Here is a 111,484-nt window from a genome sequence, read left to right as displayed (position 1 = left end):
CGCAGCGCGAGCGGTACGGATTCACCAACCTGACCGTCCTGGAGCCCCAGATGGAGGCGTTCGCGCCGGTGATCGAGCGGCTGCGCGCCGAGTCCGCATGATGGAAACCCCGGCGCGCGGGGCCCGGCCGCGATCAGGGTGGCCGCATGAACGAGCTGAGCGTACGTCCCGCCGCACCCGATGACCTCGACGCCGTGCTCGCCTTCTGGCGGACGGCCGCCGAGGGCACCAGCATCAGCGACGACCGCGCCGGGGTGGAGCGCCTGCTGGAGCGCGACCCCCGGGCGCTGATCCTGGCCGAGCGGGGCGGCGAGCTGGTCGGCACCGTGATCGCGGGCTTCGACGGCTGGCGCTGCCATCTGTACCGGCTCGCGGTGGCTCCCGAGCGGCGGCGCCAGGGCGTCGCCACGGCCCTGCTGGCCGCCGCCGAGGAGCGTTTCGTGCGCCTCGGCGGGCGGCGCGCCGACGCGATGGTGCTGGTGCGCAATGAGCGGGCGCGGTACGCGTGGAGTGCGGCCGGGTACGCGCCCGAGGAGCGCTGGCGGCGCTGGGTGAAGCCGCTCACCGCCTGAGGTCGGCGCCGACGAGTTTTCCACAGCCTCCCGGCGCTGCTTTGCCCATCCTTTACCCTGGAGGGAGCACTCGGTCCTCTGTGAAAGGTAGTGAGCGTCCACCCATGGGCGAGCCCCCCGGCCCGCGACATCGCGCGTCCCGCCGTTCCCCGTCCGATCATGGGACGGGGGTGACCCGATGACCGAAGTGCTGCTCCTTCTGGTGGCGATCCTGCTGTCGGTCGCCTGCGGCGTGTTCGTGGCCGCAGAGTTCTCGCTGACCACGGTCGAGCGCGGCGAGCTGGAGCGGGCCGCGCAGCGCGGCGAGCGGGGTGCCGCGGGCGCCCTGAAGGCCGTACGGAATCTGACGTTCCAGCTGTCCGGCGCCCAGCTCGGCATCACCGTCACCAATCTGGTCGTCGGCATGCTCGCCGAGCCCTCGATCGCCAAGATGCTCGCCGGGCCGTTCCGCGCCATGGGCCTGTCCGGCGGCGCGGCGCAATCGGCGGCCCTGGTGCTCGGCACCGCGCTGTCCACGGTGTTCCTGATGGTCGTCGGCGAGCTGGTGCCCAAGAACTGGGCGATCTCCTCGCCGCTGGCCGTCGCCAAACGGGTGGGCACCCCGCAGCGCTGGTTCAGCGCCGTCTTCCGGCCCTTCATCGCCCAGCTGAACAACACGGCCAACCATGTCGTACGGCGGCTCGGTCTCGAACCCGCCGAGGAGCTGGCCTCCGCGCGCGGGCCGCAGGAGCTGGCCGCGCTCGCCTGGCACTCCGCGAAGCAGGGCGCCCTGGAGGCGGACACCGCCGAGCTGTTCGTCCGCACGCTGAACCTGGCCGACCTGACCGCGGAGAACGTGATGACCCCGCGCGTCCAGGTCATCGCCCTGGAGGAGCAGGCGACCTGCGAGGACGTGGCGAACGCGACCCGGGCGACCGGCCTGTCCCGCTTCCCGGTCTTCCGCGGCAACCTCGACTCCGTCGTCGGCACCGTGCACATCAAGGACGTCCTCGCGGTGCCCGCCGAGCACCGCCGCCACCGCCGTATCTCGCATCTGATGCGGGAGCCGCTGCTGGTGCCCGAGTCCCTCACCGTCGACCGGCTCCTGGACCGGCTCTCCGGCCGCCGCACCATGGCCGTCGTCATAGACGAGTACGGCGGCACGGCGGGCGTGGCGACCCTGGAGGACATCGTCGAGGAGGTCGTCGGCGAGGTCCGCGACGAGCACGACCCGCACGAGACGCCCGACCTCGCCCCGGCCGGTGCGGACGAGAGCGGCCGGGCCCTGTACTCCGCCGATGGCGCCGCCCGCACCGACCAGCTCGCGCGCGTCGGACTGCGGGTGCCCGACGGGCCGTACGAGACCCTGGCCGGACTCGTCGCCACCGAGCTGGGCCGGATACCCGAGGTCGGCGACCGGGTCGAGATCGCGGGCTGGCGCCTCGACGTGGTGGACGCCTCCGGACGGCGCGCCGCCCGGGTGCTGCTGCACGCGCCGCTGGACGACGAGCGCGGGGACAAGACGACGGAGGGGGCGCGATGATCGCCGTACAGCTGCTGATCGGTCTGGCCACCCTCGTGGTCAACGCGTTCTTCGTGTCCGGTGAGTTCGCGCTGATCTCGGTGCGCCGTTCGCAGATCGAGCCGCTCGCGCAGGAGGGCGACCGGCGGGCGAAGAGCGTGCTGTGGGGCCTGGAGCACGTCTCCGCGCTGCTGGCCGCCGCCCAGCTCGGCATCACGCTGTGCACGCTGGTCCTCGGTGTGGTCGCCGAGCCGGCCATCGCGCATCTGCTGGAGCCGGTGTTCCACGCGGTGGGCGTGCCGCTGGGCGTGGGCCATGTGGTGTCGTTCGTGATCGCGCTGACCCTGGCGACGTATCTGCACATGCTGCTGGGCGAGATGGTGCCCAAGAACATCTCGCTCGCGGAGCCGGTGCGGGCGGCGCTGCTGCTCGGGCCGCCGCTGGTCGCGCTGTCCCGGGCGCTGCGCCCGGTGATCTTCACGGTGAACGCGTTCGCCAACGCGCTGCTGAAGCTGCTCCGGGTGGAGGCGAAGGGCGAGGTCGCGGCGACCTTCACCGACGCGCAGCTCGCCGAGATCGTCAAGGACGCCAGCGAGGCGGGCCTGATCGACGACCGGGCGCAGGAGCGGCTGCACGACGCCCTGGAGCTGGGCAGCCGCCCGGTGCGGGACGTCGTGGTGCCGCTGGAGCGGGTGGTGTACGCGCAGGTGGGCGTCACCCCGGAGCAGCTGGAGCGGCTGTCGGCCGAGTCGGGCTTCTCCCGGTTCCCGGTGGTCGACCCGGGCCGCCGTATCGTCGGATATCTGCACGTCAAGGACGCGCTGGACGCCCTGCCCCAGGACCTGCCGTTCGAGCTGCGCGACATGCGGCCGATCGCCCGGGTGAAGGCGGACACCCCGCTGGACGACGTGCTCACCGCGATGCGCGGCAGCCGCAACCACGTGGCAGCCGTCCTCGGCGACGACGGGCGCCTCGCCGGGCTCGTGACCATGGAGGACGTGCTGCGGGAGCTGTTCGGGCAGCCGGCCTGAGCGGGCGGCCGCCCCGCATGTTCTCCCGCGGGTCTCCCCGGTTTTCCCCACCGACCGACCGCTGGGTATGGAGCCGGGATACCATCGCTGTCGCCATGCAGACGAATCCCACACCTCCCCCGTACACCAGCCTGGTCGCGATCGGCGACTCCTTCACCGAGGGCATGTCGGACCTGCTGCCCGACGGCTCCTACCGGGGCTGGGCGGATGTGCTCGCCGCACGGATGGCGGCGAGCGCCCCCGGCTTCCGGTACGCCAATCTCGCCGTGCGCGGCAAGCTGATCGGACAGATCGTCGACGAGCAGGTGGACGCGGCGGCCGCCATGAACGCCGATGTGGTGACCCTGGTCGGCGGGCTCAACGACACCCTGCGGCCCAACTGCGACATGGGCAGGGTGCGCGGGCTGCTCACCGAGGCCGTGGAGCGGCTCGCCCCCTCCTGCGGGCGGCTGGTGCTGATGCGCAGCCCCGGCCGCCAGGGCCCGGTCCTTGAGCGGTTCCGGCCGCGCATGGAGGAGCTGTTCGCCACCGTGGACGAGCTGGCCGCCAAGCACGGCGCCCTCGTGGTCGACCTGTACGGCGCCCCCGCGCTCGCCGATCCCCGGCTGTGGGACGTGGACCGGCTGCATCTGACGGCCGACGGGCACCGCCGGGTGGCCGAGGCGGTCTGGCAGACGCTCGGCTACCCGCCCGAGGACACCGAGTGGCGGGTGCCGATGCCGGCCACCGCGCCGCCGGCCTGGCTCGACCGGCGGGTGGCGGACGTCCGCTTCGCCCGGCAGTACCTGCTGCCCTGGATCGGCAGGCGGCTGACCGGCCGCTCCTCCGGGGACGGCCTGCCGGCCAAGCGTCCGCAGCTGCTGCCGTACGAGACGCCCGAGGGCCGGGAGGCGTACGAGGGCCGGGCGTGACGGGGGGGCGGCGCGCTCTCGTAGCTTCCGACGAACGGGGGCGTGGCGCCGGCCTGCACAAAGCGCCAGTAGACTCTGGACACGTGACTTCAGCGCCCGCCAAGCCCCGCATCCCGAACGTCCTCGCCGGACGCTACGCCTCCGCCGAGCTCGCCACGCTCTGGTCGCCCGAGCAGAAGGTGAAGCTGGAGCGGCAGCTCTGGCTCGCCGTGCTGCGGGCCCAGAAGGACCTCGGCATCGAGGTGCCGGACAAGGCGATCGCCGACTACGAGCGTGTCCTCGACACCGTCGACCTGGCCTCGATCGCCGAGCGCGAGAAGGTCACCCGGCACGATGTGAAGGCGCGGATCGAGGAGTTCAACGCCCTCGCCGGGCATGAGCATGTGCACAAGGGCATGACCTCCCGTGACCTCACGGAGAACGTCGAGCAGCTGCAGATCCGGCTCTCCCTGGAGCTGATGCGCGACCGCAGCGTGTCCGTCCTCGCCCGCCTGGGCAAGCTGGCCGGCGAGTACGCCGAGCTGGTCATGGCCGGCCGCTCGCACAACGTCGCCGCGCAGGCCACCACCCTCGGCAAGCGCTTCGCCACCGCCGCCGACGAGCTGCTGGTGGCCTACGGCCGCGTCGAGGAGCTGCTCGCCCGCTACCCGCTGCGCGGCATCAAGGGCCCGGTCGGCACCGCGCAGGACATGCTGGACCTGCTGGGCGGCGACGCGGCCAAGCTCGCCGAGCTGGAGCAGCGGATCGCCTCCCACCTGGGCTTCTCCCAGGCGTTCACCTCGGTCGGCCAGGTCTACCCGCGCTCGCTGGACTACGAGGCCGTCACCGCGCTGGTGCAGCTGGCGGCGGCGCCGTCCTCGCTGGCCAGGACGATCCGGCTGATGGCAGGCAACGAGCTGGTCACCGAGGGCTTCAAGCCGGGCCAGGTCGGCTCCTCGGCGATGCCGCACAAGATGAACACCCGCTCCTGCGAGCGCGTCAACGGCCTGATGGTGATCCTGCGCGGCTACGCCTCGATGACCGGCGAGCTGGCGGGCGACCAGTGGAACGAGGGCGATGTGTCCTGCTCCGTGGTGCGCCGCGTCGCGCTCCCGGACGCGTTCTTCGCGCTGGACGGCCTGCTGGAGACCTTCCTGACGGTGCTCGACGAGTTCGGCGCGTTCCCGGCGGTCATCGCCCGTGAGCTGGACCGCTATCTGCCGTTCCTCGCCACCACCAAGGTGCTGATGGGCGCGGTGCGCGCCGGGGTCGGCCGCGAGGTCGCGCACGAGGCGATCAAGGAGAACGCCGTCGCCACCGCCCTCGCCATGCGCGAGCAGGGTGCCGAGCGCAACGATCTGCTGGACAAGCTCGCCGCCGACGAGCGGCTGCCGCTGGACCGTGCGCAGCTGGCCGCGCTGATGGCCGACAAGCTGTCCTTCACGGGCGCCGCGGCCGACCAGGTCGGCGTGGTCGTCGGCCGGATCGAGGAGATCGTCAAGCAGCGCCCGGAGGCCGCCGGCTACACCCCCGGAGCGATCCTCTGACTCCGCGCCCGACGAAGGCGGACCTGGAGGCCGCCCGCGACCGTCTCGTCCCGGACGTGGTCGCGGGCGGCCTCCGGGTACTTTTCTGCGGCATCAATCCCGGCCTGATGACGGCGGCCACCGGCCACCACTTCGCCCGCCCCGGGAACCGGTTCTGGCCGGTGCTGCACCTGTCCGGCTTCACCCCGCGACGGCTGGAACCGGCCGAGCAGGGGGACCTGTTGTCGTACGGCCTCGGCATCACCAATGTCGTGGCCCGCGCCACCGCCCGGGCGGACGAGCTGACCGCCGAGGAGTACACCGAGGGCGGCCGGCTGCTGACCGAGAAGGTGCGGCAGCTCGCGCCGCGCTGGCTCGCCGTGGTCGGTGTGACCGCCTACCGCGCCGCCTTCGCCGACCGCACCGCCCGGATCGGCCCCCAGCAGCGCACCATCGGCGACACCCGGATCTGGGTTCTCCCCAACCCCAGTGGCCTGAACGCCCATTGGACGGCGGCGACGATGGCGGAGGAGTACGGGCGGCTGCGGCTGGCGGCCGCGGACTGACTCAGGCGTCCCTGCGGCTCACGGACCACACCCCCGCCAGCAGCGCCGCCGCCGCCCACAGGGCGCACACCGCGAGCCCTGTCCAGGGGCCGAGGGGTCCGTCCCAGGAGCTGTGCAGGGCGACCTGGCCCGCGCGGTCGGGGAGGAAGTCGGCGATGCCCGAGGACATGTCGCCGATCACGAAGGACACGATCAGCAGGAACGGGATCAGGATCGAGAGGGTCGCGACACCGCTGCGCAGCACGGCGGTGAGGCCCGCGGCGAACAGGGCCATCAAGGTGAGCTGGAGGCCGCAGCCGACGGCGCCGCGCAGCCCCTCGGCCCAGGTCGGGCCGTCGGCGCCGAGGACGGCCTTGCCGACCAGGAGGGTCACCGCTCCCGTGAGCAGTCCGACGGCGAGCGCGGGCAGGGCGATCGCGGCGGCCTTGGCGGCGAACCAGCGGGGCCGGTCCGGGGTGGCCGCCAGCGTCAGCCGCAGCGCCCCGCCCCGGAACTCCGCCGCCACGGCCGTCGTGCCGAAGGCGATCGCGGCGATCTGCCCGAAGCTGATGCCGAAGAACGCCGAGAACAGCGGGTCGGGGTCGTTCTCGTCGGGAGAGGCCGCGGCGAGCGCGGAGAAGGCGGCCGTGACGAGGACGACCGCGGCCAGCGAGCCGATGAGCGAGCGCAGGGTGCGGATCTTGATCAGCTCGGCGCGCAGAACCGGGACGAACGGCATGGTCAGACCTCCTGGGGCTGGGCGGTGAACTCGGCTTCGGCGGCGGTCAGATCGAGGTACGCCTGCTCCAAGGTGCCCTCATGCGCGGCCAGTTCCAGCACGGGCACGCCTTCCTGGGCGAGCAGCCGGCCGAGTTCCTCGGCGCGGGCGTGCCGCACCGTCCAGGCGCCGTCCGTGTGCCGTACGGCGTCGTGGCCGTGCCGGGCGAGCAGCTCGCCGAGCGCGCCCGCGTCGGTGCTGCGGACCCTGACCTCGGGCTGGACACGGGCGTCGATGAACTCCCGCACGGGGGTGTCGGCGAGGAGGCGGCCGCGGCCGAGGATCACCAGGTGGTCGGCGAAGGAGGCGGTCTCGTTCATCAGATGGCTGGAGACCAGGACGGTACGGCCGTCGGCGGCGAGATCGCGCAGCAGGGTGCGGATCCAGACGATGCCCTCGGGATCGAGGCCGTTGGCGGGCTCGTCCAGCAGGATCACCTCGGGGTCGCCGAGCAGGGCCGCGGCGATGCCGAGCCGCTGGCGCATGCCGAGCGAGTAGGTGCCCACCCGGCGCCGGGCCACCTCGGCGAGTCCGGTCTGTTCGAGGACCGCGTCGACGCGGGCGCCGGGGATGCGGTTGCTCGCCGCGAGGGCCCGCAGATGGTCGCGGGCGCTGCGGGAGCGGTGCGCGGCCCCGGCATCCAGCAGGGCACCCACCCGGCGCAGCGGCTCGCGCAGCGCGGCGTACGGCCGGCCGCCGATGGTGGCGGTGCCCGCGGTGGGGCGGTCGAGGCCGAGGACGAGGCGCATGGTGGTGGACTTGCCCGCGCCGTTGGGGCCGAGGAAACCGGTGACACGGCCGGGGCGGACGCTGAAGCCCAGACCGTCCACGGCCCGTCTGGTGCCGTACTCCTTGGTGAGGTCGCGTACGTCGATGCTGGTCATGGCTTCAGCCTGGCGGGGCACGGGAGTTGGCGCCTCCCCCGCCGGTGGGGACCGCCTCCCCCGCGCGGGGGAGGTCCGTTGTCAGTGGCGGGTGCGACGATGTGCCCATGGTCCGCTTCCTGCGCCCGTTGCTGCGCGGGACGACGTACACACGGCTGCTGCATCTGTGGGTGCCGATGCTGATGGAGAGTCTGTGGCTCTTCATCGACCCCGAGCGTCCCTGGGTGCCCGCCCTGGTACTCGTCCCGTTCGGACTGCTGCCCGCCGTCCGCCGGGGCGAGGGCGTGCAGGCGCGGTTGCTGCTGACGCCCGATGTGCCGGAGTCCGGCATATCCGAGGCCCCGGCGGCGAGTTGGCGGGACCGGCTGCGCACGGTGGCCTGGCTGGAGCTGCGCTGGGTGCTCAGCTGGGTGACCTGCTTCGCCACGGTGTGGTCGCTCGTCACCGCGGTCGAGCTGGCGCGCTGCGCGTGGGGGCACGCGCCGTCCGGGATGCCGCTGCTGGACCGGCTGTCACCGGCGCCCGCCTGGGCCCTGCTGTCACCGCTCCCGCTGCTTGCTCTGTACGGCGCGCTCGTCGGCCTGGGCGCGCTGGTCACGGCGTGCGCGCGCCGGCTGCTCGGGCCGTCGGCCGCCGAGCGGCTGGCCGCGCTGGAGGAGCGCACCGAGCGGCTGCTCGAACGGAACCGGATCGCGCGGGAGTTGCACGACTCCATCGGGCACGCGCTGACGGTGGCGGTGGTGCAGGCGGGTGCGGCGCGCGCGGCGGGTGATCCGGAGTTCACCGATCGGGCGCTCGGCGCGATCGAGGAGACCGGCCGGGCCGCGCTCGCCGATCTGGAGCGGGTGCTGGGGGTGCTGCGCGAGGCCGAGCGGCCGGCGAGCGCCCGGCCCACGCTGGCCGACGCGGACCGGCTGCTGGAGTCGGCGCGGGCCTCGGGGGCGACGGTGGACGCCGATGTGTCGGGGCCGGTCGCGGCGGTGCCGGGGCCGGTGTCCCGCGAGGGCTACCGCATCCTCCAGGAGTCGCTGACCAATGTGCTGCGGCACGCGGGCGCCGTACCCGTGCGGGTCCGGGTCGCGGTCACCGACGACCGGCTGCTGCTGCGGGTGCGCAACGCGCTGCCGGAGCCGATACCCGGCCCCGGCCGGGGCAGCGGGCTGCGCGGGATACGGGAGCGCGCCGCCCTGCTCGGCGGCACCGCGCACACCGGCCCGGAGCGCGACGAATGGCTGGTCCGGGTCGAACTGCCGCTGGGCCGAGGGCCCTCGGGGGTGTTCTAGGCTGGCCGGATGCCGGTCACCGTACTCCTCGTCGACGACGAACCACTGGTCCGCGCGGGACTGCGGGCCGTGCTCGGGGCGCAGCCCGACATCGAGGTGGTGGGCGAGGCGGCGGACGGCGCGGCGGTGATCCCGCTGGTGCGGCGGCTGCGGCCCGATGTCGTGGCCATGGATGTGCGGATGCCGCTGCTGGACGGCATCGAGGCCACCCGCGCGGTGCTGCGCACGGTCGCCGACCCGCCGAAGATCCTCGTGGTGACCACCTTCGAGGACGACGAGTACGTGTACGAGGCGCTGCGCGCGGGCGCCGACGGGTTCCTGCTGAAGCGGGCCCGGCCCGCCGAGATCGTGCACGCGGTACGGCTGGTCGCCGAGGGCGAGTCGCTGCTGTTTCCGGCCTCGGTACGACGGCTCGCCGAGCGCTACGGCGACGGCGCCGGGCGGCCCGCCCGGTCCGTCCTGGAGCGGGCGCGGCTGACCGAGCGGGAGGCGGAGGTGCTGCGGCTGATGGCGCGCGGGCTGTCCAACGCGGAGATCGCCGCCGGTCTCGTGGTGGGCGCGGAGACGGTCAAGTCGCATGTGAGCGCCGTACTGGCCAAGCTCGGCGCGCGCGACCGTACGCAGGCGGTGATCGCGGCGTACGAGTCGGGGTTCGTGGAGCCGCGCTGAGCCGGCTGCCGCGCTCCGGTCGAGCCCGGCGCTCGCCGGGGCGGTGCGGGACGAGTACGATCCGGCCAACACGCCCGCGAGCTGGGAGGACGGACGGTGGGCCAGCTGACCGGTGGCGATCCCTCGCTGCTGCGAAGGATCAATTCCGCGGTGGTGCTGCACGCGCTGCGGGCCACGGACTGTGCGACGCTCACCGAGATCGCGCGGGTCACCGGGCTGTCCCGGCCCACGGTCGAGGGCGTGGTGGAGGGCCTGATCGAGGCGGGGCTCGTGGTGGAGCGGGCCGCCGACGAGGGGATCGCGCGCCGGCAGGGGCGTCCGGCCCGCCGGTTCCGGTTCCGGGCCGAGGCGGGGCATCTGCTGGGCCTGGAGATCGGCCCGCACCGGGTCGCGGCGCTGCTGTCCGACCTGGACGGGCGGGTGCTGGGCCGGCAGGCCAAGGAGGTCACCGAGGCGGCGTCGGCGGACGAGCGGCTGGACCGGCTGCGGGGCACGGTGGCCGAGTTGCTGCGGCGCTGCGGGGTCCCGCGGGACTCGCTGCGCGCGGTGGGTGTGGGCACGCCCGGCATCGTGGCGGCGGACGGCACGGTCCGGCTGAGCACGGCGCTGCCGCAGTGGACGGGCCTGAACCTCGGTGAGCGGCTGAGCCGTTCCTTCAAGTGTCCGGTGCTGGTGGAGAACGACGCCAACGCGGCGGCGGTCGCCGAGCACTGGAAGGGCGCGGCGGACGAGACCGATGACGTGGTGTTCGTGCTGGCCGGGCTGAGTCCCGGGGCGGGCGCGCTGATCGGCGGCCGGCTGCATCGCGGCTTCGGCGGGGCGGCGGGCGAGATCGGGGCGCTGCATCTGCTGGGCCGGGAGGCCACCCCGGAGACGCTGCTGTCCACCACCGACGAGCCGTTGCACCCGCTGGACGAGCAGGCGGTGGCCCAGGTGTTCGCGCTGGCCCGGGAGGGCGATCTGCGGGCGCGGGCGGCCGTGGAGCGGTTCATCCAGCGGCTGGTGCACGATGTGGCCGCGCTGGTGCTGGCGCTCGACCCGGAGCTGGTCGTGGTGGGCGGCTGGGCGGCCGGCCTGGACGGCGTCCTGGAACCGCTGCGCCGCGAACTGGCCCGCTACTGTCTGCGGCCGCCCCGGGTGGCGCTGTCCGCGCTGGGTGAGGCGGCCGTGGCCACGGGGGCGCTGCGGCTGGCCCTGGACCATGTGGAGGAGCAGCTGTTCGCGGTGGACGGCACGGTGACGGCGCGCCGCTGACGGCACCCGGGCGGGACGCGTACGGTGCGCGGGCCTGCGCTCTCTAGGGTGCCGGGATGCCCGCCTCGGCCAGCAGCCGGTCCGCCACGAGCCGGGCGCCGGCGTCGCCGACGAGGATCGTGTAGTGGTTGGTGCCGGGGACGCGGCGGGTGCGGACCCGCTCGGGGTCGAGCTTCGCGGCGGCGAGCCGGGCGTCGTCGTACAGGCCCTGCGGCTCGTCCATCAGGCCGCGTTCCGCCCAGAGCAGCCGGGCGGGCAGCGGCAGCCGGTGGATCGCCCCGGCCACCTCGCCGCCGAGCTGGTCGATGCCGTCGACGCGGACCGCCTCCAGCGCGCAGGAGGAGCGCAACTCGGGTTCCTGGCCGACGAGATCGCGCTGGATGTAGGCGTCCACCCAGGGCGACCAGGCGGCGGCGAAGCCCGGGTGCCGCCGCCAGAACGCCCGGTAGGCGTCCCGGTCCTCGAAGGTCATGGACAGCCGGGCCATGGCAGGCCCGAGTACGGCGGCGATCAGCTCGTCGGGCTCCAGTTCGGTCGGCACCGGGAAGGTCACTCCGCCGTCGACGAGCAGCAGCGCGGAGGGCAGGCCGGGATGGCGTACGGCGGTCAGCGCGGCGGTGAAGGCTCCCATGGAGTGGCCGGTGAGCACCACGGGTCCGGGCGCCAGCCGTGCGGCCACGGCGGCCATGTCGTCGGCGTGCGCGGCGATGCCGTACGGGCCGGGCAGGCCGCCGCTGCGGGCCCGGCCGCGCAGGTCGGGGGCGAGCAGGGTGACGCGGCCGGCCAGGTGGTGGGCGACCCGGGCCCAGGACAGGCCGTTGGCGGTGATGCCGTGCAGGGCCAGCACCACCGGGGCGCCGGGGTCGGCGGCGGGCCAGCGCAGTACGGCCAGATCGCCGCCGTGCACGGGGACGCGCAGCTCCTCGTGCGCCGGTACCTCTGCTGCGGGCTGGATACGGCTCATGGCGGAACGGCCTCCTCGCGGTGCGCGGTCGCCGGAATCATAGGAGCGTCACGCGGGCGGGCGACATGGTGCCGACCACCACTTCCCGGCACCGGCACCAGCACAACCGGCGTACGCCCCGGTGGAGTTCCGGGGCGCACAGAGACCGATCGAGGGGCCGGCGCGTCAGGCGGGTCGCGGCGTGGTTCAGGAGGCGCGCTGGGCGGGGTCGTGGTGGATCTCGACGCCCGCGCTGTCGCCGAAGGTCAGCCGGCAGGTGTCGGCGCGGTAGGTCGCCACGGAGAGGGCGGCGGTGCGGCCCTGGGCGGTGAAGCGGGTGGTGACGACCAGGACGGGCGAGCCGGGCAGCCGGTCCAGCTCCCGGGCGTCGTCGGCGCGGGCCGAGCCCAGTTCGACGGCGCGGTCCCGGCCCTCCAGGTCCAGATGGTGCAGCTCCCGCAGCACCGCACGCGCGCGGGCCGCGCCGGAGGGCGCGTCGATCGCGGTGAGGCCGGGCACCGAGGCGGCCGGGATGTGCAGGAGTTCGGTGGCGACCAGCTGACCGCCGGACATCCGGGAGCGGCGCACGGTGTGCACGGGCTCGTCCGCGCCGGTCTCCAGGGCGGCGGCGACGGCCGCGGCCGGAATCTCCTGGACGCAGTCGACGGCCTGCCAGGCGTCCCCGGCGTCACCGGGCCAGGCATGCTGCTCGCCGCCGACGGCCACGCCCACGCGCGGCGGCGCGACGGTGGTGCCGACGCCGCGGCGGCGCTGCAACCGGCCTTCCAGCTCCAGCTGTTCGAGGGCCTGACGGAGCGTCGCGCGGGCCACGCCGAAGCGGGCGGCCAGATCGCGCTCGTTGGGCAGGATCTCGCCGACCGAGAACTCGGAGTCGAGCGCTTCGCTGAGCACGGTCCTGAGATGCCAGTACTTCGGTTCCTGCACCGAATCCAGCTGCGTGGTCCCCACCCTGTCCTCCGCAAGAGCCGTGGTGCGGCGGTTTTTAGCGCCCTTGTTTATTAAAGGTTGTTGCACTTCTCTGCCGACCATAGGGCGACCGACACCCTTGGTCAAGACCAATCCTCGTTCCCTGGGCGAACGCGGAGGAGGGCCGCAGCGGAGCGTTCACGAGGCGTTCGTACGCGGTGATCCGGGTGACATCACGGCAAAGCCCCCGCCGCGGGACGGGGGCTCGGTTCCGCATGCGGTTCAGCGCTCGGCCAGGTGGCGCAGCTTGTCGGGGTTGCGCTGGATGTAGACCGAGGTCACACGGCCCTCCGTGACGTCCAGTTGGAAGAGGCTGTCGGGTTTGCCGCCGGACAGGACCAGAACGGCCGGGCCGCCGTTGACCTCCAGCAGCCGCAGTGTGGCGTCGGATCTCACGGTGGGGGCCACGGCGGCCAGGAAACGGGCCACCTTGTCGGCGCTGTGCATGATCCGCAGGGCCGCCTTGACCTGGCCCCCGCCGTCGGAGACCAGCCGCACGTCCGGGGCGAGCACCGACATCAGCCCGTCCAGATCGCCCCCGGACGCGGCGACGAGGAAACGCTCCGTCAGCTCACGCCGTTGGCCCGGGTCGACGTCGTAGCGCGGCCGCCGTTCCTCCACATGCCGGCGGGCCCGTCCGGCGAGTTGCCGTACCGCCGGTTCGCCGCGGTCGAGCAGGGCGGCGATCTCGGCGAACGGGAAGCCGAACGCCTCGCGCAGCACGAACACGGCGCGTTCCAGGGGCGACAGCGACTCCAGGACGACCAGGACGGCCAGGGAGACGGTGTCGGCGAGGACGGCCCGGTCGGCGGCGTCGGGGGCGGCGTCGCCGTATTCGGTGACGTACGGCTCCGGCAGCCACGGTCCGACGTACGACTCGGCGCGCGACTGCGCCTGGCGCAGCCGGTCGATGGCCAGTCGGGTGGTGATCCGCACCAGATAGGCGCGGGGTTCGCGGACCTCCGTGCGCTCGGCGCGGGACCAGCGCAGCCAGGCGTCCTGGACGACGTCCTCGGCGTCGGCGACCCGGCCGAGCATGCGGTAGGCGACGCCGGTGAGCAGGGTCCGGTGCTCCTCGAAGACGTCGGTCGCGGGGTCGGCGGTCATGTCCTCATCCCATCCGACACGCCCCGGCGCTGTCCACTCGGAATCTGGCCGCTCACGAACGTGCCGGATCACAATGACCGCGCGGACCGCCGGGAGCCGGCGGCCGGTGAGCCGGAGGTGTGCGATGCGGTACGGGGTGCTGGGCACGGGCGAGGTGGGGCGGACGCTGGCGGGGCGGTTGGTGGAGCTGGGGCACGAGGTGACGCTGGGGTCGCGCACCGCGGACAACCCGGTGGCGCGGGAGTGGGCGACGGCGGTGGCCGGGCGGGCGCACGCGGGGACGTTCGCGCAGGCCGCGGCGGCGGGCGAGGCGGTGATCAACGCGGTGAGCGGGCGGGTGGCGCTGGACGCGCTGCGGGCGGCGGGCGCCGCGCATCTGGACGGCAAGATCCTGGTCGACGTCTGCAATCCGCTGTCCTTCGAGGGCGGGCTGCCCCGGCTCGACCCGGTGGAGTCGGACAGCATGGGCGAGCGGATCCAGCGGGCGTTCCCGGGGGCGCGGGTGGTCAAGACGCTGAACACCGTCAACGTCAAGGTGATGGTCGATCCGGGGCGGGTGCCGGGCGGGCATCAGCTGTTCGTGTGCGGGCAGGACGCGGCCGCGAAGGAGCGGGTCACGGCGTGGCTGGGCGAGTTCGGGTGGCCGGCCACGCGGGTACTGGATCTCGGGGGTATCACGGCGGCGCGGGCCACGGAGATGTATCTGCCGCTGTGGTTGCAGATGTCACGGGTGCTGGGGCACGCGGACTTCAACATCGAGGTGCGGCAGGCGGGTTGACGCCGGTGCGGGTCCGGGCCCGCACCCCGGGCCGCCGTGCCGGTCATGGCCCGCACCCCGGGGCTACCCGTCGGTAGTGATTGCTGACAAGCTGTCTACGGCGTCTGTCAGCAGTCGAGCCGAGGAGCACCCATGTCCGCCACCGCCTCCCTCACCGTCCCGACCCCGCGCGGCCCCGAGGACGTGGCCGTGTCGTACGCGCGTGTGGGGCGCGGCGAGCCGCTGGTCCTGCTGCACGGCATCGGGCACCACCGGCAGGCCTGGGACCCGGTGGTGGACATCCTCGCCACCGAGCGCGAGGTGATCGCGGTCGACCTGCCCGGGTTCGGCGCGTCCCCCGCGCTGCCGCCCGCTCTCGCCTACGACCTGCCCACGACCAACGCCGTACTGGGCGCCCTGTTCGAGACGCTGGAGCTGGACCGCCCGCACATCGCGGGCAACTCGCTGGGCGGGCTGCTCGCGCTGGAACTGGGTCGCGAGAAGCTCGTACGGTCCGTCACCGCCCTGTCCCCCGCCGGGTTCTGGACGGAGGCCGAGCGGCGGTACGCCTTCGCGACGCTGCTGGCGATGCGGGGGATCGCGCAGCGGCTGCCGGTGCCCGTGGTGGAGCGGCTCAGCCGCAGCACGGCGGGCCGCACCGCGCTGATGAGCACCATCTACGCCCGTCCCGCCCGCCGGGACCCCGCCGCCGTGGTGGCCGAGACCCAGGCGCTGGTGGAGGCCACGGGCTTCACGGCCACCCTGCGGTCCGGCAACGCCGTACGCTTCACCGATCCGCTGCCGGGACTGCCGGTCACGGTCGCCTGGGGCAGCAGGGACCGCCTCCTCCTGCGCCGCCAGGGCGTCCGCGCCAAGCAGACCATCCCGCACGCCCGGCTGATCCGCCTGCCCGGCTGCGGGCACTGCCCGATGAACGACGATCCGGCGCTGGTGGCGCGGGTGATCCTGGACGGCAGCCGCGAGGACTCCCCGAGTAAGGACTAGGCCGAGAACGAGCCGGCGCCGCCCGGTACATGCGTTCCGTACCCGGGCTGGACCACCAGCGAGGGGCCGAGGCAGAACGGGTTGCCGTAGATCCTCACCGGCTGGTCCGAGAGGTTCGACAGGACATGGGCGAGCGCGGGCAGTCGCTGACAGCCCGCCGGGTCGTGGTACACGTCCAGCGGCTGCACCTCGGTGGAGAAGACCACGACGTCGCCCGACACGGCCGCCTGCGCGGGGGCCGTCAGACCCAGCACCGCGCCGACCGCGACCAGGGCCACCAGAACTGCTTTTGCTCGCACGCTCATCCTCACCTCAGACGCTCCCGCTCCGTTCACGGGCTCGCCCCACAGCTATCGCGCGGGCGCCGCGCCGATCCATCCGTTCCCGTCCGGTTCACCCGATCGGCTCACGCACGTTCACCGGCCCGTGAGTGTCCTGTCGTGTCGGCCAAGTCCCGTACCGACGGCGGCGGTTGTTCACCGCCGGTTCGCGTGCCCGCCTCGCGGCCCCCGTAGGTGTGGCTGCGCACACTGGTCGGATCCCGTCGCTGGAGGCCTTGTCATGTCGGACCGTTCGCTCCCCGGTCGCCGCGGTGTTCTGCGCGGCTCGCTCGCCGCGTCGGCGGCACTGGCCCTGCCCGGCGGGATCGCCGCGGCCCCGGCGTTCGCGCTGTCCGGGCGGCCCCGGGCGGACTGGGGGGTGCAGGCCGGGGACGTGACGGCGGACTCCGGTCTGGTGTGGGTGCGCGCGGACCGGCCGGCCCGGATGATCGTGGAGACGGCGGCGACGGAGTCGTTCCGTGCTCCGCGCAGGTGGCGGGGCCCGCTGCTCGGCGCGGACACCGACTTCACCGGCACCACCCGGCTGCGCGGTCTGCCCGCGGGCGAGCAGATCCACTACCGGGTGACACTGGCCGACCCGGACGATCCGCGGCGCACCGGCGAGCCGGTGACCGGCACCTTCCGCACCGCGCCCGACCGGCGGCGCCGGGGGGTGCGCTTCGTGTGGTCGGGCGACCTCGCCGGACAGGGCTGGGGCATCAACGAGTCGATCGGCGGCTACCGCATCTTCGACGCCATGGCGAGGACCGACCCCGACTTCTTCCTGTGCAGCGGCGACAACATCTACGCCGACGGCCCCATCTCCGCGACCGCCTCCCTGCCCGACGGGGGCCTGTACCGCAGCGTCACCACCGAGGCGAAGTCGCATGTCGCGATCACCCTGGACGACTACCGGGGCAACTTCCGCTACAACCTGCTGGACGGTGCCCTGCGCCGGTTCAACGCCCAGGTCCCCGGCATCATCCAGTGGGACGACCACGAGGTCCGCAACAACTGGTACCCCGGCGAGGTCATCGGCTCCGGCACCCCCTACCCGGCCGGCACCCGCCTCGACGACCTCGCGCGCCGCTCCCGCCGCGCCTTCTCGGAGTACTTCCCGATCTCCACCCTCGGCGCCCGCCCGGACGGCCGGATCTACCGCGCCCTGCATCACGGCCCGCTGCTGGACGTGTTCGTGCTGGACATGCGCAGCTACCGCAACGCCAACTCCCCCGACGACCAGACGACCGACCCCGTGGGCATCCTCGGCCGCGAGCAGCTGGAGTGGCTCAAGCGCGAGCTGGCCGCGTCCCGCGCGGTGTGGAAGGTGATCGCCAACGACATGCCGCTCGGCCTGGTGGTGCCGGACCCGGTGGAGGGCAGGCCGAACTTCGAGGCGGTCGCCCAGGGCGACCCCGGCGCGCCGCTCGGCCGGGAGCTTCAGATCGCCGAGCTGCTGCGGTTCGTCAAGCACCGCCGGATCACCGGCACGGTGTGGCTGACCGCCGATGTGCACCACACCTCCGCCCAGCACTACGACCCCGCACGGGCCGCGTTCAAGGACTTCGAGCCGTTCTGGGAGTTCGTCTCGGGCCCGCTGAACGCCGGTGCGTTCCCGGCCAGCGAGCTGGACGGCACGTTCGGCCCGGACCGGGTGTTCGTCAAGGCGCCGACCGCCTCCAATGTCTCGCCTGCCGAGGGCTACCAGTTCTTCGGCGAGGCCGACATCGACGGCGCGAGCGGCGAGCTGACGGTACGGCTGCGGGAGTACGACGGCACCGTGCTGTTCACCCGGACGCTCCAGCCCGGCCGGGTCGGCCAGTGATCGACGGTTCCCCGGCCGGTTCCCGTACGCTGTCGAACCAGGTCGCGCGCCGGCGTCATCCCCCGGCGCGCGGCACCCTCAACTCGGGTGCGGTGGGCGGGTTTTCCCTCGCGACGGGCCCGGCTCCGGGCTGCTTCGATCAGGAGCCGGGCACGAGCGATCGTAAAAGATGTCACAAATAGGGCGGAGCATGCTTTACCTGTCGGTCACAAACAGTTCGTGATCAGGCAACACGCTTCCTTCACAGTGGTTGTATGACTCCGGATATGTCTGATGTGACCCGCGCCCGGCACGGCAGGCCCGTGCACCACTGGCGGCGGGACCTCGTGGAACTGGCCGCCCTCTTCACCGCCGTCGCCGTGGCCGACGGGGTGGCGAACCTGATCGGGCACGGCCCCGACGGCCCGGCCCTGCTGATGATCTCGGCGCTCGCGCTGGCCGCGACGGCGGGCTTCCACACCTGGTGGGCACGGCGCCACGGCCATGCACCGCCCCCGCCCCCGGCCGTTGATACCGGTGCCCGGCAGGCCGCCCCCGCGCGGCCGGCCGGGCCGGGCGACGGCGCCGAGGGAGTGGCCGGGACCAGCACGCTGTGGCGGATGCGCACGACGGTCAGGGACGAGCCCGGTTCGCTGGCCGCGCTGTGCACGGCGCTGGCCGAGCAGCGGGTGGACATCCTGAGCCTCCAGACGCATCCGCTGGCCGACGGCACCGTGGACGAGTTCCTGCTGCGGGCGCCCGGGGCGCTGAGCGCGGTGGAGCTGACGCGGGCGATCGCGGCGGCCGGGGGCACGTCCACGTACATCGAGCGGGCCGACGCCCACGATCTGGTCGACGCCCCGACCCGGGTGCTGGGCCTGGCCACCCGTACGGCACTGGACGCGGCGGAACTGCCGCTGGCACTGCGGCAGTTGCTCGGCCGGTGCACGATCCGCTCGCTGCCCGGCCGGGGCCGCGACCGAGAAGCGGTACCGGCGGAAGGGGTGTTGGAGGAGACGGTCATGCGGCTGCGGGCGCCGGAGGGCGGCGTGCTCAGCGTGGAGCGGCCGTATCTGCCGTTCACACCCACCGAGTTCGCGCGGGCGCGGGCGCTGGTCGAGCTGGACGCCCGGCTGGGCCCGCGGATCCCGGACGGGCAGGACCTGCTGACGCTGCCCGAGGGCGACGACATCGCCGTACGCCGGATCGACACCGGTGAGCTGGCGGCGGCGAAGGCGATGCACGAGCGCTGCTCGGCCCGCACACTGACGCTGCGCTACCACGGTCCCGTCGGCGACGCCGACCGCTATCTGCACCATCTCCTGAGCCCCCGCTTCGGGCGGACGCTCGCCGCGCAGACGTCCTCCGGGCGGATCGTCGGTCTCGGGCATCTGCTGTGGGACGGCGACGAGACGGAGATCGCGCTGCTGATCGAGGACGACTGGCAGCGGCGGGGCGTCGGCGCGGAGCTGCTGCGACGGCTGGTGGGAATGGCCCGGGAGGCCCGCTGCGACAGCGTGTACGCGGTGACGCAGGCGTCCAACACGGGGATGGTCGCGGCGATGCGGGGCCTCGGGCTGCCGCTGGACTACCAGGTGGAGGAGGGCACGCTGGTGATCACGGCGCGCCTGACCGCGGAGCCCGCACCGCGCCCGACGTACGACACGGCCCACCGGGACTGACACCGGCGGGGCGGCGCCGGGGCCCAACTCGGTTCCGTCGGCGCCTCATTCGGATCCGTCGGGTTCCGACTCGGGCCCGTCGGGTTCCGACTCAGGCCCGTCGGGTTCCGACTCGGGCCGCCGGGCCCAACTCAGGTCCGCCAGGGCCCACTGCGAGCCCACGGGGTTCCGACTCAAATCCGCCAGGGCCACTTCGAGTTCACGGGCCCCAATTCAGCTCCGCCAGGGCCCACTTCGGTTCCGCCGGTTCCCAACTCTGGCCCACCGAGCGCAAGTCGGTCCCGTCGGGCCCCACCTCGGTTCCGCCGAGCGCAACCCGGTCCCGCCGGGCCCGCTCTGGTCCGCCGGGGCCGGGCGGTCGGCGCCTCTCCTCGTCCTTCGTGAGGCGCGGGGAGAGGCGCGACCGGTCGCCGGGCCGTCAGCGCGTCGCCTCCGCCGCCCCGACCGGCACCCGGGCCCGCTCCCCGAGTGCCTGGTCCAGGTCGGCCCAGAGGTCGTCCACGTCCTCCAGCCCGACCGAGAGCCGCAGCAGCTTGTCGCTGACCCCCGCGCCCCTGCGGTCGTCGGCGTCCACGATGCGGTGGCTGATGGACGCGGGGTGCTGGATCAGGGTGTCCACGCTGCCGAGGCTCACCGCGGGGGTGACCAGCCGCACCCGGGAGATCAGCTCATGCGGATCCCCCCGCACCTCGAAGGCGATCATCGCGCCGCCGATGCGCGGGTAGTGGACCTTGGACACCCGCGGGTCCGAGGCGAGGCGGCGGGCCAGTTCGGCGGCGCTCGCGGAGGCCGCCCGGACCCGGACCGGCAGGGTGGACAGGCCGCGCAGCAGAAGGTAGCCGGCCAGCGGGTGCAGGACGCCGCCGGTCGCGAAGCGGATCTGGCGCAGCCGGCCGGCCAGTTCCTCGTCGCAGGCCACCACCCCGGCCAGCACGTCCCCGTGCCCGCCGAGGTACTTGGTCGCGCTGTGCAGCACCAGTCGCGCGCCCTGCTCGGCCGGGCGCTGGAGCACCGGCGTGGCGAAGGTGTTGTCGACCAGCAGCGGCACCGAGCCGCAGGCGTGCGCGACGGCCCGCAGGTCCAGCTCGGCGAGGGTCGGGTTGGCCGGGGACTCGACCATCACCAGGCCGGTGTCCGGGCGCAGCGCGTCGGTGATGCCGGCCGGGTCGGTCCAGGTCACCTCGGTGCCGAGCAGCCCGGCGGTCAACAGGTGATCGCTGCAGCCGTAGATCGGGCGCACCGCGACGACATGGCGCAGACCCGTCGCCGACCGCGCGAGCAGGACCGCGCTGAGGGCGGCCATGCCGCTGGCGAACGCGACGGCGGACTCGGTGCCCTCCAGGCGGGCAAGGGCGGTCTCGAAGCGGGCGACGGTCGGGTTGCCGAGCCGGCCGTAGACCGGGGGCCCGGCCGGGTCGGCGCCGTCGGTGGCGAAGGCGTCGATGCGCGCGGCCTCGCCCCGGCTGTCGTAGGAGGGATAGGTCGTGGACAGGTCGATCGGCGGAGCGTGCAGCCCTTGGCGGGCGAGATCGTCGCGGCCGGCGTGCACGGCCTCGGTGGCGAGGGCTCTCGGTGCGGGGCGTACGTCGTCGTAGGCACCCGTGGTCGCTGTGTCCATGGCAGGAAGGGTGAACATCGAACGGGTTACGGGGGGTAAACCCCGTGCTATGTTCGGCCGGTGGCCGAATCTGTCGTACTGGATCCGGTGGATCTCCAGCTGCTGCGGCTGCTGCAGAACGACGCCCGGATCACCTACCGCGATCTCGCCGCCCAGGTCGGGGTGGCGCCGTCCACCTGTCTCGACCGGGTGACCCGGCTGCGCCGCTGCGGTGTGATCCTCGGTCATCGGCTGCAACTGGATCCGGCCAAGCTCGGCCGCGGTCTGCAGGCGCTGCTGTCGGTGCAGGTCAGACCGCATCGCAGGGAGCTGGTGGGGCCGTTCGTGGAGCGGGTGCGCGCGCTGCCGGAGGCCCGCTCGGTCTTCCATCTGACCGGCCCCGACGACTATCTGGTGCATGTGGCCGTCGCGGACATGGCAGATCTCCAGCGGCTGGTCCTGGACGAGTTCACGGCGCACCGCGAAGTCGCCCGGGTGGAGACCCGGTTGATATTCCAGCAGTGGGAGTGCGGGCCGCTGCTGCCGCCCGGCCACGCCGACAGCTGAATCCCCGCCGGCCCGGGTGACGCGGAGATCCCTCCCGTACGAGGATGGGCGGCATGTCTGAGATCAACACCCCGTTGCCCCGCCAGGTCGCCGACGCGTACGTCGACGAGCTGATCGCCCTCGACCCGGTGACCGGCACCTACCTCGGCGTGCCGGAGAGTTCGCGCACGCTGCCCGACTACTCGCCCGCGGGCCAGGAGGCACTCGCGGAGCTGGCCCGGACCACCCTCGCCAAGCTGGACGAGGCGGAGCGCGGGCCCGGCGCCGACAGCGACGTGGAGCGGCGCTGCGGCCGGCTGCTGCGGGAGCGGCTGACCGCCGAACTCGCCGTGCACGAGGCCCAGGAGCATCTGCGCGCCGTCGGCAACATGCATACGCCGGGCCACTCGGTGCGCGACATCTTCACCGTGATGCCGGCGGAGACCGAGGAGGACTGGGCGGCGATCGCCGAGCGGCTGCGCGCGGTGCCCGGTGCGATCGCCGGCTACCGCGAGTCGCTCCGGCTCGGCCTGGACCGCAAGCTGTTCGCGGCGCCGCGGCCGACCGAGACCTTCATCGGGCAGCTCGGCGAGTGGATCGACACGGACGGCAAGGGCCTCGGCTGGTACGAGGAGTTCGCCGCCGCGGGCCCGGACGCGCTGCGCGCCGAGCTGGACGAGGCGGCCCGTAGCGCCACCGCCGCCCTGACCGGGCTGCGCGACTGGCTGCGGGACGTGTACGCGCCGGCCGTCGAGGGCGCCCCGAACGTCGTGGGCCGGGAGCGGTACGCACGCTGGTCGCGCTACTTCAACGGCACCGACCTGGACCTGGACGAGGCGTACGCGTACGGCTGGTCCGAGTTCCACCGCATCCTCGGCGAGATGAGGCGCGAGGCGGAGAAGATCCTGCCCGGCGCCGAGACCCCCTGGGTGGCGCTGGCGCATCTGGACGAGCACGGCCGGCACATCGGCGTGGACGAGGTCCAGGGCTGGCTCCAGGGCCTGATGGACCGGGCGATCGCGGACCTGGACGGCACCCACTTCGAACTCGCCGAGCGGGTGCGGCGGGTGGAGTCGCGCATCGCCCCGCCCGGCGGCGCGGCGGCGCCGTACTACACGGGCCCCTCGGAGGACTTCTCCCGGCCCGGCCGCACCTGGCTGCCCACCATGGGCCAGGACCGCTTCCCGGCCTACGACCTGGTGTCGACCTGGTACCACGAGGGCGTGCCCGGCCATCACCTCCAGCTCGCCCAGTGGGTGCACGTGGCCGAGGACCTCTCCCGGTACCAGGCGACGGTGGGCATCGTCAGCGCCAACGCCGAGGGCTGGGCGCTGTACGCGGAGCGACTGATGGACGAGCTGGGCTATCTCGGCGACGCGGAGGAGCGGCTCGGCTACCTGGACGCGCAGATGATGCGGGCGGCCCGGGTGATCGTGGACATCGGCATGCACCTGGAGCTGGAGATCCCGGCGGACTCGCCGTTCCACCCGGGCGAGCGCTGGACGCCGGAGCTGGCGCAGGAGTTCTTCGGGGCGCACAGCAGCCGTCCCGCGGACTTCGTGGAGAGCGAGCTGACCCGCTACCTGACCATTCCCGGCCAGGCCATCGGCTACAAGCTCGGCGAGCGTGCCTGGCTGCTGGGCCGGGAGCGGGCCCAGCAGCGGCACGGCGCGTCGTTCGACCTGAAGTCCTGGCACATGGCGGCCCTCTCCCAGGGCTCGCTGGGCCTGGACGACCTGGTGGACGAGCTGTCCAGCCTCTGAGCGCCGCTTTGGGCCTCTGAACGCTCCGGGCTCCCGGGCACTCCTGACTCCGAGCGCTCCGCTCACTCGATCGGCGTGCCCGGCGCGCGGGTCCCCCGGCTTCGCTTCCATGCTGGCGAACGGGGGAAGACCGCCGTCCGGGCCGCCGCACGCGCCAGCCGCGTGCGGCGCGCTCCGGACCCTGGCCACCGGAAGGGCGTCGATGAGGCTCGTCGTCGATCTCAACAAGTGTCAGGGGTACGCGCAGTGCGCGTTCCTCGCGCCGGACGTCTTCGCCATGCACGGCGAGGAGTCGCTGGTCTACGACCCGCAGCCCGACCACGAGCAGCGCGAGCGGCTGGCGCGGGCCGTGGCTGCCTGCCCGGTGCAGGCGATCACGGCCGACGGGGTGGACGGCCACGGAGCCGCCCGGGGCCCGGAGGCCCCCGATGGCCGCTGAGGACATGGAGCGGCTCCGCCGTGACGGCCGGATCGCGATCGTGGGCGCCTCGCTGGCCGGGCTGCGGGCGGCCGAGACACTGCGCGCGGAGGGCTTCGCCGGGGAGCTGACCCTGATCGGCGACGAGCCGTACGAACCGTACGACCGTCCGCCGCTGTCCAAGTCGGTGCTGCTCGGCCGGGCGGACCCGCACCGCACCGAGCTGCCCCGGCGCCGGGACGTCGACGCCAAGTGGCGGCTCGGCACGGCGGCCACCGGTCTGGATCTGGCGGCCGGGCGGGTGCGGCTGTCCGACGGGGACGAGGTGGAGTACGACCGGCTGCTCATCGCCACCGGGGTGCGCGCCCGGCCCTGGCCGAAGGAGTCGGAGGCCCGGCTGGACGGTGTCTTCCTGCTGCGCACCCGGGACGACGCGGCCGGGCTGCATCAGCGGCTGCGCGCGGGGCCGCGCCGGGTGTTCGTGATCGGTGCCGGGTTCGCGGGCTGCGAGGTCGCCTCCGCCTGCCGGGAGCAGGGCATCGAGGTGACGGTCGCGGAGCGGGCGGGCGCGCCGCTGGTGGGCGCGCTCGGCGGGGTGGTCGGGGCGGTCGCCGCGGAGCTGATGCGCGAGCACGGCGTGGATCTGCGCACCCGGGTGACGGTGACCGCGCTGGAGGGCGACGCGGCCGGGCGGGTGCGGGCGGTGCATCTGTCCGACGAGAGCGTGGTCGAGGCGGACGTGGTGGTGGTCTCGCTGGGCTCGCAGCGCAACACCGAGTGGCTGAACGGGTCGGGGCTCGGCGCGGGGCCCCGGGGCATCGCCTGCGACGCGGGCTGCCGGGCCTTCGACTTCCGGGGCATCGTCACCGACGACGTGTTCGTGGCGGGCGATGTGGCGCGCTCCCCGCACGCGCTGTTCGAGTACCAGTTTCTTTCCCTCGAACACTGGGGGAACGCGGTGGCGCAGGCGGAGACGGCCGCGCACAACATGATCTGCGACGGCGCCGACCGGCGCCCGCATCTGTGGATGCCGGCGTTCTGGTCCTCGCAGTTCGGGGTGAACATCAAGTCGGTCGGGGTGCCCCCGATGGGCGAGGAGCTGATGATCACCCAGGGTTCGACGGCGGAGCGCCGGTTCGTCGGGGTCTACGGCCACAAGGGCCGGGTGGTGGCCGCGGTGAGCTTCGACAACACGCGGTGGCTGGAGTTCTACCAGCGGGCGATCGAGCGGGGCGCGCCGTTCCCGGTGGAGTACCCGACGCTGGACCGGCGCCCCGAGGACCGGCGCCCGCTGCCGGCCGACTTCCCCGATCCGTCCCTGCCGACCCATGGCCCGATGGTGACCCTCAGCGGCTACTCACCGGCCGACACCCAGCTCGTCTTCCACCCCGCCCGTCACTGACCGGCGCCCCCGACCGCCGGTCCCGCCCCGAGGACTCCCCATGACGCAAGACTCGATCGTGCGCCGGATGACCGACTTCGCCAACCGCGCCGACCCCTACCCGGTGTACCGGGAGCTGCGCGGGACGCCGGTGCTGCACGAGGAGGAGGGCGGCCCCTACGTCATCAGCTCCTACTGGGACATCGAGGCACTGCTGCACGATCCGCGGATCAGCTCCGACGCGGCCAATCTGGCGGCCGCCGGGGACGACGCACTGCTTCAGTCGGAGGAGACGGGCGGGCTGCCGCCGTCGTTCCTGCGCCTGGACCCGCCCGAGCACGACCGGCTGCGGCGCATCGCCAACAGCGCCTTCGGGCCGCCGCACCGGCCGCGCCGGATCGACGGCATGCGGGGCGAGCTACGGGAGATCGTCACCGGCCTGATCGACGGCCTCGGGGACGCCCGCGGGATCGATCTGGTCGACGAATTCGCCTACCCGTTCCCGGTGACCGTGATCTGCCGGCTGCTCGGGGTGCCCCGGGAGGACGAGCCGCGCTTTCGCGCCTGGGTCGATCCGCTGGTGGCGAGCCTGGACCCGGGGACGCGGCAGGGGGCGGACGAGGAGTTCACGAGGACCGCGCGCGAGGCCCGGATGCAGCTCGGCATGTACCTGGCGGGACTGGCCGAGGAGCGGGCCAAGGAGCCGCGCGACGATCTGCTGTCCGACCTGGTGAACAGCCATGGCCCGGACGGCGCCATGACGATGATGGAGGTGCTCAGCACCACCGTCCTGCTGCTGATCGCGGGACACGAGACGACCGTCAACCTGATCACCAACGGCATGCTGACGCTGCTGCGCCACCCGGACGTGCTGGAGCGGCTGCGCCATGAGCCGGATCTCGCGCCCCGGCTCGTGGAGGAGTTGCTGCGCTATGAGCCGCCGGTGCAGCTGGTGCCGCAGCGCACCTGCATCACCGACATCGAGGTGCGCGGAGTGACCATCCCCAAGGGCTCGCGGATCTGGCTGGTGCTGGCCGCGGGCAACCGGGACCCGGAGCGGTTCAAGGACCCCGAGCGGTTCGACCCGGACCGCGAGGACATCCAGCACCTCGGCTTCGGCAGCGGCATCCACATCTGCTTCGGGGCGCCGCTGGCCCGCCTGGAGACACAGATCGCGCTGACCGAGCTGGCCCGCCGCCTGGAGAACCCGCGCCTGGTGCAGGACCCGCCGCCGTACCGGGAGAACGCGGTGCTGCGCGGCCCCCGGCACCTGGAGATCGCCTTCGACGGCATCCGGCCCTGAAACCCGGCGGATCAGGGTCCGACAGTCCCTAGCCGAGTCTGCTGAGCTGGACCAGCCCCACCCAGGTCTCGGCGCCCGGCTGGGCGTAGGCGGCGCGCACGGCGTACGACCCCGCGGTGAGCGGCACCCGCAGATGCTCCTGCCGGTCCGCCTCGCCACCCGGCCAGGCGGAGTCGAACAGCACCACGGGCCCCGGCACCTGCCAGCGCAGCTCCTGCTCCCACACCGCCGTCTCCAGCGCGGCGGGCACCCCGGCCAGCAGATCGCGCTCGGAATCCGCGGCGGACCAGCGTACGAAGGCGGTGTGCTCGGGCAGATAGGAGGTGGCGGCCGGTTCGTCGCCGAGGACGAGGGCCGCGCTGTCGCCGACCGGGAGCAGCCCGGCGTATCCGGAGACCTCACAGGCCCGGTCGTAGTCCGTGTCCAGCTCCTCGCTGTCGGCCCCCGCCCAGAACGGCAGAACCACCTCCGGAACGGCGATCAGAGGACCACCGCCCGACTCCACCCACTCCAGCACTCCATGATCTTCAAACCGAGCCATGGGCGAAGAACCTACACGCCTGCGGGACGGCGGCCGAACTCACCCTCGCGGGCACCAATTCCCTTCAGCCGGTGCCCCGTTGGCGCAAGGTGGAGCCCGATCGGCCCTTGAGAACCTCCAGTTGGGCGTGGACGCGGCGGCGCAGGTCGGCGACGTGGCTGACGATGCCGACGCTGCGGTCGCGTTCGCGCAGGCCGTCGAGGACGTCGAGGACCTCGTCCAGGGTCTGGTCGTCCAGGCTGCCGAAGCCCTCGTCGATGAAGAGGGTGTCCAGGCGGACCCCGCCGGCCTCGTCGGTGACGACGTCGGCGAGGCCGAGGGCGAGGGCGAGGGAGGCGAAGAAGGTCTCGCCGCCGGACAGCGTCGCGGTGTCCCGCTCGCGGCCGGTCCAGGCGTCCACGACATGCAGCCCGAGCCCGCTGCGGCCGCGTCCGCTGCGGCCGTCGGAGTGCACAAGGGTGTAACGGCCGGAGGACATCCGCTGGAGGCGGGCGGTCGCGGCGGCGGCGACCTGCTCAAGGCGGGCCGCGAGCACATACGACTCCAGGCGCATCTTGCGCTCGTTGTCGGCGGCGGTGCCCGCGGTGAGGGCGGCGAGCCGGGCGACGCGGTCGTACTCCTCGCGCAGCGGGGCCAGTCGGCGCGCCACCTCGGTCGCGCGGGCGGAGAGGCGGTCCAGTTCGGCGCAGCAGCGGGCGGCGGCGTCGCGGGCGGAGGCGGCCGCCCGCAGCCGGTGCTCGGCCGCGGCCGCGACCCGCTCGGCGTCGGCCGGGTCGGCGGGCGGGAGCTGGGCGGCGGCCGCGGTGTCGGCCTCCGCGAGTACGGCCCGCACGGCGGCCTCCTCCGACTGCCGGGCGTCCAGCCGGTGCTGGAGCTCGCGGTGGTCCGCGTCGGTGAGCAGCGCGTCGGCCGCCTCCTGGGGCGTGGCGAAACCGGCCCGGTAGGCGGCGTCGGCGAGCCGGGCGTCGGCGGCCTTGAGGCGCCCTGCGGTCTCCTCGGCGGCGCGCACCGCGTCGGCGGCCTCGGTGAGCAGGGCGGCCCGGCGCTCCAGCTGGGCGGCGCGCGCGGCCACGCTGTCGGCGGTACCGCGCGCCTGTGTCAACTCGCCTTCCAGCTGCGCCTGTTCACGCTCCAGGGCCTCACGCCGGGTGAGCCGGGAGGCGGCCCGTACGGCGGTCTCCTGCCGGTCGGCGAGGCGCTGTTCGCGCTCCTGCTCGGCGCGCCGCAGCTCCTCGCGGACGGCGTGCAGTGCGGAGGCGGCACGGTGGGCGCGGGCGTACTCCTGCTCCAACTCGGCCGCTTCGGCTTCGAGTTGCACGGTGGGCGCGTCGCCCGCCTCGGCGCCGGCGACGGCCAGGGCCTTGCCGATGTCACCCGCGCGCCGCTCCTCTTCGGTGTGCCGCCGGTCGGCCTCCTGGGCGGCGGTGTGGGCGCGCTCCTCGGTCGCGCGGTCCACATGTCCGGCGATCTTGCGGGCGGGTGCGGGGTGTTCGGTGGCACCGCAGACCGCGCAGGGCGCGCCGTCGGTGAGGTGAGCGGCGAGTTCGGCGGCGATGCCGTCGAGGCGCTGTTCCTTGAGTTCGAGCCAGTGGGTGCGGGCGTCCAGGGCCCGCTGCCCGGCTTCCCGGGCACGCCGCTGGGCCGTCTCCAGTTCGGCGGCGCGGGCGTCGCGGGTGCGGGCGGCGGCCAGGCGGCGTTGCGCGGGCTCGCGCAGGACGGCGAGTTGCTCGGCGCGGGTGGCGGCCTCCTGCGCGGTGTCGATGCGCGCCTGGAGCGTCGTACGCGCGCCCTCCCAGCCGTCCAGCCAGGCGTCGGCCTCGCGCAGCACGTCCTCGTCGTCGCGTTCCTGGCGGTCCAACCCGGCGCGTTCCGTGAGCAGTTCGGCAAGGCGTCGCTCGGCGCGGCGGGCGGCATCGAGGCCGCCCAGTTCCTCGGCGGCGCGGCGCGCGGCGGCGGCAAGGCCGCTCGCGTCGGCGTCGGCGAGGGGCGCGGGCAGCGGGCCCCGGGCGCGGGCCTCGGCGGCGGCGGCCCCGCGGTGTTCCCGCTCGGCCTCCTCGCGCAGCTCAAGGGCAGGTGCGACCGCCTCCGCCTTGCGGGAGCGCGCCATGCGCTCCTGGTCGGCGTGGTGCTCGGCGGCCCGCTCCTGGAGCCGCTCGGCCCGGCGCCGTGCCTGTGCGAACCGGCCCTGGAGGCGGGCGAGTTCACGGATGCCGTCGAGGGTGCGCCGGGCGCCGGTGTGGGCGGCCTCGGCGGCGGTGAGACGGCTGTGGGCGACGGCGAGGCGCTCCCGGGCGGTGCTGCGGGCGACGGCGGCGGCACCGAGCACGGCCCCGGCCAGGCCCGGGTCGCCCGGGGCCAGCTCGGGCAGCTCCATGGCGTCGCCCGCCTCCTGCTGCATGCGGTGGGCGTCGGCGAGCAGGGCCGCGTCACCCTCGCGCACCCGGGCCTCGGCGGCGCGGCGGCGCTCGGCGAGCCGCTTCTCCACATCGGCGAAGCGCTGGGTGTCGAAGAGCCGCCCGAGGAGCCGGCCCCGGGCCTCCGCGTCGGCGCGCAGAAAGCGGGCGAAGTCGCCCTGGGGCAGCAGCACCACCTGGCAGAACTGCTCACGGCTCATGCCGAGCAGCTGCTCGAACTCGGCGCCGATCTCCTGATGGGAGCGGCTGAGGTCCTTCCAGGCGCCCGCCCGGGTGTCGTACTCGCGCAGCCAGGTCTGGGCCTTGTCGACGGTGGTGCCCTTGCCGCGCAGCTTGGGCCGCTCCCAGGGCGGCTGCCGGGTGACCTCCAACCGGCGTCCGGCGACGGTGAGTTCGAGGCGGATCTCGGTCCGGGTGCGGGGCTCGGCGTGGTCGCTGCGCAGGTTCATGCCCTGGCCCGCGCCGCTCTGGCGGGCGCCGGGGACGGAGCCGTAGAGCGCGTAGCAGACGGCGTCCAGGACGGAGGTCTTGCCGGCGCCGGTGGGGCCGTGCAGCAGGAAGAGTCCGGCGGTGGACAGGGCGTCGAAGTCGACGCTCTGGGCGGCGCCGAAGGGCCCGAAGGCGGTGATGTCGAGCCGGTGCAGCCTCACTTGGCCACCTCCCGCACCACGGCGTCGGCGCGCACGGCGTCGAACGCCTCGCGCAGCACGGCCGATTCCCGCTCGTCGGGTCCGGCGCCCCGGACATGGGCGACGAAGTCCTGGGCGATCTGCTGATCGCTGCGGCCCGCGAGGCGGCGGGCGTAGGAGACCCCGGGGTCGTCCGGGGCGCGTTCGGGGGCGAAGACCAGGCTCAGGGTGTGCGGGAAGCGCTCGGTGAGCCGGGCCATCGGCTCGGGCGGCCGGACGGCGTCGGTGAGGGTGGCCTCGATCCAGGCGTCCGTGTGGCGGCCGAGGTCCGGGTCGGCGAGCAGTTCCTCCAGGGTGCCGCGGATGCGGGCCAGCGGGCGGGGCACCGGGCAGGCGAGGCGTTCGGCGGACACGGCGCCGTCGGCGGCGAGGTCGATCAGCCACATGCTCTTGCGGTGGTCGGCCTCGGAGAAGGAGTAGGCGAGCGGGGAGCCGGAGTAGCGCACCCGCTCGGTGAGGGTCTGGCAGCCGTGCAGATGGCCGAGGGCCGTGTAGTCGGCGCCGTCGAAGATCCCGGCCGGTACGGCGGCGACCCCGCCGACGGTGATGTCCCGCTCGCTGTCGCTCGCCCGGCCGCCGGTGACGAAGGCATGGGCGAGGACGACGCAGCGGGTGCCCGCCGGGCGGGTCGCGAGGTCGGCGCGGACCCGGTCCATGGCGGCCCCGAGCACGGCCTCGTGTCCGGCCTTCTCGACCCCGAACTCGTCCTTCACCAGGGCGGGTTCGAGGTACGGCAGCCCGTAGAAGGCGACGTCTCCATGGGCGTCGGCGAGCACCACCGGGGTGGCCACGGCGGACGGTTCGGTGCGCAGATGGATGCCGGCGCGGTCGATGAGTCCGGCGCCGACGCCGAGGCGGCGGGCCGAGTCGTGGTTGCCCGAGATCATCACCGTGGGCACACCGAGGCCGGCGAGGCGGTGCAGGGCGTCGTCGAACAGCTCGACGGCGGCCAGCGGGGGCACCGCGCGGTCGTACACGTCTCCCGACACGACCACCGCGTCCACCGCGCGCTCGCGCACGGTGGCGACCAGGTGTCCGATGAACTCGGCCTGGGCCCCGAGCATGCTCACCCGGTGGAAGGCCCGGCCGAGATGCCAGTCGGACGTGTGCAGGAGTCTCATGCCTCCCGAGACTAACGGCCGGGTCCGACAACACGTCCGCTCTCGCCCGTATCACCCGTCATACCCCGCACAACGAAAGGGCGTTATGACCGTTTTGTCGTCGATGCTTCAGGCGTCCCCGTACGCCTCGCCGCCCAGCTCGAATCCGGCCGCGCCCGCCGTCGCGTCGGCGAGCCAGCCCCGGAAGGCGTCCACATCGGCGTCCGGCAGGCCGATCTCGATGGTGACGGCCTCGCCGTAGCGGACGTCGCGGACCTCGCGGCCGGTGGCGCGCAGCTCGTTCTGGAGCTTGCCCGCGCGCTGGTGGTCGACGGTGACCGTGGCCAGCCGGAAGCGGCGCCGGGTACGGGTGCCGAGGGTGTCCAGGGCCTCGCCTACGGCGCCGCCGTAGGCGCGGATGAGCCCGCCGGCACCGAGCTTGACACCGCCGTAGTAGCGGGTGACGACGGCGACGACGTACCGCATGTCGCGGCGCAGCAGCATCTGGAGCATGGGGACGCCCGCCGTGCCGCCCGGTTCGCCGTCGTCGCTGGCCTTCTGCACGGAGGCGTCCGCCCCGATGACGTACGCCCAGCAGTTGTGGGTGGCGTCGGCGTGCTCCTTGCGGACGGCCGCGACGAAGTCCTGCGCCTCCTGCTCGGTGGCGGCCGGGGCGAGGGCGCACAGGAAGCGGGAACGGTTGATCTCGGTCTCGTGCACGCCCGCGTGGGCCACTGTGCGGTACTCGTCCTGCATCCCGCCAGCCTATGCGGAAGCGCCGGTCACCCTAGGCGTGGGTCTTGCCCCGGGGCACGGTGAACCAGGTCAGCAGGGCGACACCGGGGGCGAGGGCGGCCCAGCCGGTGCCGCGCCAGGCGAGGACCGCGACGGCGGAGGTGGGGAACTTGGCGCGCAGCCGCTCCAGACTGTCGTCCAGACCGTCCCCGGCCAGCGTCAGGACGAGGTCCTCCAGGCCCGGGTTGTGCCCGACGAGAAGCAGCGTCTCCACCTCGGGCGGGGCCTCGCGCACGACGTCCAGCAGGGCCGGTACCCCGGCCTCGTACAGCCGGGGTTCGTAGCGCACCCGGGGCGGGGTGCCCCATTCGTCGGAGGCGAGCTGCCAGGTCCGGCGGGCGCGTACGGCGGTGGAGCACAGGGCGAGGTCGGGCAGCAGGTCGGCCTCGGCGAGGGCGCGGCCCGCGGCGGGGGCGTCCCGCAGACCGCGCGGCGCGAGCGGTCTGCGGTGGTCGGGCACGCCCTCGGGCCAGGCTGACTTGGCGTGTCTGAGCACGACGAGCCGGCGCAGCGGGCCGGTGCCCGCGCGGTCGCTCATCCGACCGTCCCGAGGTCGCGGGCGAGTTCGAGGGCGAGCAGCCGGTCGGCGTAGGCGAACGTCTCGAACCGGGCGCCGTCGGCCACCGCGGGATCGGCCGCGGCCGCCGCCAGCGCCGCCAGCACGTCCGGCATGCCCAGATCGTCCTCCCATGCCTCGGTGAGCCGGGCGCGCACCGCCTCCGGCACCGGCCGCGAGGGCTCCCGCGCCCAGCCGGCCACCTCCCGCCGCCACCCGGCCAGCCGCTCCGCGGCACGCTTCAGGGCCGCCTCGTCCAGCGTGGCGGTCTGCCCGTGCGGGACGGCGAGGAGGGCGAGGCGCAGGGCGGTGGGGTCGGCGAGCAGCGCGGGGCCGGACAGCGGGGGCTCCTCGCCCCCCGCCCACACCACGGGCGCGACGGCCAGCACCGGCCCGTCGCCCCCGGCGGCCGGGTCCGCCTCCCCCGCCGTCACCCGCACCACCCCCGTCTCCGCGAACCCCGGCCCGTGCGCCTCCTCGAAGGGGCGGACGGCGAGGGCGTCGGCGGCGGCGCGCAGCTCCGGGGCCTGGCCGGGAGCGGTCGGCCAGGCCTGGAGGCCGTTCAGTTCGAGGGCGCGGGCGAGGAGGTCGGCGGTCAGCAGCACCCGCAGGGACGTGAGATCGGGCCCGGGGGCACGGGCCTCGATACGGGTCAGACCGCGGCGGGCGGGCGCGGCGGCGACGGGCTCACCGGTTCGGGCGTCGAGGATGCGCAGCACGGGCCGAGCGTAGGCGCGCGAGGGCCTTCGCGCTGGCACCGCGCGCCGATTCCGGACACCGTGGCGGGGTAGGGGAACGGGAATCGGCGCCTGCGGGGGCCGGGAATCGGTGCCTCCGGGCGCCGGTTGACGGCAGTGGAAAGCGGCCCACACCACACAGGAGGCGGACGTGTACGACGAAGAGGCGGCGATTCGCAGGATTCTGACCGAACGGGGCGATACCTGGGCGGTGGTCGGCCTGTCCGGCAATTCCGCCCGGCCCGCGTACCGGGTGGCGCAGGTGCTCCAGCGGTACGGCAAGCGGATCGTGCCGGTGCACCCGAAGGCGGAGACGGTGCACGGCGAGCAGGGCTACGCCTCGCTCGCGGACATCCCCTTCGACGTCGACGTGGTGGACGTCTTCGTCAACAGCTCACTGGCGGGGGCGGTGGCCGACGAGGCGGTGGCGAAGGGCGCGAAGGCGGTCTGGTTCCAGCTCGGCGTCGTCGACGAAGCCGCTTGCGATCGCACTCGCGCGGCCGGTCTGGACATGGTCATGGACCGCTGCCCCGCGATCGAAATTCCACGCTTGCTCTAGTGTCAGAACTTCTTCATCACAATTCACTGATGAATATTGACATTCGCACACGGTGACTGAGCTGTGGAAACCCTGTCCCCAAGAGGGACAAGATCCTGGGTCAAGTTTTGGTAAGCAGTCTTTTGCCGACGCGGAAACCGTTCCTAGCCTGTGGCCTCCCTCCCCGTTAAAACTGCGTTTACGATCTGAGAGGCCACTTGCATGACGAAAGTCGACCAGGCTGCACCGGTAGCCACGAGCGAGACCGGGGGCCTGCGCCGCGACGTGGGGCTCATCGGCCTGATGTGGGCCTCCGTGGGGTCCATCATCGGCTCCGGCTGGCTCTACGGCGCCGAGAAGGCCGTCGTCGTGGCCGGCCCCGCGGCGATCATCTCGTGGGTGATCGGCACGGTGGCCATCGTCCTGCTGGCGCTCGTGCACGCCGAACTCGGCGGCATGTTCCCGGTGGCGGGCGGTACGGCGCGCTACCCGCACTACGCCTTCGGCGGCCTGGCCGGCATGTCCTTCGGCTGGTTCTCCTGGCTGCAGGCGGCCACCGTGGCCCCCATCGAGGTCGAGGCGATGATCGGCTACGCCGGTCACTGGAAGTTCGCCCAGGGCCTCCAGGGCGCGGACGGCACGCTGACCACCAGCGGAATCGTTACTGCAATCGTGCTCATGGCGATCTTCGTCGGCGTCAACTTCTTCGGCGTGCGCGCCCTGGCGCACACCAACAGCGCCGCCACCTGGTGGAAGATCGCGATCCCGCTCGCCGCGATCTTCATCATCGCCATCGGCAACTTCCACGGCTCCAACTTCACCTCGGAGGGCTTCGCCCCGTTCGGCGCCAAGGGTGTGCTGGGCGCGATCAGCTCCAGCGGCATCATCTTCGCGCTGCTCGGCTTCGAGCAGGCGATCCAGCTGGCCGGTGAGAGCCGCAACCCGCAGCGCGACCTGCCCCGCGCGACGCTCGGCTCGGTGGCCATCGGCGCCACGATCTACATGCTGCTCCAGATCGTCTTCATCGCAGCGCTGCCGCACTCCGCGTTCGCGCACGGCTGGGCGAAGCTGGCCTACGCCGGCATCAGCGGCCCCTGGGCGGGGCTCGCGACGCTGGTGGGCCTCGGCTGGCTGGGCTGGATCCTCTACGCCGACGCGATCATCTCCCCCGGTGGCACCGGCCTGATCTACACCACCGCCACCTCCCGCGTCTCCTACGGCCTGGCCAAGAACGGTTACGCCCCGAAGTCACTCACCAAGACCGACAAGCGCGGCGTGCCGTGGATCGGCCTGATCGTCGCCTTCGTCACCGGCATCATCTGCTTCCTGCCCTTCCCGAAGTGGCAGACGCTGGTCAGCTTCATCACCTCGGCGAGCGTGCTGATGTACGCGGGCGCGCCGCTGGCCTACGGCGTCTTCAGCGACCGGCTGCCGCACTTCGAACGCCCCTACCGGCTGCCCTTCGGCAAGTTCATCTCGCCCGCGTCCTTCGTGGTCGCCAACCTGATCATCTACTGGAGCGGCTGGGACACCCTGTGGCGGCTGGCCTTCGCCATCCTCCTCGGCTACGTCCTGATGGGTTCCTACGCCCTGTGGGCCAACCTCAAGGGCAAGCCGGACGCGCCCCGGATGGACTTCAAGGCCGCGCAGTGGCTGCCGGCCTATCTGCTGGGCATCGGCCTGATCTCCTGGCAGGGCAGCTTCGGCGAGGGCAGCCAGGGCAACATCAAGCTGTACTGGGACATCCTGGTCATCGCCGCCTTCTCCCTCGGCATCTACTACTGGGCCAAGGCGACCGCCTCCAAGACGGAGGCGATCGAGCGCAGCATCGACGAGGTCGTCGTGACGGACGCGCCCGCGCACTGATCACCGCCTCCCCCCAGGTGCCCCGCCAGCCCCTCCCCGGCCGGCGGGGCACCGTCGCGTCACGGGGCTGGCGCCCGGTTTCGGGGGTGGTTGTGCTGCTACGGCTGCCGGGCGCTGCTCGGGGAGCGGCGGGCATGCCACCCGGCCACCCCTCGCCGCCTACCGCTCCCCCTCCCCCCGTCCCTCCGCAAGCCGGTGGTCCGCCGTCTTCAGTGCCTCGTCCACCAGGCAGCGAAGATGGCCGTGGCGCAAGGAGTAGATGACCCGGCGGCCCTCCTTGCGGGTGTCGACCAGACCGGCGAGGCGGAGGCGGGCCAGGTGTTGGCTGACGGCGGGGCGGGCGGCGGCGCAGACTTCGGTGAGGGTGCCGACGTCGGCCTCGCCCGAGGTCAGGGCGTGCAGCAGGGTGAGCCGGGTGCGGTCGCCGAGCAGGGCGAGGAGTTCCGCCGCGAGCGCGAACTGCTCCTCGCCCGGGGTGCGCTGATGCACAGGGTGCGCAGGTGATAGGTGCATGCGTGCGCTCATACGCACATAATGGCTCCGTGGGCGTCCCGCGTCCACCGCGGCCCAGCAGAAGGGGACCCCCGTGAGCGACCATCACGACCACGGCCCGCACCGGCACGCCACCTCGTCCCCGCGCCATCGCCTGGCCCATCTCCTCACCCCGCACTCCCACGAGACCGCCGACAAGCTCGACGCGGCGCTGGAGTCCTCGGCCCAGGGCATGCGCGCCCTGTGGATCTCGCTCGCCGTGCTGGGCGCGACCGCGCTGGCACAGGCGGGCGTGGTGGCCGTCTCCGGCTCGGTCGCGCTGCTCGGCGACACGGTGCACAACGCCGCCGACGCGCTGACCGCCGTACCGCTGGGCATCGCCTTCGTGCTGGGGCGGCGCGCGGCGAACCGGCGCTTCACCTACGGCTACGGCCGCGCCGAGGATCTCGCGGGCCTGGTGATCGTGCTGACCATCGCCGCCTCCGCGGCCTTCGCCGCGTGGGTCGCCGTCGGACGGCTGCTCGACCCCCGCCCGGTCGCGAACGTGCCCGCCGTCGCGGTGGCCGCGTTGGTCGGCTTCGCGGGCAACGAGTGGGTGGCCCGGTACCGGATCCGGACGGGCCGCCGGATCGGCTCGGCCGCGCTCGTCGCTGACGGACTGCACGCCCGTACCGACGGCTTCACCTCGCTCGCCGTGCTGCTGGGCGCGGCCGGATCCGCGCTCGGCCTCCGACTCGCCGACCCGGTCGTGGGGTTGGCGATCACCGCCGCGATCGTCCTGGTGCTGCGGGACGCGGCGCGCGAGGTGCTGCGGCGGATGCTGGACGCCGTGGACCCGGCGCTGGTGGACCGCGCCGAGCGGGCGGTGCGCGCGGTGCCGGGCGTGGACCGGGTGGGCGAGCTGCGGCTGCGCTGGATCGGGCACCGGCTGCGGGCCGAACTCGCGGTCGTGGTGGACGGCGAGGCCACCCTGCGACAGGCGCACGCGATCGCCGTCGAGGCCGAACACGCCCTGCTGCACGCCCTGCCGAAGCTGTCGGCCGCGCTGGTGCACGCGGATCCGGCACCGGCGCCGGGCGAGCGCGACCCCCATCTGACGCTCGCCCACCACCTCGCCGGTCAGGGTCTTTCAAGCGAGAGGCTCTAGATCAGGCCACGCCGAGACCCTCCAGCACCACGGCCCCCGGCAGCTCCGCGAACACCTTGCCCGGCACCAGGAGTTTGCCCCGCCTGCGGCCGCTGCCGACCAGGACGTACGGCAGGTCGACGACGGCCGAGTCCACCAACAGGGGCCAGTCGGCGGGCAGTCCGATCGGGGTGATGCCGCCGTACTCCATCCCGCTGCGCCCCGTCGCCGTCTCCATCGGGGCGAACGACGCCTTGCGGGCGCCCAGTTGACGGCGGACCGCGCCATTGACGTCGACCCGGGCGGTGGACAGCACCAGGCAGGCGGCGAGCGTGGTCTCGCCGGCCCGCTTGGCGGCGACCACCACGCAGTTGGCCGACCGCTCGGGCAGATCGGCGCCGTAGTGCTCCACGAAGACGGCGGTGTCGGCCCAGTCCGGGTTCGTGTCGACGTACAGGACACGGTCGGCCGGGATCCCCGCGGACCAGTTCCGTACGGCCTCCGCCACCGGCTCGGTCAGCTCGGCCAGGCAGTCGGTCACCGGGGTCGCGGTCTCGAAGTCTCCGATGGGTGCGCGCATGGCCGCACGCTAACAAGGCGCGGCGGCCCGGCGCAGGCACGTCTCACTGCACGGGCGGCACCGAGACGGCCATCATCATCTCCATCGGGGTCTCGCCGCGGTTGGCGTAGACATGCGGGACATTGGCCTCGAAGGTGGCGCTGGCGCCGGTCGGCACGAGGTGGTCCTCGCCGTCGACCGTGAGGGTCAGCTCGCCCGCCGTGACATGGACCAGTTCCACGGTGCCGGAAGGGTGCGGCTCGGACGGGCTCTCGTCGCCGGGCATCAGCACCCAGTCCCAGATCTCCAGCGGGCCGGGCGCCTCGGTGCCCGCGAGCAGCCGGTTGTAGCTGCCGGAGGCGGTGTGCCACAGCCGTACCGCCCGTTCGGCGGGGACGACGCGGACCCGGGGGCCGCGCTCGTAGTCGAGCAGGGTGGTGACGCTGACGCCGAGCGCGTCGCCGATCTTGACGATGGTGCCGATGCTCGGGTTGGTGCGGGCCTGCTCGATCTGGATCAGCATGCCGCGGCTGACACCGGCGCGGGCGGCAAGCACGTCCAGGGTGAAACCGCGTACCGAGCGCCAGTGCCTGACGTTGCGCGCCAGGGACTGGGTCAGCAATTCGAGGTCCGACACGTTCCGTCCGACTCCGTCCAATATCCGAGATGGTGCACTCCTTTGGATGACGTAGTTCAATCTACTGAACTACGGTGGAGCGCACCCGTTCGTTCAACAAACTGTACTGCGAGGCATCGTGACGGCCCTCTTCGCCCTGACCACCAGCCTGTTGTGGGGGCTGGCCGACTTCGGTGGCGGGCTGCTGACACGACGTACGCCCGCGCTCACCGTGGTCGTCGTCTCGCAGGCCGTCGCGGCGGCCGTCCTCGGCGCGATCGTCGTCGCCACGGGCGCCTGGAGCGCGGCCGGGCCCCGGCTGTGGTTCGCGTTCGCGGCGGGCCTGGTCGGTCCGATCGCCCTGCTCGCCTTCTACAAGGCCCTGGCGCTCGGCCCGATGGGTGTCGTCTCGCCGCTCGCCACGCTCAGCGTCGTGGTGCCCGTCGGCGTGGGCCTGTTCCTCGGCGAGCGTCCGGGGCTGCTCCAGCTCGCGGGCATCGCGGTCGCCGTCGGCGGTGTCGTCCTCGCGGGCGGCCCCCAGCTGCGGGGCGCGCCGGTGGAGCGGCGCACGGTCCTTTTGACGCTGGTCGCGGCGCTCGGCTTCGGCACCGTGTTCGCCCTGATCGCGGAGGCCTCCACCACGGTCACCGGCCTGTACCTCTCGCTGTTCGTGCAGCGGCTGACCAATGTCGCGGTGGGCGGGGCCGTGCTCGCCGTCTCCCTGCGGCGCGGCGGCTCCGCCCTGCCGGAGGGCGGCTTCCCCTGTCGCTCGCTGCCCGCGCTGGCCTTCGTCGGCCTCGCCGATGTGGCGGCCAACGGCACCTACGCCATCGCCGCCCAGCACGGCCCGGTCACCGTGGCCGCCGTCCTCGCCTCGCTCTACCCGGTGGTGACCGCGCTCGCCGCCCGCGGCTTCCTCAGCGAACGGCTGCGTGCCGTGCAGGCCGCGGGCGCGGGTCTCGCCCTGGTCGGCACCGTGCTGCTGGCCACCGGCTGAGGAGCTCAGGGCCGCTCATTTGGATCATGCCGGGCTCGCGGGCCCTGGCACCGCGCCCTGATCCGGCCTGATCCGGCCTGATCCGAACGAAAGCCCCTAGGAGCGTGTCCCAGCAACCGGCAACTGACCGGGTGATAGTGGTGCCGAGGTCGGTTGCCGTTGCCCGACCTGCACGCTGCCGGGGTGGCCGGGTCCTGCCGGTCCGGGAGGCGGCGCGAGGGGCCGGTGGTCCGGGCCGGTCAGGCGATCGCGGCGGCGAGTCCGGCGGTTCCGACGTGTCGGAAGATCTTCCGGAAGTTGTGGCAGGCGGCCAGAAGACGCCACTCTCCTCGGGCGCCGTCCTCGCCGCGCAGGAGGAACCGGCGGCCGTTCTGGCAGGTCATGATCTGCCCGAAGACGAGTTCGACGATGGCCTTGCGGCGGCTGTAGGCCTTCTGGCCGGGCTTGGTCCGCAGCTTGCGGGCCATGCGCTCCTTGAGGGTGGCGTCCTTGGGGATGCATCCGCGGGGTGCGGGCGGGACCTGCTCGTCGTGCCCGAGCCGGCCGGTGGCCATGAACGTGTCGGTGCCGCAGGTCACTCGGCGGCCCCTGGCGGCTTCGAGGTTGGTCTCGGAGCGGTATCCGGCGTCGACGAGGGCCTGTTCGGGGTGGATGCCGGTGTTCTGGTGGAACTGGTCGAGCATTGGGGTGTAGTTCAATGCGTCGGAGGCGTTGGTCGTCACGTCGGCGGCGGTGATCACCTGATGGTGCTCGTCGACGACGGCTTGGGCGTTGTAGGCCTGGATATAGGCGCCGTCGCTGTTCTTCATGATCCGCGAGTCGGGTCGGTGAAGTTGGCCTGGGCCTTCTCGCCGGCGTCGGTGACGGCCTGCTCGTCGCTGCTGCCTGCACGTGCCTGGCGGCGGCGTTCCTTGTCCTCGGCATGGCGGCGGGCCTTGTCGGCGGCCTCGGCCTCGATCTGAGCGCGGGCGGCCTGCAACCTGGCGAGGCGCTTCTCGCAGCGGTCCAGTTCGGCGGGCAGGTCGGTGTCCTTGCCGTCGACGCCGAAGTGCTCGTCCTCGGCCGTATCGGTGGCCTCGGCGTCGGCCAGCAGGGACCTTGCCTTGGCCTCCAACTCGGCGATCTCGGCCTCGATCGGTTCCTCCTTGTCGACCAGCAGCCCGTAGCTCATGGCCTTGTGCTTGGAGGCGTTGGCTTCCAGTTTCGTGCCGTCCAGGACGACGCGGCCCATCTTGACCATGCCGAGTTTCTGCGCGAGGTGCAGGGACCGGAGGAACAGGTCGGCGAGGGCGTCGAGGTGGCGGCGGCGGAACCGGGTGATCGAGCGGAAGTCGGGGGGTCTGGTCGGCGGCCAGGAGCCGGAAGGCGACGTCGTCGACGCACTTGCGCTGGATCGCCCGGGAGGAGCGGACGCCGGTGGTGTAGCCGTAGATCAGCAGGCGGACCATCAGGCGCGGGCGATAGGGCGGGTAGCCGCGCTTTTCGGTGTAGCCGGCCAGGATCGGCGAGAGGTCGAGAGACTGGTCGACCAGGTCGGCGACGAACCGGGCCAGGTGGTCTTCGGGCAGCCAGTCGTCCAGCGACGGCGGTAGCAGCAGGACCTGGTGCGGGTCGAACGCCCTGAACCGCTTGTCCACCGCCGCCGCACGCGCCTGTGGCCGCTTCTTCTCGACCGGCTCGGCCTCGAACAGGCCCTCCCCATCACGCATACCGGGATCATTTCGCATGGATGATCACACAACGGAGGTGGGTTGCCGGTTGCGACCCTACTTCAGTCCCCCTCGCCCCTACGTTTACCGGCTTCGAGATCGGTCAGTGGGCTTGCCGGGGTGTCTGGGAGCGGTAGCTGTGGCCGAGTTCAGGGCCCAGTCCGTAGTAGTGACGGAAGTTGTAGATCAGCGGGCTCCACGTGGCCGGGTCGACGTGCTGGGAGCCGGGGACGACGATACGCGGATCGGCGTGGACCTTGAGCACGTGGGCTTCGACGATGAGGAACGCCCCGGAGGCGTCGGGTTGGACCCGGGCTGCGCGGGCCTCCAGCTGGATAGGACATTCGGCGGCCCTGGGCGGCCGGACCAGCTCGGAGGGTTCAGGTCGCAGGCCGGCTGCGGCGAACTTGTCCGGCTCGAAACGGAAGGTGTCGCGCTTGTCCACGGGTACCGGGGTGCGTCCGGTCAGCGGCGCCAGCCGCTCCACCGCCGGCCACTGGGCAGGCTCAGGGAGGTTTACCACGAGATCGGGTCGGGTGCGGAGATTATGCGCGGTCTGTCCCCCGGGGCCCAGACCGAGGACGATGACGTGGCCGAGTGCCCAGGCCGAGGACATCGGCGCGAGGTTGAAGGAGCCGTTCTCGTTCTCCGTCGAGAGCAGTACGACCGGCGTGCCGAAGTACAGGATGCTCGGCTCGATGGTCACATGGGCAGCCGACGTGTTGCCGGGCGTGGTGCTGCGTGTAGCGGTGTCCATGGGAGTTGACCGTAGGGTGAAGACGCTTCGGCCCTCACCGAAGGATCGCTGGTGGATGATGGACGGCGATGAGAAACCATGACGCGCACCTGGAGGGCCCGGACCTCGCCGCTCTGGCCGGACTCCTGGCGGACGGCACCCGCGCAAGCTTCTGCCGGGCCCTCCTGGATGGCCGGGCATGGACCGCGACCGAGTTGGCGCGCCATGCCGGGGTGGCCGCCTCGACGGCCACCGAGCACCTGAACCTCCTGGTCGGCGGAGGACTGCCCGCCCAGGAGCGTCAGGGTCGCCATCGCTACGTGCGCCTCGCCGATCCCGAGACGGCCCAACTGATCGAGACCCTTGCCTCCATGGCGCCTCGTCGCGCCAATCCGCCCCGTTCACTGCCCGCCGTCAACCGGAGCCGGGCGCTGGCCCGCGCCCGCACGTGCAACGATCACCTCGCGGGCGCCCTCGGGGTCGCGATCACCGAGGCGATGACCGACCGGGGGCTGCTGGACTGGGAGCAGGGGCTGACGCTCACCGGCAACGGGATCGCCGGGCTGGCCGGTCTCGGCATCGCGCTACCGCCCGCCACACGGCATCCGCCCGTCCGCGCGTGCCTGGACTGGACCGAACGCCGCCTCCACTTGGCCGGTGCCGTCGGTGCCGCCCTGTGCCGCCACGCCTTCGACTCCGGCTGGATCACTCGGATCGGCACCGGCCGCGCCGTCGCTCTCACCGAGATCGGCCGGCGTACGCTTCAGGACCACCTCGGCCTGTCCGACGAGACGGGCACTCCCGTCAGCTGAACACCGATCCCGCCCGGTCAGACGCTGCCGCTACCCGCGCCTCACCGCGCCGCACCCTTCTGTGTTACTGAGACACGCTCCTAGCCCTCGGTCTCCAGCTCGGCGAGCCGGGCCACCGCGGACTCGTCCAGCTCGGCCAGCGCGCGCAGCTGCCCCGGCGTCGTCCCGTCCGGGATCGGCACCGGCGCCGGGGTCCGCAGCGGCGGCTGCCAGCCGTCCTCGGGCGTCCAGCGCCGTACGACCTTGGCGGGAGCGCCGGCCACCACGGCGTGGTCGGGCACCGTGCCCCGCACCACCGCACCGGCCGCGACCACGACGTTCCGGCCGATCCGCGCGCCCGGCAGGATCACCGCGCCGGTGCCGATCCAGCAGCCGGGGCCGATCTCCACCGGCTCCATGCGGGGCCACTGCCGGCCGATGGGCTCGTGCGGATCGTCGTAGGAGTGGTTGGTGGAGGTGACGTAGACGTACGGCCCGAAGTAGCAGTCGCGCCCGATGGTCACCGTGGTGTCCGCGATGACATGGCTGCCGCGGCCGAGCACCACGCCGTCGCCGACGCTCAGGATCGGGTCCGGGCCGAGGTCCAGGTCGGGCATCAGACCGGCGGTCAGGGTGACCTGTTCGGCGATGATGCAGTGGGAGCCGAGCCGGATCCAGGGCTCGCCGAAGACCGTGCCGAGCGGGAAGGCGAGCCGGGTGGCCTCGCCGATGGCGCCGAAGCGGAGGCGCCCGGGGTGCTCCGCCGTGACGGAACCGGTCCGCTGGACCCAGGCCCAGGCCGCGTGCACGGCACGCTGGGCGAGGCCATGGCGCCAGGATGAGAACGTGTTCTTGCGCTTCGGCACGGGCTCACGTTACTCACGGGTTGCGTCCGGCGAGAGGCCGGACCGCTGTGATCTTTGCCCCACCACCTGTCGTACCGTGCGGAGTACTTATCGGAGTACTGATCGACGTACTTGATCGACGTACTGATCGACGCGAGGAGACGGTGATGACGCAGGGGGCACTGATCGTGGGCATCGGCGGCAAGGAGCCGCGGGTGGACGCGGAGGCGTTCGTGGCGCCGACGGCCTCGGTGATCGGGGACGTGACGCTGGGCGCGGGGGCGAGCGTCTGGTACGGCGCGGTGGTGCGCGGGGACGTCGAGACGATCACCGTGGGGGCGCGGGCGAATGTGCAGGACAACGTGACGCTGCACGCCGACCCCGGGTTCCCGGTGACCATCGGCGAGCGGGTGTCCATCGGGCACAACGCGGTGGTGCACGGCGCGACGGTCGAGGACGACTGCCTGATCGGGATGGGGGCGACCGTGCTCAACGGGGCGGTGATCGGGGCGGGATCGCTGGTGGCGGCGCAGGCGCTGGTGCCGCAGGGGATGGTGGTGCCGGCGGGGTCGCTGGTGGCGGGGGTGCCGGCGAAGGTGCGGCGTGAGCTGTCGCCCGAGGAGCAGGAGGGGGTCACCCTCAACGGCACGTTGTACGCGGACCTGGCTCAGGCGCACAAGGATGTGCATCGCTAGGCCGTCGGCGAGTGCGGGTGCGTGGTGGGACGCTCGCGCAGTTCCCCGCGCCCCTTAGGGGGCGCTGTCACTCACCGGCGTTGACGGGTTCCCGCTGGGACAGCTCCTGCTGGGTCTTCTTCGTCTTCCGCTTCACGATCAGCATCGTCGCCAGACCGATGACGACCGCCGCCCCCAGGCCCACGTACGAGAACTTCTTCAGCCAGCCCTCGGCGACGACGCCCACGTAGTAGACGGCGGCCGTGGTGCCGCCGGCCCAGCAGATGCCGCCGAGGATGTTGGCGATCAGGAACTTCCAGTAGGGCATGTGCAGGACGCCCGCGAGGGGGCCCGCGAAGATGCGCAGCAGGGCGATGAAGCGGCCGAAGAAGACGGCCCACATGCCCCACTTCTGGAAGGAGCGCTCGGCGGTGGCCACATGGGCCTCGCCGAAGTGCCTCGGGAACTTCTTGCCCAGCCAGGCCAGCAGCGGGCGGCCGCCCTTGCGGCCGATGGCGTAGCCGATGGAGTCGCCGATCACCGCGCCCGCGGTGGCGCAGGCGCCCAGGATCAGCGGGTTGATGTGGGAGTGCTGGGAGGACATCAGCGCCGCCGAGACCAGGACGATCTCGCCGGGCAGCGGAATGCCGAGGCTCTCGACGCCGATCACCAGGGCCACCACGGCGTAGACGGCTACCGCCGGGACCGAGTCGAGCCATTCCTGGACATGCACCGCGGGATCCTCCCCTGCCGCCTGACCTTGCGCGGAAGCGTTGTGTAAAGCGCTCCCCAAAGAAGGCTACCCGGTCGGCGGTGAACAGCCGCTCGGCGTACGCCCTCCGGGCGGCACCGGCCCGCCCCCGAGCATTGGGTTCGCGGCCATCCCGGTGTCATCCGGCGTGGGAATGCTCCCCCCGGTTTCGCCCGCACCGCCTGCCCCCGGGCCCCGCCGCGGAAGGACGACGTCCCCGTGTCCGCACCGTCCCCCCTCGTCACCGCACCCGACGGCCCCGTGCCGAAGGCCCCGGACCGGAGCGCCCCGTCGCTGTCCGGCCGGTCCCTGCGCCTCGCGCTGTGTCTGGCCCCGCTGCTGATCGCGCTCTGCTGGGCCGTCGCGAACCGGCCCGTGGTGTACGAGGGGGTGCGGCGGCTCGTCTCGGCCGATCTCCGCTGGCTGCTGGCCGGGCTCGGCTGTACGTGTCTGACCTGGGTGGCGGCCTCCTGTGTACGGCAGGGCGCGCTCCCGGACCGGCTGCCGGCGGGGCTGCTGCTGGCCTCGCAGTTCGCCGCGGGTGCCGCGAATCACGCGCTGCCCGGCGGGCTCGGCGCGCATGCCGTCACCGTGCGCTTTCTGCGGGCCCGCGGGGTGCCGCTGGACCGGGCCACCGCCTCGATCGGCCTGTACTCGCTGGTCAAGGGCGTCTCGAAGACCCTTGTACTGCTGGTGTTCCTGGCGGTCTCGCCGGTCTGGCGGCGCCTGGGCGAGCTGGTGCCGGACGGCCCGCAGCTGGTGCCGGTCGCGGCGGTCGCGGGCGGGGTGGTCACCGGGGCCGGGGTGCTGCTGATCGTCGTACGGCCGTTGCGGCGGCCGGTGACCGGCCTGGTGCGCACCGCGCTCGCCGATGTCCGGGTGGTGCACGCACGGCCCTGCCGGGTGCTGGCGCTGTGGGGCGGGGCGGTGGCGATGCCGCTGGTGCAGGCGGCGGCGCTCGGCTGTGTGGGGGCGGCGCTCGGGCTCGGGCTGTCCTTCGCGGAGGTGGCGCTGGCGTTCCTGGCGGCGGGCACGGCGGTGGGTGCCGCCCCGGTGCCCGGCGGGTTCGCCGTGGACGCGGCGCTGATGTGGACGCTGGTCGCCTTCGGCGCGGAGCCCGCCCCCGCGACGGCGACCGTGATCGGCTACCGGGTGGTGACGGACTGGCTGCCGCTGCTGCCGGGCGCGCTGGTGCTGTCGGCGCTGATCCGGGCCAAGGTGCTCTGATCCACCGGGCGTCCAAGCTGCTTCGAGCCAAGGTACGGTGATCCACCGGGCGTTCAAGCTGATTTGGGCCAAGGTGCCCTGATCCACCGCGCGTTCACTCCCGGCGGGCCACCAGCCGGTAGGCGTTGGCGAGGTGCAGGCGCTGGGCGAGCGGGCGGATCGCGAGGCGGTCGAGGAGGGTGGCGGTGAGCAGGGCGGGCACCCCGGCGAGCAGGAGCGCGCCGCGCAGGGCCCGGCGCAGCGGGCCGGGGGGCTCGGGCAGCCAGGGGGCGTCCTCGCGGGGCGCGGCGTGGTCCAGGGCCAGCCAGACGGCGGCGAGCAGATCGACCGGGTCGTGCGGTTCGGCGTGCTGCTCGGCGAGGACCGTGAAGCCGAGTTCGGTGAGCCGGCGGCGCAGATTGCCGACCGGGATGAAGTGCAGATGCTGCGGCTGGAGCCAGGGCAGCCACCAGCGGCCGAGGAGGCGGGCGTAGCGGCTGTCCGGGTCGGGGACCTCGATGAGGAGGTGGCCGCCGGGGCGTACCGCCTCGTGGGCGGCGCGGAGTTCACGGTCGGGGTCGGTGCTGTGCTCCAGGTAGTGGAACATGCTCACCACGTCGTAGCGGGCGGTGAGTTCGGGCGCGAGGTCCGGGAAGGCACCCCGGTGGGCCTGGTCGATGCGGCCCTCGCGGGCGGCGAGTTCCACGCCGTCGGTGAAGTCCAGCCCGTCGAAGGAGGTACCGGGCAGCACGGTGCGGGCGCTCGCGCAGAAGTGGCCGTGTCCGGTGCCGACGTCCAGCCAGGTCTTCGGGGCGGGGTCGTACGGCAGCATCGCGCGGGCACGGCCCTCGTACATGGCGCCCCGGCCGCCGAAGGTGCCGCTCATCCGCTGCTCACCGAGGCCGTCGTAGAAGTCCCGGTAGTAGAACTCCAGTCCCGCCTCGGTCAGTTGGGGGTTCTGGAAGATGTGCCCGCAGTCGGCGCAGCGGTCCAGGGTGAAGCGGCCCGGCTTGTGCTGGAGCAGGTCGGTGGTGCGCAGCCGGGCGCTCAGCCGGTCCGAGCCGCACCAGGGGCAGGTGGTGCGGCGGGCGCCGAGGAAGCGGGCGGGTCCGGTGGCGAGATCGGCTCGGTAGGCGGGGCGCAGGGCGGCGACGCGTTCGGCCTTCGCGCGCTTTTCGCTGGGGTCGCTCATCGGCTCTCCGTTGCCAGTCGTTCCAGGTGGGCGGCCGCGGCGGGGGCGCCGCCCGCCGCGCGGAAGGCGGTGCGGACACGGGCCGCGGCGGCCCGGTGGACGGGGTCGTGCAGAACGGTGTCGAGGGCGGTGCCCAGCCGGTCCGCGGTGACCCGGCCGAACTTCACCCGGAGCCCGGCCCCCGCGTCCACGACCTGCGCGGCGATCACCGGCTGGTCGTCGCGGATGGGGGCGGTGACCAGCGGGACGCCGTGCCACAGCGCCTCGCACACGGTGTTGTGCCCGGCGTGGCAGATCACCGCGTCCATCCTCTCCAGCAGCGCGAGTTGGGGCACCGAGGGCAGCACCAGCAGGTCCTTGCCGCGCTCCTCGGCGGGCAGCACCCCGCCCGGGTCGACGAGCACGGCCTGTACCCGGTCGGCGCGTTCGCGCAGTGCCTCGCGGCAGACGGCGAGGAAGCGGCCGCCTGCGTCGGCGTTGGCGGTGCCCAGGGTGACCAGGACCTTCGCCCGGCCGGGGGTCAGCCACTCCCAGGGGAAGCCGGGCCGGTGCGGACGGCCCGCGAGGGAGGGGCCGACGTAGTGGATGTGCGGTGCCGACGGGGCCTGGGGGCCGACGAGTTCGGGACTGCTGAAGATCAGCAGGAGGTGCGGCGAGGAGCGCGGGTCGGCGGTGCCCGAGGGGTCGCCGAGGCGCTCGCGCAGCTCGGCCAGCCGCCGCCGCAGCCACTCGGCGACCTTGGGCAACCCGTCGTAGGCGCCGCTGAATTCGGCCGAGGTGGTCGCGGAGGTGGCCCATGGCAGTCCGAGCCGCTCGGCCACCAGGGCCCCGGCGAAGGCCTGTTGGTCCGCGACCACCACGTCCGGGCCGAACTCCTCGACGGCCGCCCGCACTCCGGGTGCCATCGCGTCGGCGAGCGGCAGCAGATACCACTCCCACAGGAACTTCAGCGCCTCCGCGCCGCGCAGCTCCGGGGGGCGCCCGACGCCTTCGGCGCCCGGCACCGGGCCCGCGCAGCCGAACACCGGGGCGCCGGGGCCCGCGAGCCGGCGCACCAGGCCCGGGTCGGCGCAGGCCCAGGCCACCCGGTGGCCGCGTGCGGCGAGCCGGTCGGCGACCCCGACGGCCGGGTTGATGTGCCCGGTCAGCGGCGGTACGACGAACAGGAAGCCGCTCACCGGACGGCGCCCGCGCCGGTTCGGATCAGGTCCAGGATGTGCCCGCCGACCGCGCCGGGCGCCTCTACCAGCACCGAGTGCTCGTGCCCCGGCAGCACCACGGACCGGAAGTCCGGCAGCCGGGCCTCGTGCAGCGGGATCAGGTCCGCGAGGTCGGAGTCGCCGCCGTAGACCCCGAGGACCGGGCAGCGCACGGCGCCGATCTCGGCCTCGGTGTGCACCCGGCTGGCGGGGATGTCCCGGCCCAGGCTGGTCTCCCGGGCGAGCCGGGCGGCGCCCTTGGCGAGGCGGGCGGTGTTGTGGCCGCGGTTGGCGGTGATCCAGGCGATCGCGTCCCGTTCGTTGTGGGCGAGTTGGGTCACGACCCGGTGCAGGATGCCGCCGAGTTTGCTCGCCCAGGCGGGGGTCGCGGGTTCGGACTCCACGAGGGTGAGGGTGGCGACGCGCTCGGGGTCGCGCGCCGCGTAGCCGAACGCGATGGTCCCGCCGTAGGAGTTGCCGACGAGATGCACGGGGCCGGTGACGCCGAGGCGGTCGAGGAGTGCGGTGAGGTCGTCGATGTTGTGGTCCAACGTGTAGCCCCGGGCGGGGCGTTCGCTGCGTCCGTGGCCGCGCAGGTCGTACATGAGGACGTCCAGTCCGGCCGCGGCGAAGGCGGGCGCGACGGTGAAGTAGTAGCTGGCCAGGCTGTCGGTGAGCAGCCCGTGCACCAGTACGACCGTGCCGTGCGGGGTGCCGCCCCCGGCGGGGGCCATGCGCTGGACGTGCAGCCGGATGCCACCGGCGTCGACCATCGCCATGGCTCAGCCCGCCTGCGCGCTTCGCAGGCTCCACACCACGTACTCCACGAGCCTGCCGACGGTCAGTTCGATGATCTCCTCGAACTCCATCCCGGCCAGGAACTCGGCGAGGTTGACCCGCCCGCCGTACCGCTCCTCCATCAGTCCGGCCAGGGTGACCAGGTCGATGCTCTCCAGTTCCAGATCGCGGTTGAAGGTGGTGGACATGCCGATGACCGTGTCGTCGTCGCCGTACTCGGCCAGGACCTCGCGGAGCATGCCGGTGATGTCGGCGAGGACGGCGTCGGGGGCCGGCTGGGTGGGGATGAGCGGGGGGTTCATCGGGGGGTCTCCTCGGCTGCGGGATCGTGGGGTGCGGCGGCTTCGAAGGTGGGCCGGGTTGTGGATGCGGGGGTGGGCCGGGTGGTGGATGCGGGGATGGGCGCGGTGGTGGATGCGGGGGTGGGGCCGGTGGTCCAGGCCACCATGTATGCGCGGGGCGCCAGGGCGGGTGGGTTGGCCACCTGGGCGCAGTGGACCGGGTAGGCGTCGGCGAGGCGGCCGGAGACGAGCAGCCTGCTGCCGTCGGGGGCGGCCTCAAGGACCCTGAAGTCCCGTGGCCGGCCGCCGAATCCGGTGCCCTCGGCCTTGGCGACGGCTTCCTTGGCGGCCCAGAAGCGGGCGAACCACTCCGCCTCCGGACCCGACTGCGCCCGGAGCAGCCGGAGTTCCGCCGGTCCGAGCGCCGTGGCGAGGGTGGCGGGCTCGCGTTCGACGACCTCTTCGATGTCGATGCCGACACCGGTGCCGTCGGTGCTGCCAGGGCCGGGGTGCGGGCCGCGCGGCCGTACGAGCGCCACACCCGCCTCGGCCCGGTGTGCGAGGGAGACGTCCAGCGGGGGCAGGGTCCGGCCGTGCACACCGGTGACGTACGGGCGCCCGGCCTCGTCGTTGTGGACCCGGATCTCGGCCGGGAAGACGGGCCCCTCGCCCTGCTCCCAGAGCCGGCGGCGTACCGCGTCCTTGACCGCGATCCGGCCGAGCAGCCACTGGCGGCGGCCCCGGGGCGGATGCGCGGCGTACTGCGCACGCTCCGCGCTGCCCAGCGAGTTGCGCATGATCAGCTCGCGGGAGGCGAGGTCGGGCCAGCGCTCGTGCAGCAGCGTCCAGCCGCCGGGCTGGACGGCGGAGAGGGTGTGGCGCTCGGGGAAGCGTTCGACGGGGCGGGTCGTCGGGTCGTTGTCGAAGCGGCGGTCCTGCCAGCCGTCGAGCACGGCCCACACCCGGCCGCCGACGGTGAGCTGGGCGTCGGCTTCGAGGAGGGTGTCGGTGAGGGAGGTGATCCGCACCAGGCAGTCGACGGGGGTGCCGGGCGCCGGATGCGGCCCGTGGAACGTCATCCGCCGCATCTGCACGGGGAAGACGACGGTCCGCTCGGTGCGGGTCGCCATGATCCAGTAGCCGAGCAGCTGGCCCACGTTGTCCAGCAGCGCGCCGGGGGCGGCGGGCGCGGTGATCACCCCGCGCACCTGCCGTTCGCCGATCGCCGACAGCTCGGTCAGGCCCTGGAACCCCGGGCCGTGGAACATCCAGCGCTCGCGGTAGATCTGCGCGGCGGTGTGCTCGGGGCGCCGCTCGGGGGCGTCCGGGCGGGGCGCCGGTGGGGGTGGTGCCGGGTGGTGCGGGGCGAGTTCGACCACCGCGCGGGCGGTGGGTCCGAAGGCGACGGCGAGGTGGTGCGGCCGTCCGGGGACCGGGGTGGCCGTGATCGGTACGTCCACGGCGGGCACGGCGGTCAGCCACCGCTCGAACCGGGCCCCGTGCACGGCCACCGCCCGCATCCCGGGCTCGGCCGCCTCCGCCGCGTCCATCATGTGCCGCACGATCGTGGTCGCGGGCACGACCGGCCAGCGATCCTCCAGATCGGGCCAGCCGGGGCGCTGCGGGTAGAAGCAGTGATCGAGGAGGTGGGGCATGGTGCGGGGGGAGATGTGGAGCGTGGTGATCGTGGAGGCTTCCGGGGCTGGGGCTGAGGTCGTGGGGATGGCCGGTGGGGCGGCGGGGGCGGGTGGCACGGGCGCGGGTAGGGCGGAGGCGGGTGGCGCGGCCACGGAGATGGCGGAGGCGCGCGTCGCGGGCACGGGTACGGCGGGGGCGGGTGCCGCGGACGCGGGTAGGGCGGAGGCCGGTGGCGCGGACGCGGAGATGGCGGAGGCGGGTGGTGCGGCCACGGAGATGGCGGAGGCGCGCGTCGCGGGCACGGGTACGGCGGGGGCGGGTGCCGCGGACGCGGGTAGGGCGAGGGCGGGTGGCGCAGCCGCGGAGATGGCGGAGGCGCGCGTCGCGGGCGCGGGTACGACGGGGGCGGGTGCCGTCGCGTGGGGCGTGCGCGGGTGCGCGGCCGGGGTACGACGCCGTACGGCCGGAGTGCGATCCCCGGCCGCCGCCATCACCTCGGCCGCCGTGTCCGCGGTGTCCCGCAGCAGGGCGGACAGTTCGGCGGCGACCGGGAAGCGGGCGGCGAGCCCGTCCAGGGCGGGTGAGCCCAGGGCAGCGAGCCCGCCGGGGGCGGGTGAGCCGGGGACGGGTGCGCCGGAGGCGGGTGCGCCGGAGGCGGGTGCGCCCGAGGTGACGAAGCCACCGGCGGTGGGCGTGCCCGGAGCGGCGAGACCGTCTGCGGTAGGTATGCCCAGAGCGGCGAGACCGTTCGCCGTGGGCCTGCCCGGCGCGACCGGACGTGGCGCCGCAGGCCCCCGCCGCCCCAACTCCCCCCTCAGCTCTTCGAGTACGGCACCGTCCAGCGACACCAGCGCGCCGCCGAGGTCGAGCCGAACGGGTGGCCGGTCGACACCCGCGGGGTTCACCAGGATCGCGGGCGCCGCGGGTGTCGGCGTCACCGCAAGTGTCGTCGTCACCGCGTATGTCGGCGTCGCCGCCGATGTCGGCCGCGTCGCCGTGGTCCCCGTGAGGTCCGGCACCACCGACGCCCCCGCCGCCCACAACGCCGTTGCCACGCGTCGCAGTTGAGGCAGCCCGTCGTGGTGGGGCGAGCACGCGGGGACCGCGAGGTGGTCGCGGTCGCCGAGGGTGTCGTCGATCAGGGAGGTGAGACGGCCGGGGCCGGGCTGGACGAAGACCCGGTGTCCGGCGGCGTACAGGGCCTCGGTCAGTTCGCGGAAACGCACCGGTTCCAGCAGGTGCCGTACGAACAGCGCGCGCACGGCCGACTCGGCCGCCGGGAAGGGCCGCGCGGTCGTGCCGGACCACACCGGGACGGTCGGCGGATGCAGCCGGAAGCGGTCGGCGGCCTCCTGGATGGGGGCGAGGTACGGTTCGAGCATCGGCGTGTGGAAGCCGGAGCGGAAGGGCAGCACCTGGCAGATCACGCCCTGCGCGCGGAAGGACCGTACGAGGTCCTCGACCGCCGAGTCCGGTCCGCAGACCATCGACTGGCGGGGCGCGTTGTCATGGGAGAGCACGATCCCGGAGCCCGCCCAGGCATCGGCGAGCGCCGCCCCGACCTGTGCGGCGGAGGTGCCGATCGCGGCGAAGGCGAGCCCGGGGACGGTCAGCGCGTCGGGGTCGAACTCGGCCATGAATGCGTCGACTTGGCCGGGTGAATAAATCCCGGCGGCGGCCATGGCGGTCCACTCGCCGACGCTGTGCCCGGCGACCGCGTCCGGTACGACCCCCATCGCGCGCAGCGCCCGGTCCAGCAGCCGGCCCACGCCGACGACATCGAGTCCGTGCCGCCCGATGTCCTCGACCCGGGCGCCCGCCCGCGCGCCCACCCCGGTCTCCGCCCGGGTGTCCTGCGGCGCGGGCAGGCCGAAGCGGGCGGCGATGTCGTCGGTACGCGGCGGGGTGAACTCGCCCTCCAGACCGGGGAAGACGAACGCCAGCCGGTCAGCGGGGCCGCCGAGCAGCGGGGTGGGCCGCAGCCATACATCGCTGCGCCCCTGCCAGGCCCGGCCCTTCACGGCGGCCCGGCGGGCGAGAGCGAGCCGTTTGGTGTTCGGTGCGACGATCCCGAGCCGGGCCGGTCCCGCGCCGGGATGCGCGCGGGCCGGGTCAAGTCCGGCGGCCAGGACGGCGGAGTCGTCGGCGTCAAGGAGCGCGGCGAGGCGTTCGACGGAGTCGGCCGCGAGCAGCAGGACGCGCTCGGGTTCGGCGACGCGGGCGACGGGGATGGCGGGCAGGGTGTCGGGCGGGTGCCCGGGGGCGGCGGTGCGGCGGGCGGCCGGTGCCTCCTCCAGCACCACATGGGCGTTGATCCCCCCGAAGCCGAAGGCGTTGACGGCGGCCCGACGGGTCGGCTCGCCCGGGTCCCGGTCCCAGGGGCGGGCCTGTGCCAGGGTGCGGAAGCGGGTGGCGGCGAGGCGCGGGTGGGGGTCGTCGCAGTGCAGGGTGGGCAGCAGGGTGGCGTGGTGCAGGGCGAGGGCGGCCTTGACCAGGCCCGCGACCCCGGCGGCCGGCATCGTGTGGCCGATCATGGACTTCACCGAGCCGAGGACCGGGCGCTCCTCGTCGGCGAGGCCCGAGCCGGGTCCGAACACCTCGGCGAGCGTGGTGAGTTCGGCGCCGTCACCGGCGGGGGTGGCCGTGCCGTGGGCCTCCAGCAGGCCGATGGAGCGGGGCGCCGCGGGGTCGAGCCCGGCGGCCCGCCAGGCCTGGCGCACGGCCCGGGTCTGGCCGCCCGGGTCGGGGCTGACGAGGCCCGCCGTACGGCCGTCACCGGCGACACCGGTGCCCCGGATCACGGCGTAGACCCGGTCGCCGTCGCGTTCGGCGTCCGCGAGCCGTTTCAGTACGACGACCCCGGTGCCCTCGCCGATGAGGATGCCGTCGGCGTCCCGGTGGAAGGGCCGGATGCGCTCGGTCGGGGACAGGGCGCGCAGCTGGGAGAAGACGCTCCACAGGGTGATGTCGTGGCAGTGGTGCACTCCCCCGGCGAGCATCATGTCGCAGCGTCCGGCGGTGAGTTCGCCGACCGCCTGGTCGACGGCGACCAGTGAGGAGGCGCAGGCGGCGTCGACGGTGTAGGCGGGGCCGCGCAGATCGAGCCGGTTGGCGATCCGGGAGGCGGCCAGGTTGGGCACGAGGCCGATCGCGGTCTCGGGGCGGTCCGGGCCGAGCCGCTCGGTGAACGCCGCCCGGACCCGGTCGAGTTGGGCGGCCGACAGGTCCGGCACCAACTCGCCGAGCGTGCGGATGAGTTGGCCGGCCGTGCGGACCCGCTGGTCCAGCCGGGCCAGGCCGGGGGTGAGGTAGCCGCCCCGGCCCAGGATCACACCGATCCGGTCCCGGGCCGGGAGCCCGCGCTCGCCGCCCGCGTCGGCGAGCGCGGCGGCGGCCACGTCGAGGGCGATCAGCTGGTCGGGCTCGGTCCCGGAGACGGCGGCGGGCATGATGCCGTACCGGGTGACCTCCACCTCGGCCAGCCCGTCCACGAAGCCGCCGCGCCGGCAGTACACCTGGTCGGGGGCGGCGGGCCCGGCGGCGGCCGGGCGGTAGTAGTCGGCGTCCCAGCGGCCCGCGGGCACCTCGCCGATCGCGTCGACGCCGCCGCGCAGGTTGTGCCAGTAGGCGTCGAGTCCGCGCGCGCCCGGCAGCAGCACCGCCATCCCGACGATGGCGACGGGGAGTTGGCTGTTCGTCATCTCACCAGCCCGACGCGGTGTAGACGACGGCACGGGCCGCCGGGTCGCCCCAGGCGAGCTCCCGCAGCAGGGCCGCGGTGCCCTCCTCGGGGTCGATCATGGCCACCCCGCGACGGGCGTACTCGCGGCCGAGTTCCGCGCCGACCATGCCGGTGTGCGTGCCGGACGGCGCCCAGGGGCCCCAGTGCACGGTGAGCGCACGGTGCCCGGTACGGGCGGCCCAGTCGGCGCCGAGCGTCTCCAGGGCGTCGTTGGCGGCGGCGTAGTCGCACTGGCCGCGGTTGCCGAGGACGGCGGCGATGCTGCCGAACAGCACGGTGAACGCGGGCGCCCCGGGCAGGTCGTCCAGGGCGGCGAACAGGGCCCCGGCGCCCACCGTCTTGGTGCCGTAGACCCGCTGGAAGGAGTCGGGGGTCTTCTCGGCGATCAGCCGGTCCTCGATCACCCCGGCCGCGAACACGACCCCGTCGAGCCGGCCGTGCTCGGCGTGGACCTCCTTGACCGCGCGGAGCACCGCGTCCCGGTCCCGGAAGTCCACAGCGCGGTAGCGGGCCGCGCTGCCGAGTGCCGTGAGTTCGTCGAGGGTCGCGGTGATCTCCCGCTGGGCCAGCAGGAGTTCGGCGGTCCGGTTGATCTCGGCGGGCTTCGGCGCGCTGGGCGCGGCCGCGAGTGCCGCCCGCAGCTCGACGGCGGTGCGGGCGGCCGCGGTCGCCGGGGATTCGGGGGCGGCCTGGGCGGGGGTGCGGCCGAGCAGTTCGATCCGGCAGCCGCAGGCGGCGGCCAGCGTCGCCGCGAACCGGGCGGTGATGCCCCGGGCGCCGCCGACCAGCAGGACGACGGAGTCCCGGTCGAGCCCGAGCGCGGCGGCCTCCGCGGTGCCGACCCCGGCGGGGCCCGCACCGGTGCTGCCGAGGGAGCCGAGCGGGACGGGGAGGAGGTCCAGACCCCGGCGGGTTCCGTCGGCGGCGCGCAGGACGACGGGGAGCGGGGCCGGCGTCTCGGCCCCGGGGAGCGGAACCGGAGCCCCTACCCCTGCCCCTGCCCCCGCCTCTGCCGCTTCCGGTGTCGATGCCGGTGCCGGTGCCGGTTTCTGTGTCGGTTTCTGTGTCGGCGCCGGTGCGCGCAGCTCCGCGAGCACCGCCTCGGCCACCGCCGCCGGAGCGATGTCCCCGACGGCCACCACCCGCGCGACCACGTCCGGATACTCCCGCCCGGCGGTGCGGAACAGCCCGTCGAGCCCGGCCGCCCGTACGGCATCCGCGCCCGTCGCGGCCCGTACGGCGAGCAGCCTGCCCGCGCCGCACATCAGCGCCGCCTTGACCACGGGGAACGCGTCCGGCAGCACCGGCAGATCCGGGCCGGGCAGCGCGCCCAGATACACGACCGCGTCCACCGTCCCGTCCGCCGCCCCGAGGACATGCCCCTGGTCGGCCAGGACGGCCTCCGCGCCCCGCGCGTCCAGCCGCGCCGCCAGCTCGGCCGCCGCTCCCCCGCCGTCACCCAGCAGGAAGAACCGCTGCCCGGCGAGATCGGAACCGGCCTCCGGCCCGATGCCGGGCAGTTCGACGGCCCGCATCTCGAAGCGCCGGGGCGCCACACCGAGCGGCGCCGCGTCCGGCTCCGGTGCCTGTTCCTCCGCTCGGCCGGACCCCGTACCGCAGCCGGCCCGCGCCGCCAGCCACGCCGTCACCGCCGCCGCCGTACGCGCCTTGGTCAGCTCCTCCAGCTCGGCGTCGTCCAGCAGCTCCGCGCCCCCGCCGATGCCCAGCCGCTTGGCCAGCTCGCCCGCGATCTCGGCCCGCTTGATGGAGTCGATGCTCAGGTCCGCCTCCAGATCGAGATCGGGCTCGATCATGTCGACGGGATAGCCGGTGCGTTCACTGATGATCTCCAGCACCACTTGCCCCACGTCCGCACCGGACGCGGCCGGGGCCTCCTCCTGCACCGCGGGGGTAACCAACTCGGCTGCTACGAAGACGGGTTCGGCCGACGGCAATTCCTGAGGGGCGACCGGTGCGACGGCCGCGACCGGAGCCACGGGGGCCACCGGCGACCCCGTCCCCCCGAAGTAGGTGAGCAGCACATCCCGCTGCGCCGCGATCATCTCCCTTCCGCTGCGCAGGAATTCGGTGATCAGCGCGTCCCGGTCGACGGGGGTGCCATGGGGCTGGTCGGTGGTCACAGTCGTCTCCACGACGCGTCGGGCCGGTGCGAGGGCACCGGCGAGCAGGGCTCCGTCGGCGGTGCGGACCAGCTGTCCGTCGACCGTCCAGCCGGGCCGGGCGGGGGCGGGGGCGCGCAGCGCGTCGACGGCGTCGCGGCCCTGGAAGAGCCGGGCGGTGCGCACCGGGACGCCCGCGACGGCGAGTCGGGCGAGGGCGTCGAGCCAGCCGGGCAGTCCGCCCTCGGGCCGGGGCTCGGGGGCGATCGTGCGGTGCGGGCGATCGCCGAGGATCTGCCCGACGAGCCGGGTGAGGACCGCCCCGGGGCCCGCCTCGACGAAGATCCGCGCGCCCGCCTCGTACATGGCCTCGATCTGCGCGGCGAACGCGACCGGCGCCCCGATCTGGGCGGCGAGTTCGGCGCGCACCCCGTCGGGGTCCCGCGGATACGGTGCCGCCGTACGGTTGGCCCAGACGGGGAACTCGGGCGCGCGCACCGGCTGGTCCGCGAGGGCCTCGGCGAACCGCTCCCCCGCCCCGGCCACCAGCGGGCTGTGGAAGGCGCAGGCCACGGGGATCCGCTTCGCGCCGAGTCCGGCCGCGCGCAGCAGTCGTACCGCCGTGTCGATGTCTGGTGTGGGTCCCGAAATCACCGTCTGCTGCGGTGAGTTGAGGTTGGCGACGACGACGGACTCCGGCGCCCCCGCCTCGCGCAGGGCACCGACGACGTCCTCGGCGGGTGCGCCCACGGCCGCCATCGAGCCGGGGTCCGCGCCCGCCGCCGCCAGGATCGCGGCGGCCCGCTCGGTGCTGAGCCGGGGCAGGGTGTCCGGGTCGAGGGCACCGGCGGCGGCGAGGGCGACCAGTTCGCCGTAGCTGTGTCCGGCGGCGAGGTCCGGCTGGACACCGGCCGCGCCGAGGAAGGCGTGGGCGGCCAGGCCCGCCGCGCCCAGGGCGGGTTGGGCGGCCCGGGTGTCGGTCAGGGCCGTCCGGCGGCGCTCGCGCGCGGTGTCGTCGAAGGCGGTCGGCGGATAGACGACGTCGGCCTGGTCCGGATGCAGATGATCCCGCAACTCGGGGAGCGCGACGAGGAGTTCGCCGAGCATGCCGGTGCGCTGGCTGCCCTGTCCGGGGAAGAGGAAGGCGACCTTTCCGGCGACCGGGTCCGAGCGGCGGACGTCCGCGCCGCCGTCTCCGCCGCCGTCGCGGTCTCCGTCGCCGTGCCCGTCGAGGACCGCCCGCAGCAGCTCGGTCAGCTGGTCCACATCCCGTGCCACGAAGGCCAGTTGGACCGGCTCTCGCGAGATGTCGGCGCGGTGGGCCGCGGCGAGGGCGAGGTCGCGCAGCCGCCAGGGCCGTCCGTCCGCCTGCGCCGCCTCAAGGAGTTCCGCCGCCTGCCGGTGTGCGGTCCGCTCGTCCCGGGCGCGGAACAGGAACAGTTCGGCGGGCCACTCGTCCAGGGTCTGCCGGGGCGGTACCGCGTCCCCGTGCGCGGCCAGCACGGCGTGGAAGTTGGTGCCGCCGAAGCCGAACGCGCTGACCCCGGCGAAGCGTTCGCCCGCGGGCCGGGCCCAGGGCCGGGCTTCGGCGTGGAAGGCGAAGGGGCTGTCGTCCTCGGTCCAGGCCGGGTTGGGGCGTCCCAGGTGCAGGGTGGGCGGCGTGACCCCGGTGTAGAGGGCGAGGGTCGTCTTGATCAGTCCGGCGAGTCCGGCGGCACATTTGGTGTGCCCGATCTGGGACTTGACCGAGCCGAGCGCGCAGCCGCCGGTGCGGGCGCCGGACTCGGCGAACACCTCACCGAGGATGCCGAGTTCGGTGCGGTCGCCGACCACGGTGCCGGTGCCGTGCGCCTCCACCAGGCTCACCTGCGCGGGCGAGACCCCGGCATTGCGGTACGCCCGCTCCAGCGCGGCCCGCTGCCCCTCGGGGCGGGGCGCGGTCAGGCCCAGGGAGCGGCCGTCGCTGGCGGAGCCGAGTCCCTTGACCACGCCGTAGATCCGGTCGCCGTCGCGTTCGGCGTCGGCGAGCCGCTTGAGCACCACGCAGGCGACGCCCTCGCCGAGCGCGATGCCGTCGGCCTCCGCGTCGAAGGCGCGGGAGCGGCCCGTCGGGGAGAGGGCGTGGACGGAGGAGAAGAGGACGTAGTCGTTGATGCCGTTGTGCAGGTCGGCGCCGCCGCACAGCACCACGTCGCTGGTGCCGGAGACGAGTTCCTTGCAGGCCACGTCGAGCGCGGCGAGGGAGGAGGCGCAGGCGGCGTCCACGGTGAAGTTGGCGCCGCCGAGGTCGAGGCGGTTGGCGATGCGGCCGGAGATGACGTTGGCGAGCATCCCGGGGAAGGAGTCCTCGGTGAGCCGGGGCAGTTGGCCGTCGAGTCCGTCGGGGACCTTGCCGTAGTACGACGGGAGCACGGCCCGCAGGGTCACGGCGTTGGACAGGTCGCTGCCCGCCTCCGCGCCGAAGACCACGGCGGTGCGCGAGCGGTCGAACTCCCTTCCCCGCTCGCCGTATCCGGCGTCCTCCAGGGCCCGCCGGGCCGCTTCGAGGGACAGCAGTTGCACGGGCTCGATGCTGCCGAGGGAGGTGGGCGGGATGCCGTAGCGCAGCGGGTCGAAGGGGATGCGGGGCAGGAACCCGCCCCACTTCGAGGCGGTGTGCCCGGCGGCGTGGTGCACCTCCGGGTCCCAGCGGTCGGCGGGCACCTCGGTCACCGCGTCGCGTCCGGCGACGATGTTCGCCCAGAAGGCGGCGAGGTCGGGTGCTCCGGGGAACATGCAGGCCATGCCGACGATCGCGACATCGAGCGGTGCGGGCGGCGCCGGCTCCCACTCGGTGACCGGGAGCCGGCCGCGGGCGGCGAGGAAGTCGGCGGCGCCGTCGGTCACCGCGCGGTGCAGGGCCGCCATGGTCGTCGTCGCGGAGCGCAGGACGGCGACCTCTCCGGCCATGAACATCCCTTCGGTGAGCTGCCGTTGCTCGTCGACGTCCCGCAACTGGCCGTCGTCCGCGCGCTCCACGCCCTTGCTGGCGATGCGCAGCCGCCCCACGTTGAGGCGTTCCAGCGTCTCCCACACCTCGCGGTCGGGCAGGCCCCCGGCGCGCAGCGCGCGTTCGCGGTCCCGGTAGTCGCCGGTGAACGGGCTGGGCACGCACCGGGTGGCGTGGCCGGGCGCGGTCTCCAGCAGGGCGGTCGCGGTGGCGGCGCGGACCTGCTCCTGGAAGAGCTGCCGGATGGCGCCGTGGGCGACGGCCTCCTCGGTGAACAGGTAGGCGGTGCCCATGAGGACCCCGATCGCGGCGCCCCGTCCGGTGAGCGGCGCGGCGAGCGCGGCGACCATCGCGGCGGACCGCTCGTCGTGGATGCCGCCCGCGAAGAACACCTCCACCTGGGCCGCCGTCCCGGGTTCGGCGTCGGCCAGGAAGTCGTCCAGTACGGCGAGTTGGGCCTCCCACAGCGGGAACGACGCCCGGGGCCCGACATGCCCGCCGCACTCCGAGCCCTCGAAGACGAACCTGCGCGCCCCGGCCTGGAGGAACTGCCGCAGCAGCCCCGGCGAGGGCACATGCAGGAAGGTGCGGATCCCGGCCCGCTCCAGCGCCTCGGCCTGCGCGGGCCGGCCGCCCGCGATGACGGCGTGCGTGGGCCGCAGCTGTCGTACGACCTCCAGCTGGGCGTTCCTGATCTCCTCGGGTGCGAAGCCGAGCACGCCCACGCCCCAGGGCCGGCCGTCCAGGACGGCCCGCGCCTCGGTCAGCATCGCCCGGGTCCGGGCGCCGTCGGCGAGCGCCAGCGCGAGGAAGGGCAGCGCCCCGTCCCCGGCGACGGCGGCGGCGAATCCGGCCTGGTCGCTGACCCGCGTCATCGGGCCCTGCGCCACCGGCAGCCGCGTCCCGAGCGCCCGGCACATCGCCGACCCGGGCCGCAACGCCTGCCCGGCCTCCGGCTCCGAGCCCGACTCCGGCCGCATCGCCGCCGTCATCCCCCGCACCACGCCCCGCACATCCCCCCAGCGCTCGGCGAACCGGGCGGCGAGGAAGCCGTCCTGGCCGACGGGGAGCAGCTGGTGGGCCGGGTCGCGGGCGCCGAGGAGGGCGGCGACCGCCGCGGGGCCGTCGGCGGGGAGCGGCAGCGCGTCGGGGCCGCGGCGGCGCAGCACCCGGTGCCCGCCGATCACCACCGTCTCCGCGCCGTCCAGGGACCGCAGCACCGCCCGGACCGCCTCCGGCAGCCGGGACTCGGGCAGCAGGGCGAGCTGGCTGTCGAGGACGACACCGGCGGCGCCACCCGCCATGGCGGCGGCCGCCGTCCGTGGCCCGACACCGCCACAGGCCCAGACGGGCGAGTCGCCCAACTCGGCGTCGGCGAGCAGCTGTTGGAGCAGCACGAAGGTGCTCAGCGCACCGGTTCGGCCACCGCTCTCGGCACCCCGGGCGATCAGCCCATGGGCACCGGCCCGGACGGCGGCCCGCGCCTGCGCGAGATCGGTGACCTCGGCCAACACCCGGAATTCGACGGCCAGTTCGGTGATGCTCCAGGGGTTGTCCGCGGCCGTCAGGTCCGCGGCGAGTACGACGAGGTCGGGGCCGTCCGTCAGCTCGGCCGGGGTGAGGGCGCACCGGGCGGTCACCCGGACGCCGTACGGGCCCGGCGCCGTTCTTCTCAGCCGGGACAGTTCCTGTCGGCATATTCGGTCGCCGTCGCCGAGATCGAGGACACCGAGCGCGCCGGCGCCGGTGGCGGCCGCGGCGAGGCCCGCGTCGGGTTCTCCGAACGGGGTGAGGCACAGGATCAGATCATGGGCGCGCACAGGGGAGGTCATGAGACTCCGACACAATCGGCGAAAAGCACGGTGGGGGGTTGTGCGGCGGAACTCGTCGGTGCGAGGGCATCGGAAACTAGCGAGGGGCTACTCGCGGGTCAACAACGACGGCCGCCGCGCGCCCGCGGTGGCCTTGATCCGGCCAGGCCGCCGAATTCGCCGCAAGCGCCGAGAAATCGGCGCTTCCGGGTCATCGGTGCGGGTGCCCGCTCACCCGAGCCCACGCGCCACATCGCCACAAGCCCGTCAAAGCGCGCTCCTGCTTCACCCTTCACTCACCCGGCCGCAACACGCCGTGACACCGGGACCGTGTCTGTAAATTCCGCATGACCTTTGGCCCCTGGCGAGGATGCGCACGGGCCGGAAAGCGCCAGAAGACCTGAAATGACCCCGGGAACGAGGAAGGGCCCCCGGCGCACGCCGGAGGCCCCTTTTCAGCGATCCGCTCAGCCGTTCGGCCGCAGGGTCCACACCACCGTCATCTCCCCGGTGACGGCGCCGTCCTCGCGCTCGATGGCGATGGCGACCGGGAACTCCGGCCGGCCGCCCGCGTCCAGCTCGGCGACGACCTCGGCCACCGGGCGGCCCAGGGTCGCCGTCGCCGTCACCGGCCCCATGGCCAGCTTCTTGTAGCCGATCTCGGCCCGGACCGCGAGCGGCACCGCGCGCGAGAGCTGGTCGCCGAAGGCCGTGAGCACGATGGCGCCGCTGGCGGACTCGGCCAGCGTGAACATCGCGCCGGCGTGGGGTCCGCCGATGTGGTTGTGGTAGTCCGGCTGGTCCGGGAGGCGCAGCACGGCGCGCTCCGCGGTCACCTCGACGAACTCCAGGTTCAGGGTCCGCACCATCGGGACCGCGGTGGCAAGCATCTCGCCCATCGAGGCGCTGTCAACAGTCATGGGCGTGATGTTACCGGCCAGTAGGTGCTGCTGACCAGCGCGGTCTCCACCCGTCCGTCAGACCCTTCACACCGCTTCGCTACGGCCCTGACGAGAGCCCGTGACCGAACCGTGCCGCCACCGCACTAGTGTTGTCGGCCATGTGGCCAGATCAGCAGCCGCCCGGGGGCGCGCAGAACCCGCAGCAGAACCCGTACCAGCAGCCGGGTTACCAGCAGCAGCCGAATCCGTACCAGCAGCCGGGGTACCAGCAGTACCCGCAGGGGGGCCAGCACCCCGGGGCCGGTCAGCAGCCGGGAGCCGGGCAGCAGCCCGGTCCGGGCCAGTACCCACAGGCCCCCGGCCCTTACGGGCAGCAGCAGCCGCAGTGGGGGCAGCCGCCCACCGTGCCGATGCAGCAGCCCCCGAAGGGCGGCGGCAACGGCGGCGGCAACCGTACGAAGCTGATCGCGATCGTCGCGGCCGCCGCCGTGGTCGTCGCCGCCTGTGTGACCGGTGTGCTGGTCCTCGGCGGCTCCAAGGACGGCAAGGACGACAAGGCGGACGGCAAGCACACAGGGACCAGTCAGTCGCCGACCGGGGCGTCCTCCAGCCCCGCCGCCACCGACAACCCGCGGGCCGCGGAGAGCGAGAAGCCGACCGTGCCGGGCTGGAAGGTCGTGGTGAACCCCAAGTGGGGCATCGCCTATGACGTGCCCTCGGACTGGCAGGCCCAGGCGCCCGACATGGAGGTGGGCTTCGAGGACCAGAAGTCCACCGACGGCAAGCCGCTGATCGTGATGTCGGGCACGGCCGAGGACCAGCCCAAGTTCTGCACGTCCGACGACGACAAGGACGGCCGCACCGACGACACCCCCCTCGCGGTCGTCGGCAGCAAGGGCGCAAGCGGCGCGAAGAACACCGACCAGATCGCCGTCAACACCCCCGCCTGGTGGGTCTACGGCGGCTACACCCAGCCGGACAAGAAGACCATCACCTTCGACAAGAAGGCCACCCCCTTCACCACCACGTCCGGCATCAAGGGCAGTTACGCCTGGGCGAGGTCGAGCGGCACCCCGCAGAAGGGCAAGTGCGCGAGCGACGGCAAGGCCCTCACCTTCGGCTTCCAGAACTCGGCGCACGACTACGTGTCGTTCAACTTCTATGGCGCCAAGGGCGTCAAGGACGAGGTCCCGCAGGCCACGATCATGAAGATCCTCGGCTCGGTGCGGCTGCACGGCACCCCCACGTCGGACTGACGCGGGGCGCCGGGCGCGGCGGACGGACGTCCCCGCGCCCGGTGTTCAGCCGATGCCGAACGATCCGCCCGGCGGCACCGGCGAGGGCACCGCGTCCGCGTCCTCGACCGGTCGCGCGCCGCCGATGAACTCCCGTACGGCGGCGCCGTGTTCGACCCGCGCGGGGAAGACGTCCGCGGCCACCCGGCGGGCCAGCGCGGCGACGTCCGGCGCCCGGTGCGAGGCGATGAGCACCGCGTTGCCGAACCGCCGCCCGCGCAGCACCCCCGGCTCGGCGACCAGCGCCAGCTCCTCGAAGACCTCGGCGAACGTGGCCAGTTGGGAGCGCAGGAAGGCGAACGGCGCCGCGTCCGCGAGGTTGGCGAGATAGGTCCCGCCGGGCCGCAGCACCCGTTCGGCCTCCCGGGCGTAGGCGAGGGTGGTGAGATGGGCCGGCATCCGGGAGCCGCCGAAGACGTCCGCGATCAGCACATCGGCCGCGTCGTCCGGCGCGGCCGACAGCCAGGCGCGGGCGTCGGCGGCGTGCACCGCGACGCCCGCGCCCTCGGGCAGCGGCAGATACTCGGCGACCATGTCCAGCAGCCCCCGGTCGGCCTCCACGACGTCCTGCCGTGAACCGGGCCGGGTCGCCGCGACGTACCGGGGCAGGGTCAGCGCTCCCCCGCCCAGGTGCAGCACGTCCAGCGCCCGGCCCTCGGGGGCCACCGTGTCCAGCGCGTGCCCGAGCCGGCGTGCGTACTCGAACTCCAGGTACGTCGGCTCGTCCAGGTCGACGTACGACTGCGGCGCCCCGTCGACCGTCAGCAGCCAGGCACGCTCCCGGTCCACATCGGGCATGAGCTTGGCGGCGCCGTGGTCGGTGGTGCGGAAGACGGGTATCTGCTCGGTCACAGGTTCATTGTGACGCGCCCCGCGGGGGCCCTACGAACCGACGGACACCACGGTGCCCGCGCCGACCGTCCGGCCGCCCTCCCGGATCGCGAAGCCGAGCCCCGGCTCCAGCGGCACCTCCCGCCCCAGCTCGACGGTCATCTCCACCGTCTGACCGGGCCGGGCCACGGCCGCCGCGCCGAGGTCGACGTCCCCGACCACGTCCGCGGTACGAATGTAGAACTGCGGCCGGTACCCCGTCGCGATCGGTGTCGTACGACCCCCCTCGCGCCCCGACAGCACGTACACCCGCGCCGTGAACCGCCGCGCCGGCACCACGCTGCCCGGCGCCGCCACCACATGCCCCCGCCGCACCGCGTCCCGGGGCACGCCGCGCAGCAGCACGGCCACGTTGTCCCCGGCCTGCGCCTCGGGCATCGGCTTGCCGAAGGTCTCCAGGCCGGTGACGACGGTCTCGACGCCGTCCGCGCCGAGCACCGCGACCCGGTCCCCGAGCGTGAGCGTGCCGCGCTCCACGGCGCCGGTGACGACCGTGCCCCGCCCGGTGATGGTGAGCACGTTCTCCACCGGCATCAGGAACGGCGCGTCGAGATACCGCTCGGGCATCGGCACATACGTGTCCACCGCGTCGAGCAGCGCCTCGACGGACGCCGTCCAGCGCGGGTCGCCCGCGAGCGCCCGCAGCCCCGAGACGCGTACGACGGGTACCGCGTCGCCCGGGTAGCCCTGCGCGGTGAGCAGGTCGCGGACCTCCAGCTCGACCAGGTCGATCAGTTCCTCGTCGAGCGCGCCGTCCGCCTTGTTGAGGGCGACGACGATGTGGTCGACGCCGACCTGCCGGGCGAGCAGGACGTGCTCCGCGGTCTGCGGCATGATCCCGTCGAGCGCGGAGACGACGAGGATCGCCCCGTCGAGCTGCGCGGCGCCGGTGACCATGTTCTTCACATAATCGGCGTGACCGGGCATGTCCACATGGGCGTAGTGCCGGGTGTCGGTCTCGTACTCGACGTGCGCGATGTTGATGGTGATGCCGCGCGCGGCCTCCTCGGGGGCGCGGTCGATGCGGTCGAAGGGCACGAAGGTGCCGGTGCCGCGCTCGGCGAGGACCTTGGTGATGGCGGCGGTCAGGGTGGTCTTGCCGTGGTCGACATGACCCATGGTGCCGATGTTCAGGTGCGGCTTGGTGCGCACGTAGGCCGTTTTGGACATGGCTGTACCTCGAAGTCTTCGCTGTCGTAAGGAAGTCGGGACCCCTCCGGATGGCCGACCCTCCCCCTGCGGGGTCCGCCGGACGATCCGGGGAGGGTCAGCTTCGGGCGCCGTCGACAGCGGCCGCGAGCGTGGGAACGGCAGCCTTCGGCACATCCGCGACCGCGGATGCTGCGAGGTGGAAGGCGTACCGGAACATGACGTCGATCATCGCCGACGGGATGTCCGGCGTCGAATGGTTTTCCACCGGTTTCCGGGCGGCGGTCCGTCCCGCGCACGGGGCGGGTGCGCACGCACGACCGGCGCCGCCCCTGGACGGGGCGGCGCCGGTGCGGTGCAAAGGGTGCGTCAGATCTTGCTGTGGCGGCCCCGCTTGTCGCAGCCGCCCTTGTCGTCCGGCTTGCCGTACTCCGGCTTCGGCGGGCACGGCTCCGGCTCGACCCTGACGGTCACCGTGGCCGCGGCGGGCTCGCTGACGATCTCCCGGCCCTGCGGATCGGTGGCGCCGGCCTGCGCGATGTTGGTGATCCGGCACTCGACGGTGCCGCCGTCACCACCGCCGCGGTTGCCGTTGCCGTTGCCCAGGCAGATGTCGATGTCGGCCTGGGTGATCTGGTACGAGCCGTGGCAGGTGGTGGTCTCCCCGGGCGCCAGCGTGGTGTCGTCGCAGGTCACCGTGGCGACACGGTTGTCCGCGACATGCACGTCGTGCAGCTGGGTGCTGCCGGTGTTGGTCACGGTGTACGCGTACTGGACCGTGGACCCGACCTGGTACGGACCGCTGGAGACGACCCGCTTGTGCAGCGTGAGGTGGGGCTGCCCGACGGGGACGGTCTGGTACGTCTCCGGCGAGGTGACGGTCTCCCCGTTCGCGGTACCGGTCGCCGTGGCGGTGTTGGTCACGGAACCGGCCGTGCCGTCGGCCGCGGTGATGGTGTAGGTGCCGGTGCAGGTGGTGCTGTCACCGGCCTCCTCCGCCGGGGCGAGCGTGGTGGACTCGCAGGTGATGTCCTGCACATGGTCGTCGTGCACCGCGACATCGGTCAGCTCCACACCACCGGTGTTGCGGACGGTGTAGCGGTAGGTGACCGTCTGCCCGACCGAGTACGGACCGGGCGTCTCCACCTGCTTCTCGACCTCGATGCCCGGCCGCTGCTGGATCGGGACGCTCTCCGAGGACTCCGGCGAGGTGACCGTCTCCCCGTCGGAAGTGCCGGTGGCGGTGGCCGTGTTGTCGATCGAGCCGTGGGCGACGTCCGCGGCCGTCACCGTGTACGTGGCCGTACATGTGACCGTCTCACCGGGCGCGAGGCTGGTCACCGGGCAGGAGACCGGACCGACCTTCGGGTCGTCGACGGCCAGGTCGTCGATGGTCGTATCGCCCGAGTTGGTGACCACGAAGTCGTACGGCACCTGCGAGCCGACCGTCAGGTCTGCGGGCAGCGGCTGCCTGGCCTGCTTCACGAGGCTGAGCTCGGAGAGCGGCTGCTCGGTGGCGACGACCACGTTGCGGATGAGATGGGTGTCCGTGAACAGACCGGTGGAGGCCGCGAAGCCGAACTTGTAGGTCTCCGGTACGGGGGTCGGCGCGGCAGTCTGGAGCACCTGCTGGAAACCGTTGCCGTCGTTGAAGTCGATGGACACGGTGACCTGCGGGTCGGGCGCCGGGGTGATCACCACGTGCACCCGGCGGCGCGAGGGCTCCAGGTCCGCCTCGGCCTGGACCGGGTCGCTCGACACCGTGGTGGTCGGCCCCTGGAGCTGCCCGGGGAGGGTCGACGGCCAGGGCCCGGTGGTCGAGAAGTTGCTCGTGGTGGCGGTGAGGAAGCAGTAGCCCTCGATGCCGTCACCGGGACCGCGCAGGGTGACCATGTTCGGCCCGGGCGCGGGCACATGGAAGCTGGTGCCCGCGGGCGAACGCTGGCCGGGCGGGCAGCCGTTGCCGCGGTGCTCCCAGTCGCCGAAGTAGTTCCCGAGGACGTCGAGCCCGACGCCCAGGTAGCCGTTGTCCACGCCGGGCTGGAACTCGGCGCTCGGGTCGTCGTCGGGCAGCTTCTGCGCGTAGCCGAGGCTGCCGCCGAAGGCACCGGGGTGGGTCAGGTCCGTGTCGCCGTTCACCAGGAAGAAGGAGATGCCGTCGGCCGGGGCGATCTGGCCCGTGGTGGTGCCGTACTGCCACTGGTCGAAGGTGACGTCGAGGCCCTTGGTGGCGGGCAGCGCGTGGTTGTAGAGGACGGCGCCGGACTGGTCGTTCGAGGAGTCCGTCAGCCGGAGATAGCCGTGCGGGTCCGCGTTGTTGGGCGGCACCGGGCCGACGCCCTCCGTGCAGCCGCCCAGCGGGTGGTCGCCAGGACCCGGCAGGGCGCCGACCTGGGGCGCGCCGGTGAGGCAGGCCGAACCGACACCGGTGAACTCCGGGGCCGTCGCGTGCATGAACGTCTCGTCGAGCAGGGTGGAACCGCCCTGGCGCGGCTGCGGCTGGGCGAGGGCTCCGGTGTCCAGCGCCAGCGAGCCGCCCACGCCGAAGGCGAGGGTCAGCGCCGCCGCGGCGAGCCGGGAGGTCCGCGCGGGTCCGCCGAGTGGCGACGAGCGTTTGTTTCGCTTCATGCGCAGCATACGTAGCAGTCACACTCCGTGAGTGGCCGCTGCCGGGCCGCACGCGTCCCCGTCAAGTACCCGGTCAGCCGCACCGGTCCACGTGCCCGACGGGGCTGTCCGGGGCGCCCTCTATCATCGGCGTCGGCCGTCGATGTCTCCCAGGGGGTCACGTGCTCGATGCCACCACCGTCCCCGCGCCGCCCGTGCCCCGCGCGGGGTTCACCGCCCGCTGCGCCCGCGCGCTGCTGTCGCCGTGGGCGCGGTTGTCGCTGCTGCTGGTGCTGCTGGCGGCCGCGGGCGCGCTGGTGCTGCTGTTCGATCCGCAGCGCCTGCTGACCCAGGGCTGGCCGCCGCGGGCCGGCGGCCTCATGGCGGTGCTGGCGTTCGGCGCGGGATACGGGCTGTGCACGGTGGCGTTCGTGCCGCGGCCCCTGCTGAACCTGGCGGCGGGCGCGCTGTTCGGCTCCCAGCTGGGCCTCGGGACCGCGCTCGCCGGGACGGTGCTCGGGGCCGGGGTGGCCTTCGGACTCGGGCGGCTGCTCGGGCAGGACGCGCTGCGCCCGTTGCTGCGCGGCCGGTGGCTGCGGGCCGCGGACGGGCAGCTGAGCCGGCACGGATTCCGGTCCATGCTGGCCGCGCGGCTCTTCCCGGGGGTGCCGTTCTGGGCGGCGAACTACTGCGCGGCGGTCTCCCGGATGGGCTGGCTGCCGTTCCTGCTGGCGACGGCGCTCGGGTCGGTCCCGAACACCGCCGCCTACGCGGTCGCCGGCGCCCGTGCCTCGGCGCCGACCTCGCCCGCTTTCCTGCTCGCGATGGCCTGCATCGCCGTACCGGCCCTGGCGGGCACGGTGGTGGCGTGGCGGCAGCGGCATCGGCTGCGCGGAAGGTGACGAGCGAAAGGTGACGAGCGGAAGATGACGAGGGGTCCGGCGGCTGGGGTCCGGGGACCAGGGGATGCGCCGACCGGGAATGCGCCGCCGACTCCGGGTCAGATGCCTTCCAGGATCATCGCGTTGGCGAGGCCGCCCGCCTCGCACATCGCCTGGAGGCCGTAGCGGGCGCCCCGTTCGCGCATCGCGTGCACCAGAGTGGTGGTCAGCCGGGTGCCGCTGGCGCCGAGCGGGTGGCCGAGGGCGATGGCGCCGCCCTTCACATTGACCTTGTCCAGGTCGGCGCCGGTCTCCTGCCGCCAGGCGAGGACGACACTGGCGAACGCCTCGTTGACCTCGAACAGGTCGATGTCGCCGAGGGAGAGGCCGGCCCGGGCGAGCACCTTCTCGGTGGCCGGGATGACGCCGGTGAGCATCAGCAGCGGGTCGGAGCCGGTGACCGCGAAGCTGTGCAGCCGGGCGAGCGGGCGCAGGCCGAGCCGGGCGGCGGTCTCGCTGGAGGTGATCAGGACGGCGGAGGCGCCGTCGTTGAGCGGGCTGGTGTTGCCCGCGGTGATGTTCCACTCGATCTGCGGGAAGCGCTCGGCGAAGTTCGGGTCGTGGTAGGCGGGCTTGAGGCCGCCGAGGATCTCCGGAGTGCTGTCGGGCCGTACGCACTCGTCGCGGGTGACGCCCTCCAGGGGCGCGGTCTCGGCGTCGAACAGCCCCGCCTCCCAGGCCGCGGCGGCCCTGCGGTGCGAGGAGACCGCGAAGGCGTCCATCTCCGCGCGGGTCAGCGACCACTTGGCGGAGATCAGCTCGGCGCTGATGCCCTGCGGCAGCAGGCCCTCGGGGTAGCGCGCGGCGACACCGGGTCCGAACGGGTCCTTGCCCGCGGGCACGTTGGACCACATCGGCACCCGGCTCATCGACTCCACACCGCAGGCGACGACCATGTCGTACGCGCCGGCGATCACACCCTGGGCGGCGAAGTGCACGGCCTGCTGGGAGGAGCCGCACTGGCGGTCCACCGTGGTGGCCGGGACCGTGTCGGGCAGTCCGGCGGCGAGCACGGCGTACCGGGTGGTGTTCATGGCCTGCTCGCCGACCTGGTCGACGGTGCCGCCGATCACGTCGTCGATCAGCGCCGGGTCGATACCGGAGCGCTCGACCAGGGACTTCAGTGTGTGGGCGAGCAGCTGGACGGGGTGGACCTGGGCGAGGGCGCCGGTGGGCTTGCCCTTGCCGATCGGGGTGCGTACGGCCTCGACGATCACTGCGTCTCGCATGGTGCGGCCTCCTGCGGCGGAGCGGGCTCGTTCACGAGCGTGGTTACCGGTGGGTAGGAAATCCAAACTCACCATAGCTGGGTGAGTTGGAAAATCAAACCCACCGCCGGACGCGGGGGAACCCATACCGTCCACAAGGGTTGGAAAACCAAACTCTCAACTAAACTGGGCCGCATGGCCGCACCGAAGGACCCGCGCCCCTGCTCCATCGCCGACACCCTCGCGGTGGTGGGAGAGAAGTACTCCCTGCTCGTGCTGCGGGAGGTGTGCCTGGGCAACGGCCGGTTCGACCAGCTGGCGCGCAATATCGGCGCCCCGCGCGACATCCTGGCCGCCCGGCTGCGCCGGCTCGTGGAGGCCGGGGTGCTGACCAGGCGCGCCTACAGCGAGCACCCCCAGCGCTTCGACTACCGGCCGACCGCGGCGGGCCTGGAGCTGGAGCCGGTCCTGATGGCGCTCAAGGAGTGGGGCGACCGTCATCTGCGCCACCACACCGATCTGCCCATGACCATGGAGCACAGCTGCGGCCATGAGCTGGTCCCGGTGGTCACCTGCCGCGCCTGCGGCTCCCCGGTCCATCACGACGACCTGACGGCCCACCCGCAGACACCCGGCTGGACCGTGAAGGGCCCCGCGGCGGTTTCCTGAACTTCCCTTCCAAACAGGGCAGTTGACCCAGTCGCCACCGCCCCCACAGGGGTCCACACCCCCGTTTCGGCCATCTCCCGGGCACCACCCGGCGTCAACTCAGCCAGGCATATGCCATCTGAACTGGGTCGACCACGGGGCGCGACCGGCGGCACCGGTGACCAACCACATACGTTCTGCGTAGCGGTGCGGTAGCGCAGTGTCAGCCCTTGCCCCTAGGCTGTCCCGCATGTCCCCCCATTTCCCGCCCCCTGGTTCCGCACGGTCTGCCGCCGAGGTGAACGAGCAGATCCGGGCGCTCTGGCTGCGCACGGGCGGCTCCCTCTCGGCCCAGGAACGCACGGAGTACGAGCTGCTGGTCGTGGAGTGGGCCAAGGCGATCCGCGAGGAGATCATCAAGGCCGCCTGACCCTCCCGGCGCCCTACGCCCGCAGGTGGGCGAGCAGATCCTCCCCCACCGGAAACGCCCGCTCCTCGGGCAGCAGCGCCCCGGCCGCCTCCAGTTCCCCGGCCCGCACCGCCGCGTGCGCCTGCCGGGCCAGCGGTGTCACGTCCTGGATGCCGACGACCCACTCATCGGCGTACCGCCGCGCGGCTTCTCCAGCGAGCCCGAGTTGCAGCGAGCGCCAGGGCAGCGCGTTGTGGTGGAGATCCCGCTCCGGATCCCACTGCACCCGCGCCGGCGCCCTCCCCAACTCCCGCTTCCAAGCCGCCCGGTCCGTGTGCACCCCGGACACGTAGTGCGACAGACAGGCGTGCCGCAAGGCCCACTCGAATCCCGCCCGGTCGATGTCGACCGCCAGCACGGTCTCCTGCCCCTCCTTGGTACCCCAGCCGCAGCGGTACATCATCCAGAGGAACGACGGCTTGATCCAGGTCATCCGGTCCCGCTTCCACTCCCCCGGAAACCGGCCGTCCCGGGCGGCGGCCAGGCCGATGGCGGGGCGGTACGCCTGGTAGACGGTGATCGTGGTGTCCGTGTGGCGGGCGCGGATGCGGAACTTCGGTTCGGCGGCGCGGGATCGATCGTTCACGGGTGACAGGTTCGACGGTCGGACGCGCTCCCGCCACCGGTTTTCCCGCTCGCCCGAACCGCCGAATTTCCCCGCAGGACTCTTGGCTCCGTCCCCGCCGTGGCCAAGACTGAGCCGATGACGCAGCGTGCGGAACTCGCGACCGTACTGGACCGGCTGGCCGTGGACGAGCTGGTCACCGCGTACGCGGTGACGGTGGACGACGGTGACTGGACGGCGTACCCGGGCCTGTTCACGCCCGGGGGGAGGGCCGATTACCGCTCGTCCGGGGGTATCGAGGGCGAGGCCGGGCAGGTCGCCGGGTGGCTCGCGGAGAACCTGGCGCGGTTCGCCGTACGGCAGCATCTGATCGTCAACCGGCGGGTGCGGTTCGGGATCCTGGAGCATGACACCGGGGACACCGCGCGGGTGCGGGCCGACTACTTCAACCCGATGCGCCGCACCGACGGGGACGGCCCGGCGGCGCCGGATCTGGAGTGCGGCGGGCGGTACGACTTCGGGCTGCTGCGCACACCCGAGGGCTGGCGGATCGGCGAGGTCGTGGCCACGGAGAAGTGGCGGAGGACTGCGCCATGAGGGCTGAAGCGGGGGGATGCGGGCAAGGGGGAACGGGAGGGTGACCGCCGGCTGAGCGGCGGCGCTCCCGAGCGGTGACCGGGGGGCCATCAGGCCCCCTGTCGTAGATCGCTTGCGGCGCGCACACTGGAGCCCTGGGGTAGGGAGGCTCCGTATGACGACGTTCGAGCGCTGGCTGACCTCCCCCTGGCGGCGCTCCGCCGTCGTCGCCCTCGCGGGCGCCCTGCCCGTGCTCGCGTTCCCGGCGCCGTCGCTGTGGTGGTTCGCGTACGTCGCCCTGGTCCCCTGGCTGCTGCTGGCCCGCTCGGCGCCGACCGGGCGGCGGGCGGCGTACGACGGCTGGTGCGGCGGCTTCGGGTATCTCGTCGCGGTGCACCACTGGCTGCTGCCGAGCCTTCATGTCTTCATCTTCCTGATCGGCGCGCTGCTCGGGCTGCTCTGGATGCCCTGGGGCTGGCTGGTGCGCCGGTACCTGGGCGGCGCCCCCTCCCCCGGCCGGTGCGCCGTCGCCCTCCTCGTACTGCCCTCGGGCTGGCTGCTGGTGGAGCTGGTCCGCTCCTGGCAGGGGCTCGGCGGCCCGTGGGGCATCCTGGGCGCCAGCCAGTGGCAGGTGGCACCGGCACTGCGGCTGGCCTCGGTCGGCGGGGTGTGGCTGCTGAGCTTCCTGGTGGTCGCCGTGAACGTGGCGGCGGCCGTGCTGATCGCGGTGCGCGGGGCGCGGATGCCCGCGGTGGCCACGGTCCTCGCCACCGCCGCCGCGACCACCGCCGCCTGGGCATGGGCACCCCGGCCGGGGATCGACGGCAGGACGCGGATCGCCGTCGTACAGCCGGGCGTCGTGGCCGGGCGGGACAGCCCGGAGGTCCGTTTCGACCGGGAGGAGCAGCTGACCCGGCGGCTCGTCGGGCAGGACGTCGACCTGGTGGTGTGGGGTGAGTCCAGCGTCGGCTACGACCTCGCCGACCGCCCCGATCTGTCCCGGCGGATCGCCGCGCTGTCCCGCGCGACCGGCGCCGACGTCCTGGTGAACGTGGACGCGCGCCGCTCCGACCGGCCCGGGATCTACAAGAGTTCGGTGCTGATCGGCCCGAACGGCCCGACCGGCGACCGGTACGACAAGATGCGTCTCGTGCCGTTCGGCGAGTACATACCCGCCCGTTCCGTGCTCGGCTGGGCCACCTCGGTGGGCAAGGCGGCCGGCGAGGACCGCAGGCGCGGCACCGAACAGGTCGTGATGAACGTGGGGCACGGACTGCGGATCGGCCCGCTGATCTGCTTCGAGACCGCGTTCCCCGACATGAGCCGGCATCTCGCCGAGGACGGCGCGGACGTGCTCCTCGGGCAGTCCTCCACCTCGACCTTCCAGCACAGCTGGGCGCCGGAGCAGCACGCCTCGCTGGCCGCGCTGCGCGCCGCCGAGACCGGCCGCCCGATGGTGCACGCGACCCTCACCGGCGTCTCCGCCGCCTACGGGCCCGACGGCCGGCCGCTCGGCCCCTGGCTGGGGACCGGCACGAGCACCGCGCGCGTGTACGACGTACCGCTGGCGCACGGCATCACGCCGTACGTCCGCTACGGCGACTGGCCGGTGCACGCCGCGCTGCTGGTGCTGGCCGCGCTGTGCGCCGGGGAGGGCGCGCGGGCGCTCAGGCCCCGCCGGGGAGGTCCTGAACCGCTCGTACCACCCGCTCGCACAGCTCATGGGTCGCCAGCGCGTCCCGGGCGCTGAGCAGCCGCCCGGCGCGCACCGCGTCGACGAAGGTGTGGACCGCCTGTTCGATGCCGCGCTGCCGGGCCACCGGCACCCAGTCGCCGCGCCGGCGCAGGGTCGGCTGGCCCTTGTGGTCGATCACCTCGGCGAGGTTGAGCACCTGGCGCTTGGTGTCCTGCCCGGAGACCTCCAGGATCTCCTCCGTCGAGCCGCTGAGCCGGTTCATCACGCCCAGCGCGGTGAAACCGTCTCCCGCGAGCTGGAGCACCACATGGTGCAGCAGCCCGTCCCGGACGCGGCCGCGGACCGTCACGTCGTCGACCGGGCCCGGCGCCAGGAAGCGCAGGGTGTCGACGACATGCACGAAGTCGTCCAGGATCATCGAGCGGGGCTCCTCGGGCAGCCCGACCCGGTTCTTCTGGAGCAGGATCAGCTCGCGCGGGTGCTCCAGGCACTGCGCGTACCCGGGGGCGTAGCGCCGGTTGAAGCCGACGAAGAGGCAGACGCCGCGCTCCTCGGCCAGCTCCACCAGCCGCTCGGAGTCGGCCAGTTCGAAGGCGAGCGGCTTGTCGACGTACGTCGGGACGCCCGCCGTCAGCAGCCGGGTGACGATCTCGGGGTGGGCGGCGGTGGGCGCGTGCACGAAGGCCGCGTCGAGCCCGGCGGCGAGCAGCGAGTCGAGGCTCGTGTGCCGCTGTCCGGCGGGCAGGTGCAGTCCGTCGGCGACCCGGGCGAGGGTGGCGGGGGTGCGGGTGTGCAGATGGAGGTCGACCCCGGGCAGCGCGCCCAGCACCGGCAGATACGCCTTCTGCGCGATGTCCCCGAGTCCGATGCAGCCGACCTTCACGTGTCTCTCCCCTGCGGCTCGCCCAGCTGTACGTCCCCGGCAGCATACGGGGGCCGCCAGTCGGCGATGCCGTCGAATCCGCGCAGGAAGAGGGCGGGGCCGAGCCTGGACAGGGCGGCGATCGAGGTGTCGCGGACGGCGACGGCGGCGCGGCCGCGCGCCATGTCGACGCGGGCGATCCTGACCGCCCGGCGGGCTATGGCGGTCGTCCGCGGGAGCCGGGCGGCGGTGTAGGCGGCGAGGTCGCGGGCGTGGTGGGCGAGGACGACGGCGTCCTCGACGGCCTGGTTGCCGCCCTGGCCGAGGGTGGGCGGCATGGCGTGCGCGGCGTCGCCGAGGAGCGCGACCCGGCCCGCATGACAGGCGGGCGGCGGGGTCGCGAGGTGGTGGACGTCGTGCCGCAGGACGTCCTCGGGGCGGGTGGCGGCCAGCACGGCGGGGACGGGGTGGTGCCAATCGCCGTAGCGGCGCAGGAGTTCGGCCCGTTCGTCGTCCGGGGCCCGGCCGCCCGCCGCGGTGACGGCCGCCGCGTAGGCGTACACCCGGCCGTCCCGGAGCGGATGCGTGCCCCACAACTGCCCCCGCCCCCAGGTCTCATGGGCGGCGAACGCGGTACCGGGCAGCGGGATCAGGACCCGCCAGGTGGTGAACCCGGCGTACACCGGCCCGGGGTGTCCGGGGAACAGGGCCGTGCGGACACGGGAGTTGACGCCGTCCGCGCCGACGACCAGCTCGGCCTCCAGTTCTTCGTGGGCGCTGGGGTCGCCGGAGCCGGCCGACCCGCCGCGCACCCGTGCGGGCCGCCCGGCGTCGCCCGGATCGAGGACGGTCGCCACCGTTCCCGTGCGCACGGCGCCGGGCGGGAGCAGCGCCGCCAGGCGGTCGATCAGGGTGGCCCGGGACAGCAGTACCAGGGGGTCGCCGAAGCGGGCGGTCACGGCGGCGGCGTCGCCGCGGGAGAGCCAGCGGCCCGAGGGGGTGCGCAGTCCGCCGTCGCCCTGCCAGGCGGCCAGGTCGCGGATCTCGTCGCCGATGCCGAGGACGTCCAGGGCGCGCAGCGCGTTCGGGGCGAGGGAGATCGCGGCGCCGACCGGCGCCAGGGAGCGGGCCCGCTCCAGCACGGTCACCTCCCAGCCGCGCCGGTACAGGGCCGCGCCCGCCGCCAGCCCCCCGATCCCGCCGCCGATGACGACCGCACGCGCCGACCCTGCCATGACCCGCCCCTTCCTCACTACAACTGTAGTGCTCGCCACGCTACTACACCCGTAGTACGACGGATAGGGTCTCCCCATGCCCGTACGCCCCACCGCCCCCGCCGCTCCCGCTCCCGCCGCTCCCTCCCGCGCCGGTCTCGTCGCCGACACCGCACTCGCCCTGCTCGCCGAGCGCGGGATGCGTGGGCTGACCCACCGGGCCGTGGACGAGTCGGCGGGACTCCCGCCGGGCTCGACCTCGAACGTGGCCCGCACCCGGCAGGCGCTGCTGGAACTCGCGGTACGGCGGCACGCCGAGCGCGAGGCGCGAATCCTGGCCCCGGCCGAGCTGCCCGGCCCGGCCGGCGACCTCGACGCGCTGGCCGACGGACTCGCCCTCGCCGTGCACCGCTCGCTGACCCAGGGCCGCGCGCTGCTGATCGCCCGCTACGAACTCGCCCTGGAGGCCACCCGCCGCCCGGAGTTGCGCGCCTACTACGACCGCGCCGGCGCCGTCTTCAAGGAGCAACTGGCGGCGATGCTCACGGCGGCCGGGTCCCCCGACCCGGACCGGCATGTGCTGTCCCTGGTCGCCTGGGCCGACGGCCTGATGTTCGCGTGCGCGGCGGGGTCGTTCAGCACCGAGGTGCCGGACCGGGCGCGGATCCGGGCGGGCGTACGGGAGTTGCTCGCGGGGATGCTGGGCCGCTGAAATCCCCTGGCCGCGGCGGCACCCGACCGGTGAGGATGAGGCCATGACGAGCGAGCGCGACGAACCCGCCCTGAACGCCGGCGAACGCGAGATGCTGGAGGGCTGGCTGGACTTCCACCGCCGGACCCTGATCGCGAAGTGCGAGGGCCTGACCGACGAGCAGCTGCGCACCGCCTCGGTGGCGCCCTCGGAGCTGACCCTTATGGGGCTGGTGCGGCACATGGCCGAGGTCGAGCGGTTCTGGTTCCACGAGGTGCTGTTGGACGAGGACCTCGGCGTCCTCTACTGCTCCGAGGACGACGTGGACGGCGACTTCCACGTCACGGACGCGGACACCTGGCAGGAGGCGTACGCCACCCACCGGGCCGAGGTCGACAGGGCCCGGCGCGACACCGCGGGCCGCTCGCTCGACGAGCTGTCCCGGCGTACCGACCGCGCCGGCAAGGAGCACTTCACGCTCCGCTGGATCTACACCCACATGATCGAGGAGTACGCCCGGCACAACGGGCACGCGGATCTGCTCCGGGAGCGGATCGACGGCAGCACCGGCGCCTGAGGCGTCAGCCGCGCGGGGCGAAAACCCCTCGTTCGGTGCGGGAGTTCACCCGGGCGGAGGCATCCGGCTCGACTCTTTGATGCCAACCGGCTCCGGAACCAGCATCGTTACCCGGGTGCATCGAACGACGACCACCGCAGCGCTTCTGGTCACCGTCGCCGTCTCGGCCCTCACCGGCTGCGTGACGGTACGGCACACGGCGGCACCGGGACCGCCGCCGAGTGCCGCGCCCTCGCAGCAGTCGGCACCCCGCACGGACGGCAGCGCCTCGCCACGGGTGGTGCAGGCACCGGCCCGCGAGGCCCTGGAGATGGTCGGTCCCTCCGGAAACCCGGTCCCGGCCCCCAAGCCCGCCCCGTCCGGATCCCCCGGCCCCCAGGCGCCCGGCCACTCCGCCACGCGCGCCGCCGGGGGGTCGCCCGCCCAGCCGCCCCGGGCCCACCGCCCCGCCCAGGCACCGCCACGCACCCCCCAGCGCGCCCCCGCGGACGTCTGCGACCTGGGCCGCGAGTACGGCGGCTGGCGCGGCAACAGCCCGGAATCGGAGATCTGCGAGCGGACGTACGGACGCCACTGAACGGATCGGCAGGGCGACCGGAACCACGGGTTCGGCGCCCCGGAATCGACGCCCCGGCCGATGGCGCCTACCGCCGGTCGCCCGACCGCACTGTCACCCGCATGGCCTAACGTGACGCGCCACCCACATGGGTGAACATCAGGCTGATGAGTGCCCTATCCGAGGCAATCCGTGAAAGGCGAACCATATCCGCATTCGACGAATCCTCGCCGCCGTCATCGCCACGGCAGCCCTCGCCGGACTCGGCCTCACCGGTGCCGCCACCGCCGGCGCCGCGAGCCTCACCCCGGGTGAGTGCCAGCAGGGCGGCGGTACGGTCGACTGGTCGAACCCGACCGTGGCCGGGACCGGGACTTGCCGGGGCGGTATGTACAACGGGCAGATGGTCGACTGACCCGCACCAGGCACCGGGCGCCCCGCGGCCACGCGCTGCGGGGCGTCCGGCGCCTGACCGTCCCGTACTGAACGCGCCCGTCCCGCACCCTCAGCTGGGCCTCTGCCTCGGTGGTCCCCAGGACCCTCCGCTCCCTGGACCGCCCTCCTCCAGGCGCAGCTCCAGCCGTCCGATCGCCGCCCGGACGCCCTCGCCGTACCCGTCGTCCGCGAGGGCGTCCGCGGCGGTGCGGGCGTGGTCGAGTTGGGTGCGGGCGGCCTCGGTGCGGCCCAGTTTCACGTAGTCCGCGGCCAGGTTGAGGTGGAGGGAGGGGAAGAAGCCCGGCACCCCGCGGGGGTCGCCGTCGGGCAGTTCCCGGGCCGCCGTCAAGGCCCGCAGATCCCAGGCGAGTTCGTCGGCGGGATCGTCCTGGGTGTCGGCGAGGTAATGCGCCAGGGTGCAGCGGTGCAGCGGATCGCCGTCCTCGCCGATCTCCGTCCAGAGGTCGAGGAAGCGGCTGCGGGCCTCCTCGCGGTCACCGGCGTGGTGCAGCATCACGACCTGGCCGATCCGCGTCAGCACCTCGTCCAGGGCCGTCTGTTCCCGTCGCTCCGCCACCGCGTCCTCCGGCGATCGTCCGCTGTCGTGCACCGACGCTAACCGGCGCCGCCCGGATTCCCGGTCAGGCGGCGCCGACGCCACCGTCAGCCCAGATCGGGGATGCGCCAGTCGATCGCCTCATGGCCCTGGCGGGCGATCGCCTCGTTGATCTGCGTGAAGGGGCGGGAGCCGAAGAACTTCTTCGCGGACAGCGGGGAGGGGTGCGCGCCCTTGACCACCACGTGCCGCTCCTCGTCGATCAGCGGGAGCTTCTTCTGCGCGTAGTTGCCCCACAGCACGAACACCGCCGGGTCGGGACGGGAGGCCACCGCGCGGATCACGGCGTCGGTGAACTTCTCCCAGCCCTTGCCCTTGTGCGAGTTGGCCTCCCCGGCCCGCACGGTGAGGACCGCGTTGAGCAGCAGCACGCCCTGCTGGGCCCAGGGCATCAGATAGCCGTTGTCCGGGACCGGCAGGTCCAGTTCGGCCTGCATCTCCTTGTAGATGTTGCGCAGCGAGGGCGGGGTCTTCACGCCCGGACGGACCGAGAAGCACAGCCCGTGGCCCTGGCCCTCGCCGTGGTACGGGTCCTGGCCGAGGACGAGGACCTTCACCTTGTCGTACGGCGTGGCGTCCAGCGCGGCGAAGACCTCCTCGCGCGGCGGGTAGACAGGGCCCTTCGCCCGCTCCTCCTCGACGAACTCGGTCAGCTCCTTGAAGTAGGGCTGCTCCAGTTCGTCGCCCAGAACCCCGCGCCAGGACTCGGGCAGCATGGCGATGTCGGTCACGTCAACGTCCTCACGATGTCGATCAATTACCGCGTGCGGTCACTTCAGGATTCAGAACCTACAGGCGACCACTGACAACGGGTCCCCGAAGGTCCGCTCCCCACCGCTCACCAGCTGGTTTTACGGTGCAGCGTCCACATCATCATGATCGTCGAGGGGTCGAGCGCCTGCTCGCCACCGGATATGTCGTCGCTGGCCGCCACGTACTGCCGGCCCTGCCACAGCGGCAGCAACTGGGCGTCGCCCGCGATGATCCGCTGGGCCTGCTCCATGTCGCCGACCGTCTTGGCGCGGTCGCTCTGGGCCCGCGAGTGCGGCAGCAGCCGGTCGGTGATGTCCTTGGCCGGGTAGGGCGTGCCGAGCGCGTTGTGCGCACCGGTGAAGGGCGCGATGAAGTTGTCCGCGTCGGGGAAGTCCGGGGACCAGCCGCGGCCGAACACCGGGTACTCGCCCTTCTGGTAGCCGACCACATAGCTCTTCCAGGGGCGGCTCTCCAGGGTGACGGTGAACAGCCCGGAGCCCTCCAGCTGCCGCTTCAGCTCCTTGAACATCAGGGCGGTCTCGGAGCCGTACCGGTCGGTGGTGTACCAGAGGGTCAGCGGGACCTTCTGGTGGATGCCCGCGTCCTGCAGGATCGTCCGCGCCTTGCCGGTGCTCGGGTCGCCGTACTCGTCGAAGAAGGCGGTGGTGTGGCCGACGAGGCCCTTGGGGACCATCGAGTACAGCGGGTCGACGGTGTCCTTGTAGACCTTGTGGGCGATCGCGCCCCGGTCCACGAGCTGGGCGATCGCCTTGCGCACGGCGGGCCGCCCGGCCCACGGGTCCTTGGGGTCGAACACCAGGTAGCTGATGTCCGTACCGGCGCCGTCCACGAGCTGGAGGTCGGAGTTGCCCTGCTGCTGGAGCGCGAGGATGTCGTCGGCGGCGAGACCGCGGTAGGTGACGTCGATCTGCTTGTCGCGCAGCGCCTTGACCATGCCGGCGGAGTCCTGGAAGTAGCGGATGGTCACCGCGTCGTTCTGCCGCTGGGCGAATCCGTGGTAGTTGCCGTTGCCGGTCAGGACGGCCTGCCGGCCCTCCTGGTACGACTGGAGCCGGTACGGCCCCGAGCCGTCGGCCCCGGAGTCCTTGCGCAGGGCGCGGGCCGGGTAGTCCTTCGGGTCCACGATCGACAGGGCCGGGGTGGCCAGCACGAACGGGAAGGTGGCGTCGGACTTGCCGAGGTGGAAGACGACCTCGCGGTCGCCGGAGGTGTCCACGCTGTCGAGGCTGCCGAGCAGTCCCGCGGGGCCGGCCGCGGCGTTGATGGCGCGGATGCGGTCGACGGAGTACTTGACCGCCTCGGCGTTCAGCGGGTCGCCGTCGGCGAACTTCAGGCCCGCGCGCAGCGTGCAGCGATAGGTGCGGCTCGACGAGTCGGCGAAGGAGCAGCTCTGGGCGGCGTCGGGCTGGGGGGTCGTCGCGCCGTTCGGGTAGGCGAGGAGCGTCTGGTAGATGTTCCGGTACAGCTCCCATGATCCGTCCCAGGCGCCGGCCGGGTCCAGGGTGCTGGGCGCGCTGGTGGTGCCGACCACGATCGGGTCCCCGCTGCCCGAGTCCCCGTCGGACAGCAGCCCGCAGCCGCCGGCCACCAGCGACACGGACGCGATCGCCGCGACTGACCGCAGGAATCGGTTCCGGTTGAACACGCGCACGCTCCTCGATCCGCCTACCAAGGTCGGCAGACCTTACCGCAGCGTCAGTGCGCCCAACCTCCCTTGGAACATGGCCACTTGATCCAAAAAGCGATGACGACGTTGTCATGCTCGCCGGTGTCCGCTGGGCGGTGTCCCGGGCGCCGGCCCGTCCGGAATCCGGCGCCCGGGAGGGGGTTTCACACCCCGGCGTTGAGGAAGAGTCCACCGTCCACGACGAGGGTCTGACCGGTGACCCAGTCGGACTGCGCGGAGGTGAGGAATGCCGCGGCGCCGCCGATGTCGGACGGCACACCGAGCCGGCCCAGCGGGTAGGAGGCGGCGGCCTCCTCCTCACGGCCCTCGTACAGGGCCTGGGCGAACTTGGTCTTGACCACGGCCGGGGCGATCGCGTTGACCCGGACCTTCGGCGCGAACTCGTGCGCCAGCTGCTGGGTCAGGTTGATCATCGCGGCCTTGCTGACGCCGTAGGCGCCGATGAACGGCGAGGGCGCGAGGCCCGCGATCGAGGCGATGTTGACGATCGCGCCGCCGTTGTCCTTCTGCCAGGCGTGCCAGGTCTTCTGGGCGAAGCCGAGGGCGGAGATCACATTGGTCTCGAAGACCTTGCGGGCGACGTTCAGGTCCAGGTCCGCGATGGGCCCGAACACCGGGTTGGTGCCCGCGTTGTTGACCAGGTGGTCGAGGCGGCCGAAGGCCTCCATGGTGCGCTCGACGGCCTCGCTCTGGTGGTCTAGGTCGTGCGCCTTGCCGGCCACGCCGATGACCCGCTCGGCGCCGAGCTTGACGACGGCCTCCTTGAGCGCGTCCTCGTTGCGGCCGGTGATGCACACCCGGTCGCCGCGCGCGACGAGGGCCTCGGCGACGCCGTAGCCGATGCCGCGGCTGGCGCCGGTGACGAGGGCGACCTTGCCGGACAGGGGCGCAAGTTCTGCGGAAGTCATGTGCGGTGTCCCCTAGTCGAGCGGTCCGCCGGCGACGTACAGCACCTGGCCGGAGACGAATCCGGCCGCCTCGCCGGTGAAGAAGGCGATGGCGTTGGCGATGTCCTCGGGCTCGCCGACGCGCTGCACCGGGATGGCGCCCGCGGCGGCCTTCTTGAAGTCGTCGAAGCCCATGCCGACGCGGTCGGCGGTGGCCTTGGTCATCTCGGTGGCGATGAAGCCGGGGGCGACGGCGTTGGCGGTGATGCCGAACTTGCCGAGCTCGATGGCGAGGGTCTTGGTGAAGCCCTGGAGACCCGCCTTGGCGGCCGAGTAGTTGGCCTGGCCGCGGTTGCCGAGCGCCGAGGAGGAGGACAGGTTGACGACCCGCCCGAAGCCTGCGTCGACCATGTGCTTCTGCACGGCCTTGGTCATCAGGAACGAGCCACGCAGATGCACGTTCAGGACGGTGTCCCAGTCGGAGACGCTCATCTTGAACAGCAGGTTGTCGCGCAGCACGCCCGCGTTGTTGACCAGGATCGTCGGGGCGCCCAGCTCCGCGACGATCCGGGCGACGGCGGCCTCGACCTGCGCCTCGTCGGAGACGTCGGCGCCGACCGCGACGGCCTTGCCGCCGGCCGCGGTGATCTTCTCGACGGTGTCCTTGCAGGCGGCCTCGTCCAGGTCGATCACGGCGACCGCGCGACCCTCGGCGGCCAGCCGTACGGCGGTGGCGGCACCGATGCCGCGCGCGCCGCCGGTGACGACCGCGACCCGCTGTTCAGTGGTGGACATGTGCTGTTTCTCCTCGCCCTTGAGAGAACCCGTACGACCCTTCGCGAGGGCCTTCCGGTGTGCGGTGAGCGACCGCTTAGTATCTTCAGCCCACACGACGCTAGAAGCCCTGGCACCCGGTGTCAACGGCTCATCCGGCCGTTGTGATCCATTACCTCACCAGGAGGTCCAGCAATCGCTCCGTCTCGGCGGCCGGGTCGGCGGTCAGGCCGGTGTGCACCGGGCCGGGCTGGACCACGGTGGAGCGGGGCGCGATCAGCCAGCGAAAACGCCGACCGGCGTCGTCCCCGGCCGCCTGCCCGGCCTCCGGGCCGCCCGCGCAGTGCCGCTCGATCGCGGTGAGCGCCGCCCTGATCCCGGCCGCGTCGGCCGCCGGGTCCAGGGCGCGCAGCCGGTCCTCGTCCAGGTGGGTGCGGGCGCCGACGTAACCCCGGGCGCGGCAGTAGACGGCGACGCCCGCGTTGAGGCACTCGCCGCGTTCGATCCGGGGTACGACCCTGATCAGGGCGTACTCGAAGACGTCCCGGTCGCCGCCCTGGCCGGCCCGGGTGATGTGGCGCTCGGTCACATGGCCCGCCATGTGGATGTGCGTCTCGCTCACTTGTCCTCCTGGATACCCGTGTCGGTGCCGGTACCGGTGATGCGCCCGGCGATGACGGCCGCGCGGGCGAGCAGCGGGCGGGCGTAGGCCCGGCGCAGCTCGTCCGGGGTGTCGAAGCCGGGTTCGCCGGTGAGCCAGGCGTCCGGGATCTCGGCCGTGACCTCGGCGAGCAGGTCCTCGGTGACGCGGGGCGCGAGGTCGGCCGCGGCCGCCGCGAGGTCCGGGGCGAAGCCGGCGAGGGCATGCTCGGCGGCGTCGTAGGGGCGGCTAGCGGACTTCTCGGCGGCGGGCCAGTTGTGGTGCCAGATCATGGTGGCGCCGTGGTCGATGAGCCACAGCTCGCCCCGGTGGACCAGGAGGTTGGGGTTGCGCCAGGAGCGGTCCACGTTGTTGATCAGCGCGTCGAACCAGACGATCCGCCCGGCCTCCTCGGGGCTCACCGCGAAGGCGAGCGGGTCGTAGCCGAGGGTGCCGGAGAGGAAGTCCATGCCGAGGTTGGTGCCGCCGCTGCCCCGCAGCAGATCCTGCACCTGCTGCTCGGGTTCGCCGAGCCCGAGCACGGAGTCCAGTTCGACGGTGACCAGGCGGGGCGTCCGGAAGCCGAGGCGCCGGGCGAGTTCGCCGCACACGACCTCGGCGACCAGGGTCTTGCGGCCCTGTCCTGCTCCGGTGAACTTCATGACGTAGGTCCCGAGGTCGTCGGCCTCGACGAGTCCCGGCAGCGAGCCGCCCTCACGCAGCGGCGTGATGTAGCGGGTCGCGGTGACTTCCTTGAGCATCGCCCCAGGTTACTGGGGCCGGCCGCGGCGCGGGGGCCCGAGGCGGCCGAGCACCTCGGCGGTCGTCGTGACGGTGGCGACCAGGGCGAGGGTGTGGCGGATCAGCGCGGCGGTGTAGTCGGCGGGCACCCCCGCGATGGCGTCGGCCGGGACGACGGCGGCGTAGCCGAGGTTGACCGCGTCGAACACCGCGTTGGGGATCGCCACGTTGGCCGAGACGCCGGTGACGATCAGGGTGTGGCAGCCGAGGTTGCGCAGCAGGGCGTCGACGCCGGTCCCGTGCAGCGGGGACAGCCCGTGCAGCCGTCGTACGACCAGATCCTCCTCGGCGACCTCGATCGGCGGCGCGACCCGCACCGCCGTACTGCCGGACAGCTGGTGCACGGGAAGCCGTTCGGCGGCACGGAACAGCCGGGCGTTGCGGCTCGCGCCCCGGCCGTCCGGGCGGCGCTCGGCGATCGCGTGGATCACCTGGACACCGGCCCGGTGCGCGCCGTCGACCAGCCGGGCGACATTGCCGAGGGCCCCCGAGGAGCGGGCCGCGCGGGCGAGTTCGGGCAGGGCGGCGTCCGGCCCCACCACGCCCCGCTGGCATTCCACGGTCAGCAGCACGGTGTGCGCGGGATCGAGGAGGTCGCCCAGTCGCTCGTACGCCGCCATCGCGTGCCTTTCGCCGGAGCCGGGGCGGTGAGAGTAACGGCCGTGCGCGGGAGAGGGAAGACGAGGGGGCCCGGCTGTTCCCTTCCCTGACGCGATGTCAGAGGATCACCGCTGGAGAGGTTTTCCGGTACGACGACGAGGAGGCCGCATGTCCGTCACTCCGCAGCGCCGGGGCCGCAGGATCATGATGTCGCCCGGCGAGCTGGACACGTTCCTGGCCGGACAGCGCACCTGCCGGGTCGCGACCGTCTCCGCCGACGGCGCCCCGCACGCGAGCGCGCTCTGGTTCCTCTGGGACGGCGGCGCGCTGTGGCTCTACTCGCTGGTGCGCAGCCGCCGTTGGACCCAGCTCGGCCGCGATCCCCGGGTGGCGGTGGTGGTCGACGCGGGCGAGGAGTACGGCGAGTTGCGCGGGGCCGAGCTGGCGGGGCGGGTGGAGTTCGTCGGCGAGGCGCCCCGCACCGGGCTGCCGTGCCCCGAACTCGTGTCCGTGGAGGGGGCGTTCGCCCGCAAGTACTTCGGCCTGGACGAGCTGCCGCACGACGGCAGGCACGCGTGGGCGCGGCTGGTCCCGGAGCGGATCACCTCCTGGGACTTCCGCAAACTCGGCTCGCTGTGACCCGGCTCCCGCAACTCGGCCCCCTGCCAGGGGAGTCGGGGCACCACGAGCCCCCCGGCGCCCCGGTCAGCCGACCTGTTGCGCGGCCGTGCGCAGGGCCTCGACCGCCGCGCGGATGGAGGGCCGGCGGTCGGCGTCGGCCCGCCAGATGACATAGACGTGCCGCCGCACCCGCTGGGTGAGCGGTACGAGGACCACGCCGTCCGGCACCGGATGGCGGCCCAGCAGCGGGGCGATGCACACCCCCAACCCGGCGGACACCAGCTGGAGTTGGGTGTGGGTCTCGCCCGCGCGATGGCCGACGATCGGCTCGACGCCCTTGGAGCGCAGGGTGAACATCAGCCACTCGTGGCAGAACTCGCCCTCGCCCCAGGTGATCCACTCGTCCTCGGCGAACTCGGCGAGGTCCACCTCCTCGCGGTCGGCGAGCCGGTGTCCTGCGGGCACGGCGACCTCGGCCGGATCGTCCAGGAGCGGCGCCTTGACCAGTCCGTCGGGCACCGGCATCGGCTTGTTGTACCAGTCCAGGACCACCGCGAGATCGAGGTCGCCGCGCACCACGGCGGCGATGCCCTGCTCCGGTTCCAGTTCGCTGGAGCGCACCCGCAGCCCCGGGTGCTCGGCGCGCAGCGCCCGCAGCGCCACCGGGAACAGGCCCCGGGCGGCGGTGGGGAAGGCGGAGAGACGCAGCTCGCCGACGACCTGCCCGCGGTGCGCCTCCAGGTCCGACTCGGCCAGCTCCACCTGCGACAGGATGCGCGCCGCGTGCTCCGAGAGCAGCCGGCCGGCGTCGGTGAGCCGTACGCCCCGGCCGTTCTTGGCGAGGAGCTGCTGGTTGATCTCGCGTTCCAGCTTGCCCAGCTGCTGGGAGACGGCGGACGTGGTGACATGCAGGGCGTCGGCCGCGGCACTGACCGAGCCGTGCCGGGCCAGGGCGTCCAGGGTGCGCAGGCGCTCCAGGTTCAACATATAAGCGATCCTACGAGATACCCGGTGAGATTTCTCGATTGTGCTACGAAGTTTGGTCCCGCATTGTTGTCGTCATGAGCACGGTCACCGCATCCCGAACGCAGTCCCCCACCACCCCGGACCAGTCGCCTCCCCGCCCCCGCCTCGACTGGCGGCTGCGCTTCGGCGCCCTCTCGCTGATCTGGGGCTTCAGCTTTCTGCTGATCAAGGTGGGCACGAGCGGGTACGCGCCGTTCCAGGTCACCCTCGGCCGACTGGTCTTCGGCACGGCGGTGCTGGTGGCGGCGATGGCCGTCAAGCGGGAGCGGCTGCCGCGCGGGGGCCGGCTGTGGGCGCACATGGCGGTCGCCGCGTTCTTCCTGAACGCCCTGCCGTTCTCCCTCTTCGCCTACTCCGAGCTGACCATCCCGTCCACGCTGGCCGGTATCTGCAACGCCACCTCGCCGCTGTGGGGCATGGCGCTCTCCGTGGTCGCGCTCTCCGAGGACCGGCCGACCCGGGTCCGGGTGGCCGGGCTCGGGCTCGGCTTCCTCGGGGTGCTGACGGTGCTCGGCGCCTGGCAGGGCTTCCACGGCCTCGACGCCACCGGCACGGCGATGGCCCTGCTCGCCTCGCTGAGCTACCCGGTGGGCTGGATCTACGTCCGGCGGACGCTGGCGGGCACGGGCAACTCCCATCTGTCCATGACGGGCGGCCAGTTGCTGGTGGCCACGGTGCAACTGGCGGTCGTGACACCGCTGTTCACCGGCATGCCGAAGCACTTCGCCCTGGTGCCGCTGCTGGCCGTCGCCGCGCTGGGCGCGCTCGGCACGGGGCTCGCGGTGCTCCTCCAGTACGGCCTGGTCGCCGAAGTCGGGCCCACGACCGCGCAGATGGTCACCTATTTCATCCCGGTGATCGCGACCGCGGCGGGCGTCGCGATCCTCGGGGAGTCGCTGCACTGGAACACCCCGGTGGGCGCGGCGATCGTGCTCGCGGGGGCGGCGCTCACGCAGGTGCGGGGCAGGAAGAGCGCCTGAGGGGCGGGACCTGGAAGGTCCGTGCGCGAGTGCCGCCGGTATGCGGTTCTCGCGCAGTTCCTCATCCCCCCGCGTGACCCGCCGCTACCCGTAGACCCGTGACGGCGACGGCCGTACCGCCGCCTCGATCGCCTCCGCAAGGGGTTCGAGGTCCGCCGGGGTCAGCGGGGACACCGTGATCCGGACGGCCGGGGGGCTGGTCAGGCGGAAGCGGGCGCCCGGGGCGACGACCCAGCCGGACTGGAGCAGCCGGGCGACGGCGGTGGTCTCGTCGGGGACCGGGACCCAGAGGTTCATGCCGGTACGGCCCCGGGCCTCGATGCCCCGGGCGGCCAGGGCGTCGATCAAGGGCTGCCGCCGGGAGCGGTACGACTCCGCCACCGCCGTACGGTCCACCGCTCCCCCGCCCCACAGCTGCGCCAGCGCGCGCTGGAGCAGCAGGCTCACCCAGCCGGGGCCGAGGCGCAGCCGGCCGCGGACCCGGTCGACGGTCACCGGGTCGCCCGCGAGGACGGCGAGGCGCAGATCGGGGCCGTAGGTCTTGGCGGCGGAACGCGCGAAGGCCCAGTGCCGGGTGGCGCCCGCGAGGGGGTGCGGGGGCAGGTCCACGATGCCGTGGCCGTGGTCGTCCTCGATCAGCAGGGTGTTCGGATGCGCGCGCAGCACCGTGCGCAGGGCACGGGCACGGGCGGCGGTCACGGCGGCGCCGGTCGGGTTCTGGGCGCGGGCGGTGACGAGCACCGCGCGGGCCCCGTCGGCCAGGGCGCGGGCCAGCTCCTCGGGCAGCGGCCCGTCGTCGTCCACGCCCACCGGGACCGTGCGCAGACCGAGCGCCGGCATCAGATCGAGGGCGCTGCCCCAGCCGGGATCCTCGACGGCGACCGCGTCACCGGGCCTGAGGTGCGCGGCGAGGACGCGCTCGATGGCGTCGAGGGAGCCCGAGGTGACGGTGAGGGGCCCCGCGGGGACGCCGTCGGCGTCGAGTTCGGCGCGGGCGACGCGGAGCAGACCGGGGTCGACCGGGTCCTCGCCGTACAGGACGGCCCGCCGGTCCCCCGCCTCGGCCGCGACCGCGAGCGCCGGGGCGAGCCGGGGCAGCAGCTCGGGGTCCGGGTTGCCGGTGGACAGATCGCGGGCGCCCGGCGGCACCTCCACCCGCAGCTGAGCGCGTCCGGTGGTGACCGGCTTGGGCCGCACCCGGCTGCCGCGCCGCCCGGCGGTCTCGATCACCCCGCGCTCACGCAGCGTGCGATACGCGGCCGCGACGGTGTTCGGATTCACCCCCAGCCGCGCGGCCAACTCCCGCATGGGCGGCAGTGCTTGGCCCGGCCGCAGCTCCCCGGTACCCACCGCGCGTTCGACATCGGCCGCGATCTCAGCTGCGCCGCGGCCCTCGATCCGATACTCTCCTAGCACAAAATCAATTATGCACTAGTACAAAAGCGATCGCCTGTCGGCTTCGCCTTGGAGGGACCGTCATGCCGGACACGACCGCGGAAACCCAGCCCGCCGCCTACACCCCGACCGACCGCACCATGCCCACGCGCGACGCGGAACGGGCGTCGTACGACAGGGAGGTGGTGCACGCGATACTGGACGAGGGGTACGTCTGCCATCTGGGCTTCGTCCGCGACGGCGCCCCCGTGGTGCTGCCCACGCTGTACGGCCGGGTGGGCGAGCGGCTCTACATCCACGGCTCGACGGGTTCGCGCCCGCTGCGGATGACCGGTGCCGCCGATCCGGGTCTTGAGGTGTGCCTGACCGTGACCCATGTGGACGGACTGGTGCTGGCCCGTTCCGCCTTCAACCACTCGGTCAACTACCGCTCCGTGGTGGTGCACGGCATCGCGCACCAGGTCACCGACCCCGAGGAGCGGCGCCGCGCGCTGGACGCCCTGGTGGACCATGTGGTGGCGGGCCGCGCCGCCGACTCCCGGCCCGCGAACAAGAAGGAGCTGGCCGCCACCGCGGTGATCCGTCTGGATCTGGACGAGGTCTCCGCCAAGATCCGCACCGGCGGCGCCAACGACGAGCCCGAGGACCTCGCCCTCCCCTACTGGGCGGGCGTCGTCCCGCTCCGCAAGGGGTACGACGCCCCGATCCCGAACGCCGACCTGGCGTCCGGGATCGAGCTGCCGGACTACCTCACCGGGGAGTGACTCTTCTTCGGCACGGCCGGGTTGTCACCGGGCCCCGCCGGACGGCCGCCCCTGCGTAGCGCGGTCTCGCTCACGGTCAGGCCCGCGACCGCCGTGAGCATCAGCAGGGTGCCGGCCACGGTGGTGACCGTGAGCCGCTCGCCGAGCAGCAGCACCGCGAGCACGGCCGCGGTCACCGGTTCGAGCAGCATGATCACGGAGACGGTGGCGGACCGTACGACGGCCGCGCCCGCGAAGTACAGGGCGTACGCGAGCGCCGTGGGCACGGCGGCGATGTAGCACAGGAGCCACAGCAGCCGGGCCGGGTGGCCGGTGTGCGGGAGCAGCCCCTCCGGCAGCGCGAACGGCAGCAGGCACAGGGTGGTCACCGCGAAGGCCCATACGGTGGTCTCGGCGGCGTCGGCGCCGCCGTCCCGGCCCCACCAGCGGGTCAGCAGGGTCATGGCGCCGTAGCCCGCGGCCGACAGCAGCGCGAGCAGCACGCCCGCGGGGCGGACGGCCGCGGCCGAGTCGCCGAAGGTCAGCACGGCGAGTCCGGCGAGGGCCCCGGCGACGGACAGGACGCCGCCCGCGCCGAGCCGCTCACCGAGCAGCAGCCGGGCGCCGAGCGCGATGAGCACGGGGCCCGCGCCGAGGGTGACGACGGTGGCCACGGCGAGTCCGGTGGCCGCCACGGCCGCGAAGTACGCGGTCTGGAACACCGCGAGCCCGAGCCCGGTGGCGACGGCCTTCAGCATCCGGCGTGCCGTCGGTTCGGCCGCGCCCCGCCGGGGTCGCGGGCGCAGACCGCGGCCGGCGAGCAGCAGCAGGAGCCCCAGCGCGCAGCGCCAGAAGGAGAGGCCGAAGGCGCCCATGTCGCTGGCCCGGTAGACCAGGGAGGCGGCGGCCCCTGCGGTGCCCCAGGCGGCACCGGTGACGATCAGATAGAGCAGGCCGCGCCCTACAGGCAGGCCGGTGGACGTCTTCAGGTTCGCGTTCGAGGTCGAGTTCGCGTTGGAACTCGGGTTCTGGTTCTGGTTCGACAAGGAGGTTTCTCCGCAGAAACGCGCCCAAGGGGCGCGGAAGTTCGGGGGCGGCCCGATTCATCGGGTCGCGCGGACTTCGTCTGCGGGCAGCACCGTCCGGCCCGGCGCCGATCGCGCCGAGCGGGTGTCCCGGAGGCCCGCCTCAGGCGGCGGGCGGCGGAAGTACGAGCGTGGACGGCATGACCAGCACCTTAGGTGGAGGTGCGCTGCTCGGACAACGCCCTTTCCGGGCCGCCCGTGGCCACCGGTTCCAGGGATCCCTTGGCGGGCGCCGCGGACTGGGCGATGAACGCGCCGACCAGGACGACGGCCCCGCCGAGGACCTGCGGCGCGGACAGGTGCTCGCCGAGCAGCACCCAGGCCAGCACCGTCGCGATCACCGCCTCCAGGCAGGCCACGACCCCGGCGACCTGCGGGGACAGCCGTCGTACCGACAGCACACCGGTGACGTAGGCGACCACCGTGGCGACGAGCACGATCCAGACGAGGAGGGCGAGGGCGGGTACGGCGGTGCCGTCCATCCGCGCCGAGCCGGTGAGCGCGGCCCAGTGGATCTCCCAGGGGCGGGCTACGGCGCTGAGTACGAGGGCGCCCACGATCAGGCCGTAGGCGATGACGCCCAGCGGGTCCGGTGCCCGGGTGCCCGCGTCGCTGCCCTGGTCGGACAGGATGAAGTAGCCGACCTGGCAGCAGGCGGCGGCGAGCGCGAACGCCAGGCCCAGCGCGTCGAAGCTCAGCCCCGACCAGACCTCCACCACACAGGCGAGCCCACCGGCCGCGAGGACGACACCGAGCGCGGCGGCGCGGGTGACGGGCCGCCGCTGCACGAACCGCACCCAGCCGAGCACCAGCGCGGGCGCCAGGTACTCGACGAGCAGCGCCACGCCCACGGGTATGCGGGAGAGGGCGGCGAAGTAGCAGGCCTGGACACCGGCGACGGCGAACAGTCCGAAGCCGAGGAGCAGCGCGGGACGGCGGCGCGGCAGGGCGCGATGGCGCCAGGCGAGCGGCAGCATGACCAGGGCGGCGCCGGTCACCCGCAGCCACACCACGTGCAGCGGGTCGAGGCCCGATTCGATCAGCGGTTTGGCGGCCACTCCGGACCCGCCGAAGGCCAGCGCGGAGACGAGCGCGAGACCCAGCCCGACGCCTCTGCCGCCGCTGTCACTGCTCTCAGAGGTACGCACCGGCACATGATGACAGGCGCCGACAGGAGCGTCATCCCCGTTGACACCTGTCTCAGGAGATGGACGCCGGGAGGGGATCCGTCCGGGTTCGACGCGGTCTCAGAAGGCCGCGTCCTGCGCGAACTCCCCGGCCCCGGCCGCCCCGCCCCCTCCGGAACCGGCCGCCGCCCCGAACGCTCCGGACCCGGCCTCGCTCCAGGCGGAGCCCGGCTGGGCGCCCGGCTCGGCGCTCCGGTCGGCGATCAGCGCGGAGATCCGCTCGGACAGCTCGCGCGCGTCGATCCCCGCGCGTTCGAGCACCTCGACGGCCCGGGAGTCCGGGTCGGCGACGAGCGCGGCGAACAGATCGGGCGCGTCGGCCGCGGACCCGCCGCGTCGCCGCGCCCGCTCCCGGGCCTGGCGCAGGGCATCGGCCGCCGCCGGTGACCAGTCGCCCGCGTCGCCCGTGGCGGGACGGGGTACGACGGCGATCGCGCCCGAGTCCTCCACACTGCCCTGCCAGCGCAGGCCGTAGCCGATGCTGCGCTGCACCAGATAGCCGAGGAGCCGGGCGAGTTGGGGCGGGCCGCCGACGACCGCGCGTACCTCGGGGTCCTGTTCGAGGAGCGAGTGCAGCAGATGGGCGGTGTCGACCTGCCGGTCGCCGTCCCGCACGGCCCGGCGGCGGGCACCGGCGACCACCGTCGCGAGCTCGACGCCGAGCCCCGCGGCGTCCTGGTGCGGGTGCGCCCCCGGGGTGCCGGGGGCGGTCGGACGGGCGGTACGGGATTGCACAACCTCACCCCATCAGCCACGGCAGACCGAGTCATCCTCGGGCGGAACCATTTGGGCGTCCCACGCAGAGTGGACATCGCCATCGGCGATCTCATCCTTGGGGAGGAGATTTCGGCCGATCCGCCCCGGGGGCGCGCGCCGGTTCGCACACCACCGCGTGGGCAACCGTCGTACGTCGCCGTACGTCACTCAGGGCATGGAGGGCAGGGGCGGGTGCTGGCTCGTCGCACTGCCGGCGATCGACGGCAAGGAGTACGTGTACCGGGTCTACGCACCCCGGGACGCGCTGCTCGCCGACCTGTTCTGGGAGGCGTGGCACTGCCATGACGAGAGCGCTCTGCCACGCGCGTGGGACCTGTTCGACACGGCGGTGATCCGGCACATCGGCTGACCGAGCCCGCGCTCTCCACGCCTCCTGACGGTCCATCAGTATTGAATGTTCACGGTGCTGCGGCTACGTTCCGCGACACCGTAGCCGGATTCGCCCGAACCGAAGGGGTGGTCGCATGGCCGAAGTCAGCGCGGAGGCACGCATCGAGGCACCGGCCGACAAGGTGTGGGCGCGGCTCACCGACTGGTCGTCGTACGGCGAATGGAACGCCACCCACACCGGCTTCCCCTCCGGCGGTCCGGAATCGCTCGCCGTAGGGGGCACGTTCCGGGAGAACATGAAGCTGATGGGGTTCCCGGCCGAGGTCGACTGGACCATCGAGGAGCTGGAGCCGGCCCGGGTGTTCGCGATCCGCGGCAAGGGCCCGATGGCGGTCACCGTCGCCACCCGCTACACGCTCGTCCCGGACGGAAACGCCACGACGCTGCGCATCGAGGGCGAGTTCACCGGCGCCGCGGTGTCGCTGATGGCGGCCCGTCTCAAGGACTCGGCGACGACCGCCCTGACCGAGTCGCTGCGCAAGCTGGACGGGCTGGTCGGCTGAGGCGGGCGGAGACACGGAGGGTGCCCCGCGGAATCGCTCCGCGGGGCACCGCGCCGCACCTCCCCTTACGACGGCTCAGTCCTCGTCGGCGAGGATGAGGTACAGCTTCTTTCGGGCCTCGTTGACGACGGCCAGCGCCTTCTCGCGCTGCTCCTTGGTGCCGGTCTTCCAGACCTGCCCGAAGGCTTCCATCAGCCCCATGCCGGCCTGCCGGATCTCGCCCAGCGCCTCCCAGTCGACCCCGCGCGAGGCCTCTTCCCAGGGCGCCTGCGAACCCTCATCGGCGACCCCGCGGCCGCTCTCGGTGAGGGAGAACAGCTTCTTGCCGCCCTCGCTCTCGCTGGCGATCAGACCCTCGTCCTCCAGCATCTGGAGGGTCGGGTAGACCGAGCCGGGGCTGGGCTTCCAGGCGCCGCCGCTGCGTTCGGCGATCTCCTGGATCATCTCGTAGCCATGCATGGGCCGTTCCTTCAGCAGAGCCAGGATCGACGCCCGCACGTCACCGCGCCGCGCCCGCCCCCTGGGTCCGCCCCGCCCCCGATGCCCCCAGGGCCCGAATCCCGGCCCGAACCCCGGCCCACCGGGCCCGAACCCCGGCCCGCCCGGACCCCCCGGCCCACCGGGCCCGAACGGCCCGAACGCGGCCCGCCGCGCCTCGAACCCACCCATACCCCCGCCGTGCCGACCGCGACCCTCGTGCCGCTCGAATCCATGTCCACGCATGGTGATCACTCCATTCCATCGCTGATCTATTGCGTCTGCATCGCGTATCGTTCGCGATGCCTCAACGATATATCGGAACAGCTCGCCTGCCAAGCCCCTTTCCGAAGAGGGTGACCTGTCTCAGCGAAGACGCACCGGTCTCACTGAAGATTGACGACTGGCCTGTTCGTCTCATCGAAGTTTCACCAGACCGGGCTGTCCCGCCTCAGGTGTTCTGGCCTCTGCTGCGCATGATCTGGTTCGCTGGTCCGGCTGTCAGTGAGGCGTGGCAGGCTGCGCCCATGAGCTATGACCTTGCGGTGTGGGAGGGCGAGAGGCCGGCGGATGACGCTGCTGCGGCCCGGCGCTTCAGCGATCTGTACGACCGCTTCGTTGACACGGATGAGCCTGCGGTTGCTCCGGCTGAGCGCATCGCAGCCTTCGTCGCCGTGCTCTTGGAACGGTGGCCGGATCTCACCGAAGACGACGATGACACCTCACCCTGGTCAACCGCTCCGCTGATCGGTGAGGCTCGTGGCCCGTTGATCTACTTCCCCATGCGCTGGAGCATGGCCGACGAGGCATCTACCCACGCGGCCGAGGTCGCTTCGTCGATGGGCCTCAACTGCTTTGACCCGCAATCTCGGAAGCTGCGACCGTAACGAGGGTGCGGGTGCTGCATTCACCCTGAGTCACCGCAGGTCAAGACCCGGAAGGAGCGCGCGGTGGCGGAGATGGCCGGACAGTCTCCTCAGGGAAGAAGACGTCGTGGAGCTTGTAGCCATAGGCAGCCACGAACCTGCGGTGTAACAAGTGGCCTTCGACCCACTGGACGAGCGGATCATTTTCCTTGGGTGCGTATCCAACCAGGATGTCGCGGTGCGTGACCTCTGCGGCCAGCCATCCGATGTGGCCGGACTGCCTGGCCCTCCAGGCCCACTCCGGGTTTGCCAGGAGTCCGGTGAGGGTGACGATCTGCGGGTGAAAGAGGATGCCAAGGGTCGTGGAGGATGGGGCTGGCTGCCCACCAACGTCGCGTAGGTGAAGCTGTGCCTCGCCGATGATCCCGAAGGGATCGGCGAAGTGGCCCTCGACCAGACCGAGGAAGGCCGATCTGGCCCCAGAAAAGGCGTCTCTGACCCAGCGCCGACCATGGCGGCGGATGAGGTTCTGGTGGTGGCGTTGAGCCCTGCTCGTGCTGGGCAGCATGCTGATGTCGACCTGGTCGCCGGGGACGGTGCAGCCCTGGCCGATCCAGAGGCGGTGCCGCAGGCACACGTTCTGTTCGTGCGTCGTCCAGCGATGCACCGGCCCCTGGATGCCTGCTGCGTGAACGCAACGCCGACAGGCGGGCCGCTCCAGAGATCTTTTCTGCTGGGTGAGAGGCCGGCCGAAGTGCCCGTGCTCATTGGTCACAGCCCCTGGTCCGAACTCAGGCAGCGCGAGACACAAGACGGACTCCTCGAAGCCGGTGACGATACTCAGAGGCTCGATCAGTGCGGCGATCGGCGTCCGCTTCAGCATCCGAACGCCCAACAATTCACGGAGGCCCTCGCCGGAGACATGGTTGGCTGCCGCGACTCGGCGCATGAACGAGGCCACTGTCTCGTCATGGAAGGGCGGGACCACCCGGGGCAGTCGGCGGCGGGGCAGAGTCACGTCTTCGCCTGAACTGGATCAAGTGGCGCCCCTGCGTTCTCAGGCGCTCGCTTGGAGTTCCGCAGGCCGTGGGCCTTCTGGCGACAGGTCGATGAACAGAGGAAGCGCCTCTGTCCGGTGCGGACGCTCATGAGGTTTCCGCAGATCCGGCAGGGCACCCGTCGCCGGGGAGCATTCGGGTGGCGCCGGCGACGGGCCTTCCGACGACAGGATTGGGAACACCGCAGAGCCCGGCGTCCCGTGACGTCTGTGGGCGCCATGCCTGTGCCGCACTCAAGGCAGTGCGTCATCTCGAGGGTTAACTGCAGAACGGCAGCATCGCGGCCTGTGGCTGCAGTCAGGCGGGTCCAGCTGGGGACACCTCGGTGCCGAGGTGGCTCGGCCAGGTAGATCCGCAGGTAGCGAGGGGTTAGGTGGTTGGCGCGAGCCAGGCGCGCGATGAAGGACTGGGAGCCCTCGCCTGAGCGGGGGCGGATTTGGACCGGCAGGATGTAGACCTTCTCTGGGCTCATCCGGCGGACCGTGACCTGCGGAACTCGGGCGATTCCGCGGCGACGTCCAGTGCCACCGCTTCAAGTCCCGCCTTGGTGATCTTTTCCGTCCCGGTGAGGAGGGCGTCGATCGCGGCGCCGCGAATTTGGTGGGACAGGGCCCCGATCATGCCGCCGGTCCGGTTGCGGAGGTAGCAGTCGAGCGTCGCCAGTGTGCCGGGCTCGTGACGTCGCAGGATGAGGGTCTTCTCCATGGTGGCGACCAGGCCCCGCCACTCGGTGCTGTGGGGGAAGGGGTGAGTGGGGATCAGCGTGAAGCGTCCAGCGATCTGTGCCCCTCGCGTGCCTGAGAGCAAGGTGCTGTGCTCGACGTCGATACCGGCGTAGATGAACGTGGCGGGGATGCGCTCGGAGAAGTACTTCAGGGTGTCGGCGACCTCGGCGCCGTGCCTGGTGGTGAGGGAGATGTTGTGGAGTTCATCGACCAGGACAGGCCGGTTCGGGCATCGGTGCAGACACCGACGACGGACTCCATGAGGTCGGTCATGTTCAGCCTGGCCATGATGGTTGCTACTCGATCGGCGACGACACCCTGTGGGGCGTCAACCGGCGCAAGAAGGGCACCGCGAACACCCTGGCCGCGCTGAAATCGATCCGCGCCGCCCGCCCGGACGGCGCCCCGATCTACGTCATCCTGGACAACCTGTCCGCCCACAAAGGCGCCGACATCCGCCGCTGGGCGAAGAGACACAAGGTCAAGCTGTGCTTCACCCCCACCTACGCCTCCTGGGCGAACCCGATCGAGGCCCACTTCGGACCGCTGCAGCAGTTCACCGTCGCCAACTCCGACCACCGCAACCACACCGCGCAGACGCGCGCCCTGCACGCCTACCTGCGCTGGCGCAACAAGAACGCCCGCCATCCCGACGTGCTGGCCGCCCAACGACGCGAACGCGCCCGCATCCGCAGCGAGAAGGGCATCCGCTGGGGCGGGCGAGCAGCGAAAGCCACGTGACCATACCAACGGCACCGGCGACACTGACGCCATGACCGTTGATCGCGAGGCACTCCAGACCAGCTGGAACCGGACCCGTAACCACCTCGACGCCGCTCGGGGCCACCTGACGGGCCCGGCGAACATCGACCTCTCGGCGACGCTTGAGTTCCTGGAGCACAACGAGCTGGGACTGGCCTTCGACTGTCTCGTCGATCTCGGTGCCGACCTCGACCTGCCGCTCATCTTCTGGCAGCACCTCGACCGGGCAGCTCGTGAAATGCGGCTCTACAGCGACACGCTGCATACACCCCACCTCACGGCTGCCGACCTCTGCCGCCGCCACCTCGCAGCTGCCTCCGAGCAGGAGTGACCCCCGCTAACCCGGTAAACCTTCCCGGTCAGAGCACTAGCCAGTCCGGGGCGGTACACGGCCGTCCCGCTTCCGTGCGGGCGACATGCATTCGCTGATGGATCGGAATCATCTGTGGTCGCCTCGGGTCCGTACGCGAGAGCGGCCCGCACCCTGGGAGAAGGATCGTCCGCGAGCCGGGCCCGCTGTGCGGGCTCCGCCCTGGCACTCATGGCGAAATCGATCCGCACGCCGGGGTCCGGGTGGGCCAGGATCACCCTGACGGCCGGCTCGGAAAGCCCGGCCCGCTGCAGCGCGCCACGGGGCGGACGACGGTCACCGCCCCCGTCGAAGGCGAGCAGGCGCAGCAGCAGTGGTGTCGGCAGCGCCGGATTGCGGGCGACACCGTCCAGCGCGGACGTGTGGAACGCGGCCATGATTCCCCTACCCCTGTGTCTCCGTCGGCTGGTTCACGACCAGGGTCCCCGCCCGGCAGACCGTCCGGCGGACGGGCAGGCCGTCATGATCGGCCGGACAGTGCCTGGTCGCGCCCTCCGGGACATCGCCCTCCACTACCCTGTCGGGCCATGAGCGCGGACCGCTGGCTGGCAGACACCCAGGCGTCGTACGACACGGTCGCGGTCAGCTATGCCGACCAGCTGCGCGGGACCCTGGCCGGGGCGCCGTATCTTCGGGCGGCTCTGGCGCTGTTCGCCGACCTGGTGCACGCCGCCGGCGGTGGGCCGGTGGCGGACGTGGGCTGCGGACCCGGACATGTCACCGCCCACCTGCACGAGTTGGGCGTGGACGCCTTCGGCATCGACCTCTCCTCCGCGATGATCGACGTGGCCCGGCGTGACCATCCCCGTCTGCGGTTCGAGGTGGGCTCGATGACCGACCTCGACCTCGCCGATGCCTCAGTCGTCGGCCTGCTCGCGTTCTGGTCGTTGATCCACGTTCCCGACGACGCGGTGCCCACGGTCCTCGGCCACTTCCGGCGCGTGCTGCGTCCCGGCGGACCACTGCTGCTCGGCTTTCACGTCGGCGACGGGTCGAGGCTGAAGACGCAGGGCTACGGCGGCCACCCGATGAACGTCCAGGTGCACCGCCGCCGGCCCGACGGAGTGGCGGCCTGGCTGCGCGCTGCCGGGTTCACCGTCGAGGCCCACATGCTGATCGATCCCGACGAGAGCGTTCCGGGAGCGATCCTCTTCGCACGCCGGCAGCCCTGACCCGTAGCCCCCAGAGCCCGGCACCGCGAGGCCGGATCACACCGCATCACTTGAGACCGGACAAATACCCTCGAAACTCCCCCGCATCAGGCATGCTGAGTCCGCCGAACAAAAGGGACTTCCAGGGAGTGAGCATGTCGAACATCCCCGCTGATCTGCGGTTCGCCGAGTCCCACGAATGGGCTCGGCTGGAGGCGGACGGCACGGTGACGGCCGGGCTGAGCGATCACGCCCAGCATGCGCTCGGCGATGTGGTGTTCGTGGAGCTGCCGGAGGTCGGCAAGGTCTTCGCGGCCGGCGAACCCGCCGGTGTCGTCGAGTCGGTGAAGGCCGCGTCGGACATCTACGCGCCGGTCGGCGGCGAGGTGATCGCGGTGAACGAGGAACTGGCCGAAAGCCCGGAACTCATCAACGAGGAGCCGTACGACGCCTGGTTCTTCAAGCTGAAGCCGTCGAACAAGTCCGAGCTGGACAGGCTCCTCGACGCCGCCGGCTACCGGGCGGCCATCGGCGACTGACCGCGCCACGCCCGTCCCGCCGCTCGCACTCCGGTGGCCACCGAGAGCGCGAAGCGGGCCAGCACTCCCGAATTGGCCTTGGTCCAGGGGTCCCCGGAGCCGCTAGCTTCGGGGAATGCGGATTCGAATCGTGGACGCCTTCACCGACCGGCCCTTCGCGGGCAACCCCGCCGGTGTGCTGCTCCTGGACGGCGACGGCTTCCCGGGTGACGGCTGGCTGCAGGACGTCGCCATGGAGGTCAATCACGCCGAGACGGCGTTCGCCCACCGGCTGCCCGCGGGCGGCGAAGCGGACTGGGCGCTGCGCTGGTTCACGCCCGTCACCGAGGTGGCGATGTGCGGGCACGCCACGCTGGCCACGGCACATGTGCTGCACACGACCGGCGCGCACGAGGGCCCCGTGCGGTTCGCCACCCGCAGCGGGGTGCTCGTCGCCACGCCCGCCGAGGACGGCGCGATCGCCCTCGACTTCCCGACCGCGCCGCTCACCCCCGTGGCCGTGCCGGACGGCGTCGCCGCGGCGCTGGGCGCGGAGCCGGTCGCCGCCTTCGACACCGGGGCGCACGTCGGTGACCTGCTGGTGGAGCTGGCGGACGAGAAGACCGTCCGCGGACTCGCCCCGGACCACAAGGCGCTCGCCGCCTACTCGGCGCGCGGCATCATCGCCACCGCCCGCGCCGACGACCCAGCGGGGGGCTACGACTACCTCTCCCGCTGCTTCTTCCCGAACGTCGGCATCGACGAGGACCCGGTCACCGGCAGCGCCCACACCGCGCTCGCCCCGCACTGGTCCGCCCGCCTCGGCCGCGCCGACCTCACCGGCCTGCAGGCGTCCCCCCGCACCGGCCTGGTGCGCACCGGACTGCGCGGCGAGCGCACCCTGCTCACCGGCCGCGCGGTCACCGTCATCGAGGGCGAGCTGCACACCGGCACGGACGCCTGACCGGACGACCGCCTCAGGCCGTCGGCAGCCAGCCCACCTTGCCCGCGAGGAGCGCGTAACCGACGAACGCGCCGATGTCGAGCAGCGAGTGGGCGACGACCAGCGGGCCGACCCGGCCCCAGCGGCGGTAGAGCCAGACGAACACCACGCCCATCACCATGTTGCCGAGGAAGCCGCCGATGCCCTGGTAGAGGTGGTACGAGCCGCGCAGGACCGCGCTGGCCACCAGTACGGTCCCCGGCGCCCAGCCCAACTGGCCCAGCCTGCGCAGCAGATAGCCGACGACGATGACCTCTTCGAGGACCGCGTTCTGCACCGCGGACAGGATCAGCACCGGGAACTTCCACCACACGCCGGGCAGCGCCTCGGGTACGACGGTGAGGTTGAAGCCGAGGCCCCGCGCGGCCAGGTAGAAGGCGATCCCGGTACTGCCGATCACGGCCGCGACCGCCGCGCCCCGGCCGAGGTCGGGCCAGGGCCGGGTGCGGTCGAAGCCGAGGGTGCGCAGGCTCCTGCCCTCGCGGAGCAGGAAGTGGGCGACCAGGGCGACGGGGACCAGCGCGGTGGCGATGCCGAACAGCTGCCAGGCGAGGTCGAGCCAGGGGCGGCCCGGCGCGGCCGAGGCGTTGAGGGTGGCGGCCTGGTCCTTCAGACCGCCCGGCTTGGTCACCGAGCCGATGAAACTGATCAGCGCCGAGACCCCGCTCGCGCCCAGCGACAGCGCGAGCACGAGGATCGTCTCGTCGCGCAGGATCCGCCGCGTCCGCTGCTCCAGCCCGTCCCCCAGCCCGTCCCCCAACCCGGCCGCCACCTTCACCCCTGCCTCCCACACCTCACGAGCCGCCATACGCATTGCCCGCAAGGATCGCAGAAGCACCTGGGAGAACCGCGCACCGGGCCACCGAGCCCGACGCGCGGCACCGCCGCTCCCCGCGCACCCGCCATGAACCCCCGCTCATCCCATCGGCACCGGCTCCGGCAGTCCCACCGGCCACATGTGCACCGGCTCCCCCACATGCATCAGCTCGGCGTACCGCCGTGTCGTCGCGGCCAGCGCGGCCTCCCGGGACAGTCCGCCCTCCAGGGCGCGGTGGAAGGTCGCGGCCTGCCAGGAGGCGCCGTTGACGCGGCGCCGGCAGCGCTCCTCGATGACACCGAGATAGAGATCGCGGTCGGCCGCCTCGACACCCCACGCGTCCAGCCCCGCCGAGGCCAGCGGGAGCAGTTCGTCGCGGACCAGGGTGACCGCGTCGACCTCGCCCGTGCCGCCGTACCGCCCGCGCCGGGGCCAGACGAAGCGGGCGTCGATGCCGTAGCGGCAGGCCGCGTCGAAGTTGGCCTCGGCGGCGGCGAACGGCAGCCGGGTCCACACCGGCCGGGACTCCTCGGCGAGGGCGCGCACCAGGCCGTAGTAGAACGCCGCGTTGGCGATGACATCGGTGATGGTCGGACCGGCCGGCAGTACCCGGTTCTCCACCCGCAGATGCGGTACGCCGTCCGCGATGCCGTACACCGGCCGGTTCCAGCGGTAGATCGTGCCGTTGTGCAGCACCAGTTCGGCGAGTTTCGGGGTGCCGCCGGCCGCGATGACCTCCAGTGGCTCCTCGTCGTCGCAGATCGGCAGCAGGGCCGGGAAGTAGCGCAGGTTCTCCTCGAACAGTTCGTACGCCGAGGACACCCATCGTTCGCCGAACCAGGTCCGCGGCCGTACGCCCTGCGCCTGGAGTTCGGGCGGCCGGGTGTCCGTGGACTGGAGGAACAGGGGCGGCCGCGACTCCCGCCACAGCTCGCGGCCGAACAGGAACGGCGAGTTCGCGCCCACGGCGATCTGTGCCGCGCTCGCCGCCTGCGCCGCGTTCCACACGTCCGCGAACCGTCCCGGCGTCACCTGGAGGTGCAGCTGCACGGAGGTGCAGGCGGCCTCCGGGACGATGGACTTGGCGGTGCAGACCAGATGCTCCACGCCCTCGATGTCGAGCCGGAAGTCCTCCCCGCGCGCGGCCACGATCTGGTCGTTGAGCAGGGTGTAGCGGTCGACCTCGGAGAGGTTGGAGGAGACCAGGTCGTCCCGGCCGAGCGTGGGCAGGATTCCGGTCATCACGATGCCCGCGTCGACCTCACCGGCCTTGCGGTCGGCATAGGCGAGCGAGGTCCGCAACTCCTCGGCGAGGCGGTCGAAGACACGGCCGCCGAGCCGGTGCGGGGCGATGTTCACCTCCAGATTGAACATCGCGAGTTCCGTTTGGAAGTCACGGCTCGCGATACGTTCGAGCACTTGGCCGTTCAACATTTTCGGCATGCCGTCCGGACCGGCGAGATTCAATTCGATCTCGACGCCCATGAGGTTCCTGGGGCGGTCGAATCGCTTCTCGACCAGCAGTCGCTCCAGCCCCGTCAAGCACTTCTGGAGCTTTTCGCGATAGCGCTGGCGATCGGACAGGTCGAACTGCCCTGCCACGACCTTCTCCCCCATCGAAGTGTCCCTCCTCGGATGGGCGGGCCGGCTTTCCGGCCGCCGGGGCTCCCGGGTCAGGTGGAGTAATGCCCAGTGAAAGCGATCGATAACGTCCCGCGCCACCCGGACGCCCGCTACGCTGTCGCAATGTTCCCTGCGGCACATTCACGGGGCATGTCGCGAGCGCACCTTCGGGTGCCCCGAACGCCTCGTGAAAAACGCCGATGACTTTCGGCCGTCCGCGAACGGAGCGTACGGCGTGGTCAACGCCGCGTGACCACCCGTAAACCGGGAGAATTTCCGCGAATCGGCGGCCTATTCCTGCCTTGTGGGGCCCACCGCAAAGGGATAGATGAAACTCCGCCTGAACACGCGTCGTATAAACTTCGTCCACAAGGCGGGAGGGTGGCGCCCTCGGTCCTGGTCCTGGTCCTGCCGCATTCCTGCCGTTCCGGTTGACGGGCGGCGGAGCGCGCCGCACCCTCGTTCTCCACCGACCGGCCCCCACCTCTCCGGCCTTCCGTGAGCAGACAGCGCCGTCCGCCCCACCTCCCTCGCGCCCCGCGCCTGTCGAATGAGAGGCGACCCACCATGCCGCTTCACGTTGCCCCTGCCCCCGCGCCCGCCCTGCGCTCCGTCCTCACCGCCCTGGGCTCGCCGACCGCGGTCCGTGAGGCCCGCACCCCCTCCCTGCGTGCCGCGCAGGGTCCAGCGACTCCCGAACTCCCTTTGCCCGTCCATGTGTTGGACCGGATCACGCCGCAGGGACTGTCCGCCACCCGGCTGGCGGGCTGGCGCTTTCTGATCCGCTGCGGCGACCGGGCGGTGGCCGCGGCGGAGACCATGCTCACCCCCGACGGCTGGGCCTTCTCGCACTTCTTCGAGGGCCCGTACGTCACCTCCACCGAGCTGGCCCTGAAGCAGGCGGAGTCACTCCAACACCCTTACCAGCCAAGGCTGTTGTCGGTTCCCGGCCTCTACATGCTCACCCTGTGGCTGCACGGCGACACCGCGGCCGACGGCGCCGAGGGGCATCCGGCCGCCACCGATCTGCTGGTCCCGCTCGCCCCGGCACCGCCCGGCATCGCGGCGCACCGGCCGCACCCGGTCGCCGATCTGCTCCCGGTGCTGACGCTGCGGGCCACCCGGCTCCCCCTGCTCGGCTCACCGGCGGCCTGACCGGGGCGTCGGGCGGATCGGCGGCCCGTCTCCGGGGCCCGGACGGAACGTCGGCCCGTCCGGGCCCCCGGACGGACTAGTCCACCTCGGCCAGACGAACCACCCGAATTGACAGGGTAGTTGGGCTGAACCGTCCGCCCGGGTGACGCGTCCTCAACCTGTGGGAAGCGGTGCCTCGAAATCCCTGCGGAACGATGCCCGTGGGGCAAGACTGGGTTCCGAACGACTGCATGACGGGGGACGCCATGACCACCACAGAGCGAGAGATCCCATTCATGTGCCAGCACCAGCCACCGTGCCCGCCAGCCGAGTCCGCCGACCGGGAGTCCGCCCGTCTCGTGGCGCACCACCCGGAACAGGGATGGAGCCTGCTGTGCAACGGTGTCCTGTTCTTCGAGGACACCGGTGAGCTGCTGCCCGACGGTCGCGTCATCGCCCCGCACCGCCCGCTCGGCGCGGACGAGGTGATGACCGCCGCCTGACCGGGGCGGCGCCGCGAGGACGGCGAGGACCCGAGGGGCCGGCCGCGCCCATCCGGTGCGCGACCGGCCCCGACGTGTCTCCGACTGGTCCTCTGCCCGCCGCGGGGGTGGGATGGAAGGAGACGGCACGGGACACCGGTGAGGAACGGTGAGTCATGTCCGGTCACGACGCCTCGGCGGTCGGACGTGTGGTGGTCGGGGTGAGCGGCTCCCTGGGCAGCGTCACGGCGCTGCGGCGGGCCGGGGCGCTCGCCCTCCGGCTCGGGGCCGAGCTGTGGCCGGTGCTGGCCTGGGAGCCGCCGGGCGGGGATCCGGCCACCCGCCGCTCGGCCGCCGCGGCCGTGCCCGACGACGAGTGGCAGCGGCTGGCCGGGGGCCGGCTGGTCGCGGTGCTGGAGGAGGTCTTCGGCGACCGGGGGCCCGGGGTGCCGATCCACGCCCTCGTCGTCCGCGGCACCCCCGGCCGGGCGCTGGTGGCGATCGCGGACCGCGAGGACGATCTGCTGGTCGTGGGCGGGGGCCGACGGGGCCTGCAACGCGCCTTCTTCGGCCGGGTCCGCCGGCACTGCCTCGCCCATGCCGGCTGCCCGGTGCTCGCCGTACCGCCGTCCCCGCTGGAGTCCCAGCTGCTCGCGGTCCACCGGCGCAACGCCTGGCATCTGCCCATGGACACCCGGGGCCTGTGAGCGCCCCGGCCCGCGCGAGAGGCCCCGTGCGCCGGCCCCGCGGAGGCACCGCCGGACGGCGCGCGCGGCCGTAGCGGACCCGTCAAGAATCCGGCCCCGCCCATCAGGGCGCCGTCAAGGCATTGTGCCGTTCCGCCCGCGACTGTCTAACGTCGAGGTCATGGAGCACAGCGACGACACACGGGCCCGGGTGACGGGCCCGCAGCCACCGATCACCGCCACCACCGTCGCGTACGACCACGAATGGGCCGGCGAGGTGCGCACCGCCGTGCGCTGCGCCGCCGCCCTGCTCGCGCTGCTGCTGTGCATCGACGGCGCGGCCGGCTCCCTCACCTGGTGGCGGGGTCTGCTGTGGTCCGCCCTGGCCCTGCTCCTGCTCCTCGTCCTGTATCCGGCCAAGGTGTCGGCCGGTGACGGCTGGCTGGCCAGCAGGCGGCTGCTGCGTACCCGCCGGGTCCACACCGATCTGCTGGTCGCGGTCCGCCCGCTGGACGGCGTCAACCAGCGGCTGGTGCTGCGCGACCTCCTGGGGAACCGGGTGGAGATCGACCCGGAGGTGCTGGTGCGCAACCCCGCCCTGTGGCACCGGCTCGACGACGGCGCCCGCCACTCCCTGGCCGGCGGCACCCTGCGCTGCGGCACCACCGCCCTCGACCGGCTCGCCCGGCGGCTGGACCGCGAGACGGCCCTGGCGGTCTTCCGGGCCTCCGGACTGGAGTGACCGTGCCCCGGACGACACCCGCGCACGATGACACTCGGTGGCCACTGATTCCCGGGGGGTGCACCACGCCACTCGTTCGGCTCAGCTCCCGGTGATCCGCTCCTGCCTCGGCTTCTTGATGCGGCCCTGATGGCACCGCGCCATTCTTAACGCAAGATTGATGCCTCCCCGCCCCTGATCCGGAGGCCCAGGCGTCACGCTCTGCATACGCTGGTGCCGCCGTCCGTGTGATGGCCGAAAAGAGCTGAGCCCCACATCAGGAGCGCACCGATGGCCACGACCGAACACCCTCCCAGTACCGGTCGCCTGCGCGCCTGGATGCTGGAGGGCCTGGCCGACATGGGCAAGAGCGGTGGCCACACCGGACCGCACGCCCAGCCCGAGCCCCCGCACAAGGGGCAGCGCTGGTGGCGGGTCATGTGCCTGACGGGTGTCGACTACTTCTCCACCCTCGGCTATCAGCCGGGCATCGCGGCGCTCGCGGCCGGTCTGGTCTCCCCCATCGCGACCATCGTGCTGGTGCTCGTCACCCTGGCGGGCGCGCTGCCGGTCTACCGGCGGGTGGCCGAGGAGAGCCCGCACGGCGAGGGCTCCATCGCCATGCTGGAGCGGCTGCTGTCCTTCTGGAAGGGCAAGCTGTTCGTGCTGACCCTGCTCGGGTTCGCGGCCACCGACTTCCTGATCACCATCACCCTGTCCGCGGCCGACGCCTCCACCCACCTGGTGGAGAACCCGCATCTGACGCACGCCCTCCAGGGCAAGCAGATGCTGATCACGCTGCTGCTGGTGGCGCTGCTCGGCGCGGTGTTCCTCAAGGGCTTCCTGGAGGCGATCGGCGTCGCGTTCGCGCTGGTGGGCGTCTATCTCGCGCTCAACCTGGTCGTGGTGGCCGTCGGCCTGTACCACGTCATCACCGCCGAGCATGTGGTCACGGACTGGACCAACGCCCTGACCGTGCAGCACGGGAACATCTTCGTGATGATCGGCGTGGCCCTGATCGTCTTTCCGAAACTCGCCCTCGGTCTGTCCGGATTCGAGACCGGCGTCGCCGTCATGCCGCACGTCAAGGGCGACCCGGGCGACACCGAGGAGCACCCCACCGGCCGGATCCGGGACGCCAAGAAGCTGCTGACGACCGCCGCCGTCATCATGAGCTGCTTCCTGATCACCAGTAGCTTCATCACCACCCTGCTGATCCCGGAGAAGGACTTCCAGCCGGGCGGCCCGGCCAACGGGCGTGCCCTCGCCTATCTGGCGCACCAGTACCTCGGCGGCGCCTTCGGCACGGTCTACGACGTCTCGACGATCGCCATCCTGTGGTTCGCCGGCGCGTCCGCCATGGCGGGCCTGCTCAATCTGATGCCGCGCTATCTGCCCCGGTACGGCATGGCCCCGCACTGGGCGCGCGCGGTGCGTCCGATGGTCATCGTCTTCACGCTGGTCGCGTTCCTGGTGACCTGGATCTTCGACGCCAACGTGGACAAGCAGGGCGGCGCGTACGCCACCGGTGTGCTGGTACTGATCAGCTCCGCGGCGATCGCGGTGACCATCGCGGCGCGCAAGGCGGGACAGCGCCGCTGGACCATCGGCTTCGCCGTGATCTCGGTGGTGTTCCTGTACACGACGGTCGTCAATGTCATCGAGCGTCCGGACGGTGTGAAGATCGGTGCCTGCTTCATCGTCGGCATCATCCTGGTCTCGCTGCTGTCCCGGCTGGCCCGCGCCTTCGAGCTGCGCGTGACCAGCGTGACGCTCGATCCATTGGCGGAACGTTTCATCCGGGACATGGCCAGCCGCAAGATGCGGTTCATCGCGAACGAACCGGGGCACCGGGACAAGGCGGAGTACCGCGACAAGATCGAGCAGATCCGCGCCGACAACGACATGCCGGAGCAGGAGGACTTCGTCTTCGTCGAGGTCACGGTCACCGACCCGTCCGAGTTCGAGGCGAGTCTGACCGTGCGCGGCGAGGTGCTGCACGAGCGCTACCGGGTGCTGACGCTGGAGTCGGCGTCCATCCCGAACGCCCTGGCGGCGCTGCTGCTCCATGTCCGCGATGTCACCGGCTGCACCCCGCACATCTACTTCGAGTGGACCGAGGGCAGTCCGTTCGCCAACTTCCTGCGGTTCTTCCTGTTCGGACAGGGCGAGGTCGCGCCGGTCACCCGGGAGGTGCTGCGCGAGGCGGAGCCCGACCGGGACCGCAGGCCGCGTGTGCACACGGGCTGAGCGGCGCCCTATCGTTCTCCGCATGCAGTCCTACACGATCGGCCAGGCGGCGCGGCTGCTCGGCGTCAGCCCGGACACCGCCCGCCGCTGGGCCGACGCGGGCCGGGTGGCCACCCACCGCGACGAGGCGGGGCGGCGGCTGATCGACGGCCGGGACCTCGCCGCGTTCTCCGTCGAACTGGCCAAGGGCGGCAGCGGCGAGGAGGAGGCCTCCTACACCTCCGTGCGCAACGCCTTCCCCGGCATCGTCACCGCCATCAAACTCGGCGACGTCGCCGCCCAGGTCGAGATCCAGGCGGGCCCGCACCGTCTGGTCTCCCTGCTGACCCGCGAGGCGGTGGAGGAACTCGGCCTGGAGGTCGGAGTGGAGGCGACGGCCCGAGTGAAGTCGACAAACGTCCATATCGACCGCGTCTGACCCCGTCGGCTCGGGCCGTCCCACCACCTCACGGAACGGCCGCCACCTCCATCTGCGCGCAGCGGTAGCTCCCGTCCACCCGGATCGCGGTGATTCCGCTGATGTGCCGGGCTCCGCAGCGATCCTGGGGCAGGACCAGTTGGGGGCCGGCCGCGTCCAGGGGGGTGTCGTCGATGCTCACGCCCAGCAGGACGGGCGCGTCGGCGAAGTCCGGGTCGATCTCGGCCCAGGACAGCAGCGCGTGGTGGCCGTCGGTGCCGGTGACGGCGATCAGGAAGCGCAGCCGGTCCTTGCGGCGCACCGGGTCGAAGCCGGGTCCGGCGTCGGCGAGGACGTCGTACAGCCGCGGCCCCGTGAAGCGGTGGTGCTGCATGCCGCTGGTCGCGCACTCGAAGCTGACGGCCACCCGGTGCTGTGGCCAGCGCAGCAGATCCGGCACGGTCAGCCGGGAAGGACGTACGAGATCTCCGCTCAGGGCGAGTCGGGCGAGTGTCACCTGCGACCACCTCCGGCAGGACGGTACCCGCGGCGGAGCACCGTACAAACGCACATGCCAGCCACACCGCGCAAGATCCCAGCTCATGCGATGTGACAAGGGACTTACACCTGGCAGATGCGGCAGTATCATCGCGGCACGGCAGGTTCGTACAACCGTGCCAGGGCGCGACAGTCGTTCCGCACAACACGAGGAGCAGAACCGTGATGACCCCTTCCGTGCGCCGGACCCGGCGGATGCTTGAGCTGGCCGGCGCGGGAGCCGCCGCCCTGTTGACCCTCAGCGCCTGCTCGTCGTCCTCCGGGTCCTCGAACACGGCGTCGGACCCGTCGGGTTCCGCCTCTCCCAAGCTGTCCGGCACGGTCACCGTGTTCGCCGCCGCCTCGCTCCAGGAGAGCTTCACCGCCCTCGGCAAGGAGTTCGAGCAGCAGCACCCGGGCACCAAGGTCACCTTCAGCTTCGGCGGCAGCGACACCCTCGCCGCGAGCATCACCGGCGGCGCCCCGGCCGATGTCTTCGCCGCCGCCAGCCCCAAGACCATGGCCACCGTGACGGACGCCAAGGACGCGGCCGGCGCCCCGGTGACCTTCGTGCGCAACCAGCTGGAGATCGCCACCCTGCCCGGCAACCCCGGCAAGGTCGCCTCCCTGAAGGACCTCACCAAGCCCGGTCTGAAGGTCGTCCTGTGCGACAAGACCGTGCCCTGCGGTGCCGCCGCCCAGAAGGCGCTGGACGCCAGCCACCTCAAGCTCACCCCGGTCTCCTACGAGCAGGACGTCAAGAGCGCCCTGAACAAGGTCGAGCTGAAGGAGGCCGACGCGGCGGTGGTGTACAAGACCGATGTGCACGCCGCGGGTGACAAGGTGGAGGGCGTGGAGTTCCCCGAGTCCGCCAAGGCCGTCAACGACTATCCGATCGCCCTGCTGAAGAACGCCAAGAACGCGGAGACCGCGAAGGCGTTCATCGCCCTCGTCCAGTCCGCCGAGGGCCAGAAGGTGCTGGGCGAGGCCGGGTTCCTCAAGCCGTGACCCCACCCGATGAGCCCGGCGCCGGGGGGGGGAGGGGGACGCGAGCGCAACACCCCCCGACAGAACGGCCGTCACCG

Annotated in this window: 103 protein-coding genes and 4 pseudogenes (1 of these 107 cut by a window edge); 54 read left to right on the top strand and 53 right to left on the bottom strand. The window is 73.0% G+C overall.

The features are described from left to right. The 7 genes and pseudogenes from AB0N90_RS33945 to mug all read left to right on the top strand — a co-directional run. Positions 1-101, top strand: the 3' portion of a protein-coding gene (locus AB0N90_RS33945; RefSeq protein WP_365202978.1) for an LLM class F420-dependent oxidoreductase. The gene continues 784 nt to the left of window position 1, outside the view; only the last 101 of its 885 coding nucleotides appear in the window; its start codon lies off the left edge, out of view; the stop codon is at positions 99-101. A gap of 42 nt (positions 102-143) precedes the next feature. Beyond that, positions 144-572 (top strand): annotated as a pseudogene (locus tag AB0N90_RS33940) (GNAT family N-acetyltransferase); the annotation flags it as partial. Positions 573-750: 178 nt separating this feature from the next. After that, positions 751-2,094, top strand: a complete 1,344-nt coding sequence (locus AB0N90_RS33935; RefSeq protein ID WP_365202976.1) for a hemolysin family protein — start codon at positions 751-753, stop codon at positions 2,092-2,094. Then, positions 2,091-3,104 carry a hemolysin family protein gene (locus AB0N90_RS33930; RefSeq protein WP_361669174.1) on the top strand — a complete coding sequence of 338 codons (1,014 nt, stop codon included), beginning with the start codon at positions 2,091-2,093 and terminating at the stop codon, positions 3,102-3,104. Before AB0N90_RS33935 ends, AB0N90_RS33930 begins: the two co-directional genes overlap by 4 nt. Positions 3,105-3,199: 95 nt before the next feature. Beyond that, positions 3,200-4,015, top strand: coding sequence for an SGNH/GDSL hydrolase family protein (locus tag AB0N90_RS33925; protein WP_365202974.1), 816 nt, complete (start codon positions 3,200-3,202; stop codon positions 4,013-4,015). 83 nt (positions 4,016-4,098) lie between these two features. Further along, positions 4,099-5,541 carry an adenylosuccinate lyase gene (gene purB / locus AB0N90_RS33920; protein WP_365202973.1) on the top strand — a complete coding sequence of 481 codons (1,443 nt, stop codon included), beginning with the start codon at positions 4,099-4,101 and terminating at the stop codon, positions 5,539-5,541. Continuing rightward, complete coding sequence (mug, locus tag AB0N90_RS33915; RefSeq protein WP_365203019.1) at positions 5,538-6,086, top strand: G/U mismatch-specific DNA glycosylase; 549 nt, start codon at positions 5,538-5,540, stop codon at positions 6,084-6,086. Before purB ends, mug begins: the two co-directional genes overlap by 4 nt. A 1-nt stretch (position 6,087) precedes the next feature. On the opposite strand, the gene AB0N90_RS33910 is transcribed toward mug, so the two are convergent. Further along, positions 6,088-6,804, bottom strand: a complete 717-nt coding sequence (locus AB0N90_RS33910; protein ID WP_365202971.1) for an ABC transporter permease — start codon at positions 6,802-6,804, stop codon at positions 6,088-6,090. A gap of 2 nt (positions 6,805-6,806) precedes the next feature. Further along, positions 6,807-7,727: an ATP-binding cassette domain-containing protein gene (locus tag AB0N90_RS33905; RefSeq protein ID WP_365202969.1), complete on the bottom strand. Its 921-nt coding sequence runs from the start codon at positions 7,725-7,727 to the stop codon at positions 6,807-6,809. Positions 7,728-7,834: 107 nt separating this feature from the next. Here AB0N90_RS33905 and AB0N90_RS33900 point away from each other — a divergent pair, with 107 nt between their 5' ends. The 3 genes from AB0N90_RS33900 (at position 7,835) to AB0N90_RS33890 (ending at position 10,933) form a co-directional block, all read left to right on the top strand. After that, positions 7,835-9,010: a histidine kinase gene (locus tag AB0N90_RS33900; RefSeq protein ID WP_365202967.1), complete on the top strand. Its 1,176-nt coding sequence runs from the start codon at positions 7,835-7,837 to the stop codon at positions 9,008-9,010. Positions 9,011-9,019: 9 nt separating this feature from the next. Continuing rightward, the gene (locus AB0N90_RS33895; RefSeq protein WP_365202965.1) at positions 9,020-9,679 is read left to right on the top strand and encodes a response regulator transcription factor; all 660 of its coding nucleotides are present in this window, start codon (positions 9,020-9,022) and stop codon (positions 9,677-9,679) included. A gap of 96 nt (positions 9,680-9,775) precedes the next feature. Beyond that, on the top strand, positions 9,776-10,933 hold the full coding sequence (locus AB0N90_RS33890; protein ID WP_125210719.1) for an ROK family transcriptional regulator: 1,158 nt from the start codon (positions 9,776-9,778) through the stop codon (positions 10,931-10,933). A 43-nt stretch (positions 10,934-10,976) separates the two neighbouring features. Here AB0N90_RS33890 and AB0N90_RS33885 read toward each other — a convergent pair whose 3' ends face one another. The 3 genes from AB0N90_RS33885 to AB0N90_RS33875 all read right to left on the bottom strand — a co-directional run bounded on the left by AB0N90_RS33885 (position 10,977) and on the right by AB0N90_RS33875 (position 13,970). Further along, the gene (locus AB0N90_RS33885; protein WP_365202963.1) at positions 10,977-11,897 is read right to left on the bottom strand and encodes an alpha/beta fold hydrolase; all 921 of its coding nucleotides are present in this window, start codon (positions 11,895-11,897) and stop codon (positions 10,977-10,979) included. Between the two features lie 186 nt (positions 11,898-12,083). Beyond that, positions 12,084-12,845, bottom strand: a complete 762-nt coding sequence (locus AB0N90_RS33880) for a GntR family transcriptional regulator (protein ID WP_365202961.1) — start codon at positions 12,843-12,845, stop codon at positions 12,084-12,086. A 240-nt stretch (positions 12,846-13,085) separates the two neighbouring features. Further along, positions 13,086-13,970, bottom strand: coding sequence for an RNA polymerase sigma-70 factor (locus AB0N90_RS33875; RefSeq protein WP_365202959.1), 885 nt, complete (start codon positions 13,968-13,970; stop codon positions 13,086-13,088). Between the two features lie 124 nt (positions 13,971-14,094). Between AB0N90_RS33875 and AB0N90_RS33870 the strand changes: the two genes are divergently transcribed. Beyond that, positions 14,095-14,748, top strand: coding sequence for an NAD(P)-binding domain-containing protein (locus AB0N90_RS33870; RefSeq protein ID WP_365202957.1), 654 nt, complete (start codon positions 14,095-14,097; stop codon positions 14,746-14,748). 132 nt (positions 14,749-14,880) lie between these two features. Beyond that, positions 14,881-15,732 (top strand): alpha/beta hydrolase, encoded by an 852-nt coding sequence (locus AB0N90_RS33865; RefSeq protein ID WP_365202955.1) that lies wholly within the window; start codon positions 14,881-14,883, stop codon positions 15,730-15,732. On the opposite strand, the gene AB0N90_RS33860 is transcribed toward AB0N90_RS33865, so the two are convergent. Beyond that, complete coding sequence (locus AB0N90_RS33860; RefSeq protein WP_365202954.1) at positions 15,729-16,037, bottom strand: hypothetical protein; 309 nt, start codon at positions 16,035-16,037, stop codon at positions 15,729-15,731. The genes AB0N90_RS33865 and AB0N90_RS33860 overlap by 4 nt on opposite strands. A 256-nt stretch (positions 16,038-16,293) precedes the next feature. Here AB0N90_RS33860 and AB0N90_RS33855 point away from each other — a divergent pair, with 256 nt between their 5' ends. Then, positions 16,294-17,877 (top strand): alkaline phosphatase D family protein, encoded by a 1,584-nt coding sequence (locus tag AB0N90_RS33855; RefSeq protein WP_365202952.1) that lies wholly within the window; start codon positions 16,294-16,296, stop codon positions 17,875-17,877. 266 nt (positions 17,878-18,143) lie between these two features. Next, positions 18,144-19,538: a GNAT family N-acetyltransferase gene (locus tag AB0N90_RS33850; RefSeq protein ID WP_365202950.1), complete on the top strand. Its 1,395-nt coding sequence runs from the start codon at positions 18,144-18,146 to the stop codon at positions 19,536-19,538. Between the two features lie 418 nt (positions 19,539-19,956). On the opposite strand, the gene AB0N90_RS33845 is transcribed toward AB0N90_RS33850, so the two are convergent. Then, entirely contained in the window at positions 19,957-21,156 is a 1,200-nt protein-coding gene (locus AB0N90_RS33845) for a PLP-dependent transferase (protein ID WP_365202948.1), read from the bottom strand. A gap of 60 nt (positions 21,157-21,216) precedes the next feature. On the opposite strand from AB0N90_RS33845, the gene AB0N90_RS33840 reads away from it, so the two are divergent. The 5 genes from AB0N90_RS33840 to AB0N90_RS33820 all read left to right on the top strand — a co-directional run bounded on the left by AB0N90_RS33840 (position 21,217) and on the right by AB0N90_RS33820 (position 26,546). Continuing rightward, positions 21,217-21,702, top strand: coding sequence for an Lrp/AsnC family transcriptional regulator (locus AB0N90_RS33840; protein ID WP_361669135.1), 486 nt, complete (start codon positions 21,217-21,219; stop codon positions 21,700-21,702). Between the two features lie 53 nt (positions 21,703-21,755). Next, positions 21,756-23,444, top strand: coding sequence for a DUF885 domain-containing protein (locus AB0N90_RS33835; RefSeq protein ID WP_365202946.1), 1,689 nt, complete (start codon positions 21,756-21,758; stop codon positions 23,442-23,444). Between the two features lie 202 nt (positions 23,445-23,646). Then, positions 23,647-23,883, top strand: coding sequence for a ferredoxin (locus tag AB0N90_RS33830; protein ID WP_365202944.1), 237 nt, complete (start codon positions 23,647-23,649; stop codon positions 23,881-23,883). Continuing rightward, positions 23,873-25,264: an FAD-dependent oxidoreductase gene (locus AB0N90_RS33825; protein WP_365202942.1), complete on the top strand. Its 1,392-nt coding sequence runs from the start codon at positions 23,873-23,875 to the stop codon at positions 25,262-25,264. The genes AB0N90_RS33830 and AB0N90_RS33825 overlap by 11 nt, the downstream gene beginning before the upstream one ends. Positions 25,265-25,304: 40 nt before the next feature. After that, complete coding sequence (locus AB0N90_RS33820) at positions 25,305-26,546, top strand: cytochrome P450 (RefSeq protein ID WP_365202940.1); 1,242 nt, start codon at positions 25,305-25,307, stop codon at positions 26,544-26,546. 28 nt (positions 26,547-26,574) lie between these two features. Here the strand turns inward: AB0N90_RS33820 and AB0N90_RS33815 are convergent, their stop codons facing one another. The 6 genes from AB0N90_RS33815 to AB0N90_RS33790 all read right to left on the bottom strand — a co-directional run bounded on the left by AB0N90_RS33815 (position 26,575) and on the right by AB0N90_RS33790 (position 33,360). Beyond that, a complete protein-coding gene (locus AB0N90_RS33815; protein WP_365202938.1) occupies positions 26,575-27,087 on the bottom strand; it encodes an immunity 21 family protein in 513 nt (170 codons plus the stop codon). A 64-nt stretch (positions 27,088-27,151) separates the two neighbouring features. Next, positions 27,152-30,151, bottom strand: a complete 3,000-nt coding sequence (locus AB0N90_RS33810; RefSeq protein ID WP_365202936.1) for an SMC family ATPase — start codon at positions 30,149-30,151, stop codon at positions 27,152-27,154. Then, complete coding sequence (locus AB0N90_RS33805) at positions 30,148-31,311, bottom strand: exonuclease SbcCD subunit D (RefSeq protein ID WP_365202934.1); 1,164 nt, start codon at positions 31,309-31,311, stop codon at positions 30,148-30,150. The genes AB0N90_RS33810 and AB0N90_RS33805 overlap by 4 nt, the downstream gene beginning before the upstream one ends. A 108-nt stretch (positions 31,312-31,419) precedes the next feature. After that, on the bottom strand, positions 31,420-32,046 hold the full coding sequence (locus AB0N90_RS33800; protein ID WP_085562709.1) for a YigZ family protein: 627 nt from the start codon (positions 32,044-32,046) through the stop codon (positions 31,420-31,422). A 31-nt stretch (positions 32,047-32,077) separates the two neighbouring features. After that, positions 32,078-32,623: a histidine phosphatase family protein gene (locus AB0N90_RS33795; protein ID WP_085562708.1), complete on the bottom strand. Its 546-nt coding sequence runs from the start codon at positions 32,621-32,623 to the stop codon at positions 32,078-32,080. Then, entirely contained in the window at positions 32,620-33,360 is a 741-nt protein-coding gene (locus tag AB0N90_RS33790; RefSeq protein ID WP_365202931.1) for a hypothetical protein, read from the bottom strand. Before AB0N90_RS33790 ends, AB0N90_RS33795 begins: the two co-directional genes overlap by 4 nt. A gap of 169 nt (positions 33,361-33,529) precedes the next feature. Between AB0N90_RS33790 and AB0N90_RS33785 the strand changes: the two genes are divergently transcribed. Both AB0N90_RS33785 and AB0N90_RS33780 read left to right on the top strand, forming a co-directional pair. Continuing rightward, entirely contained in the window at positions 33,530-33,937 is a 408-nt protein-coding gene (locus AB0N90_RS33785) for a CoA-binding protein (RefSeq protein ID WP_365202929.1), read from the top strand. Positions 33,938-34,138: 201 nt separating this feature from the next. Further along, a complete protein-coding gene (locus tag AB0N90_RS33780) occupies positions 34,139-35,782 on the top strand; it encodes an APC family permease (RefSeq protein WP_365202927.1) in 1,644 nt (547 codons plus the stop codon). A 159-nt stretch (positions 35,783-35,941) separates the two neighbouring features. Here AB0N90_RS33780 and AB0N90_RS33775 read toward each other — a convergent pair whose 3' ends face one another. Then, a complete protein-coding gene (locus AB0N90_RS33775) occupies positions 35,942-36,307 on the bottom strand; it encodes a metalloregulator ArsR/SmtB family transcription factor (RefSeq protein WP_365202925.1) in 366 nt (121 codons plus the stop codon). Between the two features lie 61 nt (positions 36,308-36,368). Here AB0N90_RS33775 and AB0N90_RS33770 point away from each other — a divergent pair, with 61 nt between their 5' ends. After that, positions 36,369-37,421: a cation diffusion facilitator family transporter gene (locus AB0N90_RS33770; RefSeq protein WP_365202923.1), complete on the top strand. Its 1,053-nt coding sequence runs from the start codon at positions 36,369-36,371 to the stop codon at positions 37,419-37,421. Between the two features lies 1 nt (position 37,422). Here the strand turns inward: AB0N90_RS33770 and AB0N90_RS33765 are convergent, their stop codons facing one another. Further along, positions 37,423-37,980 (bottom strand): YbaK/EbsC family protein, encoded by a 558-nt coding sequence (locus tag AB0N90_RS33765; RefSeq protein WP_365202921.1) that lies wholly within the window; start codon positions 37,978-37,980, stop codon positions 37,423-37,425. A 43-nt stretch (positions 37,981-38,023) separates the two neighbouring features. Continuing rightward, the gene (locus tag AB0N90_RS33760; RefSeq protein ID WP_365202919.1) at positions 38,024-38,596 is read right to left on the bottom strand and encodes an XRE family transcriptional regulator; all 573 of its coding nucleotides are present in this window, start codon (positions 38,594-38,596) and stop codon (positions 38,024-38,026) included. A 118-nt stretch (positions 38,597-38,714) separates the two neighbouring features. Here AB0N90_RS33760 and AB0N90_RS33755 point away from each other — a divergent pair, with 118 nt between their 5' ends. Continuing rightward, positions 38,715-39,572: a DMT family transporter gene (locus AB0N90_RS33755; RefSeq protein WP_365202917.1), complete on the top strand. Its 858-nt coding sequence runs from the start codon at positions 38,715-38,717 to the stop codon at positions 39,570-39,572. Positions 39,573-39,811: 239 nt separating this feature from the next. Here AB0N90_RS33755 and AB0N90_RS33750 read toward each other — a convergent pair. Both AB0N90_RS33750 and AB0N90_RS33745 read right to left on the bottom strand, forming a co-directional pair. Continuing rightward, positions 39,812-41,263 (bottom strand): annotated as a pseudogene (locus tag AB0N90_RS33750) (IS1182 family transposase). A 121-nt stretch (positions 41,264-41,384) separates the two neighbouring features. Continuing rightward, positions 41,385-42,038 carry a flavin reductase family protein gene (locus tag AB0N90_RS33745; protein ID WP_365202915.1) on the bottom strand — a complete coding sequence of 218 codons (654 nt, stop codon included), beginning with the start codon at positions 42,036-42,038 and terminating at the stop codon, positions 41,385-41,387. 68 nt (positions 42,039-42,106) lie between these two features. Here AB0N90_RS33745 and AB0N90_RS33740 point away from each other — a divergent pair, with 68 nt between their 5' ends. Next, on the top strand, positions 42,107-42,829 hold the full coding sequence (locus tag AB0N90_RS33740; RefSeq protein ID WP_365202913.1) for a helix-turn-helix domain-containing protein: 723 nt from the start codon (positions 42,107-42,109) through the stop codon (positions 42,827-42,829). Positions 42,830-42,909: 80 nt separating this feature from the next. Here AB0N90_RS33740 and AB0N90_RS33735 read toward each other — a convergent pair whose 3' ends face one another. Continuing rightward, positions 42,910-43,674: an acyltransferase gene (locus AB0N90_RS33735; protein WP_128789065.1), complete on the bottom strand. Its 765-nt coding sequence runs from the start codon at positions 43,672-43,674 to the stop codon at positions 42,910-42,912. A gap of 146 nt (positions 43,675-43,820) precedes the next feature. Here AB0N90_RS33735 and AB0N90_RS33730 point away from each other — a divergent pair, with 146 nt between their 5' ends. Next, positions 43,821-44,348, top strand: a complete 528-nt coding sequence (locus AB0N90_RS33730; protein WP_365202911.1) for a gamma carbonic anhydrase family protein — start codon at positions 43,821-43,823, stop codon at positions 44,346-44,348. Positions 44,349-44,415: 67 nt separating this feature from the next. Here the strand turns inward: AB0N90_RS33730 and AB0N90_RS33725 are convergent, their stop codons facing one another. Beyond that, positions 44,416-45,060 carry a DedA family protein gene (locus AB0N90_RS33725; protein WP_037658048.1) on the bottom strand — a complete coding sequence of 215 codons (645 nt, stop codon included), beginning with the start codon at positions 45,058-45,060 and terminating at the stop codon, positions 44,416-44,418. 237 nt (positions 45,061-45,297) lie between these two features. On the opposite strand from AB0N90_RS33725, the gene AB0N90_RS33720 reads away from it, so the two are divergent. Then, positions 45,298-46,305, top strand: a complete 1,008-nt coding sequence (locus AB0N90_RS33720; RefSeq protein ID WP_365202909.1) for a lysylphosphatidylglycerol synthase transmembrane domain-containing protein — start codon at positions 45,298-45,300, stop codon at positions 46,303-46,305. Between the two features lie 94 nt (positions 46,306-46,399). Here the strand turns inward: AB0N90_RS33720 and AB0N90_RS33715 are convergent, their stop codons facing one another. The 7 genes from AB0N90_RS33715 to AB0N90_RS33685 all read right to left on the bottom strand — a co-directional run bounded on the left by AB0N90_RS33715 (position 46,400) and on the right by AB0N90_RS33685 (position 62,974). Further along, complete coding sequence (locus tag AB0N90_RS33715) at positions 46,400-47,476, bottom strand: class I SAM-dependent methyltransferase (RefSeq protein ID WP_365202908.1); 1,077 nt, start codon at positions 47,474-47,476, stop codon at positions 46,400-46,402. Next, positions 47,473-48,654, bottom strand: a complete 1,182-nt coding sequence (locus AB0N90_RS33710) for a glycosyltransferase (protein ID WP_365202906.1) — start codon at positions 48,652-48,654, stop codon at positions 47,473-47,475. The genes AB0N90_RS33715 and AB0N90_RS33710 overlap by 4 nt, the downstream gene beginning before the upstream one ends. Further along, entirely contained in the window at positions 48,651-49,454 is an 804-nt protein-coding gene (locus tag AB0N90_RS33705) for an alpha/beta hydrolase (RefSeq protein WP_361669080.1), read from the bottom strand. Before AB0N90_RS33705 ends, AB0N90_RS33710 begins: the two co-directional genes overlap by 4 nt. Before the next feature lie 3 nt (positions 49,455-49,457). Continuing rightward, on the bottom strand, positions 49,458-49,775 hold the full coding sequence (locus AB0N90_RS33700; protein ID WP_051850307.1) for an acyl carrier protein: 318 nt from the start codon (positions 49,773-49,775) through the stop codon (positions 49,458-49,460). Continuing rightward, positions 49,772-55,093 (bottom strand): beta-ketoacyl synthase N-terminal-like domain-containing protein, encoded by a 5,322-nt coding sequence (locus tag AB0N90_RS33695; RefSeq protein WP_365202903.1) that lies wholly within the window; start codon positions 55,091-55,093, stop codon positions 49,772-49,774. The genes AB0N90_RS33700 and AB0N90_RS33695 overlap by 4 nt, the downstream gene beginning before the upstream one ends. Position 55,094: 1 nt before the next feature. Beyond that, positions 55,095-62,075 carry an SDR family NAD(P)-dependent oxidoreductase gene (locus tag AB0N90_RS33690; RefSeq protein WP_365202901.1) on the bottom strand — a complete coding sequence of 2,327 codons (6,981 nt, stop codon included), beginning with the start codon at positions 62,073-62,075 and terminating at the stop codon, positions 55,095-55,097. Positions 62,076-62,521: 446 nt separating this feature from the next. Continuing rightward, a complete protein-coding gene (locus AB0N90_RS33685; RefSeq protein ID WP_086807797.1) occupies positions 62,522-62,974 on the bottom strand; it encodes a DUF4442 domain-containing protein in 453 nt (150 codons plus the stop codon). A 140-nt stretch (positions 62,975-63,114) separates the two neighbouring features. Here AB0N90_RS33685 and AB0N90_RS33680 point away from each other — a divergent pair, with 140 nt between their 5' ends. Beyond that, positions 63,115-64,212 (top strand): hypothetical protein, encoded by a 1,098-nt coding sequence (locus AB0N90_RS33680; RefSeq protein WP_365202900.1) that lies wholly within the window; start codon positions 63,115-63,117, stop codon positions 64,210-64,212. A gap of 45 nt (positions 64,213-64,257) precedes the next feature. On the opposite strand, the gene AB0N90_RS33675 is transcribed toward AB0N90_RS33680, so the two are convergent. The 3 genes from AB0N90_RS33675 to AB0N90_RS33665 all read right to left on the bottom strand — a co-directional run bounded on the left by AB0N90_RS33675 (position 64,258) and on the right by AB0N90_RS33665 (position 68,919). Then, positions 64,258-65,103 carry a fused MFS/spermidine synthase gene (locus AB0N90_RS33675; RefSeq protein WP_365202898.1) on the bottom strand — a complete coding sequence of 282 codons (846 nt, stop codon included), beginning with the start codon at positions 65,101-65,103 and terminating at the stop codon, positions 64,258-64,260. Positions 65,104-65,133: 30 nt separating this feature from the next. Then, a complete protein-coding gene (tuf, locus tag AB0N90_RS33670; protein WP_361669066.1) occupies positions 65,134-66,312 on the bottom strand; it encodes an elongation factor Tu in 1,179 nt (392 codons plus the stop codon). Positions 66,313-66,660: 348 nt separating this feature from the next. Beyond that, positions 66,661-68,919, bottom strand: a complete 2,259-nt coding sequence (locus tag AB0N90_RS33665; RefSeq protein WP_365202897.1) for a hypothetical protein — start codon at positions 68,917-68,919, stop codon at positions 66,661-66,663. 161 nt (positions 68,920-69,080) lie between these two features. Between AB0N90_RS33665 and AB0N90_RS33660 the strand changes: the two genes are divergently transcribed. After that, positions 69,081-69,800 carry a VTT domain-containing protein gene (locus tag AB0N90_RS33660; RefSeq protein ID WP_365202895.1) on the top strand — a complete coding sequence of 240 codons (720 nt, stop codon included), beginning with the start codon at positions 69,081-69,083 and terminating at the stop codon, positions 69,798-69,800. A gap of 98 nt (positions 69,801-69,898) precedes the next feature. Here AB0N90_RS33660 and AB0N90_RS33655 read toward each other — a convergent pair whose 3' ends face one another. Next, positions 69,899-71,068, bottom strand: coding sequence for a thiolase family protein (locus tag AB0N90_RS33655; RefSeq protein ID WP_365202893.1), 1,170 nt, complete (start codon positions 71,066-71,068; stop codon positions 69,899-69,901). 174 nt (positions 71,069-71,242) lie between these two features. Between AB0N90_RS33655 and AB0N90_RS33650 the strand changes: the two genes are divergently transcribed. Together AB0N90_RS33650 and AB0N90_RS33645 are read left to right on the top strand one after the other, a co-directional pair. Further along, a complete protein-coding gene (locus AB0N90_RS33650; RefSeq protein WP_361669056.1) occupies positions 71,243-71,716 on the top strand; it encodes a helix-turn-helix domain-containing protein in 474 nt (157 codons plus the stop codon). A 229-nt stretch (positions 71,717-71,945) separates the two neighbouring features. After that, on the top strand, positions 71,946-72,125 hold the full coding sequence (locus AB0N90_RS33645) for a hypothetical protein (protein WP_093680272.1): 180 nt from the start codon (positions 71,946-71,948) through the stop codon (positions 72,123-72,125). A 13-nt stretch (positions 72,126-72,138) separates the two neighbouring features. Here the strand turns inward: AB0N90_RS33645 and AB0N90_RS33640 are convergent, their stop codons facing one another. Beyond that, positions 72,139-72,759: a DUF4291 domain-containing protein gene (locus tag AB0N90_RS33640; RefSeq protein WP_365203017.1), complete on the bottom strand. Its 621-nt coding sequence runs from the start codon at positions 72,757-72,759 to the stop codon at positions 72,139-72,141. A gap of 108 nt (positions 72,760-72,867) precedes the next feature. Between AB0N90_RS33640 and AB0N90_RS33635 the strand changes: the two genes are divergently transcribed. Both AB0N90_RS33635 and lnt read left to right on the top strand, forming a co-directional pair. Continuing rightward, the gene (locus tag AB0N90_RS33635; RefSeq protein WP_361669052.1) at positions 72,868-73,326 is read left to right on the top strand and encodes a nuclear transport factor 2 family protein; all 459 of its coding nucleotides are present in this window, start codon (positions 72,868-72,870) and stop codon (positions 73,324-73,326) included. 154 nt (positions 73,327-73,480) lie between these two features. Further along, complete coding sequence (gene lnt / locus AB0N90_RS33630) at positions 73,481-75,055, top strand: apolipoprotein N-acyltransferase (protein ID WP_365202890.1); 1,575 nt, start codon at positions 73,481-73,483, stop codon at positions 75,053-75,055. Here lnt and AB0N90_RS33625 read toward each other — a convergent pair. Both AB0N90_RS33625 and AB0N90_RS33620 read right to left on the bottom strand, forming a co-directional pair. Continuing rightward, positions 74,973-75,884, bottom strand: coding sequence for a Gfo/Idh/MocA family oxidoreductase (locus AB0N90_RS33625; RefSeq protein ID WP_365202889.1), 912 nt, complete (start codon positions 75,882-75,884; stop codon positions 74,973-74,975). The two genes, lnt and AB0N90_RS33625, sit on opposite strands and share 83 nt — an antisense overlap. Then, positions 75,881-77,098, bottom strand: coding sequence for an FAD-dependent monooxygenase (locus AB0N90_RS33620; protein ID WP_365202887.1), 1,218 nt, complete (start codon positions 77,096-77,098; stop codon positions 75,881-75,883). The genes AB0N90_RS33625 and AB0N90_RS33620 overlap by 4 nt, the downstream gene beginning before the upstream one ends. Before the next feature lie 76 nt (positions 77,099-77,174). Between AB0N90_RS33620 and AB0N90_RS33615 the strand changes: the two genes are divergently transcribed. From AB0N90_RS33615 to AB0N90_RS33600, 4 genes are all read left to right on the top strand, one after another. Further along, complete coding sequence (locus AB0N90_RS33615; RefSeq protein WP_365202885.1) at positions 77,175-77,789, top strand: TetR/AcrR family transcriptional regulator; 615 nt, start codon at positions 77,175-77,177, stop codon at positions 77,787-77,789. A gap of 43 nt (positions 77,790-77,832) precedes the next feature. Continuing rightward, positions 77,833-78,345 (top strand): DinB family protein, encoded by a 513-nt coding sequence (locus AB0N90_RS33610; protein ID WP_365202883.1) that lies wholly within the window; start codon positions 77,833-77,835, stop codon positions 78,343-78,345. A gap of 115 nt (positions 78,346-78,460) precedes the next feature. Beyond that, positions 78,461-78,922 carry a hypothetical protein gene (locus AB0N90_RS33605; protein WP_365202881.1) on the top strand — a complete coding sequence of 154 codons (462 nt, stop codon included), beginning with the start codon at positions 78,461-78,463 and terminating at the stop codon, positions 78,920-78,922. A 187-nt stretch (positions 78,923-79,109) separates the two neighbouring features. Further along, the gene (locus AB0N90_RS33600) at positions 79,110-79,316 is read left to right on the top strand and encodes a hypothetical protein (RefSeq protein WP_365203015.1); all 207 of its coding nucleotides are present in this window, start codon (positions 79,110-79,112) and stop codon (positions 79,314-79,316) included. A gap of 90 nt (positions 79,317-79,406) precedes the next feature. Here AB0N90_RS33600 and AB0N90_RS33595 read toward each other — a convergent pair whose 3' ends face one another. The 8 genes from AB0N90_RS33595 to AB0N90_RS33560 form a co-directional block, all read right to left on the bottom strand. Continuing rightward, positions 79,407-79,913, bottom strand: a complete 507-nt coding sequence (locus AB0N90_RS33595; protein WP_365202879.1) for a hypothetical protein — start codon at positions 79,911-79,913, stop codon at positions 79,407-79,409. A gap of 86 nt (positions 79,914-79,999) precedes the next feature. Then, positions 80,000-80,683 carry a uracil-DNA glycosylase gene (gene ung, locus AB0N90_RS33590; protein WP_232984080.1) on the bottom strand — a complete coding sequence of 228 codons (684 nt, stop codon included), beginning with the start codon at positions 80,681-80,683 and terminating at the stop codon, positions 80,000-80,002. A gap of 107 nt (positions 80,684-80,790) precedes the next feature. After that, complete coding sequence (locus AB0N90_RS33585) at positions 80,791-82,371, bottom strand: ABC transporter substrate-binding protein (protein ID WP_365202878.1); 1,581 nt, start codon at positions 82,369-82,371, stop codon at positions 80,791-80,793. Positions 82,372-82,556: 185 nt separating this feature from the next. Continuing rightward, positions 82,557-83,321: an SDR family oxidoreductase gene (locus AB0N90_RS33580; RefSeq protein ID WP_361669030.1), complete on the bottom strand. Its 765-nt coding sequence runs from the start codon at positions 83,319-83,321 to the stop codon at positions 82,557-82,559. A 12-nt stretch (positions 83,322-83,333) separates the two neighbouring features. Further along, positions 83,334-84,095: a 3-oxoacyl-ACP reductase FabG gene (fabG, locus tag AB0N90_RS33575; RefSeq protein WP_365202876.1), complete on the bottom strand. Its 762-nt coding sequence runs from the start codon at positions 84,093-84,095 to the stop codon at positions 83,334-83,336. 151 nt (positions 84,096-84,246) lie between these two features. Beyond that, a complete protein-coding gene (locus AB0N90_RS33570; RefSeq protein ID WP_085562671.1) occupies positions 84,247-84,696 on the bottom strand; it encodes a DUF3037 domain-containing protein in 450 nt (149 codons plus the stop codon). Next, a complete protein-coding gene (locus tag AB0N90_RS33565; RefSeq protein WP_365202875.1) occupies positions 84,693-85,475 on the bottom strand; it encodes a HipA family kinase in 783 nt (260 codons plus the stop codon). Before AB0N90_RS33565 ends, AB0N90_RS33570 begins: the two co-directional genes overlap by 4 nt. A gap of 9 nt (positions 85,476-85,484) precedes the next feature. Beyond that, positions 85,485-86,135 carry a cysteine hydrolase gene (locus AB0N90_RS33560; protein ID WP_361669026.1) on the bottom strand — a complete coding sequence of 217 codons (651 nt, stop codon included), beginning with the start codon at positions 86,133-86,135 and terminating at the stop codon, positions 85,485-85,487. Positions 86,136-86,283: 148 nt separating this feature from the next. Between AB0N90_RS33560 and AB0N90_RS33555 the strand changes: the two genes are divergently transcribed. Then, complete coding sequence (locus AB0N90_RS33555) at positions 86,284-86,754, top strand: pyridoxamine 5'-phosphate oxidase family protein (RefSeq protein ID WP_365202874.1); 471 nt, start codon at positions 86,284-86,286, stop codon at positions 86,752-86,754. A gap of 66 nt (positions 86,755-86,820) precedes the next feature. Here the strand turns inward: AB0N90_RS33555 and AB0N90_RS33550 are convergent, their stop codons facing one another. After that, entirely contained in the window at positions 86,821-87,723 is a 903-nt protein-coding gene (locus tag AB0N90_RS33550; protein WP_361669022.1) for a LysR family transcriptional regulator, read from the bottom strand. A gap of 74 nt (positions 87,724-87,797) precedes the next feature. Between AB0N90_RS33550 and AB0N90_RS33545 the strand changes: the two genes are divergently transcribed. Beyond that, positions 87,798-88,742, top strand: coding sequence for a DMT family transporter (locus AB0N90_RS33545; RefSeq protein ID WP_365202872.1), 945 nt, complete (start codon positions 87,798-87,800; stop codon positions 88,740-88,742). An 84-nt stretch (positions 88,743-88,826) separates the two neighbouring features. On the opposite strand, the gene AB0N90_RS33540 is transcribed toward AB0N90_RS33545, so the two are convergent. Continuing rightward, positions 88,827-90,158, bottom strand: coding sequence for an aminotransferase class I/II-fold pyridoxal phosphate-dependent enzyme (locus tag AB0N90_RS33540; RefSeq protein ID WP_365202870.1), 1,332 nt, complete (start codon positions 90,156-90,158; stop codon positions 88,827-88,829). 62 nt (positions 90,159-90,220) lie between these two features. On the opposite strand from AB0N90_RS33540, the gene AB0N90_RS33535 reads away from it, so the two are divergent. Beyond that, positions 90,221-90,901, top strand: a complete 681-nt coding sequence (locus AB0N90_RS33535) for a pyridoxamine 5'-phosphate oxidase family protein (RefSeq protein ID WP_365202869.1) — start codon at positions 90,221-90,223, stop codon at positions 90,899-90,901. Here the strand turns inward: AB0N90_RS33535 and AB0N90_RS33530 are convergent. The 3 genes from AB0N90_RS33530 to AB0N90_RS33520 all read right to left on the bottom strand — a co-directional run bounded on the left by AB0N90_RS33530 (position 90,883) and on the right by AB0N90_RS33520 (position 93,794). After that, complete coding sequence (locus AB0N90_RS33530) at positions 90,883-91,869, bottom strand: EamA family transporter (RefSeq protein WP_365203013.1); 987 nt, start codon at positions 91,867-91,869, stop codon at positions 90,883-90,885. The two genes, AB0N90_RS33535 and AB0N90_RS33530, sit on opposite strands and share 19 nt — an antisense overlap. Before the next feature lie 248 nt (positions 91,870-92,117). Beyond that, positions 92,118-93,119 (bottom strand): EamA family transporter, encoded by a 1,002-nt coding sequence (locus AB0N90_RS33525; protein ID WP_365202867.1) that lies wholly within the window; start codon positions 93,117-93,119, stop codon positions 92,118-92,120. 93 nt (positions 93,120-93,212) lie between these two features. After that, positions 93,213-93,794 carry a Clp protease N-terminal domain-containing protein gene (locus AB0N90_RS33520; protein ID WP_365203011.1) on the bottom strand — a complete coding sequence of 194 codons (582 nt, stop codon included), beginning with the start codon at positions 93,792-93,794 and terminating at the stop codon, positions 93,213-93,215. A 289-nt stretch (positions 93,795-94,083) separates the two neighbouring features. Here AB0N90_RS33520 and AB0N90_RS33515 point away from each other — a divergent pair, with 289 nt between their 5' ends. After that, entirely contained in the window at positions 94,084-94,278 is a 195-nt protein-coding gene (locus AB0N90_RS33515; protein WP_361670307.1) for a hypothetical protein, read from the top strand. A 115-nt stretch (positions 94,279-94,393) separates the two neighbouring features. Further along, positions 94,394-94,822, top strand: coding sequence for an SRPBCC family protein (locus tag AB0N90_RS33510; protein ID WP_365202865.1), 429 nt, complete (start codon positions 94,394-94,396; stop codon positions 94,820-94,822). A 75-nt stretch (positions 94,823-94,897) separates the two neighbouring features. Here the strand turns inward: AB0N90_RS33510 and AB0N90_RS33505 are convergent, their stop codons facing one another. Next, positions 94,898-95,545, bottom strand: a complete 648-nt coding sequence (locus AB0N90_RS33505) for a PadR family transcriptional regulator (RefSeq protein WP_365202863.1) — start codon at positions 95,543-95,545, stop codon at positions 94,898-94,900. A gap of 281 nt (positions 95,546-95,826) precedes the next feature. Between AB0N90_RS33505 and AB0N90_RS33500 the strand changes: the two genes are divergently transcribed. Further along, complete coding sequence (locus AB0N90_RS33500; protein ID WP_365202861.1) at positions 95,827-96,186, top strand: hypothetical protein; 360 nt, start codon at positions 95,827-95,829, stop codon at positions 96,184-96,186. 40 nt (positions 96,187-96,226) lie between these two features. Here AB0N90_RS33500 and AB0N90_RS33495 read toward each other — a convergent pair whose 3' ends face one another. Beyond that, a complete protein-coding gene (locus AB0N90_RS33495) occupies positions 96,227-97,114 on the bottom strand; it encodes a hypothetical protein (RefSeq protein WP_365202860.1) in 888 nt (295 codons plus the stop codon). Between the two features lie 577 nt (positions 97,115-97,691). Beyond that, a pseudogene (locus AB0N90_RS33490) lies at positions 97,692-98,224 on the bottom strand (ATP/GTP-binding protein); the annotation flags it as partial. 15 nt (positions 98,225-98,239) lie between these two features. On the opposite strand from AB0N90_RS33490, the pseudogene AB0N90_RS33485 reads away from it, so the two are divergent. From AB0N90_RS33485 to AB0N90_RS33465, 5 genes and pseudogenes are all read left to right on the top strand, one after another. Next, positions 98,240-98,689, top strand: a pseudogene (locus tag AB0N90_RS33485) (transposase); the annotation flags it as partial. Positions 98,690-98,720: 31 nt separating this feature from the next. Continuing rightward, a complete protein-coding gene (locus AB0N90_RS33480) occupies positions 98,721-99,041 on the top strand; it encodes a MafI family immunity protein (RefSeq protein WP_365202858.1) in 321 nt (106 codons plus the stop codon). A gap of 566 nt (positions 99,042-99,607) precedes the next feature. Continuing rightward, complete coding sequence (locus AB0N90_RS33475) at positions 99,608-100,252, top strand: class I SAM-dependent methyltransferase (RefSeq protein WP_365202856.1); 645 nt, start codon at positions 99,608-99,610, stop codon at positions 100,250-100,252. A gap of 134 nt (positions 100,253-100,386) precedes the next feature. Beyond that, positions 100,387-100,770, top strand: a complete 384-nt coding sequence (gene gcvH, locus AB0N90_RS33470; protein WP_365202854.1) for a glycine cleavage system protein GcvH — start codon at positions 100,387-100,389, stop codon at positions 100,768-100,770. A gap of 115 nt (positions 100,771-100,885) precedes the next feature. Continuing rightward, the gene (locus AB0N90_RS33465) at positions 100,886-101,713 is read left to right on the top strand and encodes a PhzF family phenazine biosynthesis protein (protein ID WP_365202852.1); all 828 of its coding nucleotides are present in this window, start codon (positions 100,886-100,888) and stop codon (positions 101,711-101,713) included. Between the two features lie 13 nt (positions 101,714-101,726). Here the strand turns inward: AB0N90_RS33465 and AB0N90_RS33460 are convergent, their stop codons facing one another. Together AB0N90_RS33460 and AB0N90_RS33455 are read right to left on the bottom strand one after the other, a co-directional pair. Continuing rightward, complete coding sequence (locus tag AB0N90_RS33460) at positions 101,727-102,560, bottom strand: type II CAAX endopeptidase family protein (RefSeq protein WP_361670304.1); 834 nt, start codon at positions 102,558-102,560, stop codon at positions 101,727-101,729. Between the two features lie 108 nt (positions 102,561-102,668). Next, positions 102,669-104,186: a glutamate--cysteine ligase gene (locus AB0N90_RS33455; protein WP_361668997.1), complete on the bottom strand. Its 1,518-nt coding sequence runs from the start codon at positions 104,184-104,186 to the stop codon at positions 102,669-102,671. Between the two features lie 573 nt (positions 104,187-104,759). On the opposite strand from AB0N90_RS33455, the gene AB0N90_RS33450 reads away from it, so the two are divergent. From AB0N90_RS33450 to AB0N90_RS33425, 6 genes are all read left to right on the top strand, one after another. Next, a complete protein-coding gene (locus AB0N90_RS33450) occupies positions 104,760-105,347 on the top strand; it encodes a hypothetical protein (RefSeq protein WP_361668995.1) in 588 nt (195 codons plus the stop codon). A gap of 275 nt (positions 105,348-105,622) precedes the next feature. Continuing rightward, positions 105,623-105,829 (top strand): DUF5999 family protein, encoded by a 207-nt coding sequence (locus tag AB0N90_RS33445; RefSeq protein WP_085562653.1) that lies wholly within the window; start codon positions 105,623-105,625, stop codon positions 105,827-105,829. 155 nt (positions 105,830-105,984) lie between these two features. Further along, a complete protein-coding gene (locus AB0N90_RS33440; protein ID WP_365202850.1) occupies positions 105,985-106,515 on the top strand; it encodes a universal stress protein in 531 nt (176 codons plus the stop codon). 160 nt (positions 106,516-106,675) lie between these two features. Beyond that, positions 106,676-107,236 carry a hypothetical protein gene (locus AB0N90_RS33435; RefSeq protein WP_365202849.1) on the top strand — a complete coding sequence of 187 codons (561 nt, stop codon included), beginning with the start codon at positions 106,676-106,678 and terminating at the stop codon, positions 107,234-107,236. Between the two features lie 270 nt (positions 107,237-107,506). Beyond that, positions 107,507-109,465 (top strand): amino acid transporter, encoded by a 1,959-nt coding sequence (locus tag AB0N90_RS33430; RefSeq protein ID WP_361668987.1) that lies wholly within the window; start codon positions 107,507-107,509, stop codon positions 109,463-109,465. A 22-nt stretch (positions 109,466-109,487) separates the two neighbouring features. Beyond that, positions 109,488-109,883: a helix-turn-helix transcriptional regulator gene (locus AB0N90_RS33425; protein WP_361668984.1), complete on the top strand. Its 396-nt coding sequence runs from the start codon at positions 109,488-109,490 to the stop codon at positions 109,881-109,883. A 28-nt stretch (positions 109,884-109,911) separates the two neighbouring features. Here AB0N90_RS33425 and AB0N90_RS33420 read toward each other — a convergent pair whose 3' ends face one another. After that, positions 109,912-110,379: a molybdopterin-dependent oxidoreductase gene (locus AB0N90_RS33420; RefSeq protein WP_361668981.1), complete on the bottom strand. Its 468-nt coding sequence runs from the start codon at positions 110,377-110,379 to the stop codon at positions 109,912-109,914. Between the two features lie 206 nt (positions 110,380-110,585). On the opposite strand from AB0N90_RS33420, the gene modA reads away from it, so the two are divergent. Next, positions 110,586-111,407 carry a molybdate ABC transporter substrate-binding protein gene (gene modA / locus AB0N90_RS33415; protein WP_365202846.1) on the top strand — a complete coding sequence of 274 codons (822 nt, stop codon included), beginning with the start codon at positions 110,586-110,588 and terminating at the stop codon, positions 111,405-111,407. Positions 111,408-111,484 lie beyond the last annotated feature (77 nt).

Source organism: Streptomyces sp. NPDC093018, assembly GCF_040684035.1.
Lineage (GTDB): Bacteria > Actinomycetota > Actinomycetes > Streptomycetales > Streptomycetaceae > Streptomyces > Streptomyces murinus.
This window is presented reverse-complemented; position numbering and strand designations above follow the sequence as displayed.

Excerpts from the sequence above, each read along its gene's own strand:
- AB0N90_RS33860 (WP_365202954.1), bottom strand. The coding sequence starts at position 16,037 with ATGAGCGTGCGAGCAAAAGCAGTTCTGGTGGCCCTGGTCGCGGTCGGC.
- AB0N90_RS33495 (WP_365202860.1), bottom strand. The coding sequence starts at position 97,114 with ATGCGCCGAGTCGCGGCAGCCAACCATGTCTCCGGCGAGGGCCTCCGT.
- AB0N90_RS33850 (WP_365202950.1), top strand. The coding sequence starts at position 18,144 with ATGTCTGATGTGACCCGCGCCCGGCACGGCAGGCCCGTGCACCACTGG.
- AB0N90_RS33435 (WP_365202849.1), top strand. The coding sequence starts at position 106,676 with ATGGAGCACAGCGACGACACACGGGCCCGGGTGACGGGCCCGCAGCCA.
- AB0N90_RS33560 (WP_361669026.1), bottom strand. The coding sequence starts at position 86,135 with ATGGCGGCGTACGAGCGACTGGGCGACCTCCTCGATCCCGCGCACACC.
- AB0N90_RS33535 (WP_365202869.1), top strand. The coding sequence starts at position 90,221 with ATGCCGGACACGACCGCGGAAACCCAGCCCGCCGCCTACACCCCGACC.
- AB0N90_RS33780 (WP_365202927.1), top strand. The coding sequence starts at position 34,139 with ATGACGAAAGTCGACCAGGCTGCACCGGTAGCCACGAGCGAGACCGGG.
- AB0N90_RS33855 (WP_365202952.1), top strand. The coding sequence starts at position 16,294 with ATGTCGGACCGTTCGCTCCCCGGTCGCCGCGGTGTTCTGCGCGGCTCG.
- AB0N90_RS33450 (WP_361668995.1), top strand. The coding sequence starts at position 104,760 with ATGCCGCTTCACGTTGCCCCTGCCCCCGCGCCCGCCCTGCGCTCCGTC.
- AB0N90_RS33680 (WP_365202900.1), top strand. The coding sequence starts at position 63,115 with ATGTGGCCAGATCAGCAGCCGCCCGGGGGCGCGCAGAACCCGCAGCAG.
- AB0N90_RS33845 (WP_365202948.1), bottom strand. The coding sequence starts at position 21,156 with ATGGACACAGCGACCACGGGTGCCTACGACGACGTACGCCCCGCACCG.
- AB0N90_RS33650 (WP_361669056.1), top strand. The coding sequence starts at position 71,243 with ATGGCCGCACCGAAGGACCCGCGCCCCTGCTCCATCGCCGACACCCTC.
- AB0N90_RS33425 (WP_361668984.1), top strand. The coding sequence starts at position 109,488 with ATGCAGTCCTACACGATCGGCCAGGCGGCGCGGCTGCTCGGCGTCAGC.
- AB0N90_RS33685 (WP_086807797.1), bottom strand. The coding sequence starts at position 62,974 with ATGACTGTTGACAGCGCCTCGATGGGCGAGATGCTTGCCACCGCGGTC.
- AB0N90_RS33730 (WP_365202911.1), top strand. The coding sequence starts at position 43,821 with ATGACGCAGGGGGCACTGATCGTGGGCATCGGCGGCAAGGAGCCGCGG.
- AB0N90_RS33565 (WP_365202875.1), bottom strand. The coding sequence starts at position 85,475 with ATGCTCAAGGAAGTCACCGCGACCCGCTACATCACGCCGCTGCGTGAG.
- AB0N90_RS33615 (WP_365202885.1), top strand. The coding sequence starts at position 77,175 with ATGCCCGTACGCCCCACCGCCCCCGCCGCTCCCGCTCCCGCCGCTCCC.
- AB0N90_RS33820 (WP_365202940.1), top strand. The coding sequence starts at position 25,305 with ATGACGCAAGACTCGATCGTGCGCCGGATGACCGACTTCGCCAACCGC.
- AB0N90_RS33655 (WP_365202893.1), bottom strand. The coding sequence starts at position 71,068 with ATGCGAGACGCAGTGATCGTCGAGGCCGTACGCACCCCGATCGGCAAG.
- AB0N90_RS33635 (WP_361669052.1), top strand. The coding sequence starts at position 72,868 with ATGACGCAGCGTGCGGAACTCGCGACCGTACTGGACCGGCTGGCCGTG.
- AB0N90_RS33715 (WP_365202908.1), bottom strand. The coding sequence starts at position 47,476 with ATGAGCGACCCCAGCGAAAAGCGCGCGAAGGCCGAACGCGTCGCCGCC.
- AB0N90_RS33805 (WP_365202934.1), bottom strand. The coding sequence starts at position 31,311 with ATGAGACTCCTGCACACGTCCGACTGGCATCTCGGCCGGGCCTTCCAC.
- AB0N90_RS33455 (WP_361668997.1), bottom strand. The coding sequence starts at position 104,186 with ATGGGGGAGAAGGTCGTGGCAGGGCAGTTCGACCTGTCCGATCGCCAG.
- AB0N90_RS33830 (WP_365202944.1), top strand. The coding sequence starts at position 23,647 with ATGAGGCTCGTCGTCGATCTCAACAAGTGTCAGGGGTACGCGCAGTGC.
- AB0N90_RS33935 (WP_365202976.1), top strand. The coding sequence starts at position 751 with ATGACCGAAGTGCTGCTCCTTCTGGTGGCGATCCTGCTGTCGGTCGCC.
- AB0N90_RS33690 (WP_365202901.1), bottom strand. The coding sequence starts at position 62,075 with ATGACCTCCCCTGTGCGCGCCCATGATCTGATCCTGTGCCTCACCCCG.
- AB0N90_RS33430 (WP_361668987.1), top strand. The coding sequence starts at position 107,507 with ATGGCCACGACCGAACACCCTCCCAGTACCGGTCGCCTGCGCGCCTGG.
- lnt (WP_365202890.1), top strand. The coding sequence starts at position 73,481 with ATGACGACGTTCGAGCGCTGGCTGACCTCCCCCTGGCGGCGCTCCGCC.
- AB0N90_RS33465 (WP_365202852.1), top strand. The coding sequence starts at position 100,886 with ATGCGGATTCGAATCGTGGACGCCTTCACCGACCGGCCCTTCGCGGGC.
- AB0N90_RS33545 (WP_365202872.1), top strand. The coding sequence starts at position 87,798 with ATGAGCACGGTCACCGCATCCCGAACGCAGTCCCCCACCACCCCGGAC.
- AB0N90_RS33480 (WP_365202858.1), top strand. The coding sequence starts at position 98,721 with ATGACCGTTGATCGCGAGGCACTCCAGACCAGCTGGAACCGGACCCGT.
- AB0N90_RS33505 (WP_365202863.1), bottom strand. The coding sequence starts at position 95,545 with ATGCGTGGACATGGATTCGAGCGGCACGAGGGTCGCGGTCGGCACGGC.
- AB0N90_RS33460 (WP_361670304.1), bottom strand. The coding sequence starts at position 102,560 with ATGGCGGCTCGTGAGGTGTGGGAGGCAGGGGTGAAGGTGGCGGCCGGG.
- AB0N90_RS33555 (WP_365202874.1), top strand. The coding sequence starts at position 86,284 with ATGTCCGTCACTCCGCAGCGCCGGGGCCGCAGGATCATGATGTCGCCC.
- AB0N90_RS33665 (WP_365202897.1), bottom strand. The coding sequence starts at position 68,919 with ATGAAGCGAAACAAACGCTCGTCGCCACTCGGCGGACCCGCGCGGACC.
- AB0N90_RS33900 (WP_365202967.1), top strand. The coding sequence starts at position 7,835 with ATGGTCCGCTTCCTGCGCCCGTTGCTGCGCGGGACGACGTACACACGG.
- AB0N90_RS33700 (WP_051850307.1), bottom strand. The coding sequence starts at position 49,775 with ATGAACCCCCCGCTCATCCCCACCCAGCCGGCCCCCGACGCCGTCCTC.
- AB0N90_RS33765 (WP_365202921.1), bottom strand. The coding sequence starts at position 37,980 with ATGCGCGCACCCATCGGAGACTTCGAGACCGCGACCCCGGTGACCGAC.
- AB0N90_RS33740 (WP_365202913.1), top strand. The coding sequence starts at position 42,107 with ATGAGAAACCATGACGCGCACCTGGAGGGCCCGGACCTCGCCGCTCTG.
- AB0N90_RS33800 (WP_085562709.1), bottom strand. The coding sequence starts at position 32,046 with ATGCAGGACGAGTACCGCACAGTGGCCCACGCGGGCGTGCACGAGACC.
- AB0N90_RS33550 (WP_361669022.1), bottom strand. The coding sequence starts at position 87,723 with ATGTTGAACCTGGAGCGCCTGCGCACCCTGGACGCCCTGGCCCGGCAC.
- tuf (WP_361669066.1), bottom strand. The coding sequence starts at position 66,312 with ATGTCCAAAACGGCCTACGTGCGCACCAAGCCGCACCTGAACATCGGC.
- AB0N90_RS33620 (WP_365202887.1), bottom strand. The coding sequence starts at position 77,098 with ATGGCAGGGTCGGCGCGTGCGGTCGTCATCGGCGGCGGGATCGGGGGG.
- AB0N90_RS33895 (WP_365202965.1), top strand. The coding sequence starts at position 9,020 with ATGCCGGTCACCGTACTCCTCGTCGACGACGAACCACTGGTCCGCGCG.
- AB0N90_RS33510 (WP_365202865.1), top strand. The coding sequence starts at position 94,394 with ATGGCCGAAGTCAGCGCGGAGGCACGCATCGAGGCACCGGCCGACAAG.
- AB0N90_RS33835 (WP_365202946.1), top strand. The coding sequence starts at position 21,756 with ATGTCTGAGATCAACACCCCGTTGCCCCGCCAGGTCGCCGACGCGTAC.
- AB0N90_RS33705 (WP_361669080.1), bottom strand. The coding sequence starts at position 49,454 with ATGGCGATGGTCGACGCCGGTGGCATCCGGCTGCACGTCCAGCGCATG.
- modA (WP_365202846.1), top strand. The coding sequence starts at position 110,586 with ATGACCCCTTCCGTGCGCCGGACCCGGCGGATGCTTGAGCTGGCCGGC.
- AB0N90_RS33815 (WP_365202938.1), bottom strand. The coding sequence starts at position 27,087 with ATGGCTCGGTTTGAAGATCATGGAGTGCTGGAGTGGGTGGAGTCGGGC.
- AB0N90_RS33445 (WP_085562653.1), top strand. The coding sequence starts at position 105,623 with ATGTGCCAGCACCAGCCACCGTGCCCGCCAGCCGAGTCCGCCGACCGG.
- AB0N90_RS33515 (WP_361670307.1), top strand. The coding sequence starts at position 94,084 with ATGGAGGGCAGGGGCGGGTGCTGGCTCGTCGCACTGCCGGCGATCGAC.
- AB0N90_RS33925 (WP_365202974.1), top strand. The coding sequence starts at position 3,200 with ATGCAGACGAATCCCACACCTCCCCCGTACACCAGCCTGGTCGCGATC.
- AB0N90_RS33475 (WP_365202856.1), top strand. The coding sequence starts at position 99,608 with ATGAGCGCGGACCGCTGGCTGGCAGACACCCAGGCGTCGTACGACACG.
- AB0N90_RS33870 (WP_365202957.1), top strand. The coding sequence starts at position 14,095 with ATGCGGTACGGGGTGCTGGGCACGGGCGAGGTGGGGCGGACGCTGGCG.
- AB0N90_RS33910 (WP_365202971.1), bottom strand. The coding sequence starts at position 6,804 with ATGCCGTTCGTCCCGGTTCTGCGCGCCGAGCTGATCAAGATCCGCACC.
- AB0N90_RS33875 (WP_365202959.1), bottom strand. The coding sequence starts at position 13,970 with ATGACCGCCGACCCCGCGACCGACGTCTTCGAGGAGCACCGGACCCTG.
- AB0N90_RS33930 (WP_361669174.1), top strand. The coding sequence starts at position 2,091 with ATGATCGCCGTACAGCTGCTGATCGGTCTGGCCACCCTCGTGGTCAAC.
- AB0N90_RS33885 (WP_365202963.1), bottom strand. The coding sequence starts at position 11,897 with ATGAGCCGTATCCAGCCCGCAGCAGAGGTACCGGCGCACGAGGAGCTG.
- fabG (WP_365202876.1), bottom strand. The coding sequence starts at position 84,095 with ATGTCCACCACTGAACAGCGGGTCGCGGTCGTCACCGGCGGCGCGCGC.
- AB0N90_RS33905 (WP_365202969.1), bottom strand. The coding sequence starts at position 7,727 with ATGACCAGCATCGACGTACGCGACCTCACCAAGGAGTACGGCACCAGA.
- AB0N90_RS33825 (WP_365202942.1), top strand. The coding sequence starts at position 23,873 with ATGGCCGCTGAGGACATGGAGCGGCTCCGCCGTGACGGCCGGATCGCG.
- AB0N90_RS33500 (WP_365202861.1), top strand. The coding sequence starts at position 95,827 with ATGAGCTATGACCTTGCGGTGTGGGAGGGCGAGAGGCCGGCGGATGAC.
- AB0N90_RS33865 (WP_365202955.1), top strand. The coding sequence starts at position 14,881 with ATGTCCGCCACCGCCTCCCTCACCGTCCCGACCCCGCGCGGCCCCGAG.
- gcvH (WP_365202854.1), top strand. The coding sequence starts at position 100,387 with ATGTCGAACATCCCCGCTGATCTGCGGTTCGCCGAGTCCCACGAATGG.
- AB0N90_RS33775 (WP_365202925.1), bottom strand. The coding sequence starts at position 36,307 with ATGAGCGCACGCATGCACCTATCACCTGCGCACCCTGTGCATCAGCGC.
- AB0N90_RS33695 (WP_365202903.1), bottom strand. The coding sequence starts at position 55,093 with ATGACGAACAGCCAACTCCCCGTCGCCATCGTCGGGATGGCGGTGCTG.
- AB0N90_RS33745 (WP_365202915.1), bottom strand. The coding sequence starts at position 42,038 with ATGGACACCGCTACACGCAGCACCACGCCCGGCAACACGTCGGCTGCC.
- AB0N90_RS33645 (WP_093680272.1), top strand. The coding sequence starts at position 71,946 with ATGTCCCCCCATTTCCCGCCCCCTGGTTCCGCACGGTCTGCCGCCGAG.
- AB0N90_RS33795 (WP_085562708.1), bottom strand. The coding sequence starts at position 32,623 with ATGAGCGACCGCGCGGGCACCGGCCCGCTGCGCCGGCTCGTCGTGCTC.
- AB0N90_RS33440 (WP_365202850.1), top strand. The coding sequence starts at position 105,985 with ATGTCCGGTCACGACGCCTCGGCGGTCGGACGTGTGGTGGTCGGGGTG.
- AB0N90_RS33610 (WP_365202883.1), top strand. The coding sequence starts at position 77,833 with ATGACGAGCGAGCGCGACGAACCCGCCCTGAACGCCGGCGAACGCGAG.
- AB0N90_RS33580 (WP_361669030.1), bottom strand. The coding sequence starts at position 83,321 with ATGACTTCCGCAGAACTTGCGCCCCTGTCCGGCAAGGTCGCCCTCGTC.